At 70.0% G+C, this 106416-nt stretch carries 107 protein-coding genes and 1 tRNA gene; 76 read left to right on the forward strand and 32 right to left on the reverse strand.

Features of this window, described 5'->3' with window-relative positions; translation table 11 throughout:
* Positions 1 to 92 precede the first annotated feature (92 nt).
* The 3 genes from AB0E90_RS31645 (at position 93) to AB0E90_RS31655 (ending at position 3292) form a co-directional block, all read left to right on the forward strand.
* On the forward strand, positions 93 to 1823 hold the full coding sequence (locus AB0E90_RS31645) for a HEAT repeat domain-containing protein (RefSeq protein ID WP_360414073.1): 1731 nt from the start codon (positions 93 to 95) through the stop codon (positions 1821 to 1823).
* Positions 1766 to 2206, forward strand: coding sequence for a hypothetical protein (locus AB0E90_RS31650; protein ID WP_360414076.1), 441 nt, complete (start codon positions 1766 to 1768; stop codon positions 2204 to 2206). The genes AB0E90_RS31645 and AB0E90_RS31650 overlap by 58 nt, the downstream gene beginning before the upstream one ends.
* Before the next feature lie 513 nt (positions 2207 to 2719).
* Positions 2720 to 3292, forward strand: a complete 573-nt coding sequence (locus AB0E90_RS31655) for an NUDIX hydrolase (protein ID WP_360414079.1) — start codon at positions 2720 to 2722, stop codon at positions 3290 to 3292.
* Here AB0E90_RS31655 and AB0E90_RS31660 read toward each other — a convergent pair.
* Positions 3261 to 4457 (reverse strand): XRE family transcriptional regulator, encoded by a 1197-nt coding sequence (locus AB0E90_RS31660; protein ID WP_360414082.1) that lies wholly within the window; start codon positions 4455 to 4457, stop codon positions 3261 to 3263. The two genes, AB0E90_RS31655 and AB0E90_RS31660, sit on opposite strands and share 32 nt — an antisense overlap.
* 581 nt (positions 4458 to 5038) lie before the next feature.
* Between AB0E90_RS31660 and AB0E90_RS31665 the strand changes: the two genes are divergently transcribed.
* From AB0E90_RS31665 to AB0E90_RS31750, 18 genes are all read left to right on the forward strand, one after another.
* Entirely contained in the window at positions 5039 to 5209 is a 171-nt protein-coding gene (locus AB0E90_RS31665) for a hypothetical protein (RefSeq protein WP_360414085.1), read from the forward strand.
* Positions 5210 to 5235: 26 nt separating this feature from the next.
* Positions 5236 to 5493, forward strand: a complete 258-nt coding sequence (locus AB0E90_RS31670) for a DUF6284 family protein (RefSeq protein ID WP_360414088.1) — start codon at positions 5236 to 5238, stop codon at positions 5491 to 5493.
* Positions 5493 to 5639 (forward strand): hypothetical protein, encoded by a 147-nt coding sequence (locus AB0E90_RS31675; RefSeq protein ID WP_360414091.1) that lies wholly within the window; start codon positions 5493 to 5495, stop codon positions 5637 to 5639. Before AB0E90_RS31670 ends, AB0E90_RS31675 begins: the two co-directional genes overlap by 1 nt.
* Before the next feature lie 36 nt (positions 5640 to 5675).
* A complete protein-coding gene (locus AB0E90_RS31680) occupies positions 5676 to 6698 on the forward strand; it encodes a hypothetical protein (protein WP_360414094.1) in 1023 nt (340 codons plus the stop codon).
* 93 nt (positions 6699 to 6791) lie between these two features.
* Positions 6792 to 6938: a hypothetical protein gene (locus tag AB0E90_RS31685; protein WP_360414097.1), complete on the forward strand. Its 147-nt coding sequence runs from the start codon at positions 6792 to 6794 to the stop codon at positions 6936 to 6938.
* A 12-nt stretch (positions 6939 to 6950) separates the two neighbouring features.
* The gene (locus AB0E90_RS31690; RefSeq protein ID WP_360414100.1) at positions 6951 to 7148 is read left to right on the forward strand and encodes a hypothetical protein; all 198 of its coding nucleotides are present in this window, start codon (positions 6951 to 6953) and stop codon (positions 7146 to 7148) included.
* A 161-nt stretch (positions 7149 to 7309) separates the two neighbouring features.
* The gene (locus tag AB0E90_RS31695; protein ID WP_360414103.1) at positions 7310 to 7519 is read left to right on the forward strand and encodes a hypothetical protein; all 210 of its coding nucleotides are present in this window, start codon (positions 7310 to 7312) and stop codon (positions 7517 to 7519) included.
* A 14-nt stretch (positions 7520 to 7533) separates the two neighbouring features.
* Entirely contained in the window at positions 7534 to 9273 is a 1740-nt protein-coding gene (locus tag AB0E90_RS31700; protein WP_360414106.1) for a TraM recognition domain-containing protein, read from the forward strand.
* 21 nt (positions 9274 to 9294) lie between these two features.
* Positions 9295 to 9522, forward strand: a complete 228-nt coding sequence (locus AB0E90_RS31705; RefSeq protein ID WP_360414109.1) for a hypothetical protein — start codon at positions 9295 to 9297, stop codon at positions 9520 to 9522.
* 15 nt (positions 9523 to 9537) lie between these two features.
* Positions 9538 to 10128, forward strand: a complete 591-nt coding sequence (locus AB0E90_RS31710) for a hypothetical protein (RefSeq protein ID WP_360414111.1) — start codon at positions 9538 to 9540, stop codon at positions 10126 to 10128.
* Positions 10129 to 10270: 142 nt separating this feature from the next.
* Positions 10271 to 10588 carry a hypothetical protein gene (locus AB0E90_RS31715; protein ID WP_360414114.1) on the forward strand — a complete coding sequence of 106 codons (318 nt, stop codon included), beginning with the start codon at positions 10271 to 10273 and terminating at the stop codon, positions 10586 to 10588.
* Positions 10585 to 12762 carry a cell division protein FtsK gene (locus AB0E90_RS31720; protein ID WP_360414117.1) on the forward strand — a complete coding sequence of 726 codons (2178 nt, stop codon included), beginning with the start codon at positions 10585 to 10587 and terminating at the stop codon, positions 12760 to 12762. Before AB0E90_RS31715 ends, AB0E90_RS31720 begins: the two co-directional genes overlap by 4 nt.
* A 137-nt stretch (positions 12763 to 12899) precedes the next feature.
* Entirely contained in the window at positions 12900 to 13184 is a 285-nt protein-coding gene (locus AB0E90_RS31725; RefSeq protein ID WP_360414120.1) for a hypothetical protein, read from the forward strand.
* Positions 13181 to 13540: a hypothetical protein gene (locus AB0E90_RS31730; RefSeq protein ID WP_360414123.1), complete on the forward strand. Its 360-nt coding sequence runs from the start codon at positions 13181 to 13183 to the stop codon at positions 13538 to 13540. Before AB0E90_RS31725 ends, AB0E90_RS31730 begins: the two co-directional genes overlap by 4 nt.
* Positions 13537 to 14253, forward strand: coding sequence for a MazG-like family protein (locus tag AB0E90_RS31735; RefSeq protein ID WP_360414126.1), 717 nt, complete (start codon positions 13537 to 13539; stop codon positions 14251 to 14253). The genes AB0E90_RS31730 and AB0E90_RS31735 overlap by 4 nt, the downstream gene beginning before the upstream one ends.
* Positions 14250 to 14768, forward strand: coding sequence for a DUF4326 domain-containing protein (locus tag AB0E90_RS31740; RefSeq protein ID WP_360414129.1), 519 nt, complete (start codon positions 14250 to 14252; stop codon positions 14766 to 14768). Before AB0E90_RS31735 ends, AB0E90_RS31740 begins: the two co-directional genes overlap by 4 nt.
* Complete coding sequence (locus AB0E90_RS31745; RefSeq protein WP_360414132.1) at positions 14768 to 16018, forward strand: DNA cytosine methyltransferase; 1251 nt, start codon at positions 14768 to 14770, stop codon at positions 16016 to 16018. The genes AB0E90_RS31740 and AB0E90_RS31745 overlap by 1 nt, the downstream gene beginning before the upstream one ends.
* 257 nt (positions 16019 to 16275) lie before the next feature.
* The gene (locus tag AB0E90_RS31750; protein WP_360414135.1) at positions 16276 to 17040 is read left to right on the forward strand and encodes a phage Gp37/Gp68 family protein; all 765 of its coding nucleotides are present in this window, start codon (positions 16276 to 16278) and stop codon (positions 17038 to 17040) included.
* Positions 17041 to 17050: 10 nt separating this feature from the next.
* Here the strand turns inward: AB0E90_RS31750 and tcmP are convergent, their stop codons facing one another.
* Positions 17051 to 18061, reverse strand: coding sequence for a three-Cys-motif partner protein TcmP (gene tcmP, locus AB0E90_RS31755; RefSeq protein WP_360414138.1), 1011 nt, complete (start codon positions 18059 to 18061; stop codon positions 17051 to 17053).
* 252 nt (positions 18062 to 18313) lie between these two features.
* Between tcmP and AB0E90_RS31760 the strand changes: the two genes are divergently transcribed.
* From AB0E90_RS31760 to AB0E90_RS31790, 7 genes are all read left to right on the forward strand, one after another.
* Entirely contained in the window at positions 18314 to 18802 is a 489-nt protein-coding gene (locus tag AB0E90_RS31760; RefSeq protein ID WP_360414688.1) for a single-stranded DNA-binding protein, read from the forward strand.
* Between the two features lie 13 nt (positions 18803 to 18815).
* Positions 18816 to 19721 carry a hypothetical protein gene (locus AB0E90_RS31765; RefSeq protein WP_360414141.1) on the forward strand — a complete coding sequence of 302 codons (906 nt, stop codon included), beginning with the start codon at positions 18816 to 18818 and terminating at the stop codon, positions 19719 to 19721.
* A 352-nt stretch (positions 19722 to 20073) separates the two neighbouring features.
* Positions 20074 to 21030: a bifunctional DNA primase/polymerase gene (locus AB0E90_RS31770; protein ID WP_360414144.1), complete on the forward strand. Its 957-nt coding sequence runs from the start codon at positions 20074 to 20076 to the stop codon at positions 21028 to 21030.
* A complete protein-coding gene (locus AB0E90_RS31775; protein WP_360414147.1) occupies positions 21027 to 21557 on the forward strand; it encodes a hypothetical protein in 531 nt (176 codons plus the stop codon). Before AB0E90_RS31770 ends, AB0E90_RS31775 begins: the two co-directional genes overlap by 4 nt.
* Positions 21554 to 23134 (forward strand): hypothetical protein, encoded by a 1581-nt coding sequence (locus AB0E90_RS31780; protein ID WP_360414150.1) that lies wholly within the window; start codon positions 21554 to 21556, stop codon positions 23132 to 23134. Before AB0E90_RS31775 ends, AB0E90_RS31780 begins: the two co-directional genes overlap by 4 nt.
* Positions 23135 to 23613: 479 nt before the next feature.
* Complete coding sequence (locus AB0E90_RS31785; protein ID WP_360414153.1) at positions 23614 to 23805, forward strand: helix-turn-helix domain-containing protein; 192 nt, start codon at positions 23614 to 23616, stop codon at positions 23803 to 23805.
* Positions 23806 to 25236, forward strand: a complete 1431-nt coding sequence (locus AB0E90_RS31790; RefSeq protein ID WP_360414156.1) for an integrase — start codon at positions 23806 to 23808, stop codon at positions 25234 to 25236. It begins immediately after the preceding gene.
* Between the two features lie 109 nt (positions 25237 to 25345).
* Here the strand turns inward: AB0E90_RS31790 and AB0E90_RS31795 are convergent.
* From AB0E90_RS31795 to AB0E90_RS31805, 3 genes are all read right to left on the reverse strand, one after another.
* A tRNA-Arg gene (locus AB0E90_RS31795) sits at positions 25346 to 25417 on the reverse strand.
* Positions 25418 to 25466: 49 nt separating this feature from the next.
* Positions 25467 to 26135, reverse strand: coding sequence for a DUF305 domain-containing protein (locus AB0E90_RS31800; protein ID WP_360414159.1), 669 nt, complete (start codon positions 26133 to 26135; stop codon positions 25467 to 25469).
* A complete protein-coding gene (locus AB0E90_RS31805; protein ID WP_360414162.1) occupies positions 26135 to 27013 on the reverse strand; it encodes a DUF3105 domain-containing protein in 879 nt (292 codons plus the stop codon). The genes AB0E90_RS31800 and AB0E90_RS31805 overlap by 1 nt, the downstream gene beginning before the upstream one ends.
* A gap of 85 nt (positions 27014 to 27098) precedes the next feature.
* On the opposite strand from AB0E90_RS31805, the gene argS reads away from it, so the two are divergent.
* From argS to thrC, 5 genes are read left to right on the forward strand one after another with little or no spacing between them, the layout of a single operon-like run.
* On the forward strand, positions 27099 to 28769 hold the full coding sequence (gene argS / locus AB0E90_RS31810) for an arginine--tRNA ligase (protein WP_360414165.1): 1671 nt from the start codon (positions 27099 to 27101) through the stop codon (positions 28767 to 28769).
* A gap of 3 nt (positions 28770 to 28772) precedes the next feature.
* Positions 28773 to 30158, forward strand: coding sequence for a diaminopimelate decarboxylase (lysA, locus tag AB0E90_RS31815; RefSeq protein ID WP_360414168.1), 1386 nt, complete (start codon positions 28773 to 28775; stop codon positions 30156 to 30158).
* Positions 30155 to 31465: a homoserine dehydrogenase gene (locus AB0E90_RS31820; RefSeq protein WP_360414171.1), complete on the forward strand. Its 1311-nt coding sequence runs from the start codon at positions 30155 to 30157 to the stop codon at positions 31463 to 31465. Before lysA ends, AB0E90_RS31820 begins: the two co-directional genes overlap by 4 nt.
* A 3-nt stretch (positions 31466 to 31468) precedes the next feature.
* Positions 31469 to 31840 (forward strand): VOC family protein, encoded by a 372-nt coding sequence (locus AB0E90_RS31825; protein ID WP_360414174.1) that lies wholly within the window; start codon positions 31469 to 31471, stop codon positions 31838 to 31840.
* Positions 31841 to 31853: 13 nt separating this feature from the next.
* Positions 31854 to 32903, forward strand: a complete 1050-nt coding sequence (thrC, locus tag AB0E90_RS31830) for a threonine synthase (RefSeq protein ID WP_360414177.1) — start codon at positions 31854 to 31856, stop codon at positions 32901 to 32903.
* On the opposite strand, the gene AB0E90_RS31835 is transcribed toward thrC, so the two are convergent.
* Positions 32889 to 33362 carry a MarR family transcriptional regulator gene (locus AB0E90_RS31835; RefSeq protein WP_360414180.1) on the reverse strand — a complete coding sequence of 158 codons (474 nt, stop codon included), beginning with the start codon at positions 33360 to 33362 and terminating at the stop codon, positions 32889 to 32891. The genes thrC and AB0E90_RS31835 overlap by 15 nt on opposite strands.
* A 142-nt stretch (positions 33363 to 33504) precedes the next feature.
* Here AB0E90_RS31835 and AB0E90_RS31840 point away from each other — a divergent pair, with 142 nt between their 5' ends.
* The 6 genes from AB0E90_RS31840 to AB0E90_RS31865 all read left to right on the forward strand — a co-directional run bounded on the left by AB0E90_RS31840 (position 33505) and on the right by AB0E90_RS31865 (position 42995).
* Complete coding sequence (locus AB0E90_RS31840) at positions 33505 to 36750, forward strand: efflux RND transporter permease subunit (protein WP_360414183.1); 3246 nt, start codon at positions 33505 to 33507, stop codon at positions 36748 to 36750.
* A 33-nt stretch (positions 36751 to 36783) separates the two neighbouring features.
* Entirely contained in the window at positions 36784 to 38058 is a 1275-nt protein-coding gene (locus AB0E90_RS31845) for an MFS transporter (RefSeq protein WP_360414186.1), read from the forward strand.
* 20 nt (positions 38059 to 38078) lie between these two features.
* Complete coding sequence (thrB, locus tag AB0E90_RS31850) at positions 38079 to 38990, forward strand: homoserine kinase (RefSeq protein WP_360414189.1); 912 nt, start codon at positions 38079 to 38081, stop codon at positions 38988 to 38990.
* 337 nt (positions 38991 to 39327) lie between these two features.
* Positions 39328 to 41307 carry a transcription termination factor Rho gene (gene rho / locus AB0E90_RS31855; protein WP_360414192.1) on the forward strand — a complete coding sequence of 660 codons (1980 nt, stop codon included), beginning with the start codon at positions 39328 to 39330 and terminating at the stop codon, positions 41305 to 41307.
* Positions 41308 to 41437: 130 nt separating this feature from the next.
* Complete coding sequence (locus AB0E90_RS31860; protein ID WP_360414195.1) at positions 41438 to 42583, forward strand: nitric oxide synthase oxygenase; 1146 nt, start codon at positions 41438 to 41440, stop codon at positions 42581 to 42583.
* A 19-nt stretch (positions 42584 to 42602) separates the two neighbouring features.
* Complete coding sequence (locus tag AB0E90_RS31865; RefSeq protein ID WP_360414198.1) at positions 42603 to 42995, forward strand: VOC family protein; 393 nt, start codon at positions 42603 to 42605, stop codon at positions 42993 to 42995.
* Here AB0E90_RS31865 and AB0E90_RS31870 read toward each other — a convergent pair.
* From AB0E90_RS31870 to AB0E90_RS31885, 4 genes are read right to left on the reverse strand one after another with little or no spacing between them, the layout of a single operon-like run.
* Positions 42985 to 43701 carry a class I SAM-dependent methyltransferase gene (locus tag AB0E90_RS31870; protein WP_360414201.1) on the reverse strand — a complete coding sequence of 239 codons (717 nt, stop codon included), beginning with the start codon at positions 43699 to 43701 and terminating at the stop codon, positions 42985 to 42987. The genes AB0E90_RS31865 and AB0E90_RS31870 overlap by 11 nt on opposite strands.
* A complete protein-coding gene (locus tag AB0E90_RS31875; RefSeq protein WP_360414204.1) occupies positions 43701 to 44318 on the reverse strand; it encodes an RNA ligase family protein in 618 nt (205 codons plus the stop codon). Before AB0E90_RS31875 ends, AB0E90_RS31870 begins: the two co-directional genes overlap by 1 nt.
* 2 nt (positions 44319 to 44320) lie before the next feature.
* Entirely contained in the window at positions 44321 to 45217 is an 897-nt protein-coding gene (locus AB0E90_RS31880; protein WP_360414207.1) for an AAA family ATPase, read from the reverse strand.
* Entirely contained in the window at positions 45214 to 46284 is a 1071-nt protein-coding gene (locus tag AB0E90_RS31885) for an RNA ligase (RefSeq protein WP_360414210.1), read from the reverse strand. The genes AB0E90_RS31880 and AB0E90_RS31885 overlap by 4 nt, the downstream gene beginning before the upstream one ends.
* 212 nt (positions 46285 to 46496) lie before the next feature.
* Between AB0E90_RS31885 and rpmE the strand changes: the two genes are divergently transcribed.
* Both rpmE and prfA read left to right on the forward strand, forming a co-directional pair.
* Complete coding sequence (rpmE, locus tag AB0E90_RS31890) at positions 46497 to 46721, forward strand: 50S ribosomal protein L31 (RefSeq protein WP_203801071.1); 225 nt, start codon at positions 46497 to 46499, stop codon at positions 46719 to 46721.
* A gap of 76 nt (positions 46722 to 46797) precedes the next feature.
* Positions 46798 to 47889 (forward strand): peptide chain release factor 1, encoded by a 1092-nt coding sequence (gene prfA, locus AB0E90_RS31895; RefSeq protein ID WP_360414214.1) that lies wholly within the window; start codon positions 46798 to 46800, stop codon positions 47887 to 47889.
* Here the strand turns inward: prfA and AB0E90_RS31900 are convergent.
* Genes AB0E90_RS31900 through AB0E90_RS31910 form a run of 3 tightly spaced genes read right to left on the reverse strand, consistent with a single transcriptional unit; the run spans position 47873 to position 52010 of the window.
* Positions 47873 to 49183 carry a PQQ-binding-like beta-propeller repeat protein gene (locus AB0E90_RS31900; protein ID WP_360414690.1) on the reverse strand — a complete coding sequence of 437 codons (1311 nt, stop codon included), beginning with the start codon at positions 49181 to 49183 and terminating at the stop codon, positions 47873 to 47875. The genes prfA and AB0E90_RS31900 overlap by 17 nt on opposite strands.
* Positions 49184 to 49185: 2 nt before the next feature.
* Entirely contained in the window at positions 49186 to 50508 is a 1323-nt protein-coding gene (locus tag AB0E90_RS31905) for a PQQ-binding-like beta-propeller repeat protein (RefSeq protein WP_360414216.1), read from the reverse strand.
* Complete coding sequence (locus AB0E90_RS31910) at positions 50505 to 52010, reverse strand: GGDEF domain-containing protein (RefSeq protein ID WP_360414219.1); 1506 nt, start codon at positions 52008 to 52010, stop codon at positions 50505 to 50507. The genes AB0E90_RS31905 and AB0E90_RS31910 overlap by 4 nt, the downstream gene beginning before the upstream one ends.
* An 82-nt stretch (positions 52011 to 52092) precedes the next feature.
* Here AB0E90_RS31910 and prmC point away from each other — a divergent pair, with 82 nt between their 5' ends.
* From prmC to AB0E90_RS31930, 4 genes are read left to right on the forward strand one after another with little or no spacing between them, the layout of a single operon-like run.
* A complete protein-coding gene (prmC, locus tag AB0E90_RS31915; protein ID WP_360414222.1) occupies positions 52093 to 52956 on the forward strand; it encodes a peptide chain release factor N(5)-glutamine methyltransferase in 864 nt (287 codons plus the stop codon).
* 37 nt (positions 52957 to 52993) lie between these two features.
* Entirely contained in the window at positions 52994 to 53683 is a 690-nt protein-coding gene (locus AB0E90_RS31920) for an L-threonylcarbamoyladenylate synthase (RefSeq protein WP_360414692.1), read from the forward strand.
* Position 53684: 1 nt separating this feature from the next.
* Positions 53685 to 54278 carry a phosphotyrosine protein phosphatase gene (locus AB0E90_RS31925; protein ID WP_360414225.1) on the forward strand — a complete coding sequence of 198 codons (594 nt, stop codon included), beginning with the start codon at positions 53685 to 53687 and terminating at the stop codon, positions 54276 to 54278.
* Complete coding sequence (locus AB0E90_RS31930) at positions 54275 to 55210, forward strand: L-threonylcarbamoyladenylate synthase (protein WP_360414228.1); 936 nt, start codon at positions 54275 to 54277, stop codon at positions 55208 to 55210. Before AB0E90_RS31925 ends, AB0E90_RS31930 begins: the two co-directional genes overlap by 4 nt.
* On the opposite strand, the gene AB0E90_RS31935 is transcribed toward AB0E90_RS31930, so the two are convergent.
* Positions 55203 to 56657, reverse strand: coding sequence for an SDR family oxidoreductase (locus AB0E90_RS31935; protein WP_360414231.1), 1455 nt, complete (start codon positions 56655 to 56657; stop codon positions 55203 to 55205). The two genes, AB0E90_RS31930 and AB0E90_RS31935, sit on opposite strands and share 8 nt — an antisense overlap.
* A gap of 89 nt (positions 56658 to 56746) precedes the next feature.
* On the opposite strand from AB0E90_RS31935, the gene glyA reads away from it, so the two are divergent.
* From glyA to AB0E90_RS32000, 13 genes are all read left to right on the forward strand, one after another.
* Complete coding sequence (gene glyA, locus AB0E90_RS31940) at positions 56747 to 58036, forward strand: serine hydroxymethyltransferase (RefSeq protein WP_360414234.1); 1290 nt, start codon at positions 56747 to 56749, stop codon at positions 58034 to 58036.
* Entirely contained in the window at positions 58033 to 58449 is a 417-nt protein-coding gene (locus AB0E90_RS31945) for a hypothetical protein (RefSeq protein ID WP_360414237.1), read from the forward strand. Before glyA ends, AB0E90_RS31945 begins: the two co-directional genes overlap by 4 nt.
* 210 nt (positions 58450 to 58659) lie before the next feature.
* Complete coding sequence (locus AB0E90_RS31950; RefSeq protein WP_360414240.1) at positions 58660 to 58893, forward strand: AtpZ/AtpI family protein; 234 nt, start codon at positions 58660 to 58662, stop codon at positions 58891 to 58893.
* A gap of 15 nt (positions 58894 to 58908) precedes the next feature.
* A complete protein-coding gene (gene atpB, locus AB0E90_RS31955) occupies positions 58909 to 59703 on the forward strand; it encodes a F0F1 ATP synthase subunit A (protein WP_360414243.1) in 795 nt (264 codons plus the stop codon).
* 66 nt (positions 59704 to 59769) lie between these two features.
* Complete coding sequence (locus tag AB0E90_RS31960; protein WP_360414246.1) at positions 59770 to 59991, forward strand: F0F1 ATP synthase subunit C; 222 nt, start codon at positions 59770 to 59772, stop codon at positions 59989 to 59991.
* A gap of 30 nt (positions 59992 to 60021) precedes the next feature.
* Positions 60022 to 60588: a F0F1 ATP synthase subunit B gene (locus AB0E90_RS31965; protein ID WP_360414249.1), complete on the forward strand. Its 567-nt coding sequence runs from the start codon at positions 60022 to 60024 to the stop codon at positions 60586 to 60588.
* Positions 60588 to 61409, forward strand: a complete 822-nt coding sequence (locus AB0E90_RS31970; protein WP_360414252.1) for a F0F1 ATP synthase subunit delta — start codon at positions 60588 to 60590, stop codon at positions 61407 to 61409. The genes AB0E90_RS31965 and AB0E90_RS31970 overlap by 1 nt, the downstream gene beginning before the upstream one ends.
* A gap of 87 nt (positions 61410 to 61496) precedes the next feature.
* The gene (atpA, locus tag AB0E90_RS31975) at positions 61497 to 63143 is read left to right on the forward strand and encodes a F0F1 ATP synthase subunit alpha (protein WP_360414255.1); all 1647 of its coding nucleotides are present in this window, start codon (positions 61497 to 61499) and stop codon (positions 63141 to 63143) included.
* A gap of 2 nt (positions 63144 to 63145) precedes the next feature.
* On the forward strand, positions 63146 to 64075 hold the full coding sequence (locus AB0E90_RS31980) for a F0F1 ATP synthase subunit gamma (protein ID WP_360414258.1): 930 nt from the start codon (positions 63146 to 63148) through the stop codon (positions 64073 to 64075).
* On the forward strand, positions 64072 to 65517 hold the full coding sequence (gene atpD / locus AB0E90_RS31985) for a F0F1 ATP synthase subunit beta (protein ID WP_360414261.1): 1446 nt from the start codon (positions 64072 to 64074) through the stop codon (positions 65515 to 65517). Before AB0E90_RS31980 ends, atpD begins: the two co-directional genes overlap by 4 nt.
* Positions 65518 to 65691: 174 nt before the next feature.
* The gene (locus tag AB0E90_RS31990) at positions 65692 to 66783 is read left to right on the forward strand and encodes an LCP family protein (protein ID WP_360414694.1); all 1092 of its coding nucleotides are present in this window, start codon (positions 65692 to 65694) and stop codon (positions 66781 to 66783) included.
* Positions 66784 to 66873: 90 nt separating this feature from the next.
* Complete coding sequence (locus AB0E90_RS31995) at positions 66874 to 67155, forward strand: F0F1 ATP synthase subunit epsilon (RefSeq protein ID WP_184955250.1); 282 nt, start codon at positions 66874 to 66876, stop codon at positions 67153 to 67155.
* A 9-nt stretch (positions 67156 to 67164) separates the two neighbouring features.
* Positions 67165 to 67623, forward strand: coding sequence for a DUF2550 domain-containing protein (locus AB0E90_RS32000; protein WP_360414264.1), 459 nt, complete (start codon positions 67165 to 67167; stop codon positions 67621 to 67623).
* A gap of 15 nt (positions 67624 to 67638) precedes the next feature.
* Here AB0E90_RS32000 and AB0E90_RS32005 read toward each other — a convergent pair whose 3' ends face one another.
* The gene (locus tag AB0E90_RS32005) at positions 67639 to 68487 is read right to left on the reverse strand and encodes a 3-hydroxyacyl-CoA dehydrogenase family protein (protein WP_360414267.1); all 849 of its coding nucleotides are present in this window, start codon (positions 68485 to 68487) and stop codon (positions 67639 to 67641) included.
* Positions 68488 to 68622: 135 nt separating this feature from the next.
* On the opposite strand from AB0E90_RS32005, the gene AB0E90_RS32010 reads away from it, so the two are divergent.
* On the forward strand, positions 68623 to 68979 hold the full coding sequence (locus AB0E90_RS32010) for a hypothetical protein (protein WP_360414270.1): 357 nt from the start codon (positions 68623 to 68625) through the stop codon (positions 68977 to 68979).
* Here the strand turns inward: AB0E90_RS32010 and murA are convergent.
* A complete protein-coding gene (murA, locus tag AB0E90_RS32015) occupies positions 68976 to 70262 on the reverse strand; it encodes a UDP-N-acetylglucosamine 1-carboxyvinyltransferase (RefSeq protein WP_360414273.1) in 1287 nt (428 codons plus the stop codon). The genes AB0E90_RS32010 and murA overlap by 4 nt on opposite strands.
* 42 nt (positions 70263 to 70304) lie before the next feature.
* On the opposite strand from murA, the gene AB0E90_RS32020 reads away from it, so the two are divergent.
* Complete coding sequence (locus AB0E90_RS32020; RefSeq protein ID WP_360414276.1) at positions 70305 to 70877, forward strand: cob(I)yrinic acid a,c-diamide adenosyltransferase; 573 nt, start codon at positions 70305 to 70307, stop codon at positions 70875 to 70877.
* 4 nt (positions 70878 to 70881) lie between these two features.
* Complete coding sequence (locus tag AB0E90_RS32025) at positions 70882 to 71265, forward strand: VOC family protein (RefSeq protein WP_360414279.1); 384 nt, start codon at positions 70882 to 70884, stop codon at positions 71263 to 71265.
* Here the strand turns inward: AB0E90_RS32025 and AB0E90_RS32030 are convergent.
* Positions 71250 to 72062 carry a PhzF family phenazine biosynthesis protein gene (locus tag AB0E90_RS32030; protein WP_360414282.1) on the reverse strand — a complete coding sequence of 271 codons (813 nt, stop codon included), beginning with the start codon at positions 72060 to 72062 and terminating at the stop codon, positions 71250 to 71252. The two genes, AB0E90_RS32025 and AB0E90_RS32030, sit on opposite strands and share 16 nt — an antisense overlap.
* A 112-nt stretch (positions 72063 to 72174) precedes the next feature.
* On the opposite strand from AB0E90_RS32030, the gene AB0E90_RS32035 reads away from it, so the two are divergent.
* A complete protein-coding gene (locus tag AB0E90_RS32035; protein WP_360414285.1) occupies positions 72175 to 72501 on the forward strand; it encodes a hypothetical protein in 327 nt (108 codons plus the stop codon).
* Here the strand turns inward: AB0E90_RS32035 and AB0E90_RS32040 are convergent.
* The 4 genes from AB0E90_RS32040 to AB0E90_RS32055 are packed head-to-tail and all read right to left on the reverse strand — an operon-like array spanning position 72498 to position 77740.
* Positions 72498 to 73253, reverse strand: coding sequence for a hypothetical protein (locus AB0E90_RS32040; RefSeq protein WP_360414288.1), 756 nt, complete (start codon positions 73251 to 73253; stop codon positions 72498 to 72500). The two genes, AB0E90_RS32035 and AB0E90_RS32040, sit on opposite strands and share 4 nt — an antisense overlap.
* The gene (locus tag AB0E90_RS32045) at positions 73240 to 75783 is read right to left on the reverse strand and encodes an FtsK/SpoIIIE domain-containing protein (protein WP_360414695.1); all 2544 of its coding nucleotides are present in this window, start codon (positions 75781 to 75783) and stop codon (positions 73240 to 73242) included. Before AB0E90_RS32045 ends, AB0E90_RS32040 begins: the two co-directional genes overlap by 14 nt.
* Positions 75784 to 75791: 8 nt before the next feature.
* Entirely contained in the window at positions 75792 to 77129 is a 1338-nt protein-coding gene (locus AB0E90_RS32050) for a hypothetical protein (protein WP_360414291.1), read from the reverse strand.
* Positions 77126 to 77740 (reverse strand): DUF4126 domain-containing protein, encoded by a 615-nt coding sequence (locus tag AB0E90_RS32055; RefSeq protein WP_360414294.1) that lies wholly within the window; start codon positions 77738 to 77740, stop codon positions 77126 to 77128. The genes AB0E90_RS32050 and AB0E90_RS32055 overlap by 4 nt, the downstream gene beginning before the upstream one ends.
* A gap of 63 nt (positions 77741 to 77803) precedes the next feature.
* Between AB0E90_RS32055 and nucS the strand changes: the two genes are divergently transcribed.
* Positions 77804 to 78463 (forward strand): endonuclease NucS, encoded by a 660-nt coding sequence (nucS, locus tag AB0E90_RS32060; RefSeq protein WP_360414297.1) that lies wholly within the window; start codon positions 77804 to 77806, stop codon positions 78461 to 78463.
* Here the strand turns inward: nucS and AB0E90_RS32065 are convergent.
* On the reverse strand, positions 78460 to 78741 hold the full coding sequence (locus AB0E90_RS32065) for a hypothetical protein (RefSeq protein ID WP_360414300.1): 282 nt from the start codon (positions 78739 to 78741) through the stop codon (positions 78460 to 78462). The genes nucS and AB0E90_RS32065 overlap by 4 nt on opposite strands.
* 162 nt (positions 78742 to 78903) lie before the next feature.
* Between AB0E90_RS32065 and AB0E90_RS32070 the strand changes: the two genes are divergently transcribed.
* Genes AB0E90_RS32070 through AB0E90_RS32090 form a run of 5 tightly spaced genes read left to right on the forward strand, consistent with a single transcriptional unit; the run spans position 78904 to position 85940 of the window.
* On the forward strand, positions 78904 to 80910 hold the full coding sequence (locus tag AB0E90_RS32070; protein WP_360414303.1) for a hypothetical protein: 2007 nt from the start codon (positions 78904 to 78906) through the stop codon (positions 80908 to 80910).
* On the forward strand, positions 80907 to 83756 hold the full coding sequence (locus AB0E90_RS32075; RefSeq protein WP_360414306.1) for an ATP-binding protein: 2850 nt from the start codon (positions 80907 to 80909) through the stop codon (positions 83754 to 83756). Before AB0E90_RS32070 ends, AB0E90_RS32075 begins: the two co-directional genes overlap by 4 nt.
* Positions 83749 to 84051, forward strand: a complete 303-nt coding sequence (locus AB0E90_RS32080) for a hypothetical protein (RefSeq protein ID WP_360414309.1) — start codon at positions 83749 to 83751, stop codon at positions 84049 to 84051. Before AB0E90_RS32075 ends, AB0E90_RS32080 begins: the two co-directional genes overlap by 8 nt.
* A gap of 6 nt (positions 84052 to 84057) precedes the next feature.
* Positions 84058 to 85716 (forward strand): hypothetical protein, encoded by a 1659-nt coding sequence (locus tag AB0E90_RS32085; protein WP_360414312.1) that lies wholly within the window; start codon positions 84058 to 84060, stop codon positions 85714 to 85716.
* A gap of 5 nt (positions 85717 to 85721) precedes the next feature.
* Positions 85722 to 85940, forward strand: coding sequence for a hypothetical protein (locus tag AB0E90_RS32090; protein WP_360414315.1), 219 nt, complete (start codon positions 85722 to 85724; stop codon positions 85938 to 85940).
* Position 85941: 1 nt separating this feature from the next.
* On the opposite strand, the gene AB0E90_RS32095 is transcribed toward AB0E90_RS32090, so the two are convergent.
* The 3 genes from AB0E90_RS32095 to AB0E90_RS32105 form a co-directional block, all read right to left on the reverse strand.
* The gene (locus AB0E90_RS32095; RefSeq protein WP_360414318.1) at positions 85942 to 87444 is read right to left on the reverse strand and encodes a DUF6297 family protein; all 1503 of its coding nucleotides are present in this window, start codon (positions 87442 to 87444) and stop codon (positions 85942 to 85944) included.
* Positions 87445 to 87508: 64 nt separating this feature from the next.
* Positions 87509 to 88144 (reverse strand): ABC transporter ATP-binding protein, encoded by a 636-nt coding sequence (locus AB0E90_RS32100; RefSeq protein WP_360414321.1) that lies wholly within the window; start codon positions 88142 to 88144, stop codon positions 87509 to 87511.
* 9 nt (positions 88145 to 88153) lie between these two features.
* Positions 88154 to 89647 carry an aldehyde dehydrogenase family protein gene (locus AB0E90_RS32105; protein WP_360414324.1) on the reverse strand — a complete coding sequence of 498 codons (1494 nt, stop codon included), beginning with the start codon at positions 89645 to 89647 and terminating at the stop codon, positions 88154 to 88156.
* Between the two features lie 106 nt (positions 89648 to 89753).
* On the opposite strand from AB0E90_RS32105, the gene AB0E90_RS32110 reads away from it, so the two are divergent.
* Together AB0E90_RS32110 and AB0E90_RS32115 are read left to right on the forward strand one after the other, a co-directional pair.
* Positions 89754 to 90035 carry a hypothetical protein gene (locus tag AB0E90_RS32110; RefSeq protein WP_360414697.1) on the forward strand — a complete coding sequence of 94 codons (282 nt, stop codon included), beginning with the start codon at positions 89754 to 89756 and terminating at the stop codon, positions 90033 to 90035.
* A 10-nt stretch (positions 90036 to 90045) separates the two neighbouring features.
* The gene (locus AB0E90_RS32115; RefSeq protein ID WP_360414327.1) at positions 90046 to 90849 is read left to right on the forward strand and encodes an alpha/beta hydrolase; all 804 of its coding nucleotides are present in this window, start codon (positions 90046 to 90048) and stop codon (positions 90847 to 90849) included.
* Here AB0E90_RS32115 and AB0E90_RS32120 read toward each other — a convergent pair.
* The 4 genes from AB0E90_RS32120 to mce form a co-directional block, all read right to left on the reverse strand.
* Complete coding sequence (locus AB0E90_RS32120) at positions 90830 to 91930, reverse strand: AI-2E family transporter (protein WP_360414330.1); 1101 nt, start codon at positions 91928 to 91930, stop codon at positions 90830 to 90832. The two genes, AB0E90_RS32115 and AB0E90_RS32120, sit on opposite strands and share 20 nt — an antisense overlap.
* A 63-nt stretch (positions 91931 to 91993) precedes the next feature.
* Positions 91994 to 93421 (reverse strand): Laminin subunit beta-1, encoded by a 1428-nt coding sequence (locus AB0E90_RS32125; protein WP_360414699.1) that lies wholly within the window; start codon positions 93419 to 93421, stop codon positions 91994 to 91996.
* A gap of 233 nt (positions 93422 to 93654) precedes the next feature.
* Positions 93655 to 94956 (reverse strand): DivIVA domain-containing protein, encoded by a 1302-nt coding sequence (locus AB0E90_RS32130; RefSeq protein WP_360414333.1) that lies wholly within the window; start codon positions 94954 to 94956, stop codon positions 93655 to 93657.
* Between the two features lie 255 nt (positions 94957 to 95211).
* A complete protein-coding gene (gene mce, locus AB0E90_RS32135; RefSeq protein WP_360414336.1) occupies positions 95212 to 95661 on the reverse strand; it encodes a methylmalonyl-CoA epimerase in 450 nt (149 codons plus the stop codon).
* 98 nt (positions 95662 to 95759) lie between these two features.
* Here mce and AB0E90_RS32140 point away from each other — a divergent pair, with 98 nt between their 5' ends.
* Both AB0E90_RS32140 and meaB read left to right on the forward strand, forming a co-directional pair.
* Positions 95760 to 96944, forward strand: coding sequence for an acetyl-CoA C-acetyltransferase (locus tag AB0E90_RS32140; protein WP_360414339.1), 1185 nt, complete (start codon positions 95760 to 95762; stop codon positions 96942 to 96944).
* Positions 96941 to 97894, forward strand: a complete 954-nt coding sequence (meaB, locus tag AB0E90_RS32145) for a methylmalonyl Co-A mutase-associated GTPase MeaB (protein ID WP_360414342.1) — start codon at positions 96941 to 96943, stop codon at positions 97892 to 97894. The genes AB0E90_RS32140 and meaB overlap by 4 nt, the downstream gene beginning before the upstream one ends.
* Here the strand turns inward: meaB and AB0E90_RS32150 are convergent.
* From AB0E90_RS32150 to AB0E90_RS32160, 3 genes are read right to left on the reverse strand one after another with little or no spacing between them, the layout of a single operon-like run.
* Positions 97881 to 99350 carry a hypothetical protein gene (locus tag AB0E90_RS32150; protein WP_360414345.1) on the reverse strand — a complete coding sequence of 490 codons (1470 nt, stop codon included), beginning with the start codon at positions 99348 to 99350 and terminating at the stop codon, positions 97881 to 97883. The two genes, meaB and AB0E90_RS32150, sit on opposite strands and share 14 nt — an antisense overlap.
* Positions 99347 to 100480 carry a TIR domain-containing protein gene (locus AB0E90_RS32155; RefSeq protein WP_360414348.1) on the reverse strand — a complete coding sequence of 378 codons (1134 nt, stop codon included), beginning with the start codon at positions 100478 to 100480 and terminating at the stop codon, positions 99347 to 99349. The genes AB0E90_RS32150 and AB0E90_RS32155 overlap by 4 nt, the downstream gene beginning before the upstream one ends.
* Before the next feature lie 56 nt (positions 100481 to 100536).
* Entirely contained in the window at positions 100537 to 101133 is a 597-nt protein-coding gene (locus AB0E90_RS32160; RefSeq protein ID WP_360414351.1) for a PadR family transcriptional regulator, read from the reverse strand.
* Positions 101134 to 101186: 53 nt separating this feature from the next.
* Between AB0E90_RS32160 and AB0E90_RS32165 the strand changes: the two genes are divergently transcribed.
* The 4 genes from AB0E90_RS32165 to AB0E90_RS32180 form a co-directional block, all read left to right on the forward strand.
* Entirely contained in the window at positions 101187 to 102368 is a 1182-nt protein-coding gene (locus tag AB0E90_RS32165; RefSeq protein WP_360414354.1) for an NAD(P)/FAD-dependent oxidoreductase, read from the forward strand.
* A gap of 46 nt (positions 102369 to 102414) precedes the next feature.
* Positions 102415 to 104088 carry a methylmalonyl-CoA mutase family protein gene (locus AB0E90_RS32170; RefSeq protein WP_360414357.1) on the forward strand — a complete coding sequence of 558 codons (1674 nt, stop codon included), beginning with the start codon at positions 102415 to 102417 and terminating at the stop codon, positions 104086 to 104088.
* 153 nt (positions 104089 to 104241) lie between these two features.
* Positions 104242 to 105180: a tetratricopeptide repeat protein gene (locus tag AB0E90_RS32175; RefSeq protein ID WP_360414360.1), complete on the forward strand. Its 939-nt coding sequence runs from the start codon at positions 104242 to 104244 to the stop codon at positions 105178 to 105180.
* A 12-nt stretch (positions 105181 to 105192) separates the two neighbouring features.
* Positions 105193 to 106416: arginase family protein (locus AB0E90_RS32180; protein ID WP_360414363.1), on the forward strand; the 1224-nt coding region annotated here is incomplete at its 3' end.

Raw genomic sequence — 106416 nt, forward strand, 5'->3', positions numbered from 1 at the left:
GTCTTAGAGTGACCACCCTTGATACCGGAGCTTCGCTGCTTTACGTCTCAGCCACGCCTTGACAACCCAACCAGCCGCCTAACTGAGCGGCGTTGGACCTAGTCCTGGTCCTTGACCTGAAGGCGTGGCGGTACGATCGCATTGCGTCTGGCGCGAACGTCGTCACGTTAGATCATCTGCTCGAATGCTCTGTGGTGCCGATAAGTGAGACTGCGCTTGAAGCGATGCAACGTGCAACTTCGGCGACCTCGAAGCTGTTCTGGATAGTTGACGGCGTAAATGAGCTTCCAAGCGACGTAAGTTCGCTGGTCCTAGAGGCGCTGCTTAAACTCATTAGAGGATCAGTTCATAGTTCTCTCGTCGTTTCCGACAGGTCACCGACAAAGTACGCTGGGGCCGGCTGGCGGTTAATTTCGCTGGAACCGCTAGCCGATGCGGAAGTCAACCAGCGCCTACCGGCGGAAGGTGGAAGGGAACCGGACGGGCCGGGCCGCCGCGACCTTCTACGAACTCCGTTTTTTCTGGAAGTTGCGCTATCTGACGGCGATTGGTCATGGACGACCAGCGTCCAGGCAATTCATAGTCTCTTCGCAAAAAGATTGCGCCTCGGAGAAGATGACATCGACGTGTTGTCAGACTTCGCCTTGACCACATACGTTACGGGCAATGGACTGTCTTTTGCGCTTGAGGATTTAGCGTCCGTTGTTAGCTTCGAGGTCGCGCGGAGCCTCATTGAGGCGAGAATCGTTCAGACGGTTCAAGACGGCACTCTGGTCTTCTACCACCAGCTATTGCATGACTACCTGGCTAGTCGTAGCGTTGCCCGCCACGTCGAGACTTGGATACCGCGGTATTTCGACGCCATCAGCTTCGATGCCAATAGTTACGAATCTTTGCTGATGGTTTTGGAACAGTTGAAGACGGAAGACACCTTCTCAAGTTACATCATCGCGCTGTATGACTGGAATTGGTTCGCTACCATCCGCTGTGTCGAGCGGGCGCTTAGAGAAGGTTGGCAGGTTCCGCACCACCTAGCCGTTGTACTTGCTGCCATGCTGGGAGAAAAGCGATTTGACCCCGTCGAAGGATCGCGGGACCGCGCCGAAAGATGGACCGCCAAGCTAGACCAGGTTACTGGTTTCCGCTTCGGACAAGCTGTCACCCTGACTGGCCTAGTCGACGAAGTGGATCGAGTGCGCGGAGATTCTGGTCCTGATTGGTTCCAGGCGTGGTATCAGTTGTTTAACCTCCTTCGCGATTCCTCCAAGCGTCCGTCGGAAGAAGACCTCAACGCAATTTGCAATCCTGACCCATTCATCGGTTGGACCGCCGCACAGATAGCTAGACATTGCGACATCGGTCCTGAGGGGCAACGGCAGATCCGTGCGATATATCGCGGAGCCCGGTTCGGCGAGGATGATAGGTCTCGCTCAACGCGGTGGCGGGCAGTACATGCTCTTGGTAGGCGTCCATCGGAAGCAAACGCCGCTCTGCTTCTCGACGCCATTGACCATGACGACTACACCTGGGTTACCTATGGCGCCGTCCGCTCATTGCTAGAGATGGCCGTGCTGGCGGATGACGAGTCCACGAGCCGATTCTTGTCAGACCTCGACGCTAGACTGCACGTGCTTCCTGCGGAGCCGCTCTCTCAGGTCGCTTGGGCCACGCGATACAAGGGTGCACCCGCAGGTTGGCCGGCGAGGGTCACGCCGCTGCTTGAACACGCGTATAGTCTGCAAGATAACGAGGAGGAACGGGAACGATGGAAGAGCCGAATGGAGGCCTTCAAGACTTGGGCTACTCGGGAGGCCTCGGGATAGCAGATGAAACCGTTCAGGAACTGCTGCGCACCGCATGGGAAGCACGTGCCAATTCGCGCGTGATTGGAAAGACTAAAGTTGGTGCTGCCGTGCTTGTAGAGGGCGGCAAAATTTTCGCTGGCTGCAACGTCGAACACAAATTCCGCTCTCATGACGTTCACGCGGAGGTCAACGCACTTACCTCTATGATTGCAGGCGGGGGTAGCCAGGCTATTGCAATCGCGGTCGTGAGTACGCGTGACCATTTCACGCCGTGCGGTGCTTGTATGGACTGGATCTTCGAGCTGGGTGGCCCAAAGTGTAGGGTATACGTATCGAACAGAGAGGGATTCGTGCTCTTTGATCACCTCGCTGAGGAGCTTATGCCATTCTATCCCTTCTGAATTTGCCCTCAACTAACCCGTGACAGAGGAACCGCTCTGTGGAGCGATTTGCCGGATTTGATCTGGTCCTAAAAGCGGAAGTGGCGCCCGTCCGTGGCGCTGTCGTTCGTCTCTCTCGTGGTTTGCGCCGATCGATCGACGACGACGGCGGCGAGGCGGCGTTCGCAGGTTGCTCCGTGTGATCCTCGCCGATGGCCAGACCCCTGCTGCCCGCAGGTACGCGGCTCACTCGATCAGAGAGAATGACTGGTGACAACGACAGCACGGCCGGACCCAGAGGCTGAGTGGTGGACGACGAAGGACGTGGCGGCGTACCTCGGTATCGAGGCGGCTGCCGTTAGCACCTATCGGAAGCGCGGTCAGATGCCTGCGCCGGATCAGACTATCGGCACCCGGACGCATCTGTGGAAGCCGAGCCGAATCACGAGCTGGCAGGAGTCGCGGACTCGGGCAGGCGTAGGCGGCCGACCACGGGCCATTAAGTCCACTCCTGCCGAGCCCGCAGAGGTCGCAATGCCCGCGCCTGATGACGACAGCCGGTGGATCGTCCACGGCCGCAGGCCACTTTACGAAAGCGAATGGATCAAGCTCTACAAGACGGACGTTGAGCTGCCCGATGGTCAACGATTCGAGCATCACACGGTGTGGATGCCTTCCGCGGCGATGACGGCGACGCTGAACGACGATCTGACACACGTACTTCTGCTGTGGCGGCACCGATTCGTGCCGGACTTGTGGAACTGGGAACTCCCTGGCGGCCTGGTCGATGAGGGCGAAGACCCGGCCCAGACGGCGGCACGGGAGATCGAGGAGGAAACCGGCTACCGCCCTCGCAACGTCGAGCACCTCGTGACGTTCGAGCCGATGATCGGCATGGTTAGCACGCCGCATCACGTGTTCCTCGCCCGCGGGGCAGAGCGGATCGGCGAGCCCACTGAGAAGACCGAGATGCAGCGCATGGAGTGGGTGCCACTCGCTCAGATTCCCGCCCTCATAGCTCAGGGGCAGGTGAGCAACTCCGGCACGCTGGTTGCCCTGCTGCATGTGCTGGCAATCAGCGGTCCGACTGCCCCGCACCGCTCGTGAGAAGGCCCACGATGCGGCGCCGTTGACGTGTTGAGGAGGCTCGCGTGGCTAGCGCCTCAGCCGCGCGGGCCTCGGCTCGCGCTTCTTCGTGTTGGCCGCGTACGGAGTAGGCCAAGGCGAGATCACAACGGAGGCCGGCCGCCGCCCGCGTGAAGGTCGGATCGAGGCGCTTCACGGCGTCGGTAAGTTCCTGTACTGCCTCCACCTTGCCGAGTCGAGCGAGGCAATGCCCGCGCCAGCGGGCAAGGTGAACATCATTGAGGAACAGGTACGGAAGGCCGTCGCCCTCGTCCGGCCCGGGCAGCGCTCGACCGGCTTGGTCAAGAGCGACCTGCGCCGGGCCAGCGGCACCGGATGCGGCTAGCCCCTCGGCCTCGGCGGCCCAGAGCCACGATCGAAGCATTGCCGGCACTTGGCCGTCGGCCTCGGTTCGTGCGTGCTGGATCAACGATACGGCCTGTTGAGGCCGGTCGAGATCGAGCAGCGCATATGCCTGCTGCGCCGTGACGTGCGCGACGATCGATGGACTGCCACTCTCCCGTGCCGCCGACTTCGCGGTTTCGTGCAGCGACCAAGCTTTATGAGCGTCGCCCAGGTCTAGTGCCTGCCAGCCTCCCAGGGCTGCCGCCTCAGCTACCGCGGCGGCGAGCGCTTCGCGGTGCGGCCCGGGTAAGGCGTACCGCCAGAGGTCCGTCATCTGAGCGACGTGCGCCTCGGTCTGCTGCAAAAGGCGCCCTGCTCCTAGCTGGCGGTCGATGGCCCTGTACGAGTCTGTCTGCGCCTCTAGCAGCGTGACCAGCGAGCTATCTAGGGTCTCGGCAGCACTGAGGCGGGCAGCGAGATCCGCGCCATCGGCGACCGGCGCGAGCGCGGCCATGCCGGGTTTGCCAATGGCGAATGGCACGCCGAAGACCTCGGCGAAGAGATCCGCGTACTCCTGAGACAGGCCACGCCGCCCGTGCACCCATTCACGGATCATCCGTTTAAGGCTCGTGTCGTCCGGCAAGAGTCCGCGGTTCATCCGGCGTGCGGCACCTCGCAGCTCCAACATGAGCCGAGCACGGTTCGTCCATCCGCGCTGCTCGCAGAGCCGCGGGAGGTCGGTCGCGTCCACCATCAACAGCCCCCTCATCGTCAGATCACGATGGGTTCCGGTGCCCATCATGGCAGCCTCGGGCCACAGGGGACGAGTCCCCCCGAGTCCCCTGCCGTCCTCTGATCAATGACGCCGTCCGGCGGCAAGCTAGGTGCAACGGCAGGCCCGCCAGCAAACAACCCCCGCAAGGCGGGTGCAGGTGGGTTGCAGAGTACTAACTAAGCTAGTACTGTCGCGCCTAGAACTACACAGAGACGGTGTTGACCCGAACCGTGCAAGACGAACCGGTCAGGCGCTCTACCTCCCGCTGGGAAGCGGGGAACGACCCAGGCGGCGCCAGCAGTAAGCGACAGGTCTAGGCCCCGCTCAGCGGCCCGCAGAACACGGGCTGTCCCGAATCCGTCGGCATCGGCGGTGGGTATGCGATGAGGCGACCGGCGCACGATCCCGCGACGCATTGCGGGGTGGTGGGCGATTGCGTGAGCGCGCGGTGGCGGACAAGTAGACCTAGCTCGACTCGAACGGCCTGTCCGAAGGCCGAGCTTGAACTGTTCCGGGTGGGGCCGGCCGCCGCGAGGTGGGCCGGTCCGCCGGGTGTTCTGCGCACCACATTCTCTATTTCTCCGATCGACTGCAAGGAGATACATGACATGGCCTCCCTCGCTTCGCTCGTACGCATCACCGCACGTCAGAGCGCCTGTTGGCGCGAGTGCCAGGGCTGCACCGACCTGGCGCCGCTGGCGCCGGACGAGACCCACTGCCAGGGCTGCCGTGCCGAGCGCCGCCGGGTGAGCACCCGCCGCGTGCCGCGTGCCGCCTGATCTTCCGGAAGGACACCTGCTGACCCATGGACGACTTCGACTCCCTTGAGCCCTCGGCCGCCGACCTGGCGGCGATCGAGCGCGAGGAACCGCTGATCACCGCCGAGATCGACATGTTGACCGCCGAGATCGGCATCCTCACCGCTGCCGAGCGCGGCGGCCCGTCCCCGTTGGACTGGCGCCGCCTGCGCCGCGCGAACCGGCGCGTCATCCGCGCCGCCCTCGACCTCGCCGCCGCCGACCTGCTCGACGGCCGCCACGACGACCCGCGGGCGGTGGCCTGATGAACCTGCGCAAGCTGGGCGGCCTCGCGCTGATCGCGTTCGCCGTCTTCTACGCCGTGACCAACCCGACCGAGGCCGCGAGGTTCGTGCACGGCATCGCCTCGGGGATCGGCGCGTTCGCCTCGGCTCTGGCCAACGGCCACTGACCCCGTGCCCTCTGACCTGTGGAAGGACATCACGACGTGACCACTACGACCGCCACCCGCAGTGCCTACCCGGCCGCGGTGGAAGAGCTGATCCCGCGTGCCCGGCAGCTCGCCGCCACCCTCGACCGGCCGCTGTCGCGCAACATCATGATGAAGCACTTCCGGATCGGCTCGCCCAAGGCGACCGCCGTCCTGGAGGCCCTGGCCGACGCCGAGACGCCGGACACCGTCGAGCAGGACACGCCGCACGCCGGCCGCGGGGTGCTGGCGCTGGTCCCGCCTCCGGTCTCCGCCCCGCCGGCCGCGGCACCCGACGCCGCGCCCGCGCCGATCCCCGAGGACATCCCGGCCGCCGCGCCGATCCCCGAGGTCAAGCCGATGCCGAGCCCGCAGGCGCCGCCGACCGTCGCCCTGGCGGCCCGCCGGTCGCCGTCGCAGGCCACCCGCTACGGCATGGGCGCCCTGCTCACCCTGGTCGGTGTGCTGCTGGCCGGGGTGATCGTCGCCCCGATCGCACTGTCCAGTCAGGACATCATCTCGTGGGCAGGAAGCCCGACCGGCCTCGGTCTGACCGGGCCGTGGGCGCTGGTCACCTTCCTGGCCCTGGACGCCGCCGCCGCGGTGTGCGTCGGCCTGGTCGTCTACTGCGCGTGGCGCGGCGAGTCCGCCGGCGCGTTCGCCTGGCTGGTCTGGGCGTTCGCCGGCATGTCGGCCTACGCCAACTACTCGCACAGCACCGGCAGCGCGGCCCGCGACGCGGTGTGGTTCTTCCCCGCAATGAGCGTCGCCGGCCCGTTCCTGCTGGAAATCATCGTCCGCCGGGTCCGCCGCTGGGTGCAGGAAGGCACCGGCCAGCGCGCCAAGCACAGCGTCTCTTTCGGGTTCGCCCGCTGGATGCCCGGCGTCGGCGCCCTACGCGAAACCTACGGCGCGTGGCGCCTGGCCCGCCTCGACCACCTCACCGACGCCCGCGAGGCCGTCACCGCCTACCGCAAGCTCTGCCCGACCGGCTCGATCCGCGTCCTGCGCGCCCTTCGCGACCGCGACGCCACCAAGTAGATCCGCCCGACGACACGGCCCACAACCGCCAAGTCACGTGCCGTGCCGTCGGTCATCCCATCCAGTCAGCAGACCCTCTGGGAGGTCACCAGTATGTCCGACCGCCACCTGAACGCGCAGCACGACGAGGTCCGCAACCGCAACCGTGAGCAGCGGCTCGCCACGATGGCGGAGGCGCAACGGCTCGCCGACCAGCGTCGTGCCCGCCGCGCGGAGCGCTCCGACGCCGACGAGATGTGACGGCACCCCGTCATGCGACGCCGACACGACGACCAGCACTCGGAGACCGCGGCAATGCTCGCCGCGGTCGCCTCCGAATCGCTGCCCTACACCGACCCGCGGGCCGGCTACCCAACCGCCGTGGCCTACCGAGCCACCCGCACCCACCAGCCCGCACCCACAGCCGCAGCGCGGCGTGCCGACGGCGACCGCGCCGCTGACGAGATGTGACCGGCCGCCGCAGTTGCCGGCCGACCTGCTGACCCGCCACGCCGCTACGCGTCGCGTGTCACCGGCGCCGCGCGACGCATCCCAACCCCTTTTGGCGTGACGCGTCGCCTGCGGCCCGGGCCGACGCGTCACCCCCAACCCAAGACAGGACGGAGCAATCCATGGCTTCCCGACGCTTCGACGGCGCCCCGGAAACCGCCACCGACAAGCGGTTCTTCGACCTCCGAGAGTCCGGCTACACCGGCCCGTTCGACTGGAACACCGGCCAGCCGTGCACCGACCCCGAAACCCTGGCCATCTTCGACGCCCTCGACCGGGCCACGCAGCGAGCGGTGGCGGCCGAGGCCGACGGCACCGCCGACGAGTTCTGAGACGGAGCCGACCCATGACCCTCACCGCCAAGACCCTCACCCGTGCTGTCGGCGCCGGGCTGCTGCTGACCGCGGCCGGGTGGCTGCTGGCCGGGCATTCCGGGCACCGGCTGCACGGCGCCGCGCTGATCCTCGCCGGCCTCGCCACCGCCGGGATACCGGTGTGGCTGCGGCTGCGCCAGTCCGGCTCCACCGCGCTGATCGGCCGCTGGGACCGCCACGCCCGCCGCCACGCCGGCACCGCCTCCCGCTTCGACATCTGGCGCACCTCATCGCCGTGGGCGATGCGCCGCAAGGCCGCCGTGATCCGCCCATCGCTGGCATCGCTGCCGTGGTGGCGCCGCGCCCGGGTGCCGCTGCGCACCTTCGCCGTACCCCTCGCACGGGCCGGACGGCAGACCGTGTGGACCTCCGGCGAGGAATCCACGCTGCGGATCGGCATCCCCGGCACCGGCAAGACCGCCGAACTGGCCAACCGGGTCATCGACGCCCCGGGCGGTGTGGTCGTCACCTCCACGGCCACCGACCTGTACGACCTGACCGCCCCGCTGCGGCACCGGCGGGGACCGGTGCAGGTGTTCAACCCCGGCGGCCTCGGCGGACTCACCTCGTCGCTGCGTTGGTCGCCCCTGGCCGGCTGCACCGACCCGGCGACCGCCGCCCGACGGGCCGCCGACCTGATCGGCCCCATCGACGCCCAAGGCGCCGAGGGCACCCGCTGGGCAGCGCAAGCCCGCCGCGTCCTCGCCGTGTGGCTGCACGCCGCCGCCCTCGGCGACTACCGCATGACCGACGTGCAGGCATGGTGCGCCGACCCGGACACCGCCCGCGAGACCATCCTGACCGCGCTCAAGAAGAGCCCGCAGGCCGCCACCATGATGCAGGCCGCCGCGCAGTCGATCGACATGAGCGCCCGCACCCGCGACGGCGTCATGCTCGCCATGGCCCCGGCGCTGGCGTGGATCACCCTGCCGTCGGCCGCCCGGGTGGGCGACCCCGACCCGGGCGCCGCGGTGTTCACGGTGGCCGACCTGACCGACCAGCGCGGCGCGCTCTACCTGCTCGGCGACGACGACGGCACCGTCGGCCCGCTGGTGGCCGCCCTGGTCGCCGAAATCGCCCATCAGGCACGCCGGACCGCGGCGGCCCGGCCGGGTGGCCGCCTCGACCCGGGCCTGACGTTCGCCCTCGATGAGGTCGCGCTGGTCTGCCCGACCCCGCTCGACAAGTGGATGGCCGAGCTACGCAAACGCTCGATCACCATCCACGCCGCCTGCCAGGGCCTCGGCCAGCTCCGCGAGCGGTGGGGCAAAGACGGCGCGTCGATGATCCTCAACTCCGCCGCCGCGGTGCTCGTGTACGGCGGCTGCAAGGACGCGACCGATCTGCGCGCGTTCGCCGACCTGGCCGGCGAGCGGGAGGAGACCACCCACACCCGCGACGGCGACGGCCGGATCACCTCGACGGCCACCCGGCGGGTTCCGGTCATCGCCCCGGCGATGCTGGCCGGCCTGCCCAACTTCCACGCCCTGCTGATCCGCCGCGGGATGCGCGTCGCCCTGGTCCGCACGCCGATCGTGTGGAAACGCCGCGACCTGCGCCGCGCCGCCAAGCCGTCGCGCCGAGCTGCACGCGACACCTCGGCGCGCAACGACGCGTCGCGTACGCCGGCGAACGCGACGGATCGGCCCGCGAAGCCCTCACCCAAGCCCCGGCCTGACAGCGCCGCCCGGCCGGTCCGTACCGCTGCCTGACCTGCGAGGAGGACCCCTGCAATGAGCAGCCACCCGAACCCGTACGCCCACCTGGATGACCGCCAGACCGCTCTCGCCGACCAGTTCGAGCAGGAGGCCGGCGCCGACGGTTCCGACCTGCGCGACCTGCTCAACGCCTCCGACCTGAGCGGCACTGACAAGGCCGCGCTCGCGCAGGCGTGGGGCGGACAGGAAGCCGCGGCCGAGTACCGCAACCAGGCCGCCGACAACGACTCCGACGAGTTCTGAGGAGAAACCATCACGATGACCACCGAACCCGCACGCGACGGCTTCGACCCGAACCAGCACTCCGACACCTACGAGGCGTTGGCCCGCCGCTGTGAGCAGGGCGCCGAGGACCTGGAACACGAGGCGGACAACGCGGCCGAGATCCTGCCGACCCGGGCTGGCGGCGACCGGATCGACCCGCAGAACTGGGCCGAGCAGAAACGCGCTGCTGCCCATGCCGCCCGCGAGTACGCCGCGAGCCTGCGGGCGGAGGCCGGCGACCGTGGGCCGCTCGCCCGGATGGACCGCAACCGGCTGGCGCAGGCCGAGCAGGTGGCGTCCGCCGCGAATCTCGGCGGCATCCTCATCGACGGCCGCGGCCCGGCCGAACGCCAGGCACAGTCCGACTCGGTGTTCGACGAAGGCCACCGGCAGGCGTGGGAGGCCGGCGAGCACCCGAGCCAGCGCAAGGCCGCCGAGGTCGAGGCCACCGGCCAGTTCACGCACGTCGCCGAGACGATCGACGGCGTCGAGCAGGTGCCGTTCTGGCGGCTCGGCGGGTCCACCGATGAGGCCACCGCTCAGCGGCAGGCCGAGCGCGCGGACAGCGACGACAACGAATTCTAGATCCGCCCGGGGCGCGGCCTTCCGGCTACCAACCACCGGCCGCGCCCCGGTCCTCCGCAATTTCCGAGCCCTCACGAACCCGTGGAGGAACCACCATCATGCCCACCCCGCTCATCTACGGCCGGGCCGGGAGGTGGCGCCGGTGACCGCCTGCCTGCACACCCCCGGCCTGATCCTCGGCCTACTCGCCGATCTCGGCGACACCCCCGCGGCGGTCGCCGCCGCCCTGCACAACGCCGGTATCACCGGCCGGCCGGACTCGGCGGACCGATGCCCGATCGCCTACTACCTGTTCGCCCACACCGGCGCCGTCGACCTGGCGGTCAGCCGCGAAGAGATCTGGGTGCAGTGGCCCGACAGCAACACCTTCGCCACCACCCCGGCGCCGATCGCGCAGTTCATCGCCCGGTTCGACGCCCGGCAGTACCCGAACCTGACCCGCCCGGAGGTGCGCCGGTGACACACGACAACCTCGGCCCCGGCGACGTGCCGGACGACTTCAACTGGACGGCCGCGGAAGCCGACCTCGGCGACCTGCCCGCGGCCGACGTGCTCGACCTCAACCAGGCCCGCACTCGACGCCGGGGTGAGCCGAACCCGGCCGACACGCACTATGAGGTGACCCTCGACGACGAGGCGACCCCCGGCGGTATTCCGGTCGAGACGCCGGAGACCGACAAGGCTGGCCGGCGACCGGTCATCCCGTCCGCCTGGTCCGGGTGGCCGAACGTCAAGGCGAGCCTGCGTGACACCGGAATGCTCACCTGGTACCGGGTCCGGTTCCACGGTGTGCGGTCCCCGTGGTACGCCGCGCAGGCGCTGTTCTGGGCGACCTGGGGCCTGATCCGCGTGCTCGGTGCGCACATCCGGTGGTGGTGGGTGTCCGAGCAGTACACGCTGCGGCAAGCCGCCGCCGACCGGCAGGACGATCAGGCGTGGTACAAGCTGCACCGTGAGGTCAAGGCGACCCGGGCCTGGCGCGGGTTCGTCATCCTCTGCGAGGTGCTGCTGGCCGGGTTCGCCGGACCCGTCCTGTGGACCCTCGCCCCGGGCTGGGTGCTGGTGCTCGGCTTCGCCGGCGCGGTGGCGCTGCTGGCCCGCTACGGGCGGCCGGTGGACCGGCCGATCGTGTCCGCCGCGGTGGTCGCCTCCCGGCTCCGGCGGGTCAACCCGGACATCATCCTGCGCGCCTACTACGCCGCTGGCCTCGGGCACCCGGACAAGCCCAACCAGCAGGTCATGTTCGGCTCGCCGATGTCGCGCGACAACTCGGGCTCCGGCTCACAGGTCACCATCGACCTGCCGTATGGCAAGACGTTCGACGACGTCATCAAGGCCAAAGGCGCCATCGCGTCCGGCCTCGACGTATCGATCAACCAGGTGTTCATCACCCGCGACCCCAGCAGCCACCGGCGGCACGTGCTGTTCGTCGCCGACCGTGACCCGCTCGCCATCCCGGCGGGCAAGACGCCGCTGCTCGACTGCAAGGTCCGCGACATCTGGACCGAGGCGCCGCTCGGGCTCGACGAGCGGGGCCGCAAGGTGAGCCTGCTGTTGATGTGGATCAGCATCCTGATCGGGGCGATGCCGCGTAAGGGAAAGACGTTCACCACGCGAGCGCTGGCCCTGTTCGCTGCGCTCGACCCGTACGTGATGCTGCTGGTCGCCGACGGGAAGATGAGCGCGGACTGGGAGAAGTTCCGGCTGGTCGCCTACCGGTACGTGTGCGGGGTCGTCCCGAACTCCCGCGACAACGACCCGCTCACGCACTTCCTGGAGATGCTGCGCGAGATCAAGAAGCACATCGAGCAGGTCAACGACTTCCTCGCCGGCCTGCCCACCTCCGAATGCCCGGAAGGGAAGATCACCCGGGCGTTGTCGCGCAAGTACCCGCTGCTGCGGGTGTGGCTACTGGTCATGGAGGAGTTCCAGAACTACTTCGAGACCGACGACCAGGACGTCAACAAGGAGATCGCCTCCCTGCTGTCGTTCATCAAAGCGGTCGGCCCCTCGGCCGGGGTGATCATCCTGTCGTCGTCGCAGAAGCCGTCCGGCGTCGGCGCCGGCGACGTGTCCCGGCTGTTCAACCGCTACCGCGACAACCACGACGTCCGGTTCGCCCTCAAGTGCGGCAACGACGTCGTCTCCCGGGCCATCCTCGGCGGCGACGCCTACGCCGAGGGCTACGACGCGTCCGCGCTGCCCACCGGCCGGCAGTACCTCGGTGTCGGCATCCTGTACGGACACAGCGATGACACCGCCGTGGTGCGCACCTACCTGGCCGACCACACCGACGCCGAAAAGATCCTCGTCGCCGCGCGCAAGCACCGCGAGGCCGCCGGCACCCTGGCCGGATACGCGGCCGGGGAAAAGGTCGCCCGCGAGCTGCGCGACAGCCTCGCGGACGTCCGCAGCGTGTTCCTGCCCGGCGAACCCGGCCTGCACTGGGCCGTGATCGCCGCCCGGCTGGCCGAGCAACTGCCCGAGCACTACGCCGACGCGACCGCCGAGGCTGTCTCGGCACTGCTCCGCGAGCATGTACCGAGCGTAGTCGTCAAGGTCAAAGGTGAGGGCGCGCGAGGCTGCCGCCTGGCCGATATCGACGACGCGATCGGACGCCGTAAGTCCGCCTGACCGGTTACGCCGTCGCCGTTACTGGTAACGCCTGCGTTACCCCTCCCCGTTACCGGCCTGGTCAGCGCATATGCCGGCCGGTAACGGGTAACGGCGGCATCCCTGCCACCTGCGAAAACCCTCCTGGAGGCACTTTCATGCCTACCGCCGCCGTTACCGTCACCGCGGCCGGTGATCACTCCAACTCGCTGATCGGGCTGCTTTTCATCACCCTGACCCTGCTTACGCTCGGTTACGGGGTCGGGTGTTGGCTGTGGCCGTTCGCCGCCTGCACCCGCTGCAAGGGTTCCGGCAAACGCCGCTCGCCGTTCGGCCGCGCGTTCGGCGACTGCCGCCGCTGCGACGGCACCGGCAAGAGCCTGCGCATCGGCCGCCGGATCATCAACAGTCTGCGCGAGCTGCACGACAAGGGCACCCGGTGAAGCGGCGCCCGCCGCGCGTCATGGCGCACACCATCCAGCCCGAGACGCCGCACACCGACTGGTGTGCCCGAGACCACCGGTGCGGCCTCAACGTCCACACCTCCCCGGACATGTACACCGATGGGCCGCTCGGCGCCCGCGGCGTGCTCAACCGCGTGCACACCGAGACCAGCGACTACGCCGAGATTCGCATCCGCATCCCGATCAGCGCCCGCGAACCGATCGCCCGCAAGCAACTGGGCGTCGCCCTGCACCTGATCCGCGAACTGCTCTACGCCGTGTCGGCCGTCCGTCCGGCCGCCCTCGACCACGCCCGCACCGATCGCCCTGCCCTCGACCGGAGGCCCGCAGCATGACCACCATCACCGACGCCGCCCACCGCATCGCCGCCCAGCTCGACCAGCGCGGCAACCCCGATTTGATCGGCCTGCCCGAGACCCTGTGCCGCGCCCTGAAGGTGCAGGAGGAGGCCGGCGAGATGGCCCAGGCCGTCATCGGCGTTCTCGGCCAGAACCCGCGCAAGGGCATCACGCACACGTGGGACGACGTCGTGGCCGAGGCGATCGACACCGCCCTGTCCGCGCTCGTGCTCGCCGAGACCGTGAGGCCCGGCATGCTCGGCCTGATCCTGGCCGGGCGCCTCGACCACCTCGCCCGGCGCGCCGCAGCCTCCGGCGCCCCGGACACCTATCCCGCCGTCGATCCCGACCCGGCGGATGACGACGCGCCCGGGCAGCGGCAGGCCGCCACGCTGCGGTGGCTGCTCGACGCGCACACCGAACACGGGCTGCCGCTGCCCGAGGACTTCATCGGCTACGCCAGCGGCAGCACGCTGCGGCTGCGGCTCAGCGATGACCAGGCCGACGGAGTGCGCCGGTGGGCGGCCTACCTCGGCCTGAGCATCGAGCAACGCGACGTGGAGCACAACGGCAACCGGTGGGTGCACGTCGGCGCCGAGTCGTCGTACAACAGCGACGTGACCGGGCTCGGCTGGCGGCACGTCGAGGTCGTGACGAGCTGCGACCGCAAGCCGGTCGCCGAGGCGGCACCGCTGGCGGTGGTCGCGTGAACATCCGCCTGATGGGCGACGGCGACCAGGTCGCCGCTGCCGTCGCCATCCTGGAAACCCTGTCCGGCCTGCACGTCACCAACGTCTCCCGGCCGTACACGGCCCGGGGCGGCGACGGCCGGATGCGCATTTACCTCGACGCCGAGATCACCCTCGGACCGACATCGCCGGTGAGGCCGACGCGGATTCAGCGTCGCCGCACCGCCGGATGGCGGATGCCAGCGGGCGCTGTCTACGTCGGACGGCCGACCCGGTTCGGCAACCCGTTCCCGGCCGGCTACTTCGGCCGGGAACAGGCCGTGCGGCTCTACCGCGAGTGGCTGGCCGGCGTCGACCACCTCGGTGCCGCCGACGCCAGCCAGCGCCGCCGGGCGATCCTCGACAGCCTGTACGACCTGGCTGGCCGGGACCTGGCGTGCTGGTGCCCGCCCGGCGAGGCGTGCCACGCCGATGTGCTGCTCGACCTCGCCAACCCCGACGACCGCGACGGCAGGCCGCTGGCCGAGGCGGCGTGATGACCGCCCTGCGGGCGGGGTCGCTCTGCTCCGGCTACGGCGGCCTCGAACTGGGCGCCGGCCTCACCCTCGGCCCGATCGAGCACATGTGGCACGGCGAGTACGACCCGGCCCCGGCCGCCGTGCTCGCCAACCGCTGGCCCGGCGTGCCGAACCTCGGCGACATCGCCGCCGTCACCGCCGCCGGCGGGTGGGCCGGGCTCGACCCGATCGACCTGCTGTTGGCCGGCTATCCGTGTCAGCCGTTCAGCTACGCCGGACCCCGCGGAGGCTTCGATGACCCACGCAACCGCTGGCCCGACGTCTGGGCAGCCATTCGCGCACTTCGACCCCGACTCGTCATCCTGGAAAACGTCCGCGGGCATCTGGGCCTCGGCTTCGACGTCGTCACCGCTTCGCTGGCCGCCATCGGGTACGTGGGACGCTGGCGCTGCGTACGCGCTTCCGACGCCGGAGCGGCCCACCAGCGCGAACGGCTCTTCGTCCTCGCGTGGCCGGCCGAGGAAGCCGCTCCGCGGCTGCGAACAACCGACCCTGCTGGACTTCCTGACCCCCTGACGGCCGCCGCGACGGGGCAGGCCCTGCTGCCGACCCCGCGCACCTCGGACGCCAACGGCGCCGGGGAGCACGGCGCCGGCGGGATGGACCTGCGGACCGCCGTGACGCTGCTGCCGACGCCCAGGGCGACCGATTCCGGCACCGAGGGCCGCCGGGCCGGCGACGGATTCCGGCCGCCGCTGTCGCAGGTCGTGTTCGCCACCCTCGGCGGCCTGCTGCCGACCCCGCGAGCACGCGATGGTAAGGGCCGCGACCCGAACCCGCGCGGGGTGGACCTCAACGAGGCGGTCGCGCTGCTGCCCACCCCGAAGGCGTCCGACGCGGTCAAGGGCGGCCCCAACCAGCGCGGCAGCAAGGGCGATCCCGCCCTGCCCGCCGCCGTCCAGCCCGAGCGGTGGGGCGCGTACGCGCCCGCCATCAGCCGGTGGGAGCAGGTGACCGGCCGGGCCGCGCCGGACCCGACGATCACGACCGGTGACCGTCGGCAGCTCTCGCCGCTTTTCGTCGAGTGGCTGATGGGCCTGCCCGCCGGGTGGATCACTGACGTGCTGACCGGCCGGGCCGAGGCGCTGCGGGTGCTCGGCAACGGCGTGGTCCCGCAGGCCGCCGCCCTAGCGCTGCGCCTGCTGCTGGCCGAGCCGGTCGGCCCGGCGCACGTGCAACCCGACCTCGCCGCGCCGCTGGCCGCCTGATGGACCGGCCCCGCCGCGCCGCTGTGCGCGGCCGGGTGCGGGCATCACGTCACGTGGCCGTGGCCATCACCGGCGAGGCGATCGAGCCTTCTGCCTGATCGGCTGTGGCGCGGACACCACCGGGTGACTATTGCCGGTTTCCGGTGGGGTGGATACGGCCAGACGGGATGCGACAGGAAAGATGGGTCCGCAGACTGTCAAACAGTACATATGTTCGACATGATGAGGTAGGGATTTGATGATGAGGGGGTGTGGTCATGGCGGATCGCAGCGCGATTGAATGGACCGAGGCCACTTGGAACCCGACCACCGGCTGTGACCGGATTTCGGCCGGTTGCGATAACTGCTATGCCCTTACGCTGTCCAAGCGTCTCAAGGCGATGGGGGCGGCGAAATACCAGTCGGACGGGGATCCGCGTACGTCCGGCCCAGGATTCGGGGTGGCCATTCACGAGGCGGATCTGACGGTGCCGCTGCGGTGGCGTCAGCCGCGGGTGGTCTTCGTCAATTCGATGAGTGACCTGTTCCACGCGCGAGTGCCGCTGGAATTCGTGCAACGGGTGTTCGCGGTGATGACGGCTACGCCACAGCACACCTATCAGATCCTGACCAAGCGAGCCAGCCGGCTCGCCAAGGTGGCGCCGCAACTGGCCTGGCCGTCGAACGTGTGGATGGGCGTCAGTGTGGAAGACCTCAGCCAGGCGCACCGGGTTGACGCGCTGCGGTCGGTGCCCGCAGCCGTGCGGTTCGTCTCGGCTGAGCCGCTGCTGGGCCATCTGGCCGGCCTCGACCTGTCCGGCGTGGACTGGCTGATCGCTGGCGGGGAATCCGGGCCGCGGGCCCGGGCGCCGCAGGCCGGGTGGATCCAGTCGCTGCGCGACCATTGCCTGACCGCCGAGGTCGCGTTCTTCTTCAAGCAGTGGGGCGGCCGGACCCCGAAGGCCGGCGGTCGGCTGCTCGACGGACGGACCTGGGATCAGATGCCGGCCCCGGACCCGGCCCGGGCCGCGCTGGCCGCCTGATGCTGAGCGGCTACGGCAGGGCGTAGGGCTCGTGCGGCGACTCAGGCTGGTAGACCTCGTTCGCTTTGATCTTGCTCAGGTCGGGTGCGCTGTTGAGAGGATTGGGCTGGTCACCGAACGCGTCGAACAAGCTGAACTGTCCCTTGCGCTCTAGCCGAACCCTCCGTCGCTGCTCGACAGCCCAACGACGCATCACATCGTGCTGAGCGAGCGCCGTGCCGTAGATATCCCGCATGATCTTGTCTCCGGCGAAGTGATCGGTAGCAAAGATCATGTCGTAAAGGTCCTGACCGCCGGTGTTCTTCATGGTGAACCCGTACGTGTGCTGATAGCCGAGCGCGGTTTCCAGGCGCCAGCGCATGAGGTTGACCCACTCGGCTCGCGCCTGCGCGGGATCGAGCAGGTCACGGCGACGCCCTTCAACGATCGGGATCCACTGCTCGTTGCCAAACATCTCGGTGATGCTGTCACCGTAGGCAGCGTTCAACACCTTGCCCTGCAAGCTGAGGCCGCGCGGGTACTGGCCCGTAGCGAACAGGATCCACATCTCGGCTTTCGTCTTCGTCTTGACTCGCCGGAAGCGGCTGATCTGCTCCAGCGTCGACCAGCGCACCTCCGAGTCGAACTGGTCGATGAACGCGAACGTCGGCGCCCACTCGACCCCTGCTCTGCGCAGGTCAGCGAACGCCTCCGACACCTTCACGTTGCAGTCTCCGGGATAGACCTTGATCCCTGGGCGCCCCGGATACGCCCGCCGGACCGCATCCTCCAGGTCGCGGGCATGGCTGCCGATCTCGAACAGGCACACCCGGGTGAACGGAGGCCGGGCCTGCAACGCCCGGTGCACGCTGCCCAGGATCGGCTCATTCGTCTCCCGGCTGACGTTCTCCGGCCAACCCGCGAATAGGTCCAGGTAGATGCGCTCATCGAGCGAGTTCGACGCGGTGGCGAACGCCTGGAGATAGTCGCCGAGGATCTGCAACTTGTGCTGGGTCCACCAACCCCACGGCTTCGGCGCCATCAACCACCCCAAGTGTCGATCCGACCACTTTCAGCAACCGTCACCGTATGTGGCGCTGGTGGTCGCGTAAACCCCCTGCGCCACATCTGCGGCCTCGCCACGTGCGGGATCCACAACGGACCTCGGCCGTTGCCACCGCGCTGCGCAGGCCAGAGATCCCGCGCTGCGCGCCGACACCTCAACCGCCCCCTGTTCAACGCGCCGGAGAGCCGGCGCGTTCGTCAATCCAGCTCTGCCCACTGTGGAGGCCAGATCGTGAACGACACCATCCTGACCGTTGTCGGGAACCTGACCGATGACCCTGAACTGCGGTACACCCCGTCTGGGGCGGCCGTGGCGAACTTCCGCGTCGCCTCGACCCCGCGCTACTTCGACAAGGCGGCGGGGGAGTGGAAGGACGGCGACCCGCTGTTTTTGGCCTGCAACTTGTGGCGTGACCCCGCCGAGCACGTCGCCGAGTCGCTGACCCGCGGTGCCCGCGTGATCGTGACCGGTCGGCTGCGGCAGCGTTCCTACACCACCCGCGAGGGCGAGAAGCGCACCGTGTTCGAGCTGGACGTCGACGAGATCGGCCCGTCGTTGCGCTACGCGGTCACCAAGGTCACGAAGATGACCCGCACCACCGGCACCGGCCCCGGCAGTACGGCGACGGCGCCGCGGGGCGGATCGGACGAGGACCCGTTCTCGGTGCCCTCCGGTAAGGCGGCCGGTCGCCGGGCGGACGACGAGCCACCGTTCTGACCGGGGCCGCGCCGTGACCAGTACCAGAGCCGAATCGGCGTGGGCGCAAGCAGCCGTCGCGCTCGACGTCGGAGGCGACGCGTCGCGTCCCACCGCGGCGCAACACGACGCGTCGCGTCGCGTCGGCGGTACGCCACGCATCTGCGCGTGGTGTACCGGCCCGATCCCGGCGACCGCGCGCCGCGACGCGGTGTGTTGCTCGGTGCGGTGCCGGCAGGCCCGGCACCGGTTCGCCCGGGCCGCGGGCCGGCCGGTATCCGTAGCGGACGGCCGCCCGCTACGGCTGGCGTACGCCGACCCGCCGTATCCGGGCAACGCGCGGCTCTACCGCGGGCACCGGGACTACCGCGGCGAGGTTGACCATGCCGCGTTGATCGACCGGCTTGCCGGCTACGACGGGTGGGCGTTGTCCACCTCCGCCGCCGCGCTGCCGGCCGTGCTGGCGTTGTGCCCGCCCGGCGTTCGTGTCGCCGCGTGGCACAAGGGTGAGCGACCCACCGCCAGCCGGTGGCCGCTGTCCGCGTGGGAGCCGGTCATCTACAGCGGCGGCCGGCAACAGCCGTCGGCCGGGCCCGTGCGACGCGTCGACTCGCTCGTGCACGGCGTGGCCGCGATGACCACGCTGCCCGGACGGGTCATCGGGGCGAAGCCGGCCGCGTTCTGCCGGTGGATGTTCGACCTGCTCGGCGCCGCCCCGGGCGACCTGCTCGACGACCTGTTCCCCGGCTCCGGTGCCGTGGCCCGCGCCTGGGCCGCCTACACCGCCCAACCGTCGGCCGAGGTCCCGAACGACGCGTCGTATCAAGCTCGCCGCGACGCGTCGGGCATGGCCACCAGCGACGCGTCGCGTCCCGATCGAGGTGGACGCGACGCGTCGCACCCGCCGGCGGGTGCGACGGCTGAGCCGCAGGCCGCGTGATGGGCCAGCCCGAGCAGGGCCGGCCGTGTGCGGCGGGGTGCGGCGTTGCGCTGCACCCGGCCGCGGTCGCCGGTGGCCACACCACACACCCGGGCTGCGACCCCGCCGCCCAACGGGTGGGTGGGCGGCGGGAATGGCGGTGGGCGTGTCTGGCCTGCGCCGCCAACGGCCCGGCCGACTCCAACGCCCACGCCGCGCACCTCGTTTGGGTGCACGACGTGTTCGCCTGCCCGGCCGCACCGTCGATTAGCGCCGAGGAACGCGCCGCACGCGTCGCCCGGCGTCGCCCGCTCACCGCGCTCTACCCCGACCAGGCGCCGCCCTGGCCGCCCGCCGATCGAGGAGGCCCATCGTGCTCGACCCCGGCGCCCTGCGCGCCGCCGCCCTCAGCCACGCTGCCCGCGGGTGGCACGTCTTCCCGCTCCGCTGTGACAACCGGCCGCACGACGCCGACCAGGCCAAGCGGCCCGCCTTCCCGGACCACGCCGAGGACCGATGCCCCGGCACGGACCCGCGCTGCCACGGCGGGCACACCGGGTGGGAACCCCGCGCCACCTGCGACCCGCGCCGCATCGAGCGGGCGTGGGCGCGCACGCCGTACAACATCGGCATCGCCTGCGGACCCTCCTGCCTTGTGGTGATCGACCTCGACGTGCGCAAGCCCGCCGCGACCGCGCCGGCCGGCCGCGAGCGCTACCGGCACGGCCTGGAGGTGTTCACCGACCTGTGCCGCGAGCACGGGCAGCCCGTTCCGGACGACACGTTCACGGTGGGGACCGGGCACGGCGGCCGGCACCTCTTTTTTGAGCACCCGGCTGGGCCGCCGCTACGCAACACCCAAGGCGACCGGGGCGGCCTCGGCTGGCTGATCGACACCCGGGCGCACGGCGGCTACGTCGTCGCGCCCGGCTCGACCGCCGGCGGCCGGCCCTATCCGGTGCTGCTCGACCGGCCACCGCTCGTGCTGCCCGGCTGGCTCGCCGCCCTGCTGCGCCCGGCCGAGCCGACCGGGCCGCGCAAGGTACTGGGTGATTTCTCCGCATTCCGGCGGAGTGCGTACGTGCGCGGGGCGGTCCGGCGGACTCTCGACCTGCTCGCCGAGGCCCGCGCGCCGGGCCGCAACAACGCGCTCTACATCGCCGCGGTGTCGCTCGGCCAGCTCGCCGCAGGCGGGGCGCTGACCGAGGCCGACGTGTACGAGGCGCTGACTCCGACCGCCCTGGCCATCGGCCTGACCGAGCGGGAGACCGCTCGTTCCATCCGCTCCGGGCTGCTTGCCGGAGCCCGCAACCCGAGGAGGGTGGCATGACCGTGACTCAGCCGTGGCGCTGGTCGAATCGGGCTGACCCGCGGGCGTTGCCGCTGGCGGACCGGCACTACAACCGTCAGAAGATCGGATCACCGCAGTTCGTGCCGCCGGGCCGCTGCCTGGTGCTGTTGACCGAGGATGCCGATGCTCTGTGGGTCACGTCGTGGCCGCTCGCCGCGTACGTGCGGCACCGCTGGGCGGGTGCCATGGTGTGCTCGCTGTTTCGCCGCGAGCAGCACTGTCCGCACCTCGCCTCTGACCTCATCACGGCGGCGACCGCGGCGACCCGAGCGCACTGGCCAGCGCTGCCACCGCTGGGCATGGTGACGTTCGTTGACCCGGCCAAGACCAGGCGCAAGCGCGACCCTGGCCGGTGCTACCGGCGAGCGAGTTGGACCGAGGTCGGCCGCACAAAAGGCGGCCTCATCACGTTGCAGCTGCTCCCGGACAAGTTCCCGGCTCCGGTCGCCGCACGGGCAGCGTTCGCCTACGGCCAAGGGTCGCTGTTCGACCTGGAGGCGGCATGACCAGTGGTGAGGCCACCGGACGGCCGCGGGTGGAGGTCGGCTCCGGACCGGAAACAATCCGCGTGCTGCGGACCGCCCTGATCGACGGCCTGTTGCCGGACACCTACGTCGCCGGCGGCTCGCTGGTGCACGCCGAGCAGGTGTCCGGCGCGCTGGAGTCGGTGGCCGCCGACGAAGACGCGCCACTACCGATCGCCGCGTCCCCGCTGACCTCGCCGACGCTGGCCGCGCTGCTGGCCGAGCACGCCTACGTGTACCGGCTCCGGGCACGGCGCAGCGAGATCGGCGGGACGGAACTGGTCGAAGAGGAGATCACCCCGGCAGCCGGAACGCTGTCCGCGGTCCTCGCCCGCAAGACCTGGCCCGGGGTGCCGCCGCTGCGCGGGATCATCGGCGCCCCGGTCCTGCGCCGCGACGGCACCCTGTTGCAGACCCCCGGCTACGACCCGGCGACCGGGCTTTACCTGGCGTCGCGGGTGTCGCTGCCACCGGTGCCGGAACGGCCGACCCCGGAGCAGGTGGCCGAGGCCCGCTCGTTCCTGCTCGACCGGTTCCTACGCGACTTCCCCTGGTCGTCGCCGGCGGACCGGGCCAACTACGTCGCGTTGGTGGCGACGCCGATCCTGCGGCACTTCACCCGCAGCCTGACGCCGTTCGCGCTGGTCGACGCAACGATGCCCGCCTCCGGCAAAACGATCTTGACCGCCGGGCCGGGAATGCTCTACGGGCAGCGGGTGATGCCCTGGCCGGTCGGCTCGGAGGAGGAACTCCGCAAGAGCATCACCGCGGTACTGACCGAACAGGTCGGCGTGGTGATCTGGGACAACCTCCCGGAGGGCACCGTCATCGACTCGGCGATCCTCGCCCTGCTGGTCACCGGTGGGGTGTGGTCGGATCGGCCGCTCGGCACCTCCCGCAACGCGGCCACCGTCAACGACCGGCTCTGGATGGCGACCGGCAACAACTTGCAGGTCGGCGGGGACATGGCGTCGCGCACGGTGCGGGTGCACCTCGATCCGGACATGCCCCGGCCGGAGGCCCGCGACCAGTCGAAGTTCGGCATCCCCAACCTTGACCAGTGGATCACCGAGCAGGCCAACCAGATGACCGTCATGCGGCACCTGCTCGTGCTCGTGCTCGACTGGACGCGGGCCGGGGCACCCCGGGCTGGCGGGATAGCGATGCGCCAGTTCACCCCCTGGGCGCAAGCCCTCGGCGGGTTCCTCGCCCACCACGGCATCGACGGGTTCCTACTCAACCTGGCCGACGTCCGCGACATCGACGAGGACGAAACCCGCTGGCGCGGCTTCCTGGCCTGCTGGCACGACCGGCACGGCGGCAAACAGATGACCGCCGCCGAACTGCGCGCCGACGGCGAGGCCGACGGGTTCGGCGCCGACCGGTGGGACGGCCAGTTCATCACCACCCATACCGGCCGGCTACCCAACCCGTATCAACTGGGCAAGATGCTGACCGGGCAGAACGGGCGGTGGCGCGGCGACTACGTGCTCCGGGCCGGGAAGTCCGAACGCGGCGACCGGGCCGTCTTCAGGGTCGAGCACCTCAGCAGCACGTGACCCGAAACCCGCTGAAACATCTCCGCATCTCCGCATCTCCGCAGAACCGGCCCTCTACCAGGAGAAACACACTGCGGAGATAGAAAACTTGCCCAGTAAGCATCTCCGCATCTCCGCAACTTCTCTGCGGAGATCAAGGCCGGTTGCGGAGATGTAGAACTTGCCGACTTGGAATCTCCGCAGGCAAAACCACAGGTCAGAGGCATCTTTGCGGAGATGCGGAGATGCGGAGATGTTTCAGCCGTCTCTACACAGCAACGCACCACGACCCGAAACCGGCCCGCTGAGAGCCACGCAGAGACATCGGTGCATCCCTTCATCCCAACCCTGCACCGATCTTGGCTCCACGGCGCTCTCAGCGGCCCGCCGTGAGCCGTTCTGCCGATCCTGGGCCGCTGCGGTCCCCCGAACACCCCTCGCGTGCAGAACGGGCGCACAGGGCCGTTCTGCACGGCCCGTCGCTCAACCAGGAGGTAGGCGTGGCTACCCGCCGTGCGCACCTGACCATCGTCGAGTTCTGCGAAGAGATCGGCATCGGGCGTTCCACCTTCTACGACTGGCGCACGAAGCGCCGGGCGCCCCGATGCATCAAGTTGCCCAACGGCGAACTCCGCATTCGTCGCACCGAGTACGAGCGTTGGCTAGACGCGCTGGAAGAAAGGGCCGCCTAAGTGCCAGTCACGTACGACGTCCGCATTTACGAGATCGACGTCTACAAAGGCAAGACGACCACAACGTATTGGGTGCAATGGAAGGTCGCCGGGAAGCTTCCCCTCAAGAAGCGGCCCTTCAAGCAGAAGGCGCTCGCCGTGAGCTTCCGGGCCGACCTTATTTCGGCGGCCCGGAAGGGTGAGGCGTTCGACGTCGCTACGGGCAAACCGATTTCGATGAGCCGTGAAACGCAGGACATGAGTTGCTTCGAACTGGCCTGCAAGTACGTTGACCTGAAATGGCCTCGTGCCGCCGCCAAGACCCGCAAGACGACCGCTGAGGCGCTGACCGCCGTTCTCCCGCTGCTGTTCACCCGGACCACGGGTAAGCCGGACGACCGGCTCATCCGGACGGCTCTGCGCCGCTGGGCCTTCAACACGCCCGCCCGTAGCGACGACGGCAAGCCGCATGAGATACGGAGCACCTTGGCGTGGATCGAGCGGAATGCGCGTCCCGCGTCCGACCTCAGTGATCCCAAGGTGCTGCGCGCCGTTCTCGACGGACTCACGCTCAAACTGGATGGCACACCCGGATCGCCGGTCGTGGTTACCCGCCGCCGGAAGATTTTTACCGGGATGCTGGAATACGGCACGGAAATCAAAGCGCTGTCGGAGAATCCGTGGCCAGACTTCAAGTGGACCCCGCCAAGGTCTGCGAACGGTGGAATTGACCGCCGCCGAGTGGCGAATCCGATGCAGATTCGGACGCTTTTCGCTGCCGTCGCCCAACAGGGAAGAATCGGTCCGAGGATGGTTGCCTACTATGGGTGCCTCTACTTCGCGGCGATGCGCCCGGAGGAAGCCGCAGGCATCATCGTTCCGCGAAATCTCATCCTGCCGGACAGCGACGACGAATGGTGCACGTTCATCCTCGAAACAGCCGAGCCGCACGCCGGCAAGCACTGGACCGACAGCGGGAACAACCGGGACCGGCGGCAACTGAAGCAACGGGCGATCGGGGAAACCCGAGAGGTTGCCGGGCCGCCCGAGCTGACGGCCCTGATCCGTCACCATATCCAGACGTTCAAGCTTGGACCTGGTGGCCGGCTGTTCGTAGGCGAGCGGAACAAGAACGAGTTGCCCATCCTGACGATCAACCGGATATGGCGGCAGGCGAGAAAGGCCGCCTTCACCCCGGAGGTTGCCGCCTCGCCGCTGGCCGAGACCCCGTACGACCTGCGGCACGCCGCCGTGTCGACGTGGCTCAACGCGGGCATCTCCCCGACCCAGGTCGCCGAGTGGGCCGGACAGTCGCCCGAGGTGCTCTGGCGCAACTACGCCAAGTGCCTCGACGGGGGACAGGCCGAGCTACGCCGCAGGGTGGAGGCCGGGTACGGCGCCCGGAGCAGCGGGCCAGGGCTTCGGTACGTCCTCGGTACAGATCACCGTTGACGGCCGGTGACGGCCGGACACAGCCGGACTGACGGGGGAGGCCGCTGACCGGTGTTCGCGCTGGTCAGCGGCCTTGTATGTGCTGGTGAATCATGGTGTCCGAATTGTGTGCCCCCGGCAGGATTCGAACCTGCGCTTTCGCCTCCGGAGGGCGACGCTCTATCCCCTGAGCTACGGGGGCTCAGTGGTTTCAGAGCCTAGCAGGCGCCCCGGAACCACTGCCAATCGGGTTACGCGGCCTGGAGCTTCTTGAGCAGGTCGTCGATCAGGGTGATCTCGCTCTGCTGGGAGGCGACCATCGTGCCGGCCAGCCAGGTCACGTCGTCGTTGTGGGAGAGCTTTTCGGCCTCCTGCGCCATGTGGATGCCGCCCAGGTGGTGGGCCCGCATGAGCGTCAGGTACTGCACGTCGAGGTCTTTGCCGGTGGCCTGGCGCAGGGCGGCCAACTGCGCGGGCGTGGCCATGCCGGGCATCAGGCCGTTGACCACTGAGCCCTGCGAGTCGGGCATCCACGACATCGGCTGGCGGGTGCTGGTCAGGTCGAGGTGCCAGTCGCGCAGCCACGCCTGCATGTAGCCGATCTGGCCGTGCTGGGTGAGCGCGATGTCGTTGGCCAGGTAGACGATCTGGGCGTCGTCGGACTTCTGGTGGGCGATCATCGACATCTCCACCGCCTGAGCGTGGTGGACGGCCATGTCGCGCAGGAAGCCGGCCTCGACCGAGTCGTCGCCGGGGGTGCGCAGGTGCGGGATCACGAGGCCGATGCCGAGGCCGAGCAGGGTGCCGACCAGGAGCGCGGCGGCAACCAGGAACCAGCCGCGGTGGGCGCGGGCGGGCTTGTTGCCGTTCACGGATGCGGCGGCCTCGGCCGCCGCATCCGAGTCGGTGGAGACGGTCATCAGCTGCCTGTCATGCCCGTGCCGTTGGCGGCCGCGGTGACCGGGCCGGTGGTGGTGTTACCGCCGGAGCAGGAGATGCCGGGCTCGAGGGCGGCCACGACGCGCGTGTCCTTGATGAACTCGTCGATGCGCGAGTCGTTCACGTCGTCGGTCTTGAGCTGGTAGCCCCACACCTGAACCGAGACGTTCTTGTCCAGGCCGGCGTACGGCGACATGAACGAGTAGTCCTGGCCCTGGACCTTCTTCGCCAGCACGGCGACCTGGTCCGCGGCGAGGCCCTGCTTGTAGGTGATCCAGACCGCGCCGTGCTCGAGGCTGTGCACCGCGTGCTCGTTGGCGATCGGCGCGTCGTACACATCGCCGTTGCAGTTCTGCGGGGTGGCGTTGTGCGCGCCGCCGACCGGCGGGCTGGTCACGTAGGTGAGGGTGCCGTCCTTGTGGTCGCGCGCGTCGATCAGCGCGTTCTTCTGGGCGCGGTAGTTGACCACGCCCGCGATGTCGGCGACCTTGTCGGTCCAGTCGCGGGAGCCGCGGACGACGCTGAAGACACCGAAGCCGATGATGCCGAGCGCGACCACCGCGACCAGGCCGATCACCGCGATCGGGCCCCAGCTGCGGCCACCGCTCACCTTGACCGGAGCGATCGTTTTGCGGCCTTTGCCGCCGCCGGCCTTGGCCGCGCCGGGCCGGGACCCGGGCTTGGCAGCACCGGGCTTGGCAGCACCGGGCTTGGCAGCACCGGGCTTGGCAGCACCGGGCTTGGCCGCACCGGGCTTGGCCGCGCCGGCCTTGGAGGCGGGCGGTTTGCCCTGGCCGGACGTCTTGTCGACCTTGACCGTGGACGGGACCCGCTCGGGACCCGGCGTGCTCATGCTCATCGTGCCTCGTCGATTCGTTGAAACCGGTGGGGCGGGGCTTGGGTGGCCGCCGAGTGCGTGAGTCTACCCCCGATAGCATGGTTGAGTGACTCCCGCCAAGCTTGCTGCCACTGTTCTCTCAGCTGCTCGTGCCGTGTTCGAGACCCGCGGTCTCGATGTCGCGCTGCTGCCCGCCACCACGGCGGTCGAGCGCCCGCGCAACCTCGAGCACGGCGACTACGCCTCCACGCTCGCGATGCAGCTGGGCAAGAAGGCCGGGGTCGCGCCGCGTGAGCTGGCCGCGGCGCTCGCCGAGGAGCTGGAGAAGCACCCGGCGGTCAAGGAGGTCGGCATCGCGGGGCCGGGCTTCCTGAACATCCGGCTCGACCCGGCCGAGATCGCCAAGGCGGCCCGCGACATCCTGCTGGCGGGTGCGGATTACGGACATTCCGACACGTTGACCGGCGAAAAGATCAACCTGGAGTTCGTCTCGGCAAACCCGACCGGCCCCGTGCACATCGGGGGTGTCCGGTGGGCCGCGGTGGGCGACGCGCTCTCCCGCCTGCTGCGCGCCGCCGGCGCGGAGGTCGGCACCGAGTACTACTTCAACGACGCCGGCGGGCAGATCGACCGCTTCGCCCGGTCGCTCTACGCGAGCGCCAAGGGCGACCCCACCCCCGAGGACGGGTACGGCGGGGCCTACATCGCCGAGATCGCGACGGCCGTACGCGCTGAGGCTCCTGATGTTCTTGATCTTGATGAGGCGGCGGCGGTCGAGACGTTCCGCCGGGTCGGTGTCGAGCTGATGTTCGCCGAGATCAAGGCGTCGCTGAACGACTTCGGCGTGCAGTTCGACACGTACTTCAATGAGAAGGACCTGCACGCCCGGGGTGAGCTGCAGGAGGCCCTGGACCGTCTGCGCGAGCAGGGCCACATCTTCGAGACCGACGGCGCGACCTGGCTGCGCACCACCGAGTTCGGCGATGACAAGGACCGGGTGCTGCGCAAATCCGACGGCGACTGGACCTATTTCGCCGCCGACTGCGCCTACTACCTCGACAAGCGCAAGCGTGGCTTCGAGCGCTGCGTCTACATGCTGGGCGCCGACCACCACGGCTACGTCGGCCGGATGAAGGCGATGGCCGCCTGCTTCGGCGACGACCCGGAGAAGAACATCGAGATCCTGATCGGCCAGCTGGTCAACCTGGTCCGCGACGGCGAGCCGATGCGGATGAGCAAGCGGGCCGGCACGGTCGTCACGCTGGAGGACTTCGTCGACGCGCTCGGCGTGGACGCCACCCGATATGCCTTGGGCCGTTACTCCTCCGACTCGCCGATCGACATCGACATCGACCTGTGGACCAGCGCGAGCCGGGAGAACCCGGTCTACTACGTGCAATACGTGGCGGCGCGGACGGCCAGCGTGGCCCGGCAGGCCGAGACGGTCGGGCTGCGGCGCGGAAACGACGCTGACTTCCGGCCCGAGCTGCTGGTCAACACCAAGGAGACCGAGCTGCTCAAGGCTCTGGAGGAATACCCGGAGACGGTGTCCCGGGCGGCCGAGCTGCGCGAACCGCACCACGTGGCGCGCCTGCTCGAGAAGATCGCCGGGGAGTACCACCGTTTCTACGACGAGCCGGAGTGCCGGGTGCTGCCGAAGGGCGACGAGCCGATCGGCGACGGCAACCGTGCCCGGCTCTGGCTCAACGACGCCACCCGTACGGTGATCGCTAACGGGTTGGGCCTGCTCGGGGTCTCGGCCCCCGAAAGGATGTAGGGCATGCGAGCTCATGAGGCCGGCGCGCTGCACGGCGACCTCGGATACACCGGGCCGGCCTGGTTGCGTACGCCGGAGGACGTCAATGCGCTCGTGCCGCAACTGTGGCCGCGCACCGTGACCCGCGCCGAGGCCGGGTTCTTGCAGATCGGCGGCGTGAGCGTCGCCGATCTGGCGGCCGAGCACGGCACCCCGGCCTACCTTCTCGACGAGGTGGACCTGCGCGCCCGGTGCCGGGAGTTCGCGTCGGCGTTCGGCGACGCGGACGTCTATTACGCGGGCAAGTCATTCCTCTGCAAGGCGGTCGTCAAGATCGTCAAGGAGGAGGGCCTGTTCCTGGACGTGTGCAGCGGCGGCGAGCTGGCGGTGGCGCTGGCGGCCGGCTTCCCGGCGGAGAAGATGGGCTTCCACGGCAATAACAAGTCGTACCGGGAGCTGGAGAGGGCGCTCGAGGCGGGCGTCGGCCGGATCATCGTCGACTCGTTCGACGAAATCGCCCGTCTAACCGATTTGTCCGAAAAGCTGGGTAAACGGCCCAAGGTGCTCATCCGCGTCACCGTGGGTGTCGAAGCCCATACTCACGAGTTCATCGCCACCGCGCACGAGGACCAGAAGTTCGGCTTCTCCCTCGCCGGCGGCGCGGCCTTCGCGGCAGCCGCCAAGATCATCGATGACGGTGTCCTCGATTTGCGGGGGCTGCACTCGCACATCGGCTCGCAGATCTTCGACACCAGTGGCTTCGAGGTGGCCGCCCGGCGGGTGCTGGAGCTGCAGGCCCAGATCCGCGACGCCCGCGGCGTCGAACTCGAGGAGCTCGACCTCGGCGGTGGCTTCGGCATCGCCTACACCACGCAGGATGACCCGCAGGCCGCGGGCGATCTCGCCAAGCGGATCAACAAGATCGTCGAGTCCGAGTGCGAGATGGCCAACCTGCGCAAGCCCAAGCTCTCCATCGAGCCGGGCCGGGCGATCGTCGGGCCGGCCGTGCTCACGCTCTACGAGGTCGGCACGGTCAAGGACGTCGACGGCATCCGCACCTATGTGAGCGTCGACGGCGGGATGAGCGACAACATCCGCACCGCGCTGTACGACGCTTCCTACTCCGCCACGCTCGCCGGTCGGGCCAGTGCCGCCGAGCCGATGCTGGCCCGCGTCGTGGGAAAGCATTGTGAAAGCGGGGACATCGTCGTGAAGGATGAATTCCTGCCCGCTGACGTGCAGCCCGGAGATCTTATTGCGGTGCCGGGCACCGGCGCCTATTGCCGGAGCATGGCCAGCAACTACAACCACGTGCCTCGGCCGCCGGTGGTAGCGGTGCGCGAGGGAGTCTCCCGCGTCATCGTGCGCCGGGAGACCGAGGACGACCTGCTCGCATTGGATGTCGGATGAGCTCTGATAAACCGATCCGCCTGGCGCTGCTCGGCTGTGGGACCGTCGGTTCCGAAGTTGTCCGCCTGTTGCACGACCAGGCCGACGACCTGACCGCGAGGATCGGCGCACCGCTCGAGATCGTCGGCATCGCGGTGCGGCGGCTCGGTCGCGAGCGCGGTGCTCTGCCGATCGCCGACGGCCTGCTCACCACCGACGCGCTCGGGCTGGTCAAGCGGGACGACGTCGACGTGGTCATCGAGGTCGTCGGCGGCATCGAGCCGGCCCGCACCTGGCTGGTCGAGGCGCTGCGCGCGGGCAAGAGCGTGATCACCGCGAACAAGGCGCTGCTCGCCGAGGACGGCGCAGCCCTGCACGACGCGGCCGCCGAGGGCAACGCCGATCTCTATTACGAGGCGTCGGTGGCCGGCGCGATCCCGCTGCTGCGCCCGTTGCGCGAGTCGCTGCACGGCGATCGGGTCACCCGGGTCACCGGCATCGTCAACGGCACGACCAACTTCATCCTCTCGTCGATGGACACCTCCGGCGCCGGCTTCAGCGAGGCCCTGGAAGAGGCAACCGAGCTGGGGTACGCGGAAGCCGACCCGACCGCCGACGTGGAGGGCTTCGACGCCGCGGCCAAGGCGGCCATCCTCGCCTCGCTGGCGTTCCACTCCCGGGTCACCGCGGCCGACGTGTTCCGCGAGGGCATGACCGGAGTGACCGCCGGCGACATGGCCAGCGCCAAGGAGATGGGCTGCACGATCAAGCTGCTGTGCATCGCCGAGCGCGGCCCCGACTCGTCCGGCATCGAGTCGGTCAGCGTGCGGGTGCACCCCGCGATGATCCCGCGCAGCCACCCGCTGGCCAGTGTCGGCGACGCGTTCAACGCGGTCTTCATCGAGGCCGACGCGGCCGGTCAGCTGATGTTCTACGGCCGGGGCGCGGGTGGCACGCCGACCGCGAGCGCGGTGCTCGGCGACATCGTCGCGGCGGCCCGCAACCGGCTCGGCGGCTTCCGGGCGCCGAGCGAGAGCAACTACGCCCACCTGCCGGTCCGCCCGATCGGCGAGGCCGTCACGCGCTACCACATCAACCTCGACGTCGACGACAAGCCGGGCGTGCTGGCCGCGGTCGCGGGCATCTTCGCCAAGCACGAGGTCTCCATCGCCACGGTCCGCCAGTCCGGCCGCGAGGCCGACGCCAAGCTGGTCATCGTCACCCACGGCGCGCCCGACGCCAACCTTGCCGCTACGGTCGAGTCGCTGTCGCAACTGGACATCGTCCGATCCATCGCGAGCGTGCTGCGCGTCGAGGGAGGGGTCTGAGCCGTGCTCGACCACGTGGGTTTCCAATGCTCCGATCTGGCCGCCAGCGCGGCGTTCTACGACGCCACGCTGGCTCCGCTCGGCGTGACCCGGCTGGCCGACTTCAAGGTCGCGATGGGGTACGGCGGGGGCGACCACGCCGACTTCTGGATCAGCGAGTTCAGCGAGGGCGACGGCTTCCGTGAGTTGCACATCGCGTTCGCGGCGTCCAGCCGCGCCCAGGTCGACGCTTTCTTCGCGGCCGCCGTCACAAGCGGGGCCGAGGTGCTGCACGAACCGCGCGTGCATGAGGAATACCACGAGAACTACTACGGCGCGTTCGTCCGCGATCCGGACGGGAACAATGTTGAGGCTGTAAGCCACCGTCCTGAGTAAGGGAGAACAGACCATGTATCGGGGACTCATTGAGCGGTATCGGGACCGGCTGCCGGTCACCGACACCACCCCGGTGGTCACGTTGCACGAGGGCAACACGCCGCTGGTGCCCGCGCCGGTTCTGTCGCAGCGGGTCGGCGCCGACGTCTACCTCAAGGTCGAGGGGGCCAACCCGACCGGCTCGTTCAAGGACCGCGGCATGACCATGGCCGTGTCCAAGGCGGTCGAGGAGGGCTCGAAGGCGATCATCTGCGCCTCCACCGGCAACACCAGCGCGTCGGCCGCGGCTTATGCGGCCCGCGCCGGCCTGACCTGCGCGGTGCTCGTGCCGCAGGGCAAGATCGCGCTGGGCAAGCTGGCTCAGGCGCTGGTGCACGGCGCCAAGCTTCTGCAGGTCAACGGCAACTTCGACGACTGCCTCGCGCTCGCCGCCAAGCTGTCTCAAGACTTCCCGGTGTCGCTGGTCAACTCGGTCAACATCTTCCGCCTGCACGGGCAGAAGACGGCGTCGTTCGAGATCGTCGAGGCCCTCGGCGACGCGCCCGACATCCACTGCCTGCCGGTCGGCAACGCCGGCAACATCTCGGCGTACTGGATGGGCTATCTGGAGGACCAGCAGGCCGGCAACTCGACGAAGCTCCCGAAGATGTACGGCTTCCAGGCCTCCGGCGCCGCCCCGATCGTGAACGGCAAGGTCGTCCCGGAGCCGTCCACGATCGCCACCGCCATCCGGATCGGCAACCCGGCGAGCTGGACCAAGGCGCTCGACGCCCGGGACACCTCGGGCGGCCTGATCGAGGCGGTCACCGACCGCGAGATCCTGTCGGCCTATCGGCTGCTCGCCCGCGAGGTCGGCGTCTTCGTCGAGCTGGCCAGCGCCGCCAGTGTCGCGGGCCTGATCCAGCAGTCCCAGGCGGGCAAGGTGCCGGCCGGCGCGACCGTGGTCTGCACGGTCACCGGGCACGGGCTGAAGGACCCGGAGTGGGCCATCTCGACCGCGCCGTCGCCCACCACGATCCAGAACGACGTGATGATCGCCGCGCGGGAGCTAGGCCTGGCCTGAGCCGCCGTCTGCTTCCAGGGTCGACTCCTCGGCCGCCTTCACCATGAGCAGGGACGCCTGAGCAACCAGGGCCAGTTCCTCGTCTGAGAGGCGGCTGAGGAGAGCGCGCATCTTCGCCTCCCCGGCGTTCATGATGCTCCCGATGAGCTCGCCGCCCTTTCTCGAGAGGCCGATCCGGCGCACCCGCCGGTCGTGCAGGTCCTCGGTGCGCATCACGAGGTCCTGTTGCACGAGCCGATCCACCATGCCGCTGAGTGCGGCCAAGCCGACGCCGAGCATCCCGGCCAACTCACCGCCCGATACATTGCCGTGCCGGGCGAGCAGCATCAGGATCTTGAACTGGGACAACGTCAGATGGGACGAGAAGAGCGGATCGGAACGGTCGTACGCGAACAACTGCTGGAGCCGTTGCTGCGTGCCCATAATGTCCGCGATGAGCTGTTCGTTCCCGGCGGCCAAACCACACCTTTCTTCGTAACGCGGTGATGGCCTGCATGAGTCCATCCGATGTCGGACGGTACCAGCGCACCCCCGCGAAAAATCATTTGTTCGCGTCAGGCAAACTATTCGTACAGGCCGAACTTTAGCGGGGGGAGCGCCCATGTCAGCCTTGACCCGGCTCAGTCTTGCCAATCGAGGACTCGTCGCCCTGATCGCGCTGGTGATCACGGGTTTCGGGATCTACGCCGTACCGTCTCTGAAGCAGCAGTTGTTCCCGTCGATCGATCTGCCGGCCGCGTTCGTCGGCGCGGCGCTCCCGGGCGCCAGCGCGGAGATCATCGAGGAACAGGTCACCAAGCCGATCGAGGACGCGGTCAAGGGCGTCAACGGCATCGACAGCGTCACGTCGACCACCAGCCAGGGCTACGCGAGCATCACCGCGTCGTTCATCTTCGGCACCGACATCGAGCAGGCGGCCAACCAGCTGACCACGGCGGTCAACCGGATCCAGACCCAGCTGCCCACCGGCGTCGAGCCGCAGATCTTCACCGGCGGCACCGACGACATCCCGGCGATCGTGCTGGCCGCATCGGGCGGCGCCGACGAGAGCGACCTGCTCAACAAGCTCAACCAGATCGTGGTGCCGGAGATCAACGCGATCGAGGGCGTCCGTGACACCTCGGTCAGCGGCGCCCGCGCCAAGCAGGTCGTCATCACCCCCGACCTGGTCAAGCTCACCGCCGCCGGGGCCAGCCCGCAGGCGCTGACCACGGTGCTGCAGGCCAACGGCATCTCGATCCCGGCCGGTTCGGTCGTCGACGGCACCAAGTCGCTCAACGTGCAGGTCGGCACGCCGATCACCTCGGTCGACGACATCAAGGGCCTCTACCTCACCGGCAGCCGTGGCCCGGTCAAGCTCGGCAACGTCGCCTCGGTGGAGAGCAAGCTGCCGACCGCGACCTCCTACACCAGGACGGATGGCGCCGACAGCCTCGGCATCGCGGTGACGGCCAAGCCGGACGGCAACCCGGTGCAGATCTCCCACGCCGTACGCGACAAGCTTGCTGATCTGGAGAAGGACTCCGGGGCCAAACTCACCGTGGTCACCGACCAGGCGCCGTTCGTCGAGCGGTCGATCAAGAGCCTGACCACCGAGGGCCTGCTCGGCCTCGTGATGGCCGTGATCGTCATCCTGATCTTCCTGCTCTCGGTGCGCTCGACGCTGGTCACGGCCGTGTCTATCCCGCTGTCCGTGCTGATCGCGCTGATCGCGCTCTGGGCCGGCGACTACACCCTCAACCTGCTCACGCTCGGCGCGCTCACGATCGCGGTCGGGCGGGTGGTGGACGACTCGATTGTCGTTCTGGAAAACATCAAGAGACATTTGGAGTACGGCGAGGAGAAGGTCCACGCGATCATCACCGCCGTGCGCGAGGTGTCCGGCGCGGTCACCGCGTCGACGCTGACCACAGTCGCCGTCTTCCTGCCGATCGCCCTCGTCGGCGGTCTGGTCGGGCAGATCTTCGGGTCGTTCGCGATCACCGTCACGGTCGCCCTGCTCGCCTCGCTGTTCGTGGCGCTTACCGTGGTCCCGGTGCTGGCGTACTGGTTCCTGCGCCCGCCGAAGCCCGGCGCCGACGCCGAGGAGATCCGTAAGGCGGCCGAGGAGAAGGAGCTGCGCAGCCCGCTGCAACGCGCCTACCTGCCGGTGATCAACTTCGCCACCAAGCGTCGTGTCGCCACCCTGATGATCGGCCTGCTCGTGCTGATCGGCACGGGCGTGCTGGCCGGCCAGCTCAAGACCAACTTCCTGGACCAGTCCGGCCAGGACTCGATCAGCATCACCCAGGAGCTGCCGGTCGGCACCAGCCTGGCGGCCACCAACGACGCGGCCAAGAAGCTCGAAGCGGTGCTCGCCGGCCGCAGCGACGTGAAGACCTACCAGGTCACGATCGGCCAGGGTGACTTCAACCCGTTCCAGACCAGCGGCGCCAGCACCGCGTCGTTCCAGGTCGGGCTCGAGGAGAAGGCCGACGCCGAGAAGGTCGGCGACGAGCTGCGCGACGAGTTCGGCAAGATGACCGACGTCGGCGACGTCACGATCGGCCAGGACAGCTCCGGTCTCGGCGGCAGCGAGCTGTCGGTGACCGTCAAGGCGGCCGACAACGAACCGCTCAGCCAGGCCACCGAGCAGGTGCGCCAGACGATGGCGTCGGTCTCCGGCGTCTCCGACGTGAGCACCACGCTGGCCGCCAGCGTCCCGCGCCTCGACGTGGCGGTGAAGCGCGACGTGGCCGCGAGCTACGGCCTGACCGAGGCCTCGATCGGGCAGAGCGTGGCGGGCGCTTTCCGCAGCGCGACGGCCGGCCAGGTCACCATCGACGGCGCCACCGAGAGCGTCGTGGTCTCGTTCGGTTCGGCCCCGGCCGACCCGGCCGCGCTCAAGGCCATGACCCTCACCACGGCCCGTGGCCCGGTGCGTCTCGACCAGGTCGCCACGGTGAGCGAGGTGTCCGGCCCGGAGCAGGTCACCCGGGTCGACGGCGACCGCAGCGCCTCGGTCAAGGGCACGGTCACCGGTTCCGACGTCGGCAAGGCGTCCAAGGACCTGCAGAAGAAGCTGGATGCGCTGACCCTGCCGGCCGGCGCGTCGGTCTCGGTCGGTGGCGTCAGTGCCGACCAGGCGGACGCGTTCAAGCAGCTCGGCCTGGCCGTGCTGGCGGCGATCGCGATCGTCTTCATCATCATGGTGGCGACGTTCCGCAGCCTGATCCAGCCGATCATCCTGCTGGTGTCGATCCCGTTCGCGGCCACCGGCGCGATCATCCTGCTGCTGGTCACCGGCACCGCGCTCGGCGTGCCGGCGCTGATCGGTGTGCTGATGCTGGTCGGCATCGTGGTCACCAACGCGATCGTGCTGATGGACCTGATCAACCACTACCGAGCGGCCGGGATGGGCGTGCAGGAAGCGGTGATCGAGGGCGGCCGGCACCGGTTGCGCCCGATCCTGATGACCGCGATCGCGACCATCTTCGCGCTGCTGCCGATGGCCCTCGGGCTCACCGGCGAGGGCGGCTTCATCAGCCAGCCACTGGCCATTGTGGTCATCGGTGGTCTGGTCAGCTCGACGCTGCTGACCCTGGTGCTGGTGCCGACGCTCTACACGATGGTGGAGAACCGTAAGGAGAAGCGGAAGGCCAGGCGGGCGGAGAAGCGCGCCGCCAAGGGCCTGCCGGATTCGCCGCGGCACGCCGCCGAGGACGAGGACGGCGAGGTGGCCGACGATCTGGTGCCGGCGACCGCGGGCGGCGCGCACGAAGCGCCCGAGCCGAACACCGCCCTGCGCGGCTACACCGACCAGTTCGAGGTGCTGAAGGTCTCGCGCCGCAAGGACGAGCCGAAATAACGTAGGACATTGACGGCGCGTACCGTCCGGTACGTGCCGTCAATGCTCTCGGTCCTTACCCGCAACCGGGATTTCCGTCGTTTGTTCGGCGCCGAGCTGGTGGTTTTCGGCTCGGACTGGTTCGTCATGGTGCCGCTGCTCGTGCTGCTGCCCGAGCTGACCGGCAGCGGCGTCTGGGGCGGCCTGGTGCTGGCCGTCGACACCGGCATCAGCGCGCTGCTGCTGCCGTTCACCGGGACGGTGGCCGATCGTTTCGACCGCCGCCGCATCCTGGTGCTCGCCAACCTGGCCGCGTTCGCCGCGGTGCTGCTGTTGTTCGCGGTGCGCTCGGCGGCGACCGCCCCGCTGGCCCTGGTCGCGATCGGCGCCATGGCAGTAGCCAAGTCGTTCTACACCCCGGCCGCGTCGGCGGCGCTGCCCAACGTCGTCGAGCCGGCCGACCTGGCCGCTGCGAACGCCATCTCCGGCTCGACCTGGGGCACGATGACGATCGTCGGCGCGTCGCTCGGCGGTGTGATCGGCGCGCTGTGGGGGCCGTACGCAAGCTTCGCCATCACCGCCGTCTGCCTCCTGGCCGGCGCCACGCTCACCGCCCTGGTCCGGCGCCCGCTGCAGGCGCCCCGCGACCACGCCTCGCCGCCCACCTGGCACGCGATGCGCGAGGCGCTGCGCTTCATCGGCGACCGGCCGCTGGTCCGAGCCCTGATCACGGTCAAGTCGGCGGCCGGCCTCGGCAACGGCGTGCTGATCGTGTTTCCGCTGATCGCCGGCCTGCACGGGGCCGGCGTGCTCGGCGCCGGCCTGCTCTTCGCGGTGCGTGGCGCGGGCGCGCTGGTCGGCCCGTTCGTGCTGCGGCCGGTGCTCGGCCGCCGGTCGTGGCTGCTTCCCGGCCTGGCACTCTCGATGAGCCTCTACGGCCTCGGCTACCTGGGTGTGTCGGTGACCCCGTGGTTCCCGCTCGTGCTCGTGCTGGTCTTCGTCGCGCACTTCGCCGGCGGCGCCAACTGGACGCTCTCGAACTACGCGCTGCAGGGCGAGGTGCCGGACGGGCTGCGTGGCCGGGTGTTCGCGATCGACATGATGCTGGCGACGATGGCGATCGCGGTGAGTCAGCTGGTCGCCACGGCGGTGGTCGACCACGTCGACGAGCGCGCCATCCTGGCCGGCTGCGGCCTGGTCACCCTGACCTACGCCGTCGTCTGGCGATTCGCCACGCGCAAGCTGCGGCTCGCCGTGCCGCCTTTCGTTCGCGCTGCGGGGCTCGCAAAACCGGCTCACTCCTCGCACTCACCGAACCACCGTCGATGATCACCGCTTAGCATGTGCCGATGGCCCTGACCTTCGCGACCGATCCGGTCTCCGTCCGCACGCCGGCCACCAGCGCCAACCTCGGCCCCGGCTTCGACGCGCTGGGTCTCGCGCTGACCCTCTACGACGACCTGACCGCCCGGGTCACGCCGGGCGGCTTCACCGTCTCGGTGATCGGTGAGGGCGCGGGCGAGCTGCCCAGCGACGAGGAGCACCTGGTCGTGCGGGCCATGCTGGCCACCTTCGACGAGCTGGGCGAGCGGCCGCGCGGGCTGGCCGTCGAGTGCGTCAACCGCATCCCGCAGGCCCGCGGCCTCGGTTCCTCCTCGGCGGCCATCGTCGGCGGCGTGCAGCTGGCCCGCGGCCTGGTCGCGGGCGGCACGGAGCTGATCGACGACGAGGCCGCGCTGCGGGTCGCGGCGCGTCTCGAGGGCCACCCCGACAACGTCGCGCCGTGCCTGCTCGGCGGTTTCACCATCGCCTGGACCGAGGGCACGGGCGCGCGTGCCGTGCGTCTGCCGGCTCACGAAGACGTACACCCCAAGGTTTTCATTCCGACCGAGCGTGGTTACACCGCGAGCGCTCGCGCCGCGCTGCCGTTCGAAGTTCCGCACGCCGACGCGTCGTTCAACGCCGGGCGCTCGGCGCTCCTGACGCACGCGCTGACGGCCGATCCCTCGTTACTGCTCCCGGCGACCGCGGATCGGCTGCATCAGGGCTATCGAGCCGAGGCGATGCCGGGCACCGCGTCGCTCGTGGCGTCGTTGCGCTCGGTCGGCGTGGCCGCCGTGGTGAGTGGCGCCGGCCCCACCGTGCTCGCATTGTCCGAGGTCCCGGCCGATTTCCACCCGGGATCGGAATGGCGCGTCGAGTCGTTGGGCGTGGATGCGCGCGGTGCTCTTGTCAAAGGGAGTATGGTGGAACTCGCCTAGCGGGGCCCTGTTGCCGCAGGTCGTGTGAGTTGACTACGCTCAAGACCTGGCACAGCCGCGAAGCAAGCGATCTCTGCGGTTCGGCGCGCACCCCTCGAGATTTCAAAGGCCTATCCTGGCCGTCTCAATTCTCAGCAAGGCACACGCCGAGAAGCAGGTCTCCCAGATCGCTGCTGCACTCGCCGAGACCTACCCGTCAATGTAGGACGAGCAGGGACACCGTCGAGCGGCTGCGCTGCACAAACTCCCGTGTCGCTTCGGCGAAGCGGGTTCCGAGCCTCCCGGCCACCAGGCTGCAGACCGGGGAACTCGGGCTTTTTCCGACGGAAGGAATCCATTGAGCGACACCACCGACGTGACGTCGGGTGTTTCTGACGTCGCTGACGACGGCGCCGGCACCACCGCGACCGCCACGAAGCGCCGCCGGGGCGGCACCGGGTTGTCCGCGATGCTGCTGCCCGAGCTGCAGAGCCTTGCCGCTTCCCTCGGCATCTCCGGCACCGCCCGGATGCGCAAGGGCGAGCTGATCACCGCCATCACCGAGAAGCAGAGCGGTGGCGCGCCGGCGGCCGAGAAGGCGCCGCGCCCGCGCACCAGCGAGGTAGCGCAAGCTGCCCCGGCTCCCGTGGTCGAGCAGCCGGTTGCTGACAAGCCGGCGGTCGTCGAGAAGCCGGTGGAGGCTCCGCAGACGGTTTCCGTCGCGCAGTCCGACGCCGCGCCCGCCACCGAGGCCAGCGCCCCCGCCACCAGTAGCCGCCGCAACCGCGACCGCAACGTCCAGCGGGACACCGCTGCCGTCGCGCCGGTCGCCGAGCCGGTCACCACCACCCCGCAGCCGGAGGCCGGCGAGCAGCGTGGCGAGCGTCCGGAGCGTGGCGACCGCAACCGGGACCGGCAGCGCAACAACCAGCGTGACGACCGCAACGACCGGGGCCCGCGGGACGACCGTGGCCAGCGTGACGACCGCGGCCCGCGAAACAGTGACCAGGGTCACGACGATGACGACAGCGACGGTGGCGAGGGCGGCCGGCGAAGCCGTCGCAGTCGCTTCCGGGACCGTCGTCGTGGCCGCGACCGCGACGAGACCACCACCGGCAGTAGTGCTGGTGGCGGCGGCCAGCGCGACACCAGCCCGCGTGACGGTGGCGGCCGCGAGCCGCACGTCAGCGAGGACGACGTGCTCGTCCCCGTGGCCGGCATCCTCGATGTGCTGGACAACTACGCGTTCGTGCGCACCACCGGTTACCTCTCCGGGCCGAACGACGTCTATGTCTCGATGTCGCAGGTCAAGAAATATGGCCTGCGCCGCGGCGACGCGGTGACCGGCGCCGTGCGGGCCACCCCGCGCGACAGCAGCAACAGCGACAACCGGCGGGACAAGTACAACCCGCTGGTCCGGCTGGACACGATCAACGGGATGGAGCCGGACGAGGCCCGGCGCCGCCCCGAGTTCTACAAGCTCACCCCGCTTTACCCGCAGGAGCGGCTGCGTCTCGAGACCGAGCCGCACATCCTCACCACCCGGGTCATCGACCTCGTCATGCCGATCGGCAAGGGCCAGCGCGCGCTCATCGTGTCGCCCCCCAAGGCCGGTAAGACGATGGTGTTGCAGGCGATCGCCAACGCGATCACCGAGAACAACCCCGAGTGCCACCTGATGGTCGTGCTGGTCGACGAGCGGCCCGAAGAGGTCACCGACATGCAGCGCTCGGTCAAGGGCGAGGTCGTCGCGGCCACGTTCGACCGGCCGCCGCAGGACCACACCACGGTCGCCGAGCTCGCCATCGAGCGGGCCAAGCGACTGGTCGAGCTGGGCCACGACGTGGTCGTGCTGCTCGACTCGGTGACCCGTCTCGGCCGGTCCTACAACCTGGCCGCACCGGCCTCCGGCCGCATCATGTCCGGTGGTATCGATTCGACCGCGCTCTACCCGCCCAAGCGGTTCCTGGGCGCCGCGCGCAACATCGAAAATGGTGGCTCGCTCACCATTCTCGCGACCGCGCTAGTCGAGACCGGCTCGATGATGGACACGGTGATCTTCGAGGAGTTCAAGGGCACGGGTAACGCCGAGCTCAAGCTCGACCGGAAGATCGCGGACAAGCGGGTGTTCCCGGCGATCGACATCGACCCGTCGGGCACGCGTAAGGAAGAGATCCTGCTCGGCAAGGAAGAGCTGGCGATCATCCACAAGCTCCGCAAGGTGCTGCACTCGCTTGACTCGTCGGCGGCGCTCGACCTGCTGCTCGACCGGCTCAAGCAGACCCGCACGAACGTCGAGTTCCTGATGCAGATCGCGAAGTCGACGCCGGGCGAGTAACCGGGTTTTTCCGCAAAAGGGACGTGGCCTTCGGGCTGCGTCCCTTTTGTCGCACACGGTGTGTGATCGGCCTCTCCCGGGGTCGGGCAAATTTCCGAGTACCACTCGGCTCACCGTGGGAGGCAACCCGATGATCGTGCCCGGCTACCGGGACCATCCGACCGAGCCGTGGGATCCGAGCGCTCCGGTCGACCCGGCCGAGGCCGACGATTTCCTCCGCCGCTGCTACCTGGAGAACCCCCGGCTCGGCCCGGTCGAACCCCGGCTGGCCATCGTCCGCGCACAGATCGCCGCGACCGGCACCTACGTGCACACCACCGAGGAACTCGCCCACGGCGCCCGGATGGCCTGGCGCAATGCTTCGCGCTGCATCGGCCGTCTCTACTGGCGCAGCCTGATGGTCCTCGACCGGCGCCGCGCCCGCACCGCCGACGAGATCTACTCGCTGCTCGTGCACCACCTGTTGACCGCGGCGGGCAACGGGCAGCTCCGGCCGGTGATCAGCATCTTCGCGGCGGCCCAGCCCGGACAGCCGTACGCGCGGGTGTGGAACGAGCAGTTGATCCGCTACGCCGGCTATCGCGGCGCGGACGGGCGCACGATCGGCGACGCGCGGCAGATCGATTTCACCGCCGCGATGCGCGGCTACGGCTGGCGGGGCAAGGGCGAGGACTTCGACGTGCTTCCGCTGGCAATCGAGACACCCCACGAGGGGGTACGCCTTTACGAGCTGCCCGAACGCGCGGTCCGGGAAGTTCCGATCGGCCATCCCGAGTACGGCTGGTTCACCGAGCTGGGTTTGCGCTGGCACGCCGTACCGGCGATCTCGAACATGCGGCTCACCATCGGCGGGGTGCACTACCCGCTCGCGCCGTTCAACGGCTGGTACATGGGAACCGAGGTCGGCGCGCGCAACCTCGCCGACGCCGGCCGCTACGACATGCTGCCGGTGGTCGCCGCGCGGATGGGACTGGACACCAGCCGGGAGTCGACGCTCTGGCGGGACCGCGCGCTCGTCGAGATCAACCGGGCGGTGCTCTGGAGCTTCGAGAAGGCCGGCGTGAAGATGTCCGACCACCACACCGAGTCGCAGCGGTTCATCGCGCACCTCCGTAACGAGGAGAAGGCCGGCCGCCCGGTGCCGGCCGACTGGTCGTGGATCGTCCCCCCGATGTCCGGCAGCCTCACCCCGGTGTTCCACCGCTACTACGAGGAGATGGACCTGCGTCCCGCCTTCTACCTCGACGACAACCGCTGCCCCCACGGCCACGGCTGAAATACGGGATCATGCGGGCATGACTTCGTTCATCTCGCACACGACGGTGGATTGCACGGACGCTTACGCGCTGTCCAAGTGGTGGGAGAAGGTGCTCGGCTACGCCGAGAACCCGGCCGACCCCAACCTCCCCGGCCACGAGGAATGCCCGATCACCAGCCCGGACGGGTCGCACACGGTGCTTTTCATCGAGGTGCCGGACGTCAAGCAGGGGAAGAACCGGATCCACTTCGACCTGCGCCCGGTCGAGGGCAGCCGGGACGACGAACTGGCCCGGCTCGTCGAGCTCGGCGCCAAGCCCATCGACGACCTGCGCAATCCGGACGGCACCGGCTGGGTCATGCTCGCCGACCCGGAGGGCAACGAGTTCTGCATCCTGCGCAGCCGCGAGGAGCTGGCCGCTACGTCTTGACCGCGGTCACCAGCAGGGTCGGCAGCCACGGGCCGCCCCACCACATCCGCCACCCCAGCGACCGGATCGCCGGCGCCAGGCCGCGTTCGGTCAGATGGGCCTGATAGGACTTCGCGGCGCTGATGTCGGCGATCACCAGACGACCGCCGGGGCGCAGCACCCGCAACGCCTCGTCGAGCGCGGTCCGCCGCCCGCGCGCCGGGTGGATGTTGTGGATCGCCATGCTGGCCACGACCAGGTCGAAGGAGTCGTCGGGGTAGGGGAGCGCGGTCATGTCGGCGGTGTCGAGCGAGACCCGCCCGGCGACCCCCTCGGCGGCCGCGTTCGCCGTCGTCACCTCGGGCGCGTTGCCCGACTGGTCGACCGAGCGCCACAGGTCGGCGCCGGTGACATGGCCCTGCGGCAGGCGCTTCGCCACCGCGATCAGCACCGCGCCGCGGCCGCAGCCCAGATCGAGCACCCGCTCGTCGCCGCGCAGGCCGAGATCGTCGAGGATCTCCGCCCACACCGCGAACTTGCCCCGCTTCGTGGTGTGCAGGTAGAGCGCGGCGCTGCCGGCGAGGTAGACGAACACCGCGGCCGGCCAGAGCGCCCACCAACCGGCGTTCACGGCGGTCAGGATCGTGCCCGGAATCAGCAGCACCGCCCCGGACACCAGCCCGAACAGGGCGGGTGGGGCGTCGACGCCATAGCGGGCCCGGGACATCAGGCGAACTCGTTCACGGCGAAATCGTCGCGATGGCGCCACGCGGCGTCGGTGCGGACATGTTCGGCGCGGACCCACTTGAGCAGCCGATGGGAGAACTCGGCCGCGGCGATCCGGCCGGCCGCGCGCACCACATACCCCTCGGAGCTCTCCTCGGTGCGCTGCGTCGCCCAGGCGGCGCGCGCCTCGGAGAGGCTGCCGCCGCGGTAGAGCACCGGAACCACCGGCAGCTCCAGCCGGCGTGCCCAATCGACCGTGTCGTCCCAGCCCAGCAGCGTGTCCGTCTCGTCCCAGATGCCGAAGACGATGAACACGCCGGGCAGATCGGAGTAGGCGATGCTGCGTCGCGCCCACATCGACTCGCCGCACACCCGCCAGTCGTCCGGGATGCGGTACGCGGTCATCGCCCACAACGCCTTCGCCGGCCGGTCCCACGGGTGGGTGCCGGAATCCGGCGAACGAGCGAACATCGAGTCGCGCGTGAACGTCAGGTTGCCGCCGTCGAGTTTCTCCGTCACCACCAGCTCACCGTCCAACCAGGACAGATCGTGCTGCACCTTGTCGTCGGCGGTCGCTCCCGGCGAATCGGGCAGGTGGAAGGTGCGTGGGTACTTCAAGGTCAGAAGTCTCCCTCCGCAACCTGGAACACGGTGAGCCCGAGCGCCCGCCACATGCGTACCACCTGTTGCCGGTCGTCGAAAACCCCTGCGACCCGCCACCGATCGCGGATCTCGCGATCGAAGATCTCGCGCTTCACGATCGCGTCCTTGCGGCTGTCGCCGGCCGGGCGCATGAACAGCGCCTCGTACGGCACGCTGACGTACAACTCCAGCCAGGCCTCGGTCTCGGCGCGGCACACCTCGTCGCGCCCGGAGCAGAAGACGATCGCGTAACCGGCCGCGTGCATGGCCCGCACCGCCGAGATCACCGCCTGGTTGGGCGCGTCCGAACCGACCCGGCCCCAGTCGTACGGGCTGCGGCCGGCCATCAGCGCCACGGTGCCGTCGATGTCGACGAGGACCGCCTCGGGAAGCGCCGGATCGGGGTTGTAGACCAGACCCGGACCGCCCGGCTCGACGAACGGCACCGGCAGCGGCAGATTCTTGCCGGCCAGATAGCGCTCGTGCATCCGGCGGATGCCGGCCTCGCCGACCCGCTCGGTCTCCGGCCGGTCGGCGTCGCGGCGCAGGCACTCCTCCAGCGGCACGTCGGTGAAGTCGTGCACCTCGAACGTCGCGCCGTGCCGGGCGGCCAGCTCGGCCCACTCGCGCACGGTCTTGGACCGCAGGTTGGTGTCATCGACGATCACGTCGGCGTGCGCCCGCAGCAGCGCCTCGACCGCGGCCCGCTGCGCATGCGTCACCTGCGCCTCGGCCCACTGCGTGTAGAGCCGGTCGCCGTGCAGCATCCGCCGCAGGTCGTCCCGGTTGACCCGGACCACCCGGGGCTGCAGCTTGCGGGCAAAGGTGGTCTTGCCCGAGGCCGGCAGCCCCCGGGTGATCAGCAGTCTCGTCATTCCTCGGTCACCTTGGTCCCCTGCGGTGTCCGGTCACCCTCCGGGCGTGCGTTCTGCCAGAGGACCGGTCGGTAGTCCTTGTCGTCGAGTCGCAGGAACAGCGCGCCCCGGTGCTCGTTGCGCACCGCCGCGGCCGCGAACTCCTTGCGAGTCCAGCCGTCCGGCAGCTCCGCCAGGATCGTGGCATAGGCGGCCTCGATCGCGACGACCTGCGCCTCGACCGTGGCGGTCAGCTCGGCCGCGACGCCCCGGATCCACGGCTCGAACTCCTCCGGGAGCGGCTCGAGCAGCACGTCCAGGTCGCCGCCGTGCACCATGATGTCCCAGACCGTGCGCGCGGTGAGTCCGGTGACCAGGCGGTGCAGCCGGACGTACTCGGCGTACTTGATCTTCACGCGCTGGTCGGCGTCGGTGTAGTGGACGACCAATCCTTCCCGGCCGTCGCGCGGGGGAGCGGCGAGCGCGTCGGCGAAGGTCGGGTAGTCGAACGTCTCGACCACCGGGCCGGGCCAGTTCGGCACCGCTTCCGGGCCGTAGCTGCGGCCGGTGGCGATGTCGACCGCGCCGAGCAGCACGAGGTCGTCCAGTCCGGCGTAGTCGACCACGATCCGGTTGGCCGGATAGATGATCTCGACCAGCACGGTGAGGCCGTCCGGCGGGACGAATTCGGCATAACGCTCATTGAGCAGCTCGGTGGCGTGGATCGCCTGGTCCGAGGCGAACGAGCCGCGAGTAGCCACGGCGAAGCGGCGGCCGTCGTGGTAGACGATTCCCAGCGAGCCGTCCGACTTGTCGGTCACCCGAACTTTTCCGGTTATTTCCGGCGCATGTGCCTCATTATGGTTAAAAAACTTACGAAACGGACGCGCGACCACGCGGCCCGCGCCATCCACGATCAGGCCGCGGCAGGCGAGCGTCACCGGGTTCCAGGCGCCGGCGTACTGGCAGGCCTCGGTGTAGTTGTAGATCACCAAGGGTGCACTCGGGTGGCGCTGTAGCCGGACAAATCCGGTTTCGACCGCGGTGGTCAATTCGACCGAATCGAGGACGTCGGCGAGCAGCGTCATGGTGCCTTTCCTTCCAGTGGGAATGCCGCGAGGGCTGCTCACGTTATCGACAGCGCACCACGAAAGTCGCGCCGATTTCTCGTCCGAGAACCCGGCATGGCAGACTGGTCAATCGGCCAAGGTTCCGGTTCACGCCCGAGCCCACCGTCCTGGCGGGGCGGCGCGGTGCTGACAGCGACCCGGCGACCACATTGAGAGAGGGACCGAGAAAAATGAAGACTGGCATCCACCCGGAGTACACGGCCACCGAGGTCATCTGCTCCTGCGGCAGCACCTTCACGACCCGCAGCACCGCCAAGGGCGACGAGATCCGCGTCGAGACCTGCAGCGCCTGCCACCCGTTCTACACCGGCAAGCAGCGCGTGCTGGACACCGCGGGCCGGGTCGCGAAGTTCCAGGCCAAGTACGCGAAGGTGAACGCGGCCAAGAAGAAGTAACTGCTTCAACGACGCCCGCACCCGCTTCGGCGGGGGCGGGCGTCGTTCGTGTTTGCCACTAAAGGGGGTGCGAAACGTGAGTAACGACCGGCTGAGCTCGCTTCTCGAGGAGTACGCGGCACTGGAGAGGCAGATGGAGGACCCCTCCATCCACGCCGACCAGGCCCTGGTGCGCCGGGTCGGGCGGCGTTTCGCGGAACTCGCCCCGATCTTCGCGGCCAACGCCGAGCTGGAGGCGGCCCGCGCCGACCTGGTCGCGGCCAAGGAACTCGCGGCCGAGGACTCGGCGTTCTCCGGCGAGGTGGAGGCGGTCGCCGCCGCACTGCCTCCGCTGGAGGAGAAGCTCGGCGAGATGCTGATCCCGCGTGACCCGAGCGACGCCAAGGACGTGATCGTCGAGATCAAGGCGGGCGAGGGCGGCCAGGAGTCGGCGCTGTTCGCGGCCGACCTGCTGCGCATGTACACCCGCTATGCCGAGCGGCACGGCTGGGTGGTCGAGGTGATCGATTCGCAGGAGTCGGACCTCGGCGGCGTCAAGGACATCTCGGTGGCGGTCAAGACCAAGGGCGTGCCCGAGGGTGGCCACGGCGTCTGGTCCCGGCTCAAGTGGGAGGGCGGCGTGCACCGGGTGCAGCGCGTCCCGGTCACCGAGTCGCAGGGCCGCATCCACACCTCGGCGGCGGGCGTGCTGGTGCTGCCCGAGGCCGAGGAGGTCGAGGTGCAGATCGAGCCGAACGACCTGCGCATCGACGTGTTCCGTTCGTCCGGCCCGGGTGGCCAGTCGGTCAACACCACCGACTCCGCCGTACGGATCACCCACCTGCCCACCGGCACGGTGGTGAGCTGCCAGAACGAGAAGAGTCAGCTGCAGAACAAGGAGTCGGCGATGCGCATCCTGCGGTCCCGGCTGCTGGTGCAGGCCCAGGAGGCGGCGAACGCGGTGGCCTCCGACTCACGCAAGGCTCAGGTGCGTACGGTGGACCGCTCGGAGCGGGTGCGGACGTACAACTTCCCGCAGAACCGGATCACCGACCACCGGATCGGCTACACCGCGTACAACCTCGATCTGGTGCTCGGCGGCGAGCTCGACGGCGTGCTGGACGCGCTCGGCGAGGCGGACCGGCAGGCGCGGCTGGCCGGCGACACGGAGATCAGTCGACGACCGTGATGTCCAGCGCGCTGCCCGCCCGCGCGCAGGCCAGGTAATCGCCCGTGGTCATGCAGAAGTCGTCGATCGTGACGATCGGAACGGTGCCGACCGTGCGCTGGCTGCCGTGGTCCGGGTCGACCCGGACCACCGCGTAGCGGTCCCGCGGTTCGAGGGCCGGGCGCAGGTACATCGGCACGAGACCCCGGTCCAGGGGGTACGCCATCCGTCCGGTGAACGGCCCGCCGATCTTGGCGCCGGTGGCCGGGTCGGCCATCGAGCTCTCACCTTCCAGCGCGCCGCTGCTGACCAGCATCCGGTCGTGGCCGATCATCCAGAGATCGGCCCCGTCCGGCATCTGCCACTTCTCCGTCCCGGTCCGCGGATCATGGCCGGTGATGCCGAGCGGGCCGATGCTGCACAGCAGGTCGCCGCACGTGGTGACGTAGCCGGCATGCTCGGGCGTCCGCCACAGCGGCTGGAGATCGTCGGCGCGGTAGACGGTGGTCGTCGTGTCGATCACCTGGTCGCGTATGACCGTCAGATAGTCGCCGGCCGCGATCAGCGTGTCGGATGGCTTTCCGGCACCCACGCGCGGCAGCTGGGCGGTGTGCCGTAGTGCCCCGGTCGCGTCGTCGTAGACGCTGAGCAGGCCGCCCTTCGTGACCGTGGCGACCGAGGTGAGCCGGTCGCCGTCCTGGATCGCGGTCCACGAGGCCACGCCCGGCGTCGGGTGGTTCCAGATCTCGGCGCCGTCGGCGAGCCGGACCAGCCGCAGCCGGCTCGTGCTGCCCGGCGTGTCGTCCTCGGCGACCAGTGCGACGCCGGGGTCGGCGTAGGCGTACACCTCGCCGTTTGTCCGCCATCGCTCCGCACCGGTCGCCGTGTCCAGGGCGATCGTGGTGCCGACCGACTCGTAGAAGTTCTGGCCGCCGTCCGGGTTCTGCTCGGTGACCGCGTCCAGGTCGGCCGGTACGAGCAGGATGTTGCCGGCGGCCGAGGCGCCCCGGTCACCGACGTCGGCTCCGGCCGGAACGCTCCACCGCAGCTCGCCGGTGGTCAGGTTGTACGCCGAGACCTTGTTGCCGAGCCGTGTCATGTAGACGGTGTCGGCGGACAGCGACCAGGCCTCGCCCGGGCGTAACGGCGTCGACCAGAGCTGGCGGACCCCGGCCGGGGTGGCGCCGGCCGAGCCGGCCAGGGCGAGCACACCGACGACGGCGAGCGCGGCGAGCACCACGCGTCGCAGCCGGGGAAGATTGACCGGCATCGGCGGCGGGGCGGTGTCTTCGGTGACCTCGCCCAGGTCGATCATCGTCACCAGCCCACCGCCGTGACCACGAACTCGTGTCCCTGGTAGCAACCGAGGTAGTGCGGCACCAGCTGGCAGCGGTTCACCGACAGGGTGCTGACCGCGCCGAGCAGCTCGTGCCGGCCGGTGGCCAGGTCCCACCGGGTGATCGAGGTGTGGTCCGGCGGCTCGTGGGTGGGCCGCAGTACGACCAGGGCACTACCCGGCTCGATGGTCCACACCGTCTCGCCCTCGCTCGGCGCGCCGACCGGTTGCCCGGTGTCCGCGTCGTACAGCTGCTGGATGTTGCCTTCCTTCTGGGCCACGAGGCGGTCGGGGCCGGCCGACCAGCCGTTGCTGACGCCGTCGAGCTGCCAGCGCTTCCGGCCGGTGTCCGGGTCGTAACCGGCCACGCCGTTGCCGTCGTCGAAGCAGATGCCGGTCCCACAGGGGAACGCGAACCCGCGGCCGGTGGTGCCGGCCCGCCACACCTCGGCCAGCGTGTCGAGCCGGTAGACGCTCAGTTCGGAAGAGTTCGCCCGGGCGCGGTTCACCACCAGATGGTCCCCGGCCGGCGCAATGTCGTTGAACTCGCCGTCTCCCGGGGCGGGGTCCCACGGGATGCGCGCGCCGGCCAGCAGCGCGCCGTCGGCGAACCGGGTGACCCGGACGAACCCGTCCCGGGCCACCGTGATGATCCGGTCGGCCCGCGTGCCGGTCGTCTGGAACGCGACGGAGTCGACGCCGGGGGTGTCGTCGCTCCAGAGCACCCGCGGGGCGGCGGGGTCGAGCGTGATCAGTCGTAACCGGACGTAGACGCCGTCGGTGCCGTAGTCGACCATCAGGGCCGTGCGGTCGCTGACCAACATCGGCTCGCCCGCGGCGGTCCACCGGGCCACCCCGGTCCGGGCGTCGAGCGCGGTGGTGGCCTTGCTGAACTGGGCGTAGCGGATGTCGTCGGTCGGGGTCGCGGTCGGGTCGATGGGCAGCAGGAGCAGCCCGGCCGCGTCGGCCAGCTGGGTGTAGCCGAGTGTGCCGTCCATCGTCGTCTCCCACCGCATCTTCCCGGTGCGCAGGTCGTACGCGCTGAGGTGTGACCGGCCCGCGGTGGTCCGCTGCAGGTAGGCGGTGTCGGCGCTGAGCGTGGTGCCGTCGCTGTCGGCGATCGGCACGCTCCACAGCGGACGGATGTCCGGTGCGCCGCTGCCGTGCGCCGACCCGGTGATGCCGACCAGACAGGCCAGGGCGGTTGCCGCAATCGTGCCGCGGCGGCCGAGACGGCGGCTGAACTCGGTGGCCGGCCCCGGGTCGGGTGCCGAGTCGATCTCACCGAGTTCGATCGTGGTCATCTCGTGGGCGCGCGATTCGCGGCTGCCGCGGCCAGCGCCGCGCTGAGGGAGCGGCCGTTGGCGCCCACCTCGGACCAGCCCGCCGCGAGGCCGATCGGAGTGCCCGGAACCAGGATCTGCCAGTTTTCCGCGCTGGTGGCCGCGGCGATCCGGCGGGACACCTCGGCCGCCTGCGCCGGGCCGGCCCCGGGCAGCAGCACCACGAACTCGTCGCCGGCGAACCGGGCCACGAAGTCGCCGCGGCGCATCACCCGGTTGAGGACGCCGGCGATCCGCTGCAGCACGAGGTCGCCGCAGTGCCGGCCGTGCCGCACGTTGACCGCGGTGAAGCCGATCAGGTCGCAGACGCCGATCGCGGCCCGCTCGCCGCGTTCCAGCATGGCGCCCACGTACCGCTCCAGCTGGCGGCGGTTGGGCAGGCCGGTGAGCGGGTCGTTGAGCGTCTCGTCGCCGTACCGGTCGGCGTCGCGGCCGGTCTCCTGCGCGTCCAGCCGGGCCGCGACGCCGTCGAGGTAGCCGTCCCGCAGGCGGTCGATGCGCTGGGCGGCCAGGCGGAAGGCGTATCGGTCGGCGGCGTGCGCGGCGGCGTGGTCGCCGGCCGCGGCGTGACAGATGCTGCGCAGCCGGGCCGGCTCGGCGGCGCCGAGGATCTCGGGGGCGACCGGCACCGCGTCCAACATGGCCAGTGCCTGCTGCGGCCGGCCGGCCGCGATGCTGAGGCAGACGTGCCCGAGGTGGCTGAGGTCGCGGCTGCGGATGCTGTCGCCGCTGGCGGTGAGCCACTGGGCCGCGTTGGCCTCGGTCTCCTCGCCGAGCGCGGCCCGGCGGGCCAGGGCATAGCCGTACGCGGCTCGGCTGCCCGGCCGCATCTGGTCGGCGCCGATCGCGATGTAGCGGCTCAGCTCGGCATCGATGTCGCGCAGCACGCGCAGGCAGCCGTCGGTGTCGCCCTGATGATCGAGGGAGACCGCGTTGCGCAGCCGGATGCCGGGCGCCGCGAAGATCTCCGGCGCCAGGCCGACCGCCGCGCCGACCTGCCGGGCCTGCTCGATCGCGGTCAGCGCGTGGCCGTGAAAGCCGAGATAGGAATAGGCCATCGCCAGGTCGTGCCAGCCCCAGGCGGTTTCCCGGTCGTTGTCCTGCACCGCGGCCAGCGCCCGGGAGGCCTGCACGAGATGGGTGACGCCACGGTCCAGATTGCTCTGCAGGTGTGCGCCGAGGGCGGCGAACGCGTGCATCTGGCCGCGCAGATAGGGGTCGGGGATCTCGCGGACCGCGTTGGCGGCCGCCGTCATCGAGGTGGACAGCTCGGCGATCCGGCCCAGGTTGATCAGCGCTCCGAAGCGCTGGACCAACGCGTACGCCCGGGTGGTGGGGTCGGTCGCTACGGCGAGCACCTCGTCGAGAATCGGCAGCGCCTCGGCTGACCTCCCGTTTTGTTGCAGGTGCCCGGCACGCTTCAGCTCCACGACGTTTTCAGGGAGCTGGTCCAACCAACTCACCGGGCGCCTCCCACCGCGTGCCCGTGTATCGATGCGCCGACCCGGCCGGTCGGCGTCGCACGTGACGTTTGATGATTATGCCGTGGACTCGGACAACGAACACCCCTCCCGACATCCGGTACCTGGCGTACTTGCCCGGGCGACCGCCGAATTGGCGCGCGCCGGCGTGGAATCGCCTCGGGTCGATGCCGAGTGGCTGGCCGCCCACGTGCTGGAGATCCCTCGTGGCCGGCTGCTGCTGGCCGACGCGATGCGCACCGATGAGCTGCGCCGCTTCGAGGCGTTGGTGGCTGATCGCGCCCGGCGGATTCCGCTGCAGCATCTGCTCGGCACGGCGGCGTTCCGCCACCTCGAACTGTCGGTCGGCGACGGCGTCTTCATCCCGCGCCCGGAGACTGAACTGCTGGCCGGCTGGGGCATCGACGTCTCGCCGCCGGCCGCCGTCGTGGTCGACCTGTGCAGCGGCACCGGCGCCATTGCGCTCTCGATCGCCGAGGAGAGCAAACCCGCCGAGGTGTACGCCGTGGAGCGGTCCCCGGTCGCGTTGTCCTTCCTGCGGCGCAACGCGGCCGGCTTCCCTTTGGTTCGGGTCGTCGAAGGAGACGTCACCTCGGCGGACCTGCTGACTTTCCTGGACGGCCGGGTGGACGTGCTGCTCTGCAACCCGCCCTACGTCCCCGACGGCACCCCGGTGCCGCCCGAGGTCGCCGACCACGATCCGGCCGAGGCGGTTTTCGGCGGCGCCGACGGTCTGTCGGTGATCCGTCCGGTCATCGCGCTGGCCGGTCGGCTGCTGAAATCCGGGGGACATGTCGGAATTGAGCACGATGATGTGCACGGCGATGCTGTGCCTCAGCTGCTGCTCGAGGACGGCCGGTTCACCGAGGTGACCGCGCAGATCGACCTGACCGGACGGCCCCGCTTCGCGACCGCCCGCCGCCGCTGATCGCTACGGGCCGACACGTGGCAGACTGCACGGTGTGATGCTCTACGACTGCCGTACCACCGCGGACCGCGATCGCGGAATCGCCGCTGCCGTCGAGGCGGTCAAGAGCGGCGAGCTCGCGGTGATGCCCACCGACACGGTGTACGGCATCGGCGCGGACGCGTTCACCCCGCACGCGATCACCGCGCTGCACCACGCCCGCAGCGTCACCAACCAGGTGCCCCCGCCGGTGCTGGTCGGTTCCCGGCACACGCTCGACGGCCTGGTCTATTCGCTGCCCCGGGCGGCCCGCGAGCTGGCCGACGCGTTCTGGCCCGGCGCGCTCACCCTCTACGTGGAGCATTCACCGAGCCTGCAGTGGGACCTCGGCGACACCGGCGGCCGGATCGCGGTGCGCATGCCGCTGCATCCGGTCGCGCTCGAGGTGCTGCGCGAGGTCGGCCCGATGGCGGTGACCACGGCCAACAAGGTCGGTCAGTCCGCCCCGACGACCGCCGAGGAGGCCCGCGACCAGCTCGAGTATTCGGTGCGGGTCTACCTGGAGGCCGGTCCGGCGCACGATCCGGCGCCGAGCACGATCGTCGACGTGAGCGGCGACGTGCCCCGGGTCCTGCGGGCCGGCGCGATCCCGTTCGAGAAGCTGCGCGACGTGGTCCCCGAGCTCCTGGCTTCCGACGATCCCGGGTCTTCCGCGCCGACCGGCGCTGGTGCTGGCAGAGGGGCCTGAGGTGGCGCCCTTCACCGTTCTGCACGTCTGCATGGGCAACATCTGTCGTTCGCCGATGGCCGAGCGGCTGCTGGCCCGGGCCGTGCGCGATCGGGCCGGCGAGGTCGGCGACCAGTTGGTGCGCAGCGTGAGCGCGGGCACCGGCGGCTGGCACGAGGGCGAGGAGATGAACCCGCCGGCGGCCCGCCAGGTGCGTGCGCGCGGCGGTTCGACCACCGGCTTCGAGGCCCGCAAGCTGCGCGGCGACTTCATCGACGAGGCCGACCTGATCTTCACGGCCACCGCCGATCAATACGACTACGTGGTGGCGTTGCGCCCCGAGGCGGCGGACCGCACGTTCGTGATGGGCGAGTTCGGCCGGCTGCTGGCCGGCGTCGACGCGAGCATGCTGCCCGCGGTCGAACCGAAACCCGACTCGGTGCACGACCGTGGCGCGGCCATCGTCGCCGCGGTCCACACCCTGCGCGGCAGCGAGAGCCCGCAGCCGGGCGACGACCTCGACGACCCGTGGGGTCGCGGCGATCAGACGTTCCAGCGCATCGGCGACGAGATCGAGGACACCACGGTCCCGTTCGCCAACCTGCTGCTTCCGTGATCGTCCAACCCGACGCCGCCGGAATCGCCGAGGCGGTCGCGCTGCTCCGGGCCGAATCGGTGGTCGCGTTCCCCACCGAGACGGTCTACGGCCTGGGCGCGGACGCGTTTTCCCACCAGGCCGTCGGCGAGATCTACCGGCTGAAGAACCGGCCGTCCTGGAATCCGCTGATCGTGCACGTGCCAACGGTTTCCGCTGCGAGGGATTTGTCCGATTGCTGGCCGGGAAACGCCGACAAATTGGCCGAGGCGTTCTGGCCGGGGCCGCTGACCCTGGTCGTGCGGCGGGCCGCGCACCTCACCGGGGTGGGCGCCGACAACGACACCATCGCGATCCGGATCCCGGCCCACCCGGTGGCGCTGCGCCTGCTGGAAGCGGCCGGCCTGCCACTGGCCGCGCCGAGCGCCAACCGCTCCGAGAGCATCTCGCCGACCACCGCCGAGCACGTGATCCGCAGCCTGCCCGACGTGCCGCTGGTCCTCGACGGCGGCCCGAGCTCGTGGGGCATCGAGTCGACCGTGCTCGACCTGACCACCGACGTGCCGACGCTGCTGCGGCCGGGTGCCCTGGCGCTGCGCGCGCTGCGCGACGTGACCGGCGCGATCGCCCTGCCCGACGCGGAAACGGCCGACGGCGCCGCCCGGCCGTCGCCCGGGATGAGCAAGCGGCACTACGCCCCGCGGGCCACGCTGATCCTGGCCGAGGACGTGCACGACGTCGCGGCGGACGGCTCGGTGGGCGTGCTGAGCTACGAAGGATTCCCCGGCGACGAGATCCTCTCGGCCGATCCCCGGGAGTACGCCGCCGACCTCTACGCCGCGCTGCACCGTCTGGACGACTCGGGCGTCACCACGATCCTGGTGCAGGAACCGCCGCGGACCGAGGACTGGCTGGCCGTGCGCGACCGGCTGGGCCGGGCCGCGGCTAAGTAGCCGTCTCCGCGCCCAGGCCGATGTTGCGGGCCATCCCCTTGAAGACGATCCCGTGGAACGGCAGCACCGACGCCCAGTACGCATGCCCGGCCAGCCCGCGCGGCAGGAAGACCGCCCGCTGCCGGTAGACGCTCCGGCCGTCGCCGTCCTCGGTCGCCGTCATCTCCAGCCACGCCCGCCCCGGCACCCGCATCTCGGCCCGCAGCCGCAGCAGCTTCCCCGGCACGATCTCCTCGACCCGCCACCAGTCCAGCGCCTCGCCGACTCGCAGTCGTTGCCGGTCGCGGCGGCCGCGGCGCAGCCCGACCCCGCCGACGATCTTGTCGAGCCAGCCGCGCACCGACCAGGCGAGCGGGAACGAGTACCACCCGTTCTCGCCGCCGACGCCCTCGATGACCCGCCACAGCGACTCGACCGGCGCCTTCACCTCCTGGCAGCGCTCGTCGACGTAGACACTGCCGCCGGACCAGTCCGGATCGCTCGGCAGCGGTTCGGCGGCCGAGTCCCGCCCGGCCGCGTTCGACCAGCGGGTCTCCACGTCGGCGTTGCGTACCTTGCCGAGGGCGAACTGGACGGATTGCTCGAACCCGAGCGGTTCGATCTCCGGCGCGTACGCCGCGATGTCGTTCTCGTTGGCCACCGCCTCGTGCACCAGGCTGGCGACCAGCGGCCGGGCGATCCCGTTCGGCACCGGCGTGACCAGCCCGACCCAGAACGCCGACAGCCACGGGCTCAGCACCCGGGTCGGCATGATGATCCGGCGGCGCAGGCCGGCCACCTGCGCGTAGCGCGCCATCATGTCGGCGTAGGTGAGCACGTCCGCGCCGCCGATGTCGAAGGCGCGGTTCAGCTCGGCCGGCATGGTCGCGGCCGCGATCAGGTAGCGCATGACGTCGCGCACCGCGATCGGCTGGATCCGGTTGCTGACCCAGCGCGGGGTCACCATGGCCGGCAGCCGTTCGGTGAGGTAGCGGAGCATCTCGAAGGACGCCGAGCCGGACCCGATGATCACCGGGGCGCGCAGCACGATGGTCGGCACCCCGCTGCCGAGCAGGATCTTCGCCACCTTGGTGCGGGACCGCAGGTGCGCCGACGCCTGCTCGCCCGGCGGTGGCTCGGGGCCGCCCAGGTAGACGATCCGGCGGACACCGGCCTCGCGGCAGGCGGTCGCGAAGTTCTCCGCCGCCCGCCGGTCGAGCTCCTCGAAGTCGCGCCGCCCCAGCGAGTGGACCAGGAAGTAGGCCACGTCGACGTCGTCCAGGGCGCCGCGCAGCGATTCGTAGGAGGTCAGGTCGCCCTCCGCGATCTCGACCCGGTCGGCCCACGGGGCGTCCCGGAGCCGGGCCGCGGAGCGCGAAAGGCAGCGAACCGCGTGGCCCTCGTTGAGCAGTCGAGGGGCGAGCCGGCCGCCGATATAGCCGGTCGCACCGGTCACCAAGCAGCGCATAACCGAAGTGTGCCCGCTACCGGAGTGCTTTACGCCATATGCTCGATTCTGGCGACGCTGCCACAGCCTTTGTCGGGGGAGGAGGGCACGTGGACACCTTCTGGGGACCGGATTTCGCGCGGCTCGAGAGCGATGATCCGGAGATCGCCCATGTCCTCCTCGACGAGCTGGACCGCCAGCGCGGGGGGCTGCAACTGATCGCCAGCGAGAACTTCACCTCGCCGGCCGTGCTCGCCGCGCTGGGCTCGACGCTCAACGACAAATACGCCGAGGGCTACCCCGGCCATCGCTACTACGGCGGTTGCGCCCAGGTGGACCGGGCCGAGGAGCTCGCCGTCGAGCGGGCCCGCAGCCTCTTCGGCGCGGAGCACGCCAACGTGCAGCCGCACTCCGGGGCCTCGGCCAACCTGGCGGCGTTCGCGGCGCTGGCCGAGCCGGGCGACACCGTGCTGGCCATGGAGCTGCCGCACGGCGGGCACCTCACCCACGGCAGTCGGGTCAACTTCTCCGGGAAGTGGTTCCATCCGATCGGCTACCGGGTCTCGCCCACCACCGAGGAGATCGACTACGACGAGGTGCGCGACCTCGCCCTCGCCCACCGGCCCAAACTGATCATCTGCGGCGCCACCGCGTACTCGCGGGCCATCGACTTCGCCACGTTCCGGGAGATCGCCGACGAGGTGGGCGCCTACCTCCTGGTCGACGCCGCGCACTTCATCGGGCTGGTGGCCGGCAAGGCGGTGCCGTCACCGGTGCCCTACGCCGACGTGGTCACCTGCACCACGCACAAGGTGCTGCGCGGGCCACGCGGCGGCATGATCCTGTGCCGTGACGAGCTGGCCCAGCGCGTCGACAAGGCGGTCTTCCCGTTCAGCCAGGGCGGGCCGATGATGCACGCCATCGCGGCCAAGGCGGTCGCGTTGCGCGAGGCGTCCGGTCCGGCTTTCCAGGCGTACGCCCGGCAGGTCGTCGCGAACGCCCGGGAACTGTCCGCCGGGCTGGCCCGCGCCGGGATGCGGCCGGTCTCCGGCGGCACCGACACCCACCTGGTCCTGGCCGATCTGCGGGAGCTCGGTGTCACTGGGCGGGAGGCCGAGGCGCGCTGCGACCTGGCACGCATCACACTGAACAAGAACGCCATCCCGTTCGACCCGCAGCGGCCGGCGATCGCCTCCGGAATCAGGGTCGGATCCCCCTGTGCGACCACGCAGGGCATGCGGGAGGCTGAGATGCGGCGGGTGGCCGAGCTGATCGGCGCCGCGGTGCGCAGCGACCCCGAGACGGCGGCCGGTGCGGGCCGGCTCGCCGACGTGGCCGACGAGGTGCTGGAGCTGGTCCAGCGCTTCCCGGCGTACGCCCGACAGGAAGTGATGGCTTGACGAACACCGAACTCGCGCCACCGCCGGCCGATCCCCGCTGGCGTGTGGCGCATCTGCCGTTCCTCACCGCGGTCTCGTTCGCGCTGATGCTCTGCGCCGCGTCGGCCGGCTACTTCGCCGGTGGCTCGGGCCCCGCGCTCGGCGCCGGGCTCGGCGTTTTGATCGTGACGATCAGCTATTCGATGTCCACGCTGGTCATCGCATGGGCGGACACCGTGCGGCCGGCCCTGATCATGCCGCTCGCCCTGTTTACATACGTGCTGAAGTACACCGTGCTCGGCGTCGTGCTGGCTTACGGTGTTTCCACCGATTGGTCCGGAAACAAAGCGCTGGGCCTGGGCATCGTGGCCGGGGTGATCGTCTGGACCGGCGTCCAGGTGTGGTGGTTCACCAAGATCCGTCCCCCTAAGTGATCTATCGCACCCGGTTTCACCTCGGCAAACGTCCAATTCGTGGTTCCGTGACCACTAAAAGGTGACGTTAACGCAGGTGGCGTGTCCGGTTATGGCAAGGGGGGAGTACCGTGGCGTTCCAGTTGCGAGACCCCTGACGCCTGGACAACCTCGGTTGTGCGGGGGGTGCCGCTTAGCCTCATGTTTCCCCCTGATATCGTTCGGGCCGTCATGGCCGGTCAGGAACCCCCCAAGAAACCCCCCGAGAAAGACGGTCCGCCCACCCCAGACATGGGAATGGGCATGACGGCTCTTTCGTACCTCATCACGGGCATGTTGGTGTGGGGTGGGATCGGTTGGCTGGTTGACCACTGGGTCGGGACCTCGGGCATCTTCGCCGGAATCGGTGCGGTTGTCGGTACCGCCGCCGGTATCTACCTCATCGTGCGCCGTCTGGGCGCCTGACAGGAAAGGGCTACGGTGACCGAGCAGTCGATCGTCCTCGCAGCGGATGTTCCGTTCCCGCCGAGCGTCGAGGACTTCTACCTGCCCAGCATCCTGCCGTGGGCCGAGCACAACAATTACTGGTTCACCAAGGTCACCTTCCTGGTTTGGCTAACGGTCGCGATCCTGATCGTCTTCTTCCTGACGGCGTACCGGAAGCCGCAGCTCGTGCCGACCAAGAAGCAGTGGCTCGCAGAGAGCATCTACGGCTTCGTCCGCAACAACATCTCGGTCGACATGATCGGCCCGCGAGGCGTCGCCTTCGCGCCTTATCTGACGACGTTGTTCTGCTTCATTTTCCTGAACAACCTGTGGGGAATCATCCCCATCGCGCAGATCTCGCCGAACTCGCACATCGCCTTCCCGGCGGTTCTCGCGGCAATCAGCTACATCATGTTCATCTTCGTCGGGATCCGGCACCACGGTTTCGCGAAGTACATGAAGACCGCCCTCATTCCGCCGGCGCCGTGGTACATCCTGCCGCTGCTGGTGCCGATCGAGTTCATGTCGAACTTCCTGATCCGGCCGTTCTCGCTCGCCGTTCGTCTCTTCGCCAACATGTTCGCCGGCCACGTTCTGCTGCTGGTGTTCACGCTCGGCGGATTCGCGATGGTCAGCGCCAACGCCTGGTTCGTTCCGTTCTCGCTCGTCTCGTGGGTGCTGACCATCGCGCTGACGTTCCTCGAGTTCCTGGTGATCGCTCTCCAGGCCTACGTCTTCACGGTGCTCACCGCGAGCTACGTCCAGGGCGCACTCGCCGACGGGCACTGAAGTTTTCGCAACAACCTGTTTTGTCGTCCCGCGTGATCGCCACGCGAGATACCAGGAGGAATTTCAATGGACATCGCCGCCGTCAACGGCAGTCTCTCCGCCATCGGCTACGGCCTTGCTGCTATCGGCCCCGGCATCGGTGTTGGCCTGGTCTTCTCGGCCTACATCCAGTCGACGGCCCGCCAGCCGGAGTCGTCGCGCCTGACCCTGCCGTACGTCTGGATCGGCTTCGCGGTTATCGAGGCGCTCGCGCTGCTCGGTATCGCGTTCGGCTTCGTCTACAAGTAAGCCGGCCCGCCAGCCTCGTTGGGAGGTCTCATGATCATCACTTCCACCGTGACGGTTCTCGCCGAAGCCGCTGAGGTCGAGCACAACCCGATCGTCCCGCTCTGGCAGGAGATCGTTCTCGGACTCATCGCTTTCGGGATCCTCTGCTTCGTGCTGATGAAGTTCGTCTTCCCGCAGATGGAGAAGACGTTCGCGGCTCGGGTTGACGCGATCGAGGGCGGCATCAAGCGCGCCGAGGACGCTCAGGCCGAGGCGAACAAGCTGCTCGAGCAGTACAAGGCGCAGCTGGCCGAGGCTCGCACCGAGGCCGCTCGCATCCGCGACGAGGCTCGGGCCGACGCCGAGGGCATCCGTCAGGACGTCCTGGCCAAGGCGCGCGAGGAGTCCGACCGCATCATCGCGGCCGGCAACGAGCAGCTCGCCACGCAGCGCGAGTCCATCGTGCGTGACCTGCGGTCCGAGGTCGGCACGCTGGCGGTCGACCTGGCTAGCAAGATCGTCGGGGAGTCCCTTGCCGACGAGGCGCGCAGCCGCGGCACCGTCGAGCGGTTCATCGCCGACCTCGACTCGGCCGGCACGACCGGCGGGCGGCGCTGATGGCGTCGAGCGTCAGTCAGCAGGCCTACAACGAGGCCGTGGCGAAGCTCGAGTCCGAGACCGGCACGGCTACGGCCGCGCAGCTGGCCACGGTCGCCGACGAGATCCTCTCGGTGGCCGGCCTGCTGCGGGCCCAGCCCCGGCTGCGCCGGGCGCTGACCGACCCGTCGCGGCCCGCCGCCGACCGGAGCGGGCTGCTTCGCTCGCTGCTGACCGGCAAACTGGCCGAGGCCACGGTCATCACCCTGACCACCCTGGCCTCCGGGCGCTTCTCCCGGCCGTCCGAGATCCTGAACGCCACCGAGCGTCTCGGCATCGAGGTCGTTCTCCGTTCCGCGGAGAAGGCCGGCAGCCTCGAGAACGTCGAGGACGAGCTGTTCCGCTTCGGACAGATCGTCTCCGGTAACGCCGAGCTGGCCGTCACGCTGAGTGACCCAGGTGCGCCGACCGATCGACGGGTTAAGCTCGTGGAGGACTTGCTGAAGGGCAAGGCCCAGCCGGCGACGGTGCGGCTCGTCGAGGTTGCTATCGATGGGTTCGGGGGCCGCGGCTTCGAGGCTTCGCTGACCAGGTTGGTCGAGCTGACCGCCGCGAAACGCGACCGCGAGGTCGCCTACGTGACGGTGGCCCGTCCGATCGGCGATGCCGATGAGCAGGCGCTGGCCGCAAAGCTGGCCGAAATCTACGGGCGGCCGGTCTCGCTGAAGGTCGATGTGGACCCCTCGATCATCGGCGGGGTCAGCGTCAAGGTCGGCTCCGACCTCTACGACGGAACGATCCTGCGCCGGCTGAACGCGGCCAAGCAGGAGTTCGCGAAATAGATTTTTCCCCTCGGTCCGGCGTTGACGCGGAATCGAGTAGGCCCCTCGGTGACGGCGACGTCCCGAGCTAGACAGAGAAGGCAGAGGATGGCCGAGCTGACCATCTCCTCGGACGAGATCCGGGGGGCGCTAGAGCGCTACGTCTCGTCCTATTCGCCCGAGGTCTCCCGCGAGGAGGTCGGCATCGTCTCCGATGCGGGCGACGGCATCGCGCACGTCGAGGGCCTGCCCTCGACGATGGCGAACGAACTGCTCGAATTCGAGGGCGGCACGCTGGGTGTCGCCCTGAACCTGGACGTCCGCGAGATCGGCGCCGTGGTTCTCGGTGACTTCACCGGTATCGAAGAGGGTGGCCAGGTCAAGCGGACCGGCCGCGTTCTCTCGGTGCCGGTCGGTGACGCGTTCCTCGGTCGCGTGGTCGACCCGCTGGGCCGGCCGATCGACGACCGTGGCGAGATCGCCAACGAGGGCTTCCGCGAGCTCGAGCTCCAGGCTCCCAACGTGATGAACCGCCAGCCGGTGAAGCAGCCGCTGCAGACCGGCATCAAGGCGATCGACGCCATGACGCCGATCGGCCGTGGCCAGCGCCAGCTGATCATCGGCGACCGCAAGACCGGCAAGACCACGGTCGCGATCGACACGATCATCAACCAGAAGGCCAACTGGGCCTCCGGTGACCCGGAGAAGCAGGTTCGCTGCATCTACGTGGCGATCGGCCAGAAGGCGACGACCATCGCCTCGATCAAGGGCACCCTGGAGGACCAGGGCGCGATGGAGTACACCACCATCGTCGCCGCTCCCGCCTCGGACCCGGCCGGCTTCAAGTACATCGCGCCGTACACCGGCTCGGCCATCGGCCAGCACTGGATGTACGCGGGCAAGCACGTCCTGATCGTCTTCGACGACCTGACCAAGCAGGCCGAGGCCTACCGCGCGGTGTCGCTGCTGCTGCGCCGCCCGCCGGGCCGCGAGGCCTACCCGGGCGACGTCTTCTACTTGCACTCGCGTCTGCTCGAGCGTTGCGCCAAGCTCTCCAACGAGCTGGGTGGCGGTTCGATGACCGGTCTGCCGATCATCGAGACCAAGGCCAACGACATCTCGGCCTACATCCCGACCAACGTCATCTCGATCACCGACGGCCAGATCTTCCTGGAGTCCGACCTGTTCGCCTCGGGTGTCCGCCCGGCGATCAACGTCGGCACCTCGGTGTCCCGGGTCGGCGGTTCGGCGCAGGTCAAGGGCATGAAGAGCGTCTCCGGCCGCCTTCGCCTCGACCTGGCCCAGTTCCGTGAGCTGGAGGCGTTCTCGGCCTTCGCCTCCGACCTGGACAAGGCGTCGCGGGCCCAGCTGGACAAGGGCGTGCGCCTGGTCGAGCTACTCAAGCAGCCGCAATACTCTCCTTACTCGGTGACCGACGAGACCATCGTCATCTGGGCCGGCACCACCGGCCAGCTCGACGACATCGCGGTCGGCGACGTGCGTCGCTTCGAGGCCGAGATGCTTCCGTGGATCAAGCGGCACCGCAAGGACGTCTACACCTCGATCGAGTCGACGAACAACCTCACCGACGACAACATCGAGAGCCTCAAGTCCGGCCTGGACGAGTTCAAGGAGCTCTTCAAGCACGGCGACACCGGCATCCGGCTCAACGAGACCGAGGCCGAGGCGCTGATCGAGGGCACCGAGTCCCGTGAGACCGTGACCCGCGAGGTCCCGGCCTCGGACGAGAGTTAGTCATGGCCGGTCAGGTACAGGTTCTCCGGCGGCGCATCCGCACCGTCCGGTCGACCAAGAAGATCGCCAAGGCGCAGGAGCTGGTTGCGACCAGCCGCATCGCCAAGGCCCAGGAGCGGGTGGCCGCCTCCAAGCCGTACGCGGAAGCGATCACCGAGGTCCTGACCGCGCTGGCGTCGAACGCGTCGATCGACAACCCGCTGCTGGTCCCGCGTGAGCGGGTCCGGCGCGCGGGCGTCCTGCTGATCACCAGCGACCGCGGCCTGGCCGGCGCCTACAACGCCAACGCCATCCGCACCGCCGAGCAGCTGATCCAGCGGCTCAAGGCGGACGGCAAGGACGCGGTGCTCTACGTGGTCGGTCGCAAGGGCCTCGGCTACTACCGATTCCGTAACCGGCCGGTCGAGACCAGCTGGACCGGGTTCTCCGAGCGTCCGTCGTTCGCGGACGCGAAGAAGATCGGTGACGCCCTGCTGGAGGCCTTCCTCGCCGGTGCCGACGACACCGACTCGCACTACGGCCCGGACGGCATCCAGGGCGTGGACGAGCTGCACATCGTCAGCACCCAGTTCAAGTCGCTCATGACCCAGAACGCTCATGCGCGCTTCCTGGCCCCGATGGTGGTCGAGGAGCGCGAGGTCGAGCGGGGTCTGCGCCCGGCGTACGAGTTCGAGCCGGACGCCGACGAGCTGCTCGACGCGCTGCTGCCGAAGTACCTCAACACGCGGATCTACGCGGCGTTGCTGGACTCGGCGGCCAGCGAGTCGGCCTCCCGGCGGCGGGCGATGAAGAGCGCGTCGGACAACGCGGACGACCTGCTCAAGCGGTACACGCGCGAGATGAACTCCGCGCGGCAGGCTGCGATCACCCAGGAAATCAGTGAGATCGTCGGCGGCGCCAACGCGCTGGCCGCGGCAGGAAGTGATGTGTGATGACTGCTGTTGCTGAGCCCACCAAGACGGAGACCGGCGTCGGCCGTGTCGTCCGGGTCATCGGCCCGGTCGTCGACGCCGAGTTCCCCCGTGACGCCATGCCCGACATCTACAACGCGCTGCACGTCGACGTGACCCTCTCCGAGGGCACCAAGACGCTGACCCTGGAGGTCGCCCAGCACCTGGGTGACAACGTGATCCGCGGCATCTCGATGCAGCCGACCGACGGCCTGGTCCGGGGCGCCGAGGTCACCGACACCGGCGCGCCGATCTCGGTGCCGGTCGGCGACGTGACCAAGGGCCACGTGTTCAACGCCCTCGGCGACGTGCTCAACGCCGACCCGGCGACCCTGGACATCCAGGAGCGCTGGTCGATCCACCGCAAGCCGCCGGCGTTCGCCGACCTCGAGCCGAAGACCGAGATGCTGGAGACCGGCATCAAGGTGCTCGACCTGCTCGCGCCGTACGTGCGTGGTGGCAAGATCGGCCTGTTCGGCGGTGCCGGCGTGGGCAAGACGGTGCTCATCCAGGAGATGATCATCCGCGTTGCCCGTAACTTCGGCGGCACCTCGGTGTTCGCCGGCGTCGGCGAGCGCACCCGTGAGGGCAACGACCTCATCCTGGAGATGGAGGAGGGGGGCGTTCTCGACAAGACCGCCCTCGTCTTCGGCCAGATGGACGAGCCGCCGGGCACCCGCCTGCGGGTCGCCCTCTCCGCGCTGACCATGGCGGAGTACTTCCGGGACGTCCAGAACCAGGAGGTGCTGCTCTTCATCGACAACATCTTCCGGTTCACCCAGGCCGGTTCCGAGGTGTCCACCCTGCTCGGCCGGATGCCGTCCGCCGTGGGTTACCAGCCCACGCTGGCCGACGAGATGGGCGAGCTCCAGGAGCGCATCACCTCGGTCAAGGGCAAGGCGATCACCTCGCTTCAGGCGATCTACGTGCCCGCCGACGACTACACCGACCCGGCGCCGGCCACCACGTTCGCCCACCTGGACGCGACCACGAACCTCGAGCGGTCGATCTCCGACAAGGGCATCTACCCCGCCGTGGACCCGCTGGCCTCCAGCTCGCGGATCCTGGCGCCGGAGTTCGTCGGCGCCGAGCACTACGCGGTCGCCCGTGAGGTGCAGCGAATCCTGCAGAAGTACAAGGACCTGCAGGACATCATCGCCATCCTCGGTATGGACGAGCTCTCCGAAGAGGACAAGGTCACGGTGCAGCGGGCTCGCCGCATCGAGCGTTTCCTCTCGCAGAACACGTACGCGGCCGAGCAGTTCACCGGCGTCCCCGGCTCGACGGTCCCGCTGAAGGAGACCATCGAGGCGTTCAAGAAGATCAGCGAGGGGGAGTACGACAACTTCCCCGAGCAGGCCTTCTTCATGTGCGGCGGCCTCGAGGACCTCGAGAAGAACGCACACGAGTTGATGAAGGACTGACCGCTTCCAGCGGCACGTGAGCCGCGTCCACCTGCGGGTGGGCGCGGCTCACGCGTTTCCGGAGCTGTTCGCGCACCGTTAGGCCTTTCATCGCGTGGGTACGCTGTCCGTGCGCTGTGCAGCCGCTATGGGGAGTTGAGAGTGTCGAAGAAAGACGGCAAACGCCGCGCTCCGATGTGGGCCCGGCTCTGTGCGATCTTCGGCTGCGTGCTCATGGTGGCCAGCGGAGGCGCCCTCGTCACCGGTCAGATCGTCCTCGCGCGCTATGCCGGGGCGGTCAAGACCGACGACCTGTTCGGCGACTCGGCGGCCGGCGCGCAGGAGAAGGTCTCCGACATCAAGGGCGCGCAGAACATCCTGCTGGTCGGCATCGACCCGCGCACCGACACGCAGACCCCGCTCTCCGACTCGATCATCGTGGTGCACGTGCCCGCCTCGATGGACCAGGCGTATATCTTTTCGGTGCCCCGCGACCTGGTGGTCGACATCCCGTCATTCGCCAAGACCGGGTTCCGCGGCGGCCGGTCGAAGATCAACGCGGCGATGGGTTACGGCAGCGCGGTCGGCAACGGCAAGCACGACCCGGTGCAGGGCTTCGACCTGCTCGCCCAGACGGTCCAGCAGCTCACCGGCATCGACCGGTTCGACGCCGGTGCGATCCTCAACTTCGGTGGCTTCAAGAAGATCGTGGACGCGATGGACGGCGTCACCATGACGATCGACCAGAACGTGAAATCAGAGCACCTGCAGCCGAACGGGAAACCGCGCCCGCGGCTGTCCCGGTGCGCGGCCAACAACTGCGACCACCCCTATTACGGCCCTCAGGCCGAGTACAAGGTCGGCACCTACCACCTGCAGGGCTGGCAGGCGCTCGACTACGTCCGGCAGCGTTACGGCCTGCCGAAGAGCGACTACGACCGGCAGCGGCACCAGCAGCAGTTCATCAAAGCGATGGCCGGGCAGGCGCTGAGCAAGGACGTCATCACCAACCCTGCCAAACTCGACAAGGTGCTCAAGGCGGCCGGGGATGCGCTGATCTTCGACGGCAACGGCCACAACGTGGTCGACTGGGGCTTCGCGATGAAGAACATCCGGTCCCAGAACATGACCCTGATCAAGCTGCCGGGCGGGGCGCTCAACGAGAGCGGGAAATACCAGGGTGAGGCCCTCGACCCGAGCGCCGCCGAGTTCTTCAAGGCGGTCACCGAGGACCGGTTGCCCAACTTCCTGTTCAGCCACCCGGAATACATCAACAAGAACGGTTGACGTGTGGCAGTCGCCACCCGCTACCACGGTGAACAGGGTCGCCGTCTAGACTTCACCCATTCGGTATTACCGGCTCAACAGGGAGACAGCGTGGCCAACCAGCTGCCCGTCAAGGTCGTAGCCGTCGAGGAGCGCATCTGGTCCGGCGAGGCCGAAATGCTCGTCGCGCGGACCACCGAGGGTGAGATCGGCGTGCTGCCCGGCCACTCGCCGCTGCTCGGCCTGCTCAAGGAGCCCTCTCAGGTGCGGGTCAAGCTCGCCGGTGGCGAGCAGTTGACCTACGACGTGAGCGGCGGCTTCCTCTCCATCGACGCGGACGGCGTGACCGTCCTCGCCGAGTCGGCCACCCCCGCTACTCCCGAGTCTCACTGACTCCCGGCGATGCGGATTCTCGAGGTTCTCGGGATCTGCATCGTTGCGCTGCTCGTACTACTCTTCGTGATCTTCTTCCGCTCCCGGCTCCTGGCCGGGGGTGGAACCATCAAGTTGCAGGTGCGGGTCAGCACGATGATGCCGGGCCGTGGCTGGTCCACCGGCATCGGCCAGTTCGTCGGTGACGAGCTGCGCTTCCACCGCATGTTCAGCCTCGCGTTCCGGCCTAAACGGGTGCTCGACCGCGAGGTTCTGGTGGTCGAGGAGCAACGCCGGCCCGAGGGCCCCGAGCGTCTCACGATGCCCGCGCAGTGGATCGTCCTGCGATGTTCCAACGGTGAGGCCGGCCAGATCGAGATCGCGATGGCCGAGTCCACCGTCACCGGCTTTCTCTCCTGGCTCGAGGCGGCGCCGCCCGGCCAGCCCGGCCTGAGTCCGCGGCCGATCATCCGGCCGCGCACCCAGTAAGCGCCAGGCAGAGCGTTAGTAGCTGTAGAAGCCCTTGCCGGTCTTGCGGCCCAGGTCACCGGCCTGCACCATGCGCTGGAGCAGCTCCGGCGGGAAGAACTTCTCGTCGGCGGTGTCGCGGTAGATGTTGCCGGCCGCGTTCAGCATCACGTCGAGGCCGGTCAGGTCGACCGTGGCCAGCGGACCCATGGCGTGCCCGAAGCCGAGCTTCATCACCGTGTCGAGGTCGGCGGCCGAGACCACGCCCGACTCCACCAGCTGGATGGCCTCGACGAGCAGGGCCGAGAAGAGCCGGTTGGAGACGAAGCCGGCCACGTCGCGCTTGACCTCGACGCAGGTCTTGCCGACCTCCTCGGCGAAGTTGCGGGCGGCCGCGAGGGTCTCGTCCGACGTCTGGTAGCCCCGGACCAGTTCGACCAGCTTCATCATCGGGACCGGCGAGAAGAAGTGGATGCCGACCACCGACTCGGGCCGCGCGGTGACCGTGGCGATCTGGGTGATCGGGATGGCCGAGGTGTTGGTGCCGAGCACCGCGCCGGCCTTGCAGATCTTGTCGAGAGCGCGGAAGACCTCGTGCTTGGCCTCGACCTTCTCGTAGATCGCCTCGACCACGACGTCGGCCTCGGCGGCCGCGTCCAGCTCGGTGGTGGGGGTGATCCGGGCGAGGGCGGCTTCCGCGTCCTCCCGGGTGATCCTGTCCTTCTTGACGAAACGCTCCAGGGAATCCCGGATAGCCGTCATGCCCCGGTTGGTCGCGGCGTCATCGACGTCCCGCATGGTGACCTGCCAACCGGCCTGCGCCGAGACCTGCGCGATGCCGGAACCCATCAACCCGGAGCCGATGACCGCGAGTCGACCCGCCATGTGCTTCCCTCTCTGCCGTACCCGATTTCGAAGCTCACCCTACCGTTGTTACTGAACGGAAACTAAGGGACGGGGGTCCACCCCGATGGGGTCAAATCCCCAGAAACAGCAGCGCAACGGTGGAAGACTGTGCCCATGGCATCGGGCAACAGCTGGTACCTCATCGGGCCGCTGATCGCCGTGGGCCTGGTTGCCTTCCTGGGGGCCGTCTTCCGGCGGATGGGGCTCCATTGGACGTTCGCTGCCGAGGACGCGGGCGAACGCTATGCGGACGGCCTCGCCATCTTCGGTGAACCGGACGACTACGGCCTGCTGTGCCCGGCCGCGGTCACCGACGACAGCGACCTGGCCGACGAGATCCAGCGCCTGCTCGGCGACGCCGGCATTCGCGCCACCCAGGCAGCCGGCCGCGACGGCCGGATGGCAGTGCTCGTCTTCGTGGAAGAAGTTGAAGAAGCCCGGCGCCTGGTGGGTGGCTCTCCCGCGGTCTAGAAGTCGAAAGTCGGCTCGGGGACGTCCGCGCGCTCCACCTCGACGCCCAGCTTGGCCAGGTCGGAGACGAAGTCGGGGTAGCCGCGGTCGATGTGGTGCACCTCGCCCACCTCGGTCACCCCGTCGGCGCACAGGCCCGCGATGACCAGCCCGGCGCCGGCCCGGATGTCGGTGGCCCGCACCGGCGCCCCGGACAGCCGCTCCCGCCCGTTCACCACCGCGTGGTGCCCGTCGGTGCGGATGTCGGCGCCCAGCCGGACCATCTCGTTCACGAACATGAAGCGGCCGTCGAAGATGTTCTCGGTGATCAGCGACGATCCCTCGGCCACGGCGGCCAGCCCGATCGCCATCGGCAGCAGGTCGGTGGCGAAGCCGGGATAGGGCAGCGTCACGATGTCGACCGCTTTCGGGCGCTGCTCCATGCGTACCCGGAACTGGTTGTCGCCCGGCGTGACCGTCGCGCCCGCCGTGACCAGCTTGTCCAGCGCGAGGTCGAGGAATTCCGGCCGGACGCCGTGGACCGTGACGTCGCCACGGGTCATCGCGGTGGCGAAGGCCCAGGTGCCGCCGACGATCCGGTCGCCGACGGTGGCATGCGTCGTGGGCGAGAGGGAATGAACGCCCTCGATGGTGAGGGTGGACGTGCCGGCCCCCTCGATGCGGGCGCCCATCGAGGTCAGCATCTCGCAGATGTCGACGATCTCCGGCTCGCGGGCCACGTTGTCGATCTCGGTGACGCCCTTGGCCAGAACGGCGGCCATCAGGATGTTCTCGGTGGCGCCGACGCTCGGGAAGTCCAGCCAGATCTTGCCGCCACGCAGGCCGCCGGGGGCCGAGGCGATGACGAAGCCGTGCTCGCCGGAGATCTCGGCGCCCATCCGGGCAAGGCCGGCGAAGTGCATGTCGAGGCCGCGCGAGCCGATCATGTCGCCGCCGGGGAGGGCGACCCGCACGTATCCGCGGCGGGCCAGCAGCGGGCCCAGCACGCAGATCGACGCGCGCAGCCGCCGGACCAGGTCGTAGTCGGCCTCGCTGCCCGGCTCGGCGGGCACGTCGATGGTGGCCTTGCCCCCGTCGAGGCTGACCTGGCAGCCCAGCCGCCGCAACACCTCGGCCATGATCGCGATGTCGGTGATCCGGGGGACGTTTTCCACCACGCTGCGGCCCTCGGCCAGCAGCGCGACGGCCATCAGCTTGAGCGCCGAGTTCTTGGCGCCACCGACCGTGACATCACCGGTGAGTTGTGCGCCGCCCTTGACCCTGATCACATCCACGCGGGCCATGGTATGGGCCGCCGCCCTTGGTCGCCTCCGTAGGGTGTCCCTATGGCCGTACACCTCACGCGTATCTACACCCGTACCGGCGACGCCGGCGAGACCCGCCTCGGCAACAACGAGGTCGTCGCGAAGACCGATCCGCGCATCGTGGCGTACGCGGATGCCGACGAGTGCAACGCCGCGCTGGGGGTGGCGCTGGCGCTCGGTGACCTGCCCGAGGACGTTCGCGCCGTGCTCACCGCCGTGCAGAATGATCTGTTCGACGTCGGCGCCGATCTGTGCAACCCGTTCGCCGAGGACCCGCCCTACCCGCCGCTGCGGATCACCGAGGAATACGTGACCCGGCTCGAGGGCTGGTGCGACGACTTCAACGAGCGCCTGGCGGCACTCGACAGCTTCATCCTGCCGGGGGGTACGCCGGGGGCGGCGTTGCTGCATGTGGCGCGTACGGTCGCGCGGCGCGCCGAACGCGCGGCCTGGACCCTCCTGGCCGACGACCCGGAACGGACGAGCGAGCTGCCCGCGAAGTACCTGAACCGCCTCTCCGACCTGCTCTTCATCCTGTCCCGGGTGGCCAACCCGGGCGGCGACGTGAAGTGGGTCCCGGGCGGGAACAACTGAGCCGATGCTTCATCACATCGAGCTGTGGGTGCCGGACCTGGAGGGTTCGAAGGGGCCGTGGGGCTGGCTGCTGACCGAGCTCAAGTGGACCGTCTTCCAGGACTGGCCGGGCGGCCGGTCCTGGAAGTACGGCGACGTCTACCTGGTGCTGGAGCAGTCGCCGGCGCTCTCCGGTGACGTGCACGACCGGCTCGCGCCGGGCCTCAACCACGTGGCGTTCGCGGTCGGCGGGCGCGACCAGGTCGACCGGCTGACCGTCGAGGCGCAAGAGAACGGCTGGTCGCTGCTGTTCGCGGACCGCCATCCGCACGCCGGCGGCCCCGATTCGTACGCGGCCTACCTTGAGGACGCGTGGGGCTACGAGGTCGAGCTTCAGGCGGAGGCGTAGAGCTCGCCGTCGATCACCGTGACGGCCCGGCCGGTGAGGTGGGTGCGCTCGCCGTCCAGCGTGACCCGGACGTAACCGCCGCGCGCCGAGGCCTGATAGCCGACGAGCGAGGTGCGGCCGCCGAGCCGGGCCGACCAGAACGGCGCCAGCGCTGTGTGCGCGCTGCCGGTGACCGGGTCCTCGGCCACGCCGGCGGCGGCGCCGAAGAAGCGGGACACGAAGTCGTAGCCGGCGTCCGGTGCGGCCGCGGCGGCGGTGACGACCACGCCGCGGTGCTCGACCCGGGCCAGCGTGGTGAAGTCGGGCCGCAGGCCGCGGACGGTGGCCTCGTCGGCCACCTCGATCAACAGGTCGTCGGTGTTCGGCCCGGTGTGGTGCACCGAGCGCGCGTCGGCGCCGAGCACCCCGGCCACCCAGGGCGGGGTGTCGACCGGCGTCAGCGGGGCGGTGGGGAAGTCGAGGGTGTGCCACCCGTCGCCGCCGGACACCGCGGTCAGCACGCCGCTCAACGTCTGGAAGCTCACCTTCTCGCGGCCGAGCACGTGTGCCGTGGCCAGCGTGGCGTGCCCGCAGAGGGCGACCTCGACGGCGGGCGTGAACCAGCGGAGAGCGAAATCCGCGGTGTCGGAGTGCGGGTGCACGAAAGCGGTCTCGGAGTGGTTGACCTCGGCCGCGACCTGCAGCATCCACGCGTCGTCGGGGAAGGACGGGAACAGGGAGGAGTCGAGCACGACCACGCCGGCGGGGTTGCCGCTGAAGGGCTGATCGGTGAAGGCGTCGACGATCCGGATTCGCATGTCTCCGACGTTAGAGCCCTCAGCCAGGCATGGGCGAGCGGGATTCCCGCCACTCGGCGGCGGTTTTACCACTACGATTTACCCGATTTTTCCGACCAAAAAGGGCGGCGGGATGACACGCGCACCGGATCCGGAAGAGATGCAATGGGCGATGGCGGAAGCGAGCCGGCAAGCCCTGTCCGTGGCGTCCGGCTGGTTCCGGGCCTGGCCGACGGCCGACGAGAAGTGGTCGGCGGTCAACGTCCGGGCCGCCACTCAGGTGATCGTCAACCACAGCCGTGAGGACGACCGCAACCCGGACAGCTGGACGGTCCGCGCCCTCTTCGGCAGCCACGCGGTGGAGCTGCACCTCGGCCCGTACGAGACCAAGGTCCACGCCGTGCTGGTGGCCCACGCCGTGCTGAGCCTGGCCTATCGCGAAAGCCCGGTCCCGGCCTAGCGGGTCGCGGCGAACGCCAGGGACAGGAACGTCGCCGCGATCATGCCGCCGAGCAGGGTCAGGCCGACGCCGCCGATGTCGAGCCGGGCCTGCAGCCGCCGGTGTGCGACCAGTGCCACCGCCGGCACCCCGGCCGACGGCGCCGCCAGGAACGTGATCCACCCGAGCACACGCAGCATCGGGCCGCCCCACACACCCGTACTCCCGAAAGTCACCAGGCCGGAGGCCACCAGGCCGGCCAGTGTCGCGCCCAGCGCGCCCAGCAGCGGCAGCAGCGGCAGCGCCCAGCGCGGCAGCGCGCGCCGGCCGACCGGCCGGATCGTCCCGTCGATCCGCTCGGCCACCCGGGCCAGCAGCACCCGGGGTGAGTCCGTCCCGGCCGGCGCGACGTCCATCGCATCCGGTGGGTTGCGTGGCAGCGCGACCCGCGGCAGGACCTCCACCGCTACGGGTTCCGGCACCTCGCCGAGCGCTCGCGCGCCGATGCCCCGAGCCCGGCGCAACTGGTCCCAGAGCCGGGCCGCCTCCCGGTCGACGTCCAGCACCTGAGCCGCCGCCGTGCCCGCCCATCGGTCCGCCGACTGCGCGTCGCCCTCGGCCCGGGCCAGCTCGCCGGCCGCCTGCGCGGCGCTGTCCTGGTAGGCCTGCTCGGCCCCGCCGACCTCGGCCTCGCGCCGCCGGGTCGCCTCGGCGAGAGCGCTGACCATCAGCTGGTAGTCGCGGCCGAAGGGGTGCCGGTCACGTGTGGTCACTGTTCACCTCGTACGGGATGATCACTTCAGGGGTCCGGTGCACCGCGCGGTCGAAGAACAGCGCCCGGCGGTTGCGCGGGTACCAGGCGGGCCCGCCCGGCTGGGGATAGAGCGGCGTGAGATCGGCGCCCTGCACGTCGAGGGCTACCCACGCGCCGATCGGGTCGAGCCGGGCGCCCATGCCACCGAGGCTGTCGCGCAGCCGGGCCACCGACCGCCACCAGCCGAGCACGTGGGTGCGCTGCTCGGGGCCGTCGGTGAGCAGCCGCCGCAGGGCGGCGGGGTCGTTCCCGGCATCGAGGGCATAGCCGAGCACGTAGTGCGGGATGTCCAGGAGCGGCAGGTCGGCCACGCTGTCGTACCACTCGGCCGAGGGCAGCTCGGCGACCAGCCGGGCGGCCGCGCGCCCGGCATCTTGGTCGAGACAGACGACGCTGAAGTGCGCCGGTCCCTGCGCGGCCAGCGAGAGCGCGGCCGCGGCGAGCACGTCGCACGCCTCGTCGGTGCGGGTGCCGAGCACCGCGAGGTTGCGGCCGGGCATCCGGCCGAGCCGCAGGCGGGCGGGGCGGGCGGCGACGTCGATGCGCTCGCCGAGGACGGCGCCGGGGGAGGAGCCGACCGGCGTGCCGGCGTCCGGCACCGGCCCGGCGGGGCGACAGGACGGCGGCAGCCGCGGTACGGCGTCGCCGTCGAACAACCGCGGCTCCTCGCACCCGTCCGGCCGCATCCGCCAGAGCCGGCGCTGCAGAGTGCGCCAGACATGCCGGTCGCCGGCGTCCGGCAGCCGGACGATGAGGTTGGCCCCGGCCGTGCCGGACTCGGTGTTGACCACCGCGTGGTGCCGCGGGATCACAGCCGCGGCCAGGTTGTTGTCGGCCAGGATGCGCCGCGCCTTCGGCAGCGCGATCCGGAGGGTGAACTGGCCGATCAGCCCGGAGCGCCCCCACAGCGCCTCGATCCCGGAGACGTCCTGGGAGGCGAGGATCAGGTGGATGCCCTGCGAGCGGCCGCGGCGGGCCAGGTCCTCGAGCAGGGCCACGGCCTCGTCGGCGACCGCGTCCCGGCCGCCGAGCAGCACCTGGAACTCGTCGATCACCGCCACGATCCGGGGCCACGTGCCGGTCGGGTCCTCGGCGCGCAGCTCGGCCAGCTTCGAGGCGTCCACCCGTTTCGCGGCCTGGGCCCGGGTGCGCAGCTCCTCGCCGAGGTGGCGCAGCATGGCGAGGCCGAACTCCCGGTCGCCGTTGACGTTGATCCCGGCCAGCCGCACCTGGGGCAGCCAGCTCGGGTCGCGCGGTCCCGGCACGAACCGGGCGAAGGACACGCCTTCCTTGAAGTCGAGCAGGTAGAGCGCCAGCTCGGCCGGCCCGTAACGGGTGGCCAGGCCGGCCAGCCAGGAGTAGATGAGGTTGGTCTTGCCGGAGCCGGACGGGCCGCCGATCAGCGCGTGCGGCGGGTCGTCGCCGAGCGGCACGTCGATGAGGCTGCCGTCGGTGCTGTCCCCGATCGGGGCGATCAGCTCGTGCGCCGACGACTCGGCCCAGATCGCGGCCGGCTCCAGATCGGCGAGCTGGGCCGGCGGCGGTCCGGCCCGCATGCGCTCGGCGGTCGCCCGGCAGAACGCGGTGACCCGCTCGGCGGGCGGCGGCTCGTCGAGCCGGATCTCCAGGTCGCCGGTGACGTCGCAGGTGGCGGTCTGCTCCCGCAGGTGCACCCGAACCACCGTGGGATGGTCGGTCAGGCGCAGGCCGCGGGCGATCAGGTGCACGCCGCAGGCCACCCCGGTGCGGGCGATCCGGTCGAGCTGGGCCCGTTGCTCCTTGCCGAGGTCGTCGCGATCGGCGAGCAGCACGACGAGCCGCCAGGGGTCGGAGCGGGGCGCGACCGTCTCGTGCGCCCGGCAGATGTGTTCCACGACCTCGTCGAGCATTGCGTCCAGGCCGCCGGGGCCGACGAACGAGACGCCGAGCGGGGCGAACGCGGCGAGAGTGCCGCCGAGCGCCTCCGGGTCGTAGACGGTGAGCTCGACGTCGCCCGGCCGGGTGCTGCCCAGCGCGCGCAGCAGCAGCCCGGTGATCACGCCGTCGGCGATCCCGGCCGGCCCGTCGAGGTCGAGGTGGGCGGCGTCGAGCAGCGGGACGAGGGCGGGCAGCGGAGTGCTCTCGTCGAGGCTGAGCGTGCCGATCCGCAGCAGTCCGGGGCTGCTCCCGCGCTCGGGTTCGCTGGGCGCCCAGAGCCGCCAGGGCGCCCCGGCCGCCCCGGTGGCGCTCAGCGCGGCGAGCCGGCGGACGTTCCCGGCCAGCTTCGCGGTCTCGTACTGATAGCGGCGCTGGATGTCGCGCCGGGTGGTGTCGCGGGCTTCGGCGAGCTGGTTCAGGCAGGTGCTGTACGCGTCGCGGACCAGCCGGCGCCGGGTCTGTGCCTCACCGCGCGCCGTCTCGGCTGCGGCCAGCACCGCCCGCGCCGCACCGCGCGCCTCGGCCAGCTCCTGCCGGACGGCCGCGACGAGCGCGTTGCGGTAGCTCACGATGGGGCATTTTACCCATTTCGGTCCGAAGATAGAGATTTTGTGCTGCGTGTCGTCAGCCAGCGCGGATCGGCGTTGGTCAGCTCGTCCCACAGCCGGCGCGCCACGATCGAGGCGCCTTCGCGCTGCCAGCGCCGCAGTTTTCGCCGGGGAACGTAGCGGCGGATCCAGTCGAGCGCCTGGCGGGCCTCCCGGTCGAGCCCGTCGGTGCGGTGCCGCCGCTCGTACGGATTGAGGCCCAGCACCATGCAGAAATGCAGCGCGATGTAATGCCGCCACTCGTCCGAGGTGGCGAACGACCCGGCCGGGCGCAGCCGGTCGACCCGCTCGGCCAGCACCACCCGCAGCTCGGCCGCCCGGGCCAGCGGCCGCTCCTGGTCCACGGCCGGCAGGTCGGTGAGCGGACTGCGCATCAACCGGCCCAGATCGCCGTAGTTGTCCAGCGCCTGCCGGGTGAACCGGAGGAAATCCTGTTCCCGGGTCGCGATCAGCCGATGCCGAGGCCGGCGCCGGGGCAGCGCCTCGGCGAGCAGCAGCAGGGTGCTGCGGTCCTGCCGCAACCGCTCGTCGCCACGAAACGCCAGCCGGTCGAGCAGCCGGCGCAGCGGCCCGATCAGGGCGACCCCGGTCATCACCAGCGCGACCAGCGTGAACTGCAACAACGTCACGGTCGCCGAGTCGGCGGCCCGGATCGAGAAGATCGTCGGGAGGCCGACCACGACGGTGGCCAGCGCCGCCGCGGTGATCGAGCGGATCAGGTCGGCCCGCAACCGCTCGCCCACCTGCAGCGCGTTCTCCACCGCCACCAGGAAGCCGAGCATCATCAGGTCGAGCCCGATCGCGGCGATCACCAGCCAGGGCGAGCCGAGATCGATCGGCAGCAGCAGCGCCACCAGACCGACCCCGTAGAGCGTGGCGGCCACGGTGAGCGCGGCCGGCACCATCGGCGGCTGCACCTGATCACGGAACCGCCAGAGCAACACCAGGCCACCGGCCAGCGGCGCGAGCGAGACCAGCCGCCCGGCCGGCGGCAGCGCCACCACCATGGCCAGGAAGAACACCGAGAGAACCAGCCAGCCGATGTCGATCTGGCGACGCTCCGGCAGGGTGCGCGGCAGCAGGGCCACGGCTGCGCCGGCCCAGAACAACGCCGGCACGCAGAGCAGGATCTGAGCGAGCGGCGAATCCGGCCACGCGGTCCGGACCACAACCCCGATGGCGTACGCCGTGAGCGCCGCCGCCGACCGCACCAGCGCGCCCCGCGCCGGGTCCCGCCCGATCAGGCAGCAGGCGGCCCACCAGGTGAGGGCGAAGAGAGGCACGGCGAGGGCGGGCACCAAAGCAGTCAACCAAACAATTGTGTGGCGCCGGAAGCGGCCAGAGCTCTCTTCCGCCGGCGCCGGCGCACCACCGCGACCCCGGCCCAGACCAGCGACGCGATTCCGATCAGGACCAACACCGGCATCAGCACCGCGAGCAGCGACATCAGCACGCTGCCGATGTCTTCGGCGGTGCTGGCCACCGGGGCCCCGAATCCGCCGGTGCTCACGTTGACCACCGGCCGCGCGGCCGCCTTGAATCCATGCACGCACAGTGCGATCAGGACACCGGCCGCGACCGGCACCCACTGGTGTGAGGAGAAGAACGAGCCCGGGTCGCTCACCGTCACCGTCTGTGCCGTCGAGCCGGCGCCGAACGCCAGCCCGCCCGCGGTCGGCCGCACGACGGTCTGCACCACGTCGTTGAGGTGGTCGACCACCGGCACCTTGTCCGCCACCATCTCGACCGCCAGCAACACGCCGAGGATGACCAGCACCCAGCCGTTGGACAGCCAGGACCAGCCGCTGGGAAGGTCGATCAGGTCGGAGAACCGAGCCAGCAGGCCCATCACGAGCAAGGGGATGTAGGCATTCAAACCGGCGGATGCCGCCAGGCCGGTTCCGGTCAGCGCTTCGAGCACAGATCCAGCATGGCACCCGCACGCTCGTGCGGAGATCGGCGACGGGTCCGCTACTGTCGTCCGGTGCGCCTGGTCATCGCGAAATGCTCCGTCGACTATGTCGGCCGGTTGTCCGCCCACCTGCCACCGGCCACCCGGCTGCTGATGGTGAAGGCCGACGGCTCGGTCTCCATCCACGCCGACGACCGCGCCTACAAACCGCTGAACTGGATGAGCCCGCCCTGCAAGCTGCAGGAGGCACCGGGCGTCTGGAAGGTGGTGAACAAGGCCGGCGAGGAGCTCCGGATCACTCTCGAGGAGATCTTCCAGGACACCTCGTACGAGCTGGGTGTCGACCCGGGCCTGCAGAAGGACGGCGTCGAGGCGCACCTGCAGGAGCTGCTGGCCGCCCACCCGGAGACCTTCGGCGAGGGCTTCACCCTGGTCCGCCGCGAGTTCATGACCGCGATCGGCCCGGTCGACCTGCTCTGCAAGAACGCCGACGGCGGCTCGGTGGCGATCGAGGTGAAGCGCCGCGGCGACATCGACGGCGTGGAGCAGCTGACCCGTTACCTCGAACTGATGAACCGCGACCCGCTGCTGGCCCCGGTGACCGGCGTCTTCGTGGCCCAGGAGATCAAGCCGCAGGCCCGCGTGCTGGCCACCGACCGGGGCATCCGGTGCGTGGTCGTCGACTACGACAAGCTGCGCGGCATGGAACGCGACGAGCTCACGCTTTTCTAGCGGTTCGGCACGACGCCCGTTCCCCCGCAAGTGGGACAAATCTTCGCGGGCGCGTGTCGGTCCTCGAAGCCGTCACCGACGAAGTTCAGAGTGCGTTCGGGCTCCTGATTGATCCAGCCGGTGCCGCGGCACTGCAGGCAGCGCGGTTGCGGCCGGGCGCGATCCCAGGTCGGACGGCGCCGGCGGAGGAAGAAGCGGGTTTCGCCGACCGTGTTGAGGAGCGCCGCGACCACGCCGGCGATCAGCAGCAGGACAATCAGCAGCAACAACCACTTCACGGCTTTTCTCCCCCCAGCCGCACCGCAACGGTCACCGTTCGGACAGGCGGGTTCATCGATCGACCAGAAACGTACACCCTAGATGTACGTTGTCTTCTCAACACGCTCAGTGGTGGGCTCCAATGAACACTAACCCTCGCCAGCCCGGAAGGCCCCGCGCCGATGACGGACGTCGTGCCCCAGTCCAGTCCACTCCCGATGCTCGCCACGCCCGGTGAGCGTCTCGGTTGGATCTTCAACGACCGGAATCTCTACCGGCGGAAGTTCATGGAAACGCCACCTCAGCCCGCCCCGGTGCCCGGTCATCTCCTCGACCGGCTCAACCGCGCGCAGCGGGGCCTGACCAAGCGGATCCTGATCTCGCTCGGCGCCGGCGTGGGCCTCGCCTTCGTGATCGGCTGCTGCGGCGGCATCGCCTCCTCGCAAAGCAGCGGCGGCGGCGCGGCGGTGGGACTCTTCGCGTTCATCGCCCTGGCCGCCGGGGTCGCCGGCGCCATCTTCTTCGGCGTCCAGCCGACCATGGCGAAAAACGCCATCCAGGCCGCCCAGCAGGAGACCCAGGGGCAGTACGCGGCGCAGTTCGCCGACTGGGACAACCGTCGTCAGTGGTTCGAGCACCAGCAACAGCAGTCGGTCGACGCGATGACCGAGTGGGCCGCGGCGACCCCGTCGCCCGGCACCCGCCGCGTCGACATCATCGGCGGCACGACGTACGGCTGGGAGGCCGTGCTCACCATCTTCGGCGGCTCGCTGCTGGCCACCCGCGGTCACATGACGCTGGTCGACTTCACCGGCGAGGCGCTGTGCGGTGAGCTGATGGACCTCGCCGCGATGACCAACCGCTCGGTGCAGGAGCTGCGGCTGCCGTCCGAGCTGGCCCGCTTCGACCTGGTCGCCGGCCTGGAACCGACCGAACTGGTGGATTGCCTGGTCGAGGCGATGTACGGCGACGCCCAGGGCGCGAACCGGGCCGAGCGCCACCAGGACGGCCTGCTGCTGCGCGAGATCTGCGAGATCCTCGCCCCGACCATCACGATGGCCCGGCTGCTCGCCGCGCTGCGGGTGCTCACCGACCGGCCGGTGCAGGCAGCGCTCACCGCCGACGAGAGCGGCCGGCTGCTCGACCTGCAGCCCGACGAGAGCCGTCGGCAGATGCACGCGCACCTGCGCCGGATCGAGGCGTTCCTGCAGCCGCTGGAGTCGATGGGCCTGGAGTCGTCCACTCCCGACCTCAACGATCTGACCTGCCTGATCGCCGACGGCGAGGGCGGCAACGCGCAGAACGAGCTGCTCAAGGACCTGATCGTGCAGTGGCTGGCCCGGCAGGTGCGGCGCGAGTCGGCGCCGATGGGCTCGCTGGTGCTGCTCGGCGCGGACGAGGTCAACCACCGTTCGATCGAGAAGCTCAGCACCCTGTGCGAGCGCCGCGGCGTACGCCTGGTGCTGTTCTTCGGCCACCTGCGCGAGGAGTCGCTGCACACCATCGGCGGCGGTGAGGTCGCGCTGATGCGGCTCGGCAACCACCAGGAGGCCAACCAGGCCGCGGAATACATCGGCAAGGGCCACAAGTTCGTGCTCAGCCAGCTCACCCGCACGCTCGGCGGCAACGAGACACACACGCTGGCCGACACGATCGGCGAGTCCGAGACGCACGGCGGCAACTCCGGCAAGAGCTACAGCAGCCACGGCCGGACCACGTCGTACGGGACCAACTGGAGCAAGACCCGCAACTGGAGCCAGACCGAGTCGACGGCCAACGGCACCAACTGGAGCGACGCCAGCTCGGTCCAGCGGGTTTATGAGTACGCCCTCGAGCCGCGCGTGCTCCAGGACCTCCCGGAGTACGCGATGATCCTGGTCAAGGGCCAGGGCCGGGGCTCGGTGATCCAGGCGGTCGAGGTCGACCCGGCGATCATCACGCTGCCCCGGGTCTCGATGGGCCCGCTCGACCTGCCGCCGCTGCCCGACCCCACCGAGGCGGTCATCCCGGCCACCCGCCAGCCCAGCCAGGTCACCGTCTCCCAGCCGCAGCCGCTGGCCGCGCACGAGGCCAACCCGCAGACCGCGGCCGGCCCGTCGCTGCCGGGCTGGGGCCAGGCACCGGTCGGCCAGCCGCAACCGCAGTACCCACAACAGCCCTACCAGGGCCCCTGGGGCGGCCAGCAGTGACCGGTGCGGCCGACCTGCTGGCCGGGCTGCCGGCCCGGCGGGTGCTCGAGCTGCCCCGCCGGCCGCCCTCGGCCCGCGACGACCAAGGCGCCGACGCCGGCCGCCGGCAGCGCTTGGCCGGCATCGTGTCGGCCTACCACGGCCAGGCGAGCCTGCTGCTCGGCTGGCACCGCCGGTCGGCCGGGCAGCCGGTCGAGGTGTTCGCGTCCGGCGGGGTGGCCGGGGAGACGGATGCCCACGGCCGAGTCCCGTTGTCGTTGCCGCCGGGCGCGCTGGGTCACCCGTACCCGTCAAATGATCTTTTGTCGGCTCTGCGGGCCGTGCCGCACTGGACCCGGGTGGCCGGCCTGACCGACGGATTGCTCGCCGACGACCCGACTCTGCGCGACGAGGATCCGCGGCCGACGCTCGACGAATGCCTGCTGCACGTCTGGCACGCCGGGTTCGCCTGGTTCGTGCTGGCCGAGCCGGTGCCGCAGGCCGAGGTGCTGGAGACCGCTCGGCAGGTGGCCCTGGAGGAGCGCCAGGCCCAGTCGAAGGCGCAGTCGCCGGAACACGCGATCGCCGCGGCCCGGCTCCAGCGCCGCCACCGCGAACTCCAGCAGGGCCGCTCGACCGGCATGTGGCGGGTGCACCTGCTGGCCGGCGGCGAAACGGCGCAGGCGGCCCAGGCGGTGGCCGGGCTGGTCTGCGCCTCGGCCGATCTCGGCAAGCAGCCCTACGCCCTGGTCCCGACCGGCATCGTGGGCGACCTCGACAAGGTGCTGGCGCTCGACGAGGTGCCCGACTCGCCGGTGCTGGCCGGCTCGCCGCTGCTCGCCTCGCTCGCGGTCGCCCCGACCGACGAGGTCCCCGGCCTGCGCTACGTCATGCGTTCCGACTTCGACGTGACACCGGAGACCGCCGACAGCGGGCCCGGCGCGTTGACCGCCGGATCGGTGCTCGACCGGACCGACACCGCGGTCGGCACGATGGAGTTGCCGCGCGGCAGCCTCAACCGGCACACCTTCGTCTGCGGCGCTACCGGCTCCGGCAAGTCGCAGACCGTCCGCCACCTGCTCGAATCGGCAAGCGCGCAGCGTCTGCCGTGGCTCGTCGTCGAGCCGGCCAAGGCCGAGTACCGGCAGATGGCCGACCGGATCGGCTCGGAAAACGTGATCACGATCCGGCCCGGCGACCCGTTTGCGCCGCCGGCCGGCTTCAATCCGCTGCAACCGGCGGCCGGCTTCCCGCTGCAGACCCACCTCGACCTGACCCGATCGCTGTTCCTCGCCGCATTCGAGGCCGAAGAACCCTTCCCGCAGGTGCTGGCCGCGGCCCTGACCCGCTGCTACGAGGAGCTGGGCTGGGACCTCGCGCTCGGCGAGCCGCGGACGGCCGGCCATCGGCCGCGCTACCCCACGCTGGGCGACCTGCAGCGCGTCGCCGAGCTGGTGGTCGACCAGATCGGCTACGGCAAGGAGATCACCGACAACGTCCGCGGCTTCATCAAGGTGCGCCTGTCCAGCCTGCGCCTGGGCACGACCGGCCGGTTCTTCGACGGCGGCCATCCGCTGGACTTCGCGGAACTGATGCGGCGCAACGTCGTCTTCGAGATCGAAGACGTGGGCGACGACCGGGACAAGGCGTTCCTCATGGGCGGCCTGCTCATCCAGCTGACCGAGCATCTGCGGGTGGAGACCCGGGAGCACCCGGAGCGGCTGGAGCTGGGCCTGCGGCACCTGAGCGTCTTCGAGGAGGCGCACCGGCTGCTGCGCCGCACCGAGCAACCCGGACCGGCGGCCCATGCGGTCGAGCTGTTCGCCTCTCTCCTCGCGGAGATCCGCGCGTACGGCGAAGGTCTGATCATCGCCGAGCAGATCCCGAGCAAGCTCGTGCCCGACGTCATCAAGAACACCGCGGTGAAGTTCATGCACCGCCTGCCCGCCGCCGACGATCGCGAGGCGGTCGGCGCGACGGTCAACCTGACCGACCGGCAGTCCGAATTCCTGGTCACTCTGCCGCCGGGCACGGCGGCCACCTTCGCCGACGGCATGGACCGGCCCGTTCTGGTACGCATGCCGGACGGCTCCAAGCGCGAACGAGGCGGCCGCACCCCGACCGCCGAGGTCGCCCCGATCATCGGCCGGCGCAGCTCGACCTGCGGCGCCTCGTGCCTGGCCGACGCGTGCACGCTGCGCACCATCCGCACCGCCCAGCGGATCATCGAGGACCACCCGTGGCTCCCGCTGTTCACCGAGGCGCTGGTCGTCGCCCACCTGACCGGCAAGCCGCGCCCGCTCCTCTGGGACGAGCACCGCGCCTTCCTCAACCGCCTCGACCCCCGCGACCTCGACTGCACGCTGTCCCAAGCGGTCGAGGCGGCGGTCGGCACCCGCTCGGCCGCGCTCGGCACCGGCACCGACCCGTTCGCGCTGGCCGCGCACGTGGTGGCGACGCTGCGGACGGGCTGCCCGGTCGAGGAGCCGGAGTTCGTGGCACCGGCGTACCGCTGCGGTCCGGTCCTTGATTTTCTGCTCGCCCAACCGCAGGAGGCAGCGGCCGATCCCGGCGTGGCCGACTGGGGCCGGGCAGCAGGCCGCGACATCGCCGGCGACACCATCGCCGAGCAGCTCGACTGGGTGCGATTCTGGATGGGCGTCGACCTCGCCGGTCCGGACGCCCGCGGACGCATCGTGTTCGGCGCCGAGATGCCCTCGGCATTCGAGCGGGCGGCCGGATCCACCAGGGACTCGCCGGCCTGGGCCAACCGGCTGGCCATCGCGGTGACCGAGACGTTCCGCACCGGCGGAGACTGGATCCAGGAACTCTTCGTTGCCGGCCCGAGGGAGGACACGAATGTCTGAGCTTCAGCCCGAAGGCGACAAGCCGAAGCCGCCGCCCAGGGACAACAACCCACCCAAGCCCGACCCGGAAGTCCAGAAAAAGACGTCCGACCTGCACAAGCTGAAGGAATCGCAGCAGGCGCCCGTGCTCGAAGGATCCGCGTCCGGCCAGCGAAACCGGCCGGAGCCGGTCGACCCGGCCGCCGACAAGAAGAAGGCCGGCTCGGACGAGTCGTCTCAACCGCCCAAGGAGAAGGCGACGCCACCGCCGATCGGGCGAGAGATCGGGTTGGACCCGCCGGGGTATCGACGATGAGTCCTCATGGCCGACACCCCTAATCGGACGGACACCCCGCCTCCGCTGCCGAATCCGCCGGAATCGGTCAAGCCGAGTCCGGAGATGCAGCAGAAGCTGGACACCTTCCGCGCCCAGAAGGAAGCGAAACAGGACGCCGGCCAGCTGGTCGACCATCGCGAGAAGAAGGCCGAGAACATGGCCGCCCGCGTCGCACAGCAGCCACCGCGCGCCGAGAACGCCCAGCGCGCGGAGGCCGGCCGACAGCCACAGCGTGCGGAAAACGCCCAGCGTGTTGAGCCCGGTAGCCAGCCGCCGCGTGCGGAAAACGCCCAGCGCGCGGAGGCCGGTAGGCAGCCGGCGCGTGCGGAAAACGCTGCGCAGAACCCGCAGCGGGCCGAGAACGCGCAGCGGGTGGGGGCGCCTCAGCAGCGGGCCGGAGAGAATGTCCGGCCGAACGAGACCGGGCGGAACGGGTCCTCGCCGGAGTCACCGGGATTGCGGCCGTCGCCGGAGTTCCAGCAGAAGCTGGACGACTTCCGTGCGCAGAAGGAGGCCCGGCAGGACGCCGGACTACAGGTCGATCATCGCGAGAAGAAGGCTGAGAACCAGGCCGCGCGCGAGGCCTCTCGCAATGCGCCCGCGGGCGAGCAGACGCAGCGCAAGGACCCGGCGCCGCCGCCGCAGCAGCGCGCCGGCGAGGGCACGAAGCCCACCGAGACCGCCGACCGGAACAATTCCGGCGAACCGACTGGCTTGAAACCGAGCCCGGAGTCCCAGCAGAAACTCGACGACTTCCGCGCGGACAAGGAAGCCAGGCAGGACGCCGGCGAGGCCGTGGACCACCGCGAGAAGAAGGCCGAGAACGCCGCCGCCCGAGCCGACAACGACCCCGCCCGCAAGGCCGACACGGCGGCCCTCAAGCCGCCCGAAATCAAGGCACCGGAGGCCAAGGCGCCGGAGGCCAAGGCGCCTGAGACCAAGGCGTCTGAGACCAAGGCGCCTGAGGTTAAAACGCCCGAGGCCAAGGCGCCCGTGACGAGCACGCCTGAAACGAAGGCGGCTGAGACGAAGACTGCGACCGCAAGCGATCAGGGCGGGGCGTCCTCCGGCGACACTCCACTGCAGGGACCGCCGACCGCGGGCGATGACCGGCAGGTCTACACCCCCAAGCACCTGGACCCCTCGGCGGAGCTTCGGCGCGAGGCCGACTCGGGCGGGCGTCTGTATGGCGAGCACTTCCGTCATGACGCCGGCTCGGGGTCGGGGCCTTGGTTCGATGAGGGGTTCAACCATCGTGAGGGCGGGGCCGTCAAGCAGATCACCGACGGGTCGTGTGTGTCGGCGGCGGGGGAGATGTTGTCGGAAGGGAGGTTTCCGCAGGAGCGGCTTCTTGCGCAGCTCGGTGACTGGTCCAATCCGTCGGCATTGAGCAATGAGATGAACGAGCGGGACGGCGGCGGATGGAAGAGCGGCTATTTCGCCTCTCCGGAGGATGCCGTGCGCAAAGCGGAGGACGGGCCGATGGCGGCGGTCGCTCAGGTGCCCGGTGGAGGCCACATGGTGATGCTTGAGCCTCGCGGCGACGGGACATTCACCGTGCGGGACCCTTATGACGGCGGCTCCTACGACGTGAACAGCCAATGGATCGAGAAATATGTATCGGCGGGAGTGTGGCAGGAGTGAGCGCGGTGCGGATCAGTCAGATCACGGCGGTCGGCGACGACGCCTACGAGGTGGCTTTCGAGGGCGCGGTCGATCCGTCGACCATCCGGTGCACCGTCGACCTGTCCGGCTCGGTGCCGAGCGTCCAGCCGAAGCCGGACCTGTTCATGACCGGCGACTATGGCGACCCGCGCCCGATCATGGCGGCCGTCCTGGCCCTGCACCGGGCCCGCCAGGTGGGGTGAGTCAGCGCAGCGCGTGCAGTTCGACGCGGTCGGGGGACGTGGTGCCGGCCAGGTAGGCGCGTGCGCCGAGGCCGCCGACCACCGCCTGGACCAGGACCGTCAGCCAGGACAGGTGGTTCCACTGGGCTATTTCGACCAGGGCGGGCAGGCCCAGCAGCAGGGCGTCGGGGCCGATTGCCGCGTTGACCAGCGGGCCGGTGGAGACCGTGCCCATCGGGGTGTCCAGGGGCAGCAGCTCGTTGCGGACGAAGCCGACCCTCGCGCGCCGCACCGTCGCCACCGCGCCCACCGGGCCCAGGGCCAGGCCGAGCGCCCACCACGGGCCGGGCGGCAGGTTGCCCAGCACCGAGAGCAGGCTCAGGGTCAGTGCCGACCACAGGGCGGCCAGGGCGCCGGGCACCCACATGCGCTGAAGGACGGCGGTGCGGGAGCTCAGGCCGAGGATGCGCAGCAGCACCGGGTTGCCGGCGTCGGTCTTTACGTTGCCGGCGGCGGTCGCGCCGGCCAGCATGGCGCCGATCAGCACGGCCACGCCGATCAGCCAGTGTGGCGCGTGTTCGAGCAGCAGCGGCAGGGCGGCCGCCAGCACCAGCCAGAGTAGGCGGCTCCGGCGCCGGGCCACCAGCAGGAGGTCCTGGCCGACCAGCAGGGGCACTCGGGTCGGCAGCCGCATCGAGCGCAGTTTCCGGTGTGTCCAGTAGCGCCGCTCGATCATGTCGGTCAGGAAGGACGGCTCCATCCCGAACGCCGAGTCGAAGAGGGTTCCGGCGGTTTTGGCGGCTTCGAGGATGCGTTCGTTGGGGGTGCGGGCCAAACCGCGTACGGCCAGCGCGAAGAGCACCGCCACGACCAGCGCGACCGCACCGGTCAGCGGAAGCAGCAACCTGGCTGTCGGCCACCCCGTGGCCGCCGGCGAATGGTTGCCGGTGGCGTCGGCCACCAGGCCGGCCAGGCCGGCCGCGAGCAGCAGCGAGACCACCGCGTCGAGTCGATCGCCCCAGCGGCCGCCTGCCTGGGCGGCCAGTGCGATCAGCAGCAGCACCACGCCCAGCAGGGCGGCGCCGCTGGCCAGCAGGCCGACCTGTTCGCCGCCGAGGGTGCGTGGCGCGCCGTGGCCGAGGATCGCCAGGCCGGTAAGCGTGCCGATGATCGCCGCCACCAGGGCGGTGAGCCGGAGTGACGGCAGCAGCAGGCGGCGGCGGCTGACCGGGGCGGGGAGCAGCCAGGATGCGGCGGGGCGGCTCAGCGCGAGCGGGCCGAAGCGGCGCAAGGCCAGATAGAGCAGGCCGAACAGCACCGGGATCAGGGACGCGGCGGCGAGGCCGGAGGCGTTCGGGTGGGTCGGCCAGAAGACCACCGCGAGCTGTTTGTGCAGCATGCCGCCGACTACGGCGATGAACAGCACGGTGAAGTAGATGTTGCCGGCGGTGGCCCCGCGCTCGCGGTGCGCCGACTGACGCCGCAGGATCCAGCGGCGGACGGGGGCCAGAGGGACGGCGGTCACGCCGAGCCCCTCCTTCGCATGCCCTCGCCTGCGGCCTGAGCGTGCAGCTCACGGAGGTGCCGGGTCATGCGCTCAGCGATTCCATCGTCGTCAGCTCCGCGCCCGAGGCCGTCGCGAACGCCTCGTCGTGGCTGGCCATCAGCAGTGAGCCGCCGCCTTTGACGTACTCGACCAGCAGGGCCGCCACCTCGGCCCGGCCGTCGGGGTCGAGGCGCTGCTCGGGCTCGTCGAGGATCAGCAGGGAGCTGGGCCGCAGCAGCGACACCGCGAGGGTGAGGCGCTGCTTCTGGCCGGAGGAGAGCGACGGCGGGATCGCGTCGGCGTGCCCGGCCAGGCCGAACCGCTCGAGCGCCTCGTCGACGCCCAGCTCGTCGGCGTCCTGGCCGTGGGCGCGGCAGACCAGTTCGGCGTGCTCGCGGACGGTCAGACCCGGGTACCACGTGGGTGGCTCGACGGTGGTGACCACCGCCCGCCAGAACTCGGGGGTGGCGCCGGGCGGGTCGCCGAAGACCAGGATCTCGCCCTCGTCCGGCTGCTGGAGGCTGCTCACGCAGCGCAGCAGGGTCGACTTGCCGATGCCGTTCTCGCCGGTGACGCAGACGCCCCGGCCGGCCGGCACGATCAACGACACGTCGACCAGCACCGGCGTGGAGCCGTAGCTGACGTGCAGGCCTTTTACCTTGACGGCGGGGTGATCCACCCGCTCAGCTTAGGACCGCCGTCCGTAGAGCAGACGCACGGCCTTCACGATCTGCCTGACCTGGGCCGGAGTGCGCTCGAAGGTCATCGACGGCAGCAGCGACCGGGCCCGCCGGACGGTGATCGACTTGGCCCGGGCGAACTCGCGCAGCCCGTCCTCGCCGTGGATGCGGCCGAAGCCGGAGTCGCCGACGCCGCCGAACGGCAGGTTGCCCATGCCGACGAAGGTGAGCGTCCCGTTGACGGCCACCATGCCGGAGCGCAGCCGACGGGCGATGCGGACCGCGTTGCGTTTGCCGAAAACGGCGCCACCCAGCCCGTACGGCGTGTCATTGGCCAGCCGGATCGCCTCGTCGGCGTCGGCCACCCTGGTGACGGTCAGGGTCGGCCCGAACGTCTCGTCGCGGATCTCGCTGGAGTCGGCGGGCACATCAACGAGCACGGTCGGCGAAACATACGGCGGCTGTACGGCGTCAGCGCCGCCCAGCACCGCCCGGCCGCCCTTGGCCAGCGCGTCGTCGATGTGCTCGCGGATGATGTCGATCTGCCGCGGCATGGTGATCGGGCCGATCTCCTCGCCGGTGCGCAGCTTGCCGGCCTTGGCGACGATCTGCTCGACCAGCCGGTCGTAGACGGGGGCCACCGCGTACACCCGCTCGATGCCGACGCAGGTCTGGCCGGCGTTGGTCATGCTGCCCCAGACGGCCGCCTCGGCGGCCGCGGGGATGTCCGCGTCCGCGTCGACGATCAGCGCGTCCTTGCCGCCCGCCTCGATCACCACCGGGATCAGGTTTTCCGCGCAGGCGGCCATCACCTTCTTGGCGGTGGCGGTCGAGCCGACGAATGCCATCTTGTTGGCGCCGGAGCGGCACAGCGCGGCGCCGACGTCACCGAGGCCGTGCACCGCCTGCATGACCGGCTGCTCGGGCACCACCTCGGCGAACGTGTCGACCAGCCATTGGCCGACGATCGGGGTGTACTCGCTGGGCTTGAAGATGACCGCGTTGCCGGCGGCCAGCGCCCCACTGATCGGGCCGACCGGCGTGAAGATCGGGTAGTTCCACGGGCCGATCACGCCGACCACCCCGTACGGCTGGTATTCCAGGTGGCCGGAGTGCTCGGCGAGCAGCAGGCGGGTGCGCATCTTGCGCGGGCCGAGAACGCGCTTGGCGTTGCGGGCCGCCCAGTCGAGGTGCTCGACGGCGGCGACCGCTTCCATGATCGCGTCGGCGGTCGGCTTGCCGGTCTCCAGGCTGGTGACCTGGGCCAGTTCGTCGATGCGCTGGACGATCAGCGAGCGCCAGCGCAGCAGGCGGTCCTTGCGGCCATCCCACCCGAGGGCCTGCCACCAGAGGCCGGCTTCCCGGGCGCGTTCGACGGCCACCACGACGGCCTTGTCGTCGGCAACCGGCACACGGCCGGCCTCGTCACCGGTGGCGGGGTTTGTCGAGATCAGCACGCCGTCTTCGAGCACCGGCACACCGGGAACGTGAGTAGCCGTCATGTCGGGAGTCTATGACGCAGGTTACTCGCGGGTCACTACGTACTCTTGAAAAGTGAGTCCCCGCCGTAACCGCCCTCGCCGCCCCGAGGGAAGCACCCCCGATGACCTGACCGACGAGCGCGTCCGGAAGGGCATTCACGGCGTCCAGCAGTGGCAGGACGGGGAATGGATGGTGCGGTCGATCTTCGGCGGGGCGGCCACCAAGACGTACCGGTGCCCGGGGTGCATGCACGAGATCCGGCCGGGCGTGGCGCACATCGTGGCCTGGCCGATCGACGGCCGCGGCGACGAGACCGACCGCCGGCACTGGCACACCGGCTGCTGGAAAGCACGTGACCGGCGCAGCCCGGATGTGGAGCGCTCGCGCAACGCCCCAAGGTATGGGTAAAGATCTCCTCATGAGCAATCAAATTCGAGCCAACTCGATCCTCCCGGCACACCGGGAGGACATCGAGCTGCACACCGCCGACGGCCTGACCCTGGTCGGCGAGCTGGCTCGTCCGCTCGACCGGGAGCCGGTCGGCACCCTCGTCTGCCTGCACCCGCTGCCGACGCACGGCGGGATGATGGACAGCCACGTCTTCCGCAAGGCGGCGTGGCGGCTGCCGGCTCTCGCCGGCCTCGCGGTGCTGCGATTCAACACCCGAGGAACAAGCAGCGTCCGGGGTACGTCTCAGGGCGCCTTCGGCAACGCGGTCGACGAGAAGTACGACGTGGCCGCCGCGATCGAATACGCGGAGTTCGCGGAGCTGCCCAACATCTGGCTGCTGGGCTGGTCCTTCGGAACGGACCTGACCCTGATGCACGGCCTCGACCCGGCGATCACCGGCGCGATTCTGCTGTCGCCGCCGTTGCGTTTCTCCCGGCCGGAGCATCTGGACGCCTGGGCGGCAAGTGGCAAGCCGCTGACCGCGGTGATCCCCGAGTTCGACGACTACCTACGCCCCGCGGAGGCGCTCGAGAAATTCGGCGACAAGGCGGAAGTGGTCCCGGTCAAAGGGGGCAAGCATCTCTGGGTCGGCGACGCCGAGAAGGTGCTTGACGAGGTCGTCCGGCGGGTGGCGCCAGGCGTCCCGGTTCCGCTGCCGCGGACCTGGGACGGCCCGATGGAGAGCGGCGACATGAACGCGTACGCCGACCGCACCGTCGCCGCCTTCGCCGACGTGCCCGTCCCCGGCCAGCTCAGCGGGCCTCCTGACTAGGCACCACGACTTCCCGGATGATCAGTTGGATGCCGGCCACCATCGGGATCGCCACCAGCGCGCCGACCACGCCGAACAGCGCCACCCCGAGCAGCGCCGCGACCACCGCCGCCACGTCGCTGACCTTGACCGACCGGCGCATCACGGCCGGGTAGATCAGGTAGTTCTCGACCTGCTGGTAGACGATGAAGAAGATCGCGCAGACGATGCCGTCGGTGAGCGAGGAGGCGAAGCCGACCAGGCTCACGATGACCGCGCCGAGGGTGGCGCCGATCTGCGGGATGAGGTCGCAGACCGCGACCACCACGGCCAGCGCGAACGGATAGGCCAGCCCGAGGATCATGGCGAGCACCCAGGTGCTCGCCCCGGCCAGCACCGCGATCGCGAGCGCGCCCACCATGTACGCGCCGACCTTGGTGAGGATCTCGTCGGTGAGCAGCCGCACCCGTGGCCGTCGCGACGATGGCACCAGGGAGTACGCCGACTCGCGCAGCCGGTCGAACGCCGCCATGAAATAGATCGTGAGCACCAGCACGGTCAGCGTGTTGAAGATCGTGCCGAAGATCAGCTTGGCGCCGCCGACCACCCCGCCGACCGCCGCCCCGGCGGTGCCGGGGTTCACCGCGCTGGTGATCTTCTCGGTGATGTGGTAACGCTCGACCAGGTCGTTGACGGTCTCGTTGCGCTGCAGGCTCTGGATGTAGTCGGGCACGTTGCTGATCAGTTGGTTGGTCTGGGTGACCAGCGGCGGTATCAACGCGATGATGCCGCCGACCAGCAGGCCGAGCACGACCAGCGTGACGATCGCGACCGCGGCCCCGCGCGGCAGGCCCCACTTGCGCAGCCGCTCGACGGCCGGGTTGAGCCCGATCGCCAGGAACATCGCGATGAAGATCAGCACCAAAATGGACGCCGCGTTGCGCAGGCCCAGGAAGAGGGCGTACGCGAGGATGACGCCGAGCCCGCCGAGCAGGCCGATCATGAACGGGTTGCGCCGGTCGAGCGGCGGTCCGGGCGTGCCGAATCGAGGGGGCTCCACCACCGGTGGTTCCTCGATCGCGACGTCTTCTTCTTCGCTCACCCGGCAACATCCTCCCCGCCGATGGATTCGGCGGGGACGTTATCGCACGCGCGCTACATGCGACTACTCGGCGTCGGCGCCGACCCGGCTGGCCGGCGGCACAGTGACCTTCGCCGACGCCGAGACCTTGGCCGGCGCGGCCGGCTCGACGGCCGCGTGCGCGCCGCCCAGCTCCGCGGCCGCGTGTGCGCCCACCGGACCGCCGGCCACCGAGGCCTCGGGTTCGTCCTGCTCGTCGTCGGGGGAGGCGGCGGCCGCCATCACCGCGGCGGCGGCCAGCTCGGCCACCCGCTTCGCTTCCTTCTGCACCTGGCGGCGGACGTCGATGGCACGCCGCTCGGCGGCCTCGCCGTCCCGCTTGGCCTGCTCGACCCGCTTGAGCCCGACCTCGAGCTCACCACGCACCTCATCGAGCCGCTTGCTGACCGCGTCGGCCTCCCGCTCGCTCGCCCGGGCCCGTTCCTGGGCCTCGGCGACCTGCCGCTCGGCCTCGACCACCTTGACCTGTGCGGCCTCGAGGTCGGCGCCGGCCTTGGCGATCTTCTCCTGCTGCGCGGCGATCTCGTTGCGCACGGCCGTGGCCTGGTCGTCCGACTTGCGGAGCACCTCTTCGGCGTATTTATCCGCCTCGCTGCGCAGGTCGGCGCACTGCTTCTCGACGCCGGTGCGCAGCTGGGCGAGCTCCTGCACGACCTCCTGGCGGCGCTGGGCGAGCTCATTTTCCACAGTGGCCTTGAGCTCGTTGTGCGACCGGTCGGCGTCGGCGCGCTGGGACGCCAGGTCGAGCTGCGCCTTCTCGCGCAGCGCCTTGATCTCCTGATCGGCCTGCATGCGGGTGGACTGCACATAACCGTCGGCCTCGGCCCGGGCGCGCTGCGCCTCACGGGCGGTGTTCTCGGTGAGCTGCTGCGCGTCGGCGCGGACCCGGGTCAGGGTCGACTCGGCCTCGGCCCGCATCTGCTCGGCCGACTGACGGGCGGCGATCAGGGCCTTCTCCGACGCGGCGCGCTTGCCCCGGTCGGCCCGCTCCTCCTCGGCCCGGCGTGCGGCCAGGGCGACCTCGAAGTCGCGCATGGCGTCGTGGGCGTGCGCGTCGGCCTCGGCGCGGATCCGCTCGGCCTCGGCGAGGCGGGCGGCGATGTCGTCAGTGGCGGAGGCCTTGATCGCCTCGGCCTGCTCCTCGGCAATGGCGAGGATCTGCTCGACCCGCGGGCCCAGGTGGCGGAACGAGACCTCCGGGCCGATGCCACCTTGGCGGCGCACCTGGGTGATCTCCTGCTGGAGACGCTCGATCTGCGCGGCCATGCCCTGAATCTGCGAGTACGCCTGTTCCCGCTCGGTGGCGAGCGCGGCTATCTCGTTCTCGGCCCGTGTTACGTACCGCTCGACCTGCTTCCGTTCATAACCCCGCAGGGCGGTCTCGAAGTTGGGCTCGGTGGCCGCGTCTCCGCCGAGACCGAAGATTTCACCGCCGTGCGACATGCTGTCCATCCTCACATACACATCGTCCCGTCACGGACCGATACACACCGTCCTGGCCGGAGTATGCGCCTAGTTGTGATTTGTCTGACCCGGCTTTGCTGGAGCAAGGCTACGCGCGCCAAACGAGTCAGGCCGTACCGGAGAAACTCCGATACGGCCCGCGTCAATGCGTTCGCGGCCGACCGTTCCACCGTTGCGTACTCCTACCGGGTACGCAACTCGGGGCAGCCGTGTCGAACGCCTCAGGAATTCGTCTTGGCCGGCATCGGCTTTTCGGCCGAGCCGTTCTTCTCCGCGGCCGGCGCCTCGGCCTGCTTGGCGACCGCGGCGGACGCCTCGGCGACGGCGGCCGGCTTGGCCGCCGCGCCCACGCCCGGCACCAGGCCGGACAGGCCGGAGAGCATCTGCCCGAGCTGGTTGGTGACCTGGTCCTTCTGGCGGGTCAGGTCATCCACCTCGCGCTTGGCGGCCTGGGTGGTCAGCTCGGCCTCGGTGCGGGCCTCGCTCATCAGGCGCTGGGCCTCGGAGCGGGCCTCGGTGACCGTCTTCTCGGACAGCGCCCGGGCCTTCTCGGTGGTCTCGATCGCGTTGCGCTCGGACTCGACCCGGCGCTGCTCGGCGCGCTGCTCGATCTCCTTGGCGCGGTCTTCCGCGGCGCGGGCGCGCTCCTCGGCCTCGGAAACCATCTTCTGCGTCGCGTTGACCTGGGCGGCGTGTCGCTGGGACTCCTCGCCCTCGGCCTTCTCCCGCCGCTCGGCGATCTCCAGCGCCAGGGCCTGCAGGTCCTTGTCACGCTTGTCGCGGGCGTCGGTCAGCATCTTGGTCGCCTCGGCGCGCTTCTCCTCCGACTCGCGGGAGGTCTTCGCCCGCAGCTGGGTGATCTCCCGCTCGGCGGTGGCACGCATCGACGCGACCTCACGCTCCACGGTCGACTTCAGCTCGGCGACCTCGTGCGCGGTGACCGTGCGCAGCTGCTTGGTCTCCCGGTCAGCGTCGGAGCGCAGGGTGTCGGCCTCGCGCCGGGCCTGGACGCGGGCCTCGGCCGCCTCCCGCTCGGCGTGGGTGCGAACCTGGCCGGCCTCGCGCTCAGCGGTCGCCTTCATGGCGGCGGCCTCGGCGCGCGCCTTGTCGGTGATCTCGCGAGCCTCGAGCCGGGCGGCCGAGAGGATGCCCTCGGACTCGCGCTTCGCCTCGCTACGGTGGTCGTTCGCCTGTTCCTCGGCCAGTCGCAGGATCTGCTCGACCCGGGTGCCCAGACCGGAGAGCGTTGGCCGGTTGTTCTCCTCGAGCAGCTTGTTGCTGTCGGCGAGCTTCTGCTCGATCGCGTTCAGCCGCTGCTCGGCCTGGCGCAGCCGGCGCTGCGCGTCGTTCATCCGCTGCTCGGCCTCACCACGGGCCTGCTCGGACTGGTTGAGCGCGGCGACTAGCCGGCCCAGGTGCGCGTCCACCTGGCCGCGGTCATAGCCGCGGAGAACGACAGTGAAATCGTGCTGCGAGTTTGCACCGTCGAAAAATGCCAAATTTTGATCCTGCTGCTGAGGCATTGGGCCATCCTGGCGAAGACGCACCAGCCACGCAAGAGCGGACCGGCATCAGAAAGGACACGTAGATCAGCTTTGAGCTGCGACGTCCGCCGTTCGGGCATCGCACGTGGACCGTCCGGCGGCGCCGGTTCGCCGTGCCGCCACCTGCTGTATCCGGGGATGGATGATCGAGGCCGCGGTCGTCGCGCTCGATGCCACCGATCCTGCCAGGCCAAATGGTTTCTCGTCAGGAGGATTCACCCGGAAGAGGAGCAATCAGGCAGGCTCCACCAATTCCACCAGAACGCCCCCCGCGTCCTTCGGATGGACGAAATTGATGCGCGAACCGGCCGTGCCCCGCCGCGGTGTGTCGTAAAGCACCCGCAGGCCACGGGCCTTCAGCGCGGCGGTCGTCGCCTCCACGTCGGCCACGGTGTAGGCCAGTTGCTGCAGGCCGGGGCCGCTGCGGTCGAGAAACTTGGCAATCGCCGAATCCGGCCGGAGCGGAGCGAGAAGCTGCAGGCGGGGCCCGGTGCCGTCGCCGACGGCGAGCATCGCTTCCCGTACACCTTGATCCTCGTTCGTCTCTTCGTGCACACAGTGCATGCCGAAGGTGTCGGCGTAGAACTTCAGCGCCTCGTCAAGATCAGATACCGCGATCCCGACGTGATCTATACGAAGAAGATCAACATTGAGTGATGTGAGATTGTCGGGCTCAGTGGGCACTAGGTGACACCTCATTCATCTAAGTAGTCTTACCTGAACCACCGTTCAGGCCGCAAAGCAAGCTCCCCGGCCGATTCCCCGCGAGAAAGCGATCAACCGTGACCACCTCGGTAATCGTGAGTGGCGCCCGCACCCCGATGGGCCGGCTGCTCGGCAACCTCAAGAACCTCCCGGCCACCGAGCTCGGCGGTTACGCCATCGAGGCCGCGCTCGAGCGCGGCGGCGTCCGCCCCGACCAGGTGCAGTACGTCATCATGGGCCAGGTCCTGCAGGCCGGCGCCGGTCAGATCACCGCCCGGCAGGCCGCCGTCAAGGCCGGCATCCCGATGACCACGCCCGCGGTCACGGTCAACAAGGTCTGCCTCTCCGGGCTCGACGCCATCGCCCTGGCCGACCAGCTGATCCGGGCCGGCGAGTTCGACATCGTGGTGGCCGGCGGCATGGAGTCCATGACCAACGCCCCGCACCTGCTGCTCAACCAGCGGCAGGGCGCGAAGTTCGGCGACGTCCTGGTCCGCGACCACACCGCTTTCGACGGGCTCACCGACCCGTGGGACGGCATCTCGATGGGCGAGTCGACCGAGCACAGCGGCGCCAAGCTGGACATCACCCGCGAGGAGCAGGACGAGTTCGCCGCGCGCAGCCACCAGCGGGCCGCCGTCGCGCAGAAAAACGGTCACTTCGCCGAGGAGATCGTCCCGATCCCCGGCGGCAGCCGCGAGACCGACGCGTTGATCGACACCGACGAGGGCGTCCGCCCCGACTCGACCGCGGAATCCCTGAGCAAGCTGCGTCCCGCCTTCGTCAAGGGCGGCACGATCACCGCCGCCTCCGCGTCGCCGATCTCCGACGGCGCCGCCGCGGTCGTGGTGATGAGCCGGGCCAAGGCCGAGGAGCTGGGCCTCACCTGGCTCGCCGAGATCGTCTCGCACGGCAACGTGGCCGGCCCGGACAGCTCGCTGCAGTCCCAACCGGCCAACGCGATCAAGCAGGCGCTGGCCAAGGCCGGCCGGTCGGCCGACGAGCTCGACCTGGTCGAGATGAACGAGGCGTTCGCCCAGGTCGTCATCCAGTCGATGCGCGAACTCGGCGTCGCCGAGGACATCGTCAACGTCAACGGCGGCGCGATCGCCCTCGGCCACCCGATCGGCATGTCCGGCGCCCGCCTGGTGCTGACCCTGGCGCTGGAGCTCAAGCGCCGCGGCGGCGGCTTCGGTGCGGCCGGCCTCTGCGGTGGCGGCGGCCAGGGAGACGCTCTCCTGATCGAAGTCCCCACCGCGTGAGCCGGAATCGCGACGTCCCGACCCTGGTCGCGCGGGCGCGCGAGGGTGACGCGCGCTCGGTGGCCCGGCTGATCAGCCTGGTGGAAAACGGCGACCCGGCGCTGCCCGAGGTCGCCGCGGCGCTCGCCCCCTATGCCGGCCACGCCCAGGTGGTCGGCCTCACCGGCTCGCCCGGGGTGGGCAAGTCGACCACCACGAACGAGCTGGTCAAGGCGTTGCGGGCGGACGGCGTCCGGGTCGGCGTGCTCGCCGTCGACCCGTCCAGCCCGTTCACCGGCGGCGCGATCCTCGGCGACCGCATCCGCATGCAGGAACACACCACCGACCCGGGCGTCTACATCCGCTCGATGTCCAGCCGCGGCCAGCTGGGCGGTCTGTCGGCCGCCACGCCGCAGGCGGTCCGCGTGCTCGAGGGCGCCGGCTGCGAGGTCATCCTGGTCGAGACGGTCGGCGTCGGCCAGGCCGAGGTGGAGGTCGCCTCGCTCGCCGACACCACGCTGGTGCTGCTGGCCCCGGGCATGGGCGACGCGATCCAGGCGGTCAAGGCGGGCGTCCTGGAGATCGCCGACGTCTTCGTGATCAACAAGGCCGACCGCCCCGGCGCCGACGCCACCTACCGCGACATCCAGGGCATGCTCGGCCTCGGCGAACGCGCGGCCGGCGACTGGCGGCCGCTGGTGGTGCGGGCCACGGCGGTGCGCGGCGAGGGCATCGGCGACGTGGTCGAGGCGATCGGCAAACACCGGCTCTGGCTCGGGTCGAGCGGCAATCTCACGACCCGCCGCGAACGACGGGCATCCGTCGAGGTCGAGGCCATCGCCTTGGGCACGCTGCGTGCGCGCATCGGCGACCTCAAGCACGGTACGGCGCTGAGCACCCTCGCCACCGCAGTCGCCGCCGGCGAGCTGGACCCTTACGCCGCCGCCGAGGAACTCATCAAAGGCCTCTAGCTTTGCCGTTCAGTTCTTCGATCCGGTCGGCGACGAGAGCCAGGTCTCGTCGCCACAGCACATTGCCGGGATCCTGTGCGGCCAGACTCGCTCGGATCGAGCGGCTCATCTCGTAGGCCGCGAGTGCGCCGTCGATCAGATCACGGCGATAGGCAACGTCGCCGAGACGCTCCCAGGAGACGCCGAGCTCCCGTTGCCAGTCGTTGTTGCTGGGATCCTGCGTTGTCAGATCCGCCATGGTCGACTGGAAACGCCGGTATGCGTCCTCGGCGCTGTCGAAGTCCCCTTTTCTGAGGGCGACGTTCCCGACCTTGCTGTACGCGACGGCCAAGTTCCGTTGCAGGCTGGTATTGCCGGGATCCTGTCTGGTCAGGTCCGTCATGATCGACTGGTATCGATGAAAGGCATCCTCCGCCGTGAGGTCGTCAGCCTTCTCCGCGGCCACGTCTCCGATCTTGGCGTAGGCGTTGGCCAGGCCCACCCGCCAGTTCGCGCTGTCCGGATCATTGGCGGCCAGCGCCGCGAAGATGGCCCGGCACTGCTCGTACTCCGCACCTGCCCGGTCCAGGTCCTCGGACTCGTGGGCGACGTTCCCGAGCCGGGCGTGGACGAGCGCGACCTCACGTTGCCATCGGGCGTTGCCCGGATCACCGGCGGCCAGCGCCGCCATACTTGACCGGCACTCCTCGAAGGCCGCGAGCGCTCCGTCGAGATCGCCGCTCGCCACGGCCGACTCGCCCACGAGCGTCAGGATCTCGATGAGCAGCCGAGTGTCGTGGTAGCCCCGCGCCTCGTTCAGCAAATGGTCGAGAGCCTCGTGGAAGCCGGCAGCCCCCTCAACCTCGAAACGATGCGCCAAGACCAGAGTTCGCGCCCAGATCGCGGCGCGAGGGACAAGAAGTCCCTCGTTGGCCAGCTCGTCGAGAGCTGCCCGGAGGGCGAATCGAATCTCGTGGCTGACGCTCCACATCCAGCCGCTGCTGGCCTGCTCGAGAGTGCGGATGCCCTCGTCGGGGTCGGCCAACAGCGTGTGATAGATCCGTTCGATCCGGACCGCCGCTCGCTGGTCGTCGGCGAGCATGACGGCCGCGCGATTGCTGAGCAGGCGGAAATGGTTCATGTCGGTCTCAGCGAGCCGGCGACGGATTGCCGATCGGGCTGCGCTGTGTACGTTGTGCGCCGAGTCGCCCCGGGACCGGAACGACTCGACGACGGCCAGCCGGAACAACTTCTCCCAGAGGGCGGCAGCTTGCGCCCGGCCGGTATCGAGAAGGTCAGCCAGAATCTCCGGGTCGCACCAGTGCGGCACGGCCGCGGCCTCGAGTGCGGCCCGCAGGGATGTCCGCTCCGCGGGCGACAGCTCGGGATACTTCAGGTCGACCGTGGCAAGGTAGATCAACGCCGGGTCGCCGGCTGCGTCCTCGAGGATGCGCAGCGAATCCTGGAGGCCGGTCATGGGCGCCCCGCATCGAAGATGCCGCGGAGCGCCGCCGGCCGACCGGCGACCAGCCGGTGCACCTTGGTAACGAAGTCCAGGTCGAACTCTACGTCCAGTTCCATTCGCCGGCCGTAGTCGAACCACGCCTGCGCGTCGGGCTGGGTGAGCGGGATGGTCGGCGCCGTAATCGACTCCCACACCGCGTCCCGGGCCGACGGCACCTGCTGACCCAGGATCACCACGCGGAGCCATTCGGCTCGGCGTAGTTGCGGGAGGAAGGCCCGCTCCAGCCACGTCGCGTGGTCACTGGCTTCCTCGTAGGTGTCGAAGATGATCACCGTCGGGATGGGCGCGTGCAGCAATTGACTGAGCACGCCCCTGAGCTGGTTTCCGCCCGGCCCGGTGAACCCGAGCGATCCGGCGAAGGCCTCGATCTCGATCCGTTCGTCCACGCCGCTCTTGAAGTCGAAACGGCCGCATCGCAGCGCCGGCAGCAATTCGGCCACGTTGCGTTCCATCTGTTTCGCCAGGCTGGACTTGCCGGTCTCCGCGGTGCCCTGGATCGGCAGCATCCGCAGTGGGCTGCTGGCCATCAACAGATCGCAGAACGCGGCCTGAGCTTCCCCGTGGTTCGCCATCGGCCATCGAAAGGGTGGTTTCCGTTGGGGCCAGTGGGAGCTCGCGGAAGGTTTCGTACTTGCCGGTGCCACGTAACTCAGCCGGTCGATGATCAACTGGGCCGCGTCGGCGAGGGCCCGATCACGTAGGTCCGGGACGATGTGGTTGAGGTGAATGCCATCCACCTCCCCCTCGCCGACCCGCACCGGCAGGACCCGGTCGCCATCGTCCGAGCCGGCCGCCGCCATGTAGCGGGCGCGTGCCGCGGTGTGCTCGGCTCGAGTCCACGGTTTGCTGCCGTACTCGCCGGAAATGCAGATCACCGCCAGCTCGCACCGCTCGTGATAGATGCGCTGGAGCTTGAGATCGGCGTCCCCGCCGGCGAGATAGAACTCGAACCACTCGTCGTAGAAGACCGTGGAGTCGCCCAATCGCCGCTCGACTTCCTCGGCGAGCGCGCGGACGAGCGCGCGTTGTTCCCCGGCCAGTGAGAACGCCACGAGGAACTTTTCCGGCACGCTGCGGACCATGGGACGGGAGGCTAGTGCGTGCGTCCGGCAACGACTGTCGCCGATGCGACTCCCGGCTAGCCGAACTGCTGGAGCGTTTGCTCGACCAGCGCCAGGTCCCAGGTGAACGTGCCGCGGTCCAGGTCTTCGGTCACCTGCCGGAGCCAGGCGATCTCGGCGGCCAGCATGGCCGCGCGGTACTCGTCCTCGATCAGGAAGATGCGCGGCATGCCGGGCGGGGCCTGCCCGCGGACGGCGGCGAGCCGGGCCTCCTGTGCCTCGATCCGGCGGTTGAACAGTTCGCTCGCCTGGGCCGGTGCCAGCAGCACCAGGAACGCGAGCGCCGCCGGGAACTCCGGGAACTCGCGCGCCGGCGTCGGCAGCATGTCGTCCAGCCACCGGCGCATGGTCGCCTCGCCGGCCGTGGTGATCTCGTAGACCGTCCGCTCGGGGCGCCCCGCCTCGCGTGCGCTGCCGCCCGGGCGGGCCAGTCCTTCCCGGACGAGCCGGTCGAGGGCCTGGTAGACGCTGTTGCGCTGGGCCACGTTGACCAACTGGTCCTGGCCGCGTTCCTTGATCAGCTGCTGCATCCGGTAGGGGTGCGTGGGCGCCTCCATCAGCAGCGCCAGCAGGACCATGCCCAGCGTCGACCGGCGTGGTTCTCCCGATGTCACGGCCACAGTCTACGGGGTTGACGATTCTTAGTCATGTTATGCATAGTCATTGCATGACTAAAACAGCACTGGTGGCCGGCGGCGGCATCGCCGGCACCGTCGCCGCCATCGCCCTGCACCGAGCCGGCTGGCACGCCCGCCTCTTCGAGTCCCGCCCGGAGGGGGTCGCCGACGAGCGCGGCGCCTTCCTGACCGTGGCGGTCAACGGCCTGGCCGCGCTGCGCGCCCTGGATCTCGACCCGGGCAAGGTGCTGGCCGCCGGCTTCCCGACCCCGTCGCTGGCCATGATCGGCGCGGGCGGCCGCCGTCTGGCGGTGCTACCGCTGGGCGGCCCGGCCGCCGACGGCACGGTCACCACGACCATCCGCCGGGCCGATCTCTATGCCGCGCTGCACGCGGCCGCGGTCGAGCGCGGCATCCCGATCGAGTTCGGCCGCCGCCTGACGAGCTACACCGAGGGCCGGGGCGGGGTCGCCGCGACGTTCGGCAGCGATCCTGAAATCGAGGCCGGCCTGCTGGTCGGCGCGGACGGCCTGCGATCACGCACCCGTGAGCTGCTCAACCCGGCCGGGCCGGCGCCCACCTATCTCGGCCTGCTCAACGCCGGCGGGTTCACCACCGGCCCGGTCGACGCCGAGCTCGACCGCACGCCGGGCCTCATGCACATGGCCTTCGGCCGCCGGTCGTTCTTCGGCTGGGCGCCGGCCCCCGACGGTTCGGTGTGGTGGTTCGCCAACCCGCCGAGCCGGCAGCCGGCCCGCCCGAGCGACTTCACCGCCGAGTCCTGGCGCGCCCACCTCATCGATCTGTTCGCCGACGACGCCTTCCCGGCCGCGGCCATCATCCGCGCCACCGACGTGGCGATCGGCCCGTGGAACACCGACGACCTGCGCCGGGTCCCGGTCTGGCACTCGGCTCATGTGGTGCTGGCCGGCGACGCCGCCCATGCGGTGGCGCCCTCCGCCGGCCAGGGCGCCTCGATGGCCATCGAGGACGCCGTGGTTCTCGGCCGCTGCCTGGCAAAAGCCGGCGAGACCCAAAAGGCGCTGACGGAGTACGAACGGATTCGTCGCCCGCGGGTGGAGAGGGTGGTGGCGGCGGGCCGGCGCAACGGCAGCGGGAAGACCGCCGGGCCGGTCGGTGCGGCCATCCGCGACGCGATGCTGCCCCTGGCCATGAAGCTGCTCTATCGCAAGGGCAATCCCCAAGCGTGGATTCTCGACCACCGGATGTGACAACTTTGCCTTAGGGATCGTTCAGTATTGGCTCTACGATGGCTGCATGGATGCTGCCGACATCGCCGCCGGCCGGGAGCGCTGGCAACGGCGCTATGACGCCGCGCGCAAGCGGGACGCCGACTTCACCACGCTCTCCGGGGCGACCGTTGACCCGGTCTACGGGCCGCCGGAGGGTGTTGGTTACCCGGGTTTCGACCGGATCGGCTGGCCGGGCGAGTTTCCGTACACTCGCGGGCTTTATCCGACCGGTTATCGCGGGCGCACCTGGACCATCCGGCAGTTCGCCGGGTTCGGCAATGCGCAGCAGACCAACGAGCGCTACAAGATGATCCTGGCCGCCGGTGGAGGCGGGCTCAGCGTCGCCTTCGACATGCCGACGCTGATGGGCCGCGATTCCGACGACCCGCAGTCGCTCGGCGAGGTGGGCCATTGCGGGGTGGCGATCGACACGGCCGCCGACATGGAAGTGCTCTTCGGCGGCATCAACCTGCAAGAAGTCACGACCAGCATGACGATCTCCGGGCCGGCCGTCCCGGTTTTCTGTATGTATCTGGTGGCCGCCGAGCGGCAGGGCGCCGACATCAGCAAGCTCGACGGCACCCTGCAGACCGACATCTTCAAGGAGTACATCGCGCAGAAGGAGTGGCTCTTCGAACCGGAGCCGCACCTGCGCCTGATCGGCGACCTGATGGAATATTGCGCGGGCGAGATCCCGAAGTACAAACCGCTGTCGGTCAGCGGCTACCACATCCGGGAGGCGGGCTCGACCGCCGCGCAGGAGCTGGCCTACACGCTGGCCGACGGGTTCGGCTACGTCGAGCTGGGGCTGGCGCGCGGGCTCGACGTCAACCAGTTCGCCCCCGGGCTGAGCTTCTTCTTCGACTCGCACCTCGACTTCTTCGAGGAGATCGCCAAGTTCCGCGCGGCTCGCCGCATCTGGGCCCGGCACCTGCGCGACGACTACGGCGCGACCAGCGAGAAGGCGCTCTGGCTGAAGTTCCACACGCAGACCGCCGGGGTCAGCCTGACCGCGCAGCAGCCGGTCAACAACGTGGTCCGCACCGCCGTGGAGGCCCTGGCCGCGGTGCTCGGCGGCACCAACTCGCTGCACACCAACGCCCTCGACGAGACGCTCGCGCTGCCCACCGACGAGTCCGCCGAGATCGCCCTGCGCACCCAGCAGGTGCTGATGGAGGAGACCGGCGTGGTCAATGTGGCCGACCCGCTCGGCGGTTCGTGGTATGTGGAGGAGCTCACCGACCGGATCGAGGCCGAGGCGGAAGAGATCTTCGCGCGCATCCGCGAGCTCGGCCACGACGGCAGCATCACCGCCGGCATCCTGCGCGGCATCGAGGACGGCTGGTTCACCGCGCACATCGCCGAGGCCGCGTTCGTCTACCAGCAGGCGCTGGAGAAGAACGAGAAGCGGATCGTCGGGGTCAACGCGCACACCAGCACGGTGGCGAAAGAACTGGAAATTCTCCGGGTCTCCCACGAGGTCGAGGTGGTGCAGCGGCGCGAGCTGGGCGATCGGCGCGCTGCGCGTGCTGACGTACGCGTCAAAGCCGCCCTCAACCGCATGGTGGCCGCCGCCCGGACCAGCGAAAACATGATCCCGCACATGCTCGAGGCGGCGCGCGCCGAGGCGAGCCTGGGTGAGATCTGTGACGCTTTGAAGGCCGAGTGGGGCATCTACCGCGAGCCGGCCCGATTCTGAGTCGCAAACAGGACGAAAGGCGCAGTCGGCTTGTTGATATTGCGCGACGGCCCGGCGGGGTCGAGTATCGGCAGCACGTGCGGTGGTGACGTCCGATATCGGCCGCCCCGCGGCACGCCGAACCGCCTTGCCAGCGTGCGAGACTAGGTAACCATGAGCGACCCACGGACCACTCCGTCGATCTTCACCCGCGGCGCGGTGGATCTCAGCGCGCTGCGCGCGCCGGCCCCTTCCGCGGCGCCCAGCCGCCCGGCCCCGGCTGAGACACCGGCTGCGGCCGCCGGCGGTGCTCCGCCCGCGCCGAGTTTCCCCGGCGGCGGACCCGAAACGATCATCGAAGTCACCGAGGCCAACTTCCAGTCGGCCGTCCTCGAACGCTCCCTGTCGACCCCGGTCATCCTCGACTTCGTGGCCGACTGGTGCGAGCCCTGCAAGCAGCTGTCCCCGATCCTCGACCGCCTCGCTGAGGCCGGCGGCGGCTCGTGGGTGCTCGGCAAGGTCGATGTGGACGCCAACCCACGGCTGGCCCAGGCGCTGCGCGTGCAGGGCATCCCGATGGTGGTCGCGGTCGTCGGCGGGCAGTTGGTCGAGGGCTTCACCGGCGTGCTCCCCGAGCACCAGGTCAAGCAATACGTCGACGCCGTCCTCAAGGCCGGCGGCATCTCGGTCGAGGCGCCCGCCGATCCGCGGATCGACGCGGCCGACGACGCGCTGATGGTCGGCGACCTCGACCAGGCCGAGGCGGCCTACAAGAAGATCCTCGCCGAGACGCCGAGCGACGCGGCCGCCGAGTCCGGTCTGGCCCAGGTCGGGCTCTACCGCCGGGTCAGCGGCGCCGACCCGGCCGCGGTGGCGGCCAAGGCCGAGACCGACCCCGACGACCTCGACGCGCAGCGCCTCGCGGCCGACTTCGAGGTGCTCAGCGGCGAGGCCGACAAGGCGTATGAACGACTGGTCGCCCTGGTCAAGCGCACTTCCGGCGAGGATCGTGACGCCGTACGCAAGCATTTGTTGTCGCTGTTCAGCGTGGCCGGCCCGGACGACCCGGCGGTTGCCGGCGCCCGCCGGGCCCTGGCCAGCGCACTCTTCTAGGCGGGAGGCTCCGTGCGCCGCATCGCAGTCCTCGACGCACCGTCCAATCTCGGTCTGCGCCCGCCGACCGCGACCTCGGTGCCGGGCTGCGCCAAGGCGCCCGGAGCCCTCCGCGACCACGGCCTGCTGACCCGGCTGCACGCCCGCGACGCCGGCTGCCTGACCCCGCCGCGTTACGACCCGGGCGACTGGCGGCCGGGCGACGGCGTGGCGCACGCCGAGCAGATCGCGGCCTACTCACGAGCGCTGGCCGACCGGATCGGCGCGATCCTCGACGCCGGCGAGTTCCCGGTGATCCTGGGCGGCGACTGCTCGGTCCTGCTCGGCTCGGGCGTGGCCATGCACCGGCTCGGCGAGGCGGTCGGCGGCCGCATCGGCCTGGTCTTCGTGGACGGCCACTCCGACTTCCGGCACCCCGGCAACGCGTCCTATGTGGGTGCCGCCGCAGGCGAAGACCTTGCCCTGGTCACCGGCCGTGGCCAGCCCGACCTCGCCTCGATCGAAGGCCGCCGCCCCTACTTCCGCGACATCGACGTGGTCGTGCTCGGCATCCGCGCTCAAGACGAATACCGCCTCGACCTGCAGGCCGCCGGCATCGTGACCCGGCCGGTGCCGGCGTTGCGCGCCGAGGGCGCCGCCCGCAGCGCACAGTGGGCCCGCGACCAGTTGGTCGACTGCGCCGGTTACTGGCTGCACGTGGACGTCGACGTGCTCGACCCGGCGGTCATGCCGGCCGTCGACGCGCCCTCGCCGGGCGGCATCGCGTTCCCCGAGCTGGAGATCCTGCTGGCCGGCCTGGTCGAGTCGCCGCACTGCCTGGGCGTCGAGATCACCGTTTTCGACCCCGACTACGACCCCGACGGCTCGTACGCCGAGGAAATCACCAACGCGGTCGCCGCCGGCCTGGCCGCGGCCCGCACCGTGTCCGCCCGCCCCGACCTGATCGCCGCCCGCGCCGACCTGGCCGGCGGCGCCGCAGCCCGCCCCGCCCCGCCCGAGGAGCCCGAGGCCGCCGCGTCCTTCAGCCCACTGGCCGCCGCCCTGGCCGCTTCCGCCCCGCCCGCCCACGAGCCCGAGCCCGAGGCCGCCGAGGCCGCCGATGACGCCGCCGACGAGTTCGCGGCCGAGCCCGACGAGCCGGCCGCTCCGCAGGCGCTGAGCCCGCTCTCCGCCGCGCTGGCCGCCTCCGGCCCAGCCTCCCTGGGCCGACCCGCCGACCCCGCCGAACCGGCGGCT

The organism is Actinoplanes sp. NPDC026619 (assembly GCF_040638295.1).
GTDB lineage: Bacteria > Actinomycetota > Actinomycetes > Mycobacteriales > Micromonosporaceae > Actinoplanes.

Coding starts and splice junctions, on each gene's coding strand:
- AB0E90_RS31650 (WP_360414076.1), top strand. CDS start 1,766: ATGGAAGAGCCGAATGGAGGCCTTCAAGACTTGGGCTACTCGGGAGGC.
- AB0E90_RS31655 (WP_360414079.1), top strand. CDS start 2,720: ATGCCCGCGCCTGATGACGACAGCCGGTGGATCGTCCACGGCCGCAGG.
- AB0E90_RS31660 (WP_360414082.1), bottom strand. CDS start 4,457: ATGATGGGCACCGGAACCCATCGTGATCTGACGATGAGGGGGCTGTTG.
- AB0E90_RS31665 (WP_360414085.1), top strand. CDS start 5,039: ATGGCCTCCCTCGCTTCGCTCGTACGCATCACCGCACGTCAGAGCGCC.
- AB0E90_RS31670 (WP_360414088.1), top strand. CDS start 5,236: ATGGACGACTTCGACTCCCTTGAGCCCTCGGCCGCCGACCTGGCGGCG.
- AB0E90_RS31675 (WP_360414091.1), top strand. CDS start 5,493: ATGAACCTGCGCAAGCTGGGCGGCCTCGCGCTGATCGCGTTCGCCGTC.
- AB0E90_RS31685 (WP_360414097.1), top strand. CDS start 6,792: ATGTCCGACCGCCACCTGAACGCGCAGCACGACGAGGTCCGCAACCGC.
- AB0E90_RS31690 (WP_360414100.1), top strand. CDS start 6,951: ATGCGACGCCGACACGACGACCAGCACTCGGAGACCGCGGCAATGCTC.
- AB0E90_RS31695 (WP_360414103.1), top strand. CDS start 7,310: ATGGCTTCCCGACGCTTCGACGGCGCCCCGGAAACCGCCACCGACAAG.
- AB0E90_RS31700 (WP_360414106.1), top strand. CDS start 7,534: ATGACCCTCACCGCCAAGACCCTCACCCGTGCTGTCGGCGCCGGGCTG.
- AB0E90_RS31705 (WP_360414109.1), top strand. CDS start 9,295: ATGAGCAGCCACCCGAACCCGTACGCCCACCTGGATGACCGCCAGACC.
- AB0E90_RS31710 (WP_360414111.1), top strand. CDS start 9,538: ATGACCACCGAACCCGCACGCGACGGCTTCGACCCGAACCAGCACTCC.
- AB0E90_RS31725 (WP_360414120.1), top strand. CDS start 12,900: ATGCCTACCGCCGCCGTTACCGTCACCGCGGCCGGTGATCACTCCAAC.
- AB0E90_RS31735 (WP_360414126.1), top strand. CDS start 13,537: ATGACCACCATCACCGACGCCGCCCACCGCATCGCCGCCCAGCTCGAC.
- AB0E90_RS31745 (WP_360414132.1), top strand. CDS start 14,768: ATGACCGCCCTGCGGGCGGGGTCGCTCTGCTCCGGCTACGGCGGCCTC.
- AB0E90_RS31750 (WP_360414135.1), top strand. CDS start 16,276: ATGGCGGATCGCAGCGCGATTGAATGGACCGAGGCCACTTGGAACCCG.
- tcmP (WP_360414138.1), bottom strand. CDS start 18,061: ATGGCGCCGAAGCCGTGGGGTTGGTGGACCCAGCACAAGTTGCAGATC.
- AB0E90_RS31775 (WP_360414147.1), top strand. CDS start 21,027: ATGACCGTGACTCAGCCGTGGCGCTGGTCGAATCGGGCTGACCCGCGG.
- AB0E90_RS31780 (WP_360414150.1), top strand. CDS start 21,554: ATGACCAGTGGTGAGGCCACCGGACGGCCGCGGGTGGAGGTCGGCTCC.
- AB0E90_RS31800 (WP_360414159.1), bottom strand. CDS start 26,135: ATGACCGTCTCCACCGACTCGGATGCGGCGGCCGAGGCCGCCGCATCC.
- AB0E90_RS31805 (WP_360414162.1), bottom strand. CDS start 27,013: ATGAGCATGAGCACGCCGGGTCCCGAGCGGGTCCCGTCCACGGTCAAG.
- lysA (WP_360414168.1), top strand. CDS start 28,773: ATGCGAGCTCATGAGGCCGGCGCGCTGCACGGCGACCTCGGATACACC.
- AB0E90_RS31820 (WP_360414171.1), top strand. CDS start 30,155: ATGAGCTCTGATAAACCGATCCGCCTGGCGCTGCTCGGCTGTGGGACC.
- thrC (WP_360414177.1), top strand. CDS start 31,854: ATGTATCGGGGACTCATTGAGCGGTATCGGGACCGGCTGCCGGTCACC.
- AB0E90_RS31840 (WP_360414183.1), top strand. CDS start 33,505: ATGTCAGCCTTGACCCGGCTCAGTCTTGCCAATCGAGGACTCGTCGCC.
- thrB (WP_360414189.1), top strand. CDS start 38,079: ATGGCCCTGACCTTCGCGACCGATCCGGTCTCCGTCCGCACGCCGGCC.
- AB0E90_RS31860 (WP_360414195.1), top strand. CDS start 41,438: ATGATCGTGCCCGGCTACCGGGACCATCCGACCGAGCCGTGGGATCCG.
- AB0E90_RS31865 (WP_360414198.1), top strand. CDS start 42,603: ATGACTTCGTTCATCTCGCACACGACGGTGGATTGCACGGACGCTTAC.
- AB0E90_RS31870 (WP_360414201.1), bottom strand. CDS start 43,701: ATGTCCCGGGCCCGCTATGGCGTCGACGCCCCACCCGCCCTGTTCGGG.
- AB0E90_RS31880 (WP_360414207.1), bottom strand. CDS start 45,217: ATGACGAGACTGCTGATCACCCGGGGGCTGCCGGCCTCGGGCAAGACC.
- AB0E90_RS31885 (WP_360414210.1), bottom strand. CDS start 46,284: ATGACGCTGCTCGCCGACGTCCTCGATTCGGTCGAATTGACCACCGCG.
- rpmE (WP_203801071.1), top strand. CDS start 46,497: ATGAAGACTGGCATCCACCCGGAGTACACGGCCACCGAGGTCATCTGC.
- AB0E90_RS31900 (WP_360414690.1), bottom strand. CDS start 49,183: ATGATCGACCTGGGCGAGGTCACCGAAGACACCGCCCCGCCGCCGATG.
- AB0E90_RS31905 (WP_360414216.1), bottom strand. CDS start 50,508: ATGACCACGATCGAACTCGGTGAGATCGACTCGGCACCCGACCCGGGG.
- AB0E90_RS31920 (WP_360414692.1), top strand. CDS start 52,994: ATGCTCTACGACTGCCGTACCACCGCGGACCGCGATCGCGGAATCGCC.
- AB0E90_RS31935 (WP_360414231.1), bottom strand. CDS start 56,657: ATGCGCTGCTTGGTGACCGGTGCGACCGGCTATATCGGCGGCCGGCTC.
- AB0E90_RS31950 (WP_360414240.1), top strand. CDS start 58,660: ATGGCCGGTCAGGAACCCCCCAAGAAACCCCCCGAGAAAGACGGTCCG.
- AB0E90_RS31960 (WP_360414246.1), top strand. CDS start 59,770: ATGGACATCGCCGCCGTCAACGGCAGTCTCTCCGCCATCGGCTACGGC.
- AB0E90_RS31965 (WP_360414249.1), top strand. CDS start 60,022: ATGATCATCACTTCCACCGTGACGGTTCTCGCCGAAGCCGCTGAGGTC.
- AB0E90_RS31970 (WP_360414252.1), top strand. CDS start 60,588: ATGGCGTCGAGCGTCAGTCAGCAGGCCTACAACGAGGCCGTGGCGAAG.
- atpA (WP_360414255.1), top strand. CDS start 61,497: ATGGCCGAGCTGACCATCTCCTCGGACGAGATCCGGGGGGCGCTAGAG.
- AB0E90_RS31980 (WP_360414258.1), top strand. CDS start 63,146: ATGGCCGGTCAGGTACAGGTTCTCCGGCGGCGCATCCGCACCGTCCGG.
- AB0E90_RS31990 (WP_360414694.1), top strand. CDS start 65,692: ATGTGGGCCCGGCTCTGTGCGATCTTCGGCTGCGTGCTCATGGTGGCC.
- AB0E90_RS32000 (WP_360414264.1), top strand. CDS start 67,165: ATGCGGATTCTCGAGGTTCTCGGGATCTGCATCGTTGCGCTGCTCGTA.
- AB0E90_RS32005 (WP_360414267.1), bottom strand. CDS start 68,487: ATGGCGGGTCGACTCGCGGTCATCGGCTCCGGGTTGATGGGTTCCGGC.
- AB0E90_RS32010 (WP_360414270.1), top strand. CDS start 68,623: ATGGCATCGGGCAACAGCTGGTACCTCATCGGGCCGCTGATCGCCGTG.
- murA (WP_360414273.1), bottom strand. CDS start 70,262: ATGGCCCGCGTGGATGTGATCAGGGTCAAGGGCGGCGCACAACTCACC.
- AB0E90_RS32020 (WP_360414276.1), top strand. CDS start 70,305: ATGGCCGTACACCTCACGCGTATCTACACCCGTACCGGCGACGCCGGC.
- AB0E90_RS32025 (WP_360414279.1), top strand. CDS start 70,882: ATGCTTCATCACATCGAGCTGTGGGTGCCGGACCTGGAGGGTTCGAAG.
- AB0E90_RS32030 (WP_360414282.1), bottom strand. CDS start 72,062: ATGCGAATCCGGATCGTCGACGCCTTCACCGATCAGCCCTTCAGCGGC.
- AB0E90_RS32035 (WP_360414285.1), top strand. CDS start 72,175: ATGACACGCGCACCGGATCCGGAAGAGATGCAATGGGCGATGGCGGAA.
- AB0E90_RS32070 (WP_360414303.1), top strand. CDS start 78,904: ATGACGGACGTCGTGCCCCAGTCCAGTCCACTCCCGATGCTCGCCACG.
- AB0E90_RS32080 (WP_360414309.1), top strand. CDS start 83,749: ATGTCTGAGCTTCAGCCCGAAGGCGACAAGCCGAAGCCGCCGCCCAGG.
- AB0E90_RS32085 (WP_360414312.1), top strand. CDS start 84,058: ATGGCCGACACCCCTAATCGGACGGACACCCCGCCTCCGCTGCCGAAT.
- AB0E90_RS32105 (WP_360414324.1), bottom strand. CDS start 89,647: ATGACGGCTACTCACGTTCCCGGTGTGCCGGTGCTCGAAGACGGCGTG.
- AB0E90_RS32115 (WP_360414327.1), top strand. CDS start 90,046: ATGAGCAATCAAATTCGAGCCAACTCGATCCTCCCGGCACACCGGGAG.
- AB0E90_RS32125 (WP_360414699.1), bottom strand. CDS start 93,421: ATGGACAGCATGTCGCACGGCGGTGAAATCTTCGGTCTCGGCGGAGAC.
- AB0E90_RS32130 (WP_360414333.1), bottom strand. CDS start 94,956: ATGCCTCAGCAGCAGGATCAAAATTTGGCATTTTTCGACGGTGCAAAC.
- AB0E90_RS32150 (WP_360414345.1), bottom strand. CDS start 99,350: ATGACCGGCCTCCAGGATTCGCTGCGCATCCTCGAGGACGCAGCCGGC.
- AB0E90_RS32155 (WP_360414348.1), bottom strand. CDS start 100,480: ATGGTCCGCAGCGTGCCGGAAAAGTTCCTCGTGGCGTTCTCACTGGCC.
- AB0E90_RS32165 (WP_360414354.1), top strand. CDS start 101,187: ATGACTAAAACAGCACTGGTGGCCGGCGGCGGCATCGCCGGCACCGTC.
- AB0E90_RS32170 (WP_360414357.1), top strand. CDS start 102,415: ATGGATGCTGCCGACATCGCCGCCGGCCGGGAGCGCTGGCAACGGCGC.
- AB0E90_RS32175 (WP_360414360.1), top strand. CDS start 104,242: ATGAGCGACCCACGGACCACTCCGTCGATCTTCACCCGCGGCGCGGTG.